This is a genomic window from Bradyrhizobium septentrionale, assembly GCF_011516645.4.
Classification (GTDB): domain Bacteria; phylum Pseudomonadota; class Alphaproteobacteria; order Rhizobiales; family Xanthobacteraceae; genus Bradyrhizobium; species Bradyrhizobium septentrionale.
Genome location: NZ_CP088285.1, coordinates 6,661,332 through 6,774,862, shown reverse-complemented (window position 1 = coordinate 6,774,862; position 113,531 = coordinate 6,661,332). Strand labels below are relative to the sequence as shown.

Here is a 113,531-nt window from a genome sequence, read left to right as displayed (position 1 = left end):
TCCACCGTGCTCGGGCCGTTCTACCGGGAAAATCCGCCGGTGCTGCCCAAGGGCGCCTCGATCATCAAGAAGTCGTTCGACAACGCGCAGACCGTCAAGGTCTCCGGGCGCATCAGCGACACCGCGGGACGGCCGATCGAAGGCGTCACCATCGACGTCTGGGAGGACGCGCCGAACGGCCTGTACGATCTGCAGGACCCGGAGCAGCCGGCGTATAATCTGCGCGGACGCTTCACCACCGATGCCAACGGCGAATATGCCTTCGTCGCGCTCCGCCCCGAGCCCTACCCGATCCCCTATGACGGCGCCGGCGGCGAGCTCCTGAAATACATGGGCCACCATCCCTGGCGTCCGGGCCACATCCACTTCATGCTCTCGAAGGACGGCTATCAATCGCTGATCTCGCAGATCTACGATTCCGAGACCAAGTACCTCGACAACGACTCGGTGTTTGCCGTGAAGCAGAGCCTGATCGGCAAGTTCAGCAAGGCCCCGGCCGGCGCCGGCACCGATCTCGTTCTCGATTTCGACTTCAAGCTCAAGAAGGCGGCGGTCGAGCGGCTGGTCGCGGCCGAGTGATGCACGCTATGCCCAGCCAGGCCCTTCGACGGCCTGGCTGGGCTCATTTGAACTGACATGTGAGGACATATGAGTCGTGCCTTGATCGACATCGCCGAGCCCGTGCAACACGTGCAGCCCCTCGCGAAAGACACTACGATCCGCAGTATCCGCGCGACCATCGTGGAGGCGCCGACCCGCCGCCGCCACAAGCTTTCCAACACCGAAGTCACGCATCAGGGCTATGTGCTGGTCCGCGTCCTGCTCGACAATGGCGTGTCGGGTATCGGCGAAGCCTCGACGCTCGGCGGGCCGCGCTGGGCCGAGGAGAGCGTGGAATCGATCAAGGCCGCGGTCACGAATTATCTGGCGCCGGTGCTGCTGGGACAGCCTGCCCTCGCCTTCGAAGCCAATGCGCTCCGCATGAGCAAGGCTGCCACCCGCAATTTCGCGGCCAAGGGCGCCATCGAATCCGCGCTGCTTGACGCCGCCGGCAAGACGCTTGGCCTGTCCGCCAGCGCCCTGCTCGGTGGCGCGGTGCGCGCGCGCATGGAGGTGATCTGGGCGCTGGCCTCCGGCGACAGCGGCCAGGAGCTGGAGGAAGCCAAGGAGAAGCTGCGCCGCCGCGAGCACCGCCAGTTCAAGATCAAGTTCGGCTTCAACCGGCCACAGGCCGATCTGAAGCGGCTGCAGACGCTGCGCGCCGGCCTCGGTGATGAGGTACGGCTGATCGTCGATATCAACCAGGGCTGGACCGAGGCCGAATGCATCCGCTTCATGCCGGCGCTGCAGGAGCTGGATGTCGCTCTGGTCGAGCAACCGGTGTCGGCGCAGCAGCTGGAAGCCATGGCGCGTGTCGCGGCACGCACCTCGATCCCGCTGCTGATCGACGAAGCCGCCTTCACCAAGGAAGAAATCGCACGGACTGCCACGATGGGCTGCGGCAGCGTCTACTCGTTGAAGCTCGTCAAAAGCGGCGGCCTGTTCGAGATGAAGCGCGCTGCGGCGGTCGCGGCCGCGCACGGCCTCGAGCTCTATGGCGGTTGTCTGCTGGAGAGCAGCATCGGCGCGGCTGCGCATCTCGCCGCATTCGCCACCCTGCCCAGGCTCGAATGGGGAAGCGAGCATTTCGGTCCGCGGATTCTCGTCGAGGATCTCGTCGTCAACCCGATCAGGTTCGACGAGTTCGAGATCTGCTTACCCGATGGCCCCGGTCTCGGCGTCGAGGTCGACGAGGACAAGATCCGCGCCTTCGCCCGGAAGGATTAGGCAGATGGCGTCATGCCTGCGGACAATTGACAATCCAGGGATGCCCGCTCAGTCTTCCCGCTGGAACCATTGTTTCAATCATGCGCTGATGACCGCACGGCATCGAACCCGGCAGGCCCTTCCCGCAGCTTCCGCGGAAGCGCGCGAACCAACGTTCGCCTGGCCGTGACCGACCGCGACGATGTCATGGATCTGAGGCGACTGGTCTACTTCGTCGCCGTCGCCGAAGAATTGCATTTCGGCCGCGCCGCATCGCGGCTCGCGATCGCCCAGCCGCCGCTCAGCCGGCAGATCGCGCAGCTGGAGAGCGATCTCGGTGTCATGCTGATCGACCGGAGCCGGAGCCAGATCCGCTTGACCCAGGCCGGCAGCGTCCTGCTGGAACGCGCGCGCGACGTGCTGGAGCGGCTCGACCGGACGCACCGCGAGATCAAGCGGATCGGAGAAGGCTTTTCAGGTCACCTGCGCGTCGCCTTCGTCGGATCCGCGACCTATGGCGTGCTGCCCAATGTGATCAAGGCGTTTCGTTCGGCCTATCCCGACGTCGAGCTGGCGCTATCGGCGATGAACAATGCCGAACAGAAGCGCGCGGTGATCCAGCGCGAGATCGATATCGCCGTCGCCCGCCCCTCGCTCGACGACGAGGAATTGAAGTCGGAGCCGTTGCTGCAGGAAGCATTGATCCTCGCTTTGCCCGACACCTCGCCGCTGCTCGAACAGCAGGTCACGCTTCTGTCGGCGCTGAAGGCCGAGACATTCATCCTCTACCCGCGCAAGCCGCGCCCGAGCTTCGCCGACCACATCCTCAATATCTGCCTCGAAGAAGGCTTCATTCCGAAATCGCAGGTATTGGCGCAGGACTATCAGACCGCGATCAGCCTGGTGTCGGTCGGCGTCGGCATCGCGCTGGTGCCGAAATCGGTCTCGCAATCGGAACGCCCCGGCGTCAGCTACCGCGCCTATGAGGGGCACAATCCGGGCACCGCGCTGTCGCTGAACTACCGACGCGACAACCGGATGCCGCATCTCTTCAATTTCCTGAAGGTCGCGCAGGAGGTGACGCGGCGTCAGCGCAAGTCGTAATCCGCGCGCTCAGGCCGCGACCGCCGCAGGCGCGCGATCGTCAACACGCGCGATCGCATCGCGCAGCACGTCGATGTCAGCGCCCGGCCGAACGCCGTTCTCGGCCAGATGCCTGCGGAAGGCACGCGCGCCGGGCACGCCGTGGAAGGCACCGACGAAATGGCGCGCGATCGAATGCAGCCGCGTGCCTTCGGCCAGTTGCCGCTCGATATAGGGCAGCATCGCCGCGAACACGTCCTTCATCGTCGCGTGCGGCGAAGCTTCGCCGAACAGCTCGGAATCGACTGACAGCAACCGCCACGGCTCCTGATAGGCCGCCCGCCCCAGCATCACGCCATCGACATGCGCCAGATGCTGTTTGGCCTCGGCGAGGCTCGTGATGCCGCCGTTGATGATGACGGGCACATCCGGCAGCGCCGCCTTGAGGCGATAGACGCGATCATAGTCGAGCGGCGGGATGTCGCGGTTCTCCTTCGGCGACAAGCCGTTCAGCCAGGCCTTGCGTGCGTGCACGACGAGCGCGTCCGCGCCGGCGGCAATCACGCCGCGGGCGAGCGTATCGAGCGCGACTTCCGGATCCTGATCGTCGATACCGATCCGGCATTTCACCGTGACGGGGACCTTCACCGCGCGCTTCATCGCCGCAACGCCTTCGGCGACCAGCGCGGGCTCCGCCATCAAACAGGCACCAAAGCGGCCATCCTTCACCCGATCCGAGGGACAGCCGACATTGAGATTGATCTCGTCGTAGCCAAACTCCTCGCCGATCGTTGCTGCGGTCGCAAGATCGCGCGGAACGGAACCGCCGAGCTGCAGCGCCACCGGATGCTCGCTGGCATCGAAGCCGAGCAGCCGCGCCCGGTCGCCATGGATCACGGCGCCCGTCGTCAGCATCTCCGTATAAAGCCGCGCCCGCCGCGACATCAGGCGATGGAAGACGCGGCAATGCCTATCAGTCCAATCCATCATCGGGGCAATGGAGAATTTGTATTTCATCTCAATTGCTTAATCACAACACCGGCGCAATGCAATATGATGTTTTCGGAAACCCTGCCCGTCCGATCTGCGCCATAAAGCTGCGGAGCAATGTCCGGCCAAACCAAAATATCGAAAACAACCCCATGCAAAGTAGCATCGCAGCCGCAGGGACGTGGGCGACGCGAAGACGTTTGAAGTTGCTCGACAGCAAATACGAAATGATCGATGGCCCGCAGGACCATCGATCATCGTAAAATCTCGGCAATGTCTAGACCCGATCCCGCCGTCGTCCCAACGTCAGATGGTCGGGCTGACCTGAGCAGAGCCCATCGTTGCGTAGGGCCACCCGCCCCCTGCCACTTTGTCCAGGGAGCTGTCGCTGAGCGCATCAGACGTCGTCGAGGTTTGCGGTGCCGTGTTCGGAGCGCCGTCCTTGCTGCTGTCAAGAGATTCCGCTTGCGCCGTTGAATTCGTGTCCTGCCCACTGGTCATGTTCAATCTCCACCTTCATCAATGCTGATCGGGTCAACCCGACGTTGAGGATACTGTGCTGGTCTTGTTTCGTAAGGATTTCAAGGGCCGGGGAAAATGTTTCCCCGACGTCGCACTTTGTTTCGCGGCATCGCGCTCGGGCGATGGGCCATTCCCCACCGATGCGCGGCGGAGCGCTTTCGGCTAGCCCGTCGGGCCGTTGACGCTGTAGCTAGCACGCGCGGCACTACTGAATGGCCAAGAGCCGCCTGACACATCGTCCAGCGAGCTGTCGCTGAGCGCATCAGCCGCCGGCGAGACTTTGGACGCCGCGTTCTGGGCACCGTCCTCGCTGCTCTCGCGAGGTTCGGCCGCCACCTTTGAACTCGTATCCTGCTCGTTCGTCATGTTCATCTCTACCTTCATCAATGCTGATTGGTTAGCCGCCGTTACCTCGAGCCGTCGTTCGCTCAGATGCTTTCTCGGCTAGCCCGTCGGGCCTGAGCTGGCGTAGACGGCGCGCGCGGCACTACTGAACGGCCAAGAGCCGCCTGACACATCGTCCAGCGAGCTGTCGCTGAGCGCATCAGCCGCCGGCGAGACTTTGGACGCCGCGTTCGGAGCGCCGTCCTTGCTGCTCTCGAGAGATTCGGCTTGCGACGTTGAATTCGTGTCTTGCCCACTGCTCATATTCAGTCTCCACTTTCATCGATGCTGATCGGGCCAACCCGACGTTGAAAATGCTGCGCTGGTTTCGCTTCGTAAGGATTTCAAGGGCCGGGAAAGCTGCTTCCCCGGCGTCGCGCTTTGTTTCGTGGCATCGCGCGAAGCGCTTGGGCGATGGGCGGTTCCCCACCGGTGCGCGGCGGAGCGCTTTTCGGCTAGCCCGTCGGGCCGCTGGCACTGTAGCTGGCAGCCGCAGTGCTATTGTAAGGCCAAGCGCCGCCCGCCACTTTGTCCAGGGAGCTGTCGCTGAGCGCATCAGCCGCCGGCGAGACTTGGGACGCCGTGTTCGGAGCGCCGTCCTTGCTGCTCTCGAGAGATTCGGCTTGCGCCGTTGAATTCGTGTCCTGCCCACTGCTCATATTCAGTCTCCACTTTCATCAATGCTGGCCGGTCAGGCCCAAGGTCAGATGGTTTTGTTGTATGTGCTGCTGCTCATTACAGCCGGCCAAAGCCCGCCCGACACATCGTCCAGCGCGCCATCGCCGAGGGCATCCTTCCCCGGCGTCGACGAAATCTTGGTCTCCGCACCTTCCTTGAGGTTCTGAGGCGGTACAACGTCGCCTTTCGAATTCGTGTCCTGCTCATCGGTCATGTTCAATCTCCACCTTCATCAATGCTGATTGGTTGGCTGCCGTTAGCTCGAACCGTCGTTGGCTCTGGTGCTTTCCCGGTCAGCCCCCCCGCCCGATCTGATGTAGCTGGCAGATGCAGTGGTACCGTACGGCCAAGAGCCGCCTGACACATCGTCCAGCGAGCTGTCGCTGAGCGCATCAGCCGCCGGCGAGACTTGGGACGCCGTGTTCTGAGCGCCGTCCTTGCTGCCCTCAAGAGATTCCGCTTGCGCCGTTGAATTCGTGTCCTGCCCACTGGTCATATCTGATCTCCACCTTCATCGATGCTGATCGGGCCAATCCGACGTTGAGAATGCTGCGTTAGTCTTGTTCGTAAGGATTTCAAGGTCCGGGGAAAACGATTTCCCCGGCGTCGCCCCTTGTTTCGTGGCATCGTCCGGAGCCCTTGGACGGGCCATTCCCACCGATGCGCGGCGGCAGAGGTAACCACTTCGGGCCGTCGGCTCAGCTGCTTTCTCGGTCAACCTCCGCCGCCCGTGGCGCCGATGCTGGCACGCACAGCGTTATTATACGGCCAACTGCCGCCTGACACATCGTCCAACGAGCTGTCGCTGAGCGCGTCAGCCGCCGGCGAGACTTTGGACCCCGTGTTCTGCGCGCCGTCCTTCAGACTCTCGCCGGCTTCGGCTTGCGCCTTCGAATTCGCGTCCTGCCCACTGGTCATATTCAATCTCCACCTTCATCGATGCTGATCGGGCCAACCCGACGTTGAAACGCTACGCCAGGCTTATTTCCTGGGTATCTCGAGTGCGCGGGAAAACGGTTTCCCGAGCGGTTAGCCCCCCGGCGTCCCCCCGGATGAAGCCGTGTTGGTGTAGTACGGCCAAGCGCCGCCCGACACATCGTCCAGCGCGCCATCGCGGAGCGCATCCTTCTCCGGCGTCGAGGAAATCTTGTGCTGCGTGCCGTCCTTGAGGCTCTCGCGAGGTTCGGCCCCCGCCTTTGAATTCGCATCCTGCTTGTTGGTCATGTCCAATCTCTACCTTCATCGATGCTGATTGGTTAGCCACCGTTCGTGGGGCGGTAGACGCTGCTCGAGAAAGTATTGAGGGGCCAACCGCCGCCTGAAACATCGTCCAGCGAGCCGTCGCTGAGTGCATCAGCCACCGGCGAGACTTGGGAGGCTTGATTTTCCGCGCCGTCCTCGAGGCTCTCGCCAGGGCCGGCGTGCCCTTTGGAATTCGTGTCCTGCTGATCGGCCATGTTCAATCTCCAACTCTGATCAATGCCAAGCGCTATGGCCGGACGTCAGAACCCGTGGGTCGGAGGCACGCGACCGCCGGACACATCGTCCAGGGAGCTGTCGCTGAGTGCATCCTTTTCAGACGTCGAGATTTTCGGTGCCTTGTTCTGGGCGGCGTCCTTGAGGCTATCGAGAGCTTCGGCTTCCGGCTTGGAATTCGCGTCCTGCTTGTTGGCCATTCTCAATCTCCGATTTTGGTGTATGCCAATTAAATCAATAGTTGCGTCGTAACGATGAAGTAATTTCCCAAATATTTCAAAGCCGGAGACGGGAAACCGGTTTCCCCGGCGTCGCCCCTTGTTTCCTGCGCTTGAGGGTGAAAGCTACCGCTGGATCCATCTGCGAACGATACGGCAGATGCCGTATTTCGTCGTCGGTCACGGGGAAGTGTCAAAGGCCCCCGTCGAAAGGCCGCCCCTTCGAAAGGCCCTGCCTTCGATCTCAGGATCTGGCGCCCTTCATCGCGACCTCCTCCACCAGCTTGAGCAGGCGGTCGAATCGCTCGCCCGCGATCGACACCTGGTCGAGCACGGCAGGATCAAGCTCGTCCTTCAACCGCGTCGCCTCGTCCCCAAGTCCGGTTTCCTGCTCGCCATAAGCCATCCTGCGCTCGGTGGCGCGCAGGCGGTCCGACAGCAGGATGGCCAGCGCGCGATAAAAGCGGCTGGCAAAGGCGTGATCTCCCGCGAGCTTTCGCATCAGGAGCTGCTTGTCCAGGAACAGGGCAACCGAATCGGCCTTCGCAGCCACCGTGGCCGAGGGCGGCGCTGAATCGATCAGCGACATCTCACCGACGAAGTCGCCCGCCTCGAGCTGGGCGATCTCGCCGATGCCGGACACGCTCACGCCCATCCGTCCTTGCAACAGCAGGACGATCGACGAGATCGGCACGCCTTCATCGATCAGGACGTCCTGTCGCCCGATGCCGCGGCGGGCGCCGGCACGGGCCATCCACTCGATGTCGGAGTCATTCAGAACGCCGAATATGAAGAGGACCTTGCGCATATCGGTGACCCCTAGATCAGTTGACGTTTTGCGAAATCCGCAAACAGGCCCGGCTGCGCCATCAGCTCGGCAAAGCTGCCGGTCTGCACGATCTTGCCGCCATCCAGCACGACAATCCGGTCCGCCGACTGAACGGTGCTGAGCCGGTGCGCGATGACGATGCGCGTCAGGTTGAAGCGTGAGATCGAATCGCTGACGATGGCCTGCGACCGGTTATCGAGCGCGCTGGTGGCCTCATCCATCAGCAAGAGCCGCGGCCGATGCGCCAGCGCCCGCGCGATCAGCAATCGCTGGCGCTGGCCACCCGAAAGCGTGTTGACGCCCTCTGCAACGAGCGTCTGCATGCCCATCGGCATGGCCTCGAGGTCGCGGTCGAATCCTGCCAGCCGTGCGATCTCCCAGGCCTGGTCAATCGATAGCTGGGCTGCGCCGCAGATATTTTCATAGACGCTGCCGGAGGCGAGGCTGGAGTTCTGCAGCACGACACCGACGTCGCGGCGCAACAAGCCGACGTCGATGGTCTCGAGCGACTTGCCGTCGACAAAGATCACCCCGGACTCCGGCTTCTCGAAACCGAGAAGCAATCGGAACAGTGTCGACTTCCCGCTCCCCGACGGGCCGACAATGGCGAGGTATTCTCCTGTCCCGACGCTGAGGCTGACATCGTCGAGGATCAGCGGCCCGCTGTCGCCGTAGCGGAACGACACGTTGGCAAACTCGATCGAGCCGCCGATCTCGCCAACCGACTTCCGCTCGTCGCTGATTTCGGTCGCCGTCGAGATGATCGGCTTGATCCGCTCGATCCTCGGGATTGCGACCAGCAGCTCTCCGAGCGCCAGCGCCCACTCGCCGACCGCGGCGAGCGACAGCCCGAACGCCGCATAGAATGCCAGGAACGTACCAAGCTCGTGCACCGGCCGCGCGCCTGAAGTCGTCTGGGCCAGCGCGAAGATGAGCAGCGTCGCCAACGCCGGAAACCCCGCCTCGAGGCTCTTCTGGAGGTTTCCCGCACGCTGCGACGCGATAAAATGGCGCTTCTGCCTGGAAAAGCGCTCGACCCAGATCGAGAGCGCCTGCATGGTCGCGTTCGCAATCCGCAATTTTCCGACGCCGGTGAGGAGTTGCAGGACCAGCCCCTCCAGCCATCCCTGCTGATAAAGGCTCTCGCGCTCCTCCGACAGCCGGACCAGACTGATCGCGACCACCAGTGCGACGCGCAGCACGGCGAGCGCCGCGGCCAGCATGCCGAGCCTGATGTCAAGGATGAGCATCACGGCAAAACTGAAGGCGCTGGACACCAACGCCAGACATCCGCGAATGGCGCGGCCGGTGACGATGGTGCGGACGGCTTCGACACCAAGGGTGCGGTCCGCGAGGTCACCAACAGAGAAGTTACGGAAAAAACCGGCCGGCATCCGCAGCAGGCGGTCGACAACCGCCGCCTGCAATACCCAGTCCAGCCGGCTCTCAAGCCGAAGCATGGCGATGCCCTGCATCACCTGAAATCCGCCGGTCACCAGCGTCACGACAATGAGCGCGATGGCGCAGATCAGAAGCTGGTCGACCTCCGCGCGCGGGAGCACAGAATCGATCAGCAGCTTGATCACCAGCGGCGTGGCCAGCGCGAGAAGACCGAGGCACAGGGCCGCCAGAATGATCCGCAGAAAATCCGCCCGGACCGTCGCGGCGCCGAACTTCAGGAGATCGCGGACCGTCAGAGCTCCCGAAGGCAGCGGGCGATAGAACATCACCGCCTCGGGCGCCAGGTCGGCGGCGGTTGCGCGCGTCAATTCACGGCGCGTGCCGGCGCCGGGGTCAACGATGATGTGGCGGCCGCCTGCCGCCGGAAGGATCGCGACCGCCCGCCGGTCTTGGCCGAGAAACGCGACGAATGGACCGGCACTGTTGGCCCACCAATCCGCGCGCAGCAACAACCGCCGCGTCCGCACCCGCGACGCCTCCGCGATCCTCACGGCGCTCGCAAGATCATCATTGTCGAACGCCATGTTGGCCGGAGCCTCGAGCGATATGCCCAGCGCGGCTCCGACCTCCCGACAGGCGGCGAGCAGACGGCTAGCACCAACCGCGCCGGGTTGCGTTGATCCGGGCTCGGCAGCGATGATACCGGCAAGCCGACCGACAATGCTTCTGGTCCGTAGCCGGTTGAGGTTCGAGCGCAGGCGCAGGCGGTCGGCCTCCGCCAGGGTTTCCTCGTCGATCCTGCGACACAGGCTTTCCATGACACGCGTATGGAATCGATCAAGCGCGGCCCATATCTCGGCAAGCGGGAATGCCGTGCTCTCCCGCACCACCAGCGTCGCCTCCTCGCGGGCGACGATCCACGTTCCCGGCGGCATCGGCGCGGGACACTCCCTGGAGCCATGGATCGCCAGCATCTCCATCACGCCGATGGTCCCATGCTCAATCCCGATCCAGCCGACCCGCCGGCCGGACAGCCGGAGAATGTCGCCGGCTGCCAATGCGTATCGCGAGCCGATCGCGGCCTGCTGCACGACCGCTCCTTGAGGAGACGCTGCGATGACTCCCGACACAAGCGCGGTCCATGCGTCGATCGCGTCCCGATCGGCAAAACGGCCGCGATGATCGATTACGATTTCGGTCTCGAGACCGCCGACCGCAATCACGGCCACCGAATTTCCGTTTCCATCGCTGATGCCGGGCAGGCCAAAAACCACCGCGCCTTGCTCGACCCGAAACAGATGATGCCGCCGGCTCGGCTCGCCACTGGCGCTCTCCTTGACGGCAAACAGGTCGACATAGCCGCGCACGACGTGCAGAACGAGATCGAGGTCATTGATCGGCAGCGGTCGGTGGCTCTCGAGCCCGACTGGGCGAGACGCCGCGCCTTCGCGCCAGGGCGGAGTTTCGAGGGCGGGAGGCTGGTAGACGCGGTTCATTCGCTCGATACCAGCTGGACATATTCGCCGCCCTCGGCGAGCAGCTCCTGATGCGTTCCCCGCTGCACGACCCGCCCGTTGCTCATCACGAGGATCTCGTCACAGTCGCGGATCGTGCTGAGCCGGTGCGCGACGATGATGCAGGTGCATCCCCTGCGCCGGAGATTGTCGTCGATCGCCTTCTCGACGATCGGATCCAGGGCGGAAGTGGCCTCGTCGAGCACGACCACGGAAGGATTGCCTGCCAGCGCCCGTGCGATCTCGAGCCGTTGCCGCTGGCCGCCGCTGAAATTCCTGCCGTCCTCGGCCACGTGGCAATCGTAATTGCCGGCCCGGACGACAACCTCCTCGTGGATCAGCGCATCCTTGAGCGCCCGGGACACGCTGGCTTCAGCCACGGTATGGTCCCAGAGCGTGAGGTTGTCGCGGGCGGTCCCTTCGAACAGCAGGATTTCCTGATCGACATAGGCGACCGAGTTGGTGAATATCTCCTGGGGAATCTCGGCCATCGACCAGCCGTCGATGCGGATGTCGCCGGACCACGGCCGGTAGAGTCCGCTGACCAGCCGTCCAACGGTGGATTTGCCGCTGCCCGACGCACCGACCAGCGCGACGCGGCGACCGGGCTCGACGACCAGCGAAAAATCCTCGATCAGCGGCGGCTCAAGCGCCGAATATCCGAACGAGATGTCCTTCAACTCGACCCGGCCCGACAGTTTTGCGGGCATCGTTGCGGGCGCGCGCTCGATCGGCACCAGGGGGCGGGCGGGATAGTTGAAGACGTCCTCGATCCGGAACAGGTTGCCCTTGATGGCGAGGAAGACAGCGGCCTGCTGCACAAGTGCGTTGACCGGCTCGACCAGGCTGGTGAGCAGGGCCTGCAGGGCGACGAGGCCACCGATGGTCAATGCGCCGTCGACGATCCGAAGGCCCCCCACCCCCAGCACGATCGCGGTGGTCAATCCGGTCAGGAAGATCGGACAGCTGTCGAGGAAGGTGGAGTAGACGCCGAGATCACGCTCGGCATTCAGGACCTTGGCCTGAAACCCCGCCCAGCGCGCGAAAGCGTCATCTTCCAGGCCGCCGGCCTTGATCGTTTCGATCGTGCGGATGATTTCGATGGTGCTTCCATTCAGCTTGGCACGTTCGATCGACAGCTTGCGGTTGAGGTCCTCGCGCTGGCGCGCGACCAGCCTGAGGACGAGGACATTGAGGAGAGCCATGGCGATGCTGATCGCGGCCAGCAAACCGTCGTAGAACGCCATCGTCACGGCGACGAAGACGACCGCGATCAGGTTCAGCGCATTGGCAGCCACCCCGTTCGAAAGCAGCTGGGCGATCTGTTCGCTGGCGGCTATGCGGTTGGCGAGGTCGCCTGAGTGCCGCTGGGTGAAGAATTCCATCGGAAGGGTCAGGACGTGCCAGAGCAACTGGCTGACCATCGTCACCGTGAGCTTGGTCTGGATACGCAGGAGCAGCGACTGTTGAAATGCCGTCATCAGCGCCCGCGCCACGGCTGTCATCGCCATGCCGATCAGCAAAGGTGTGAACCAGCCCTCGACATGCTTGATCAGAACGTCATCGACAAAGATTTTCGCGAATGCCGGAACCAGGATGGTGGGCACCACCAGCGCCATGCTGAGTGCAACCAACAGCAGCACCGCCCCCAACGAATTCGACAGTCGCCGCAGCAGCACCGGAATAAGGTCGGGCTCGCGACCACCGGGCTTGAAGTCGGGGCCCGGCTCCATCGCCAGGACAACGCCCGTGAAGGCCGCGTCGAATTCATCGTGACCGACCTTGCGGCGCCCGGTCGAGGGATCGTTGAGATAGGCGTAATCCGAATCCAGCCTTTCGAGCACCACGAAATGGTTGAAGTTCCAGTGGATGATCGATGGCATCGGCAGCTCATGCAGCGTCGCCGGCTCCTTCCTGAACCCCTTTGCCGTCAGTCCGAATTGCCGCGCGGCCTTCAGCACGTTGCTGGCCTTGCTGCCGTCCCGGGACACGCCGCAGGCTTCGCGGAGCTTTTCCAGCGGCACCCAGAGACCGTGATACGCCAGGATCATCGCGAGCGAAGCCGCGCCGCATTCCAGCGCTTCCATCTGGAATACCGTGGGACTGACCCAGCGCCGTCGCACCGGCAGCGGGATGCGCCTGATCCAGTTGCCGAGGCGATCGAGGAGCGCCGGCCGGGCATCGGTTTGGCGCGATGACGCGGTCATGCGCTGCCGATCCTAGCCGCCAATGCCGCTGAGCCGCTTCATCAGCGGAATCACCAGATCGATCGGCTGCTGCTCGCGCGTCGTAACTTCGGCCCGGGTCAGCGTACCGGTCGAGAGCTGGATCGGCGGCCCCTTGCCGGAGGTCCAGCGATACCCGCTGACGGTGGAGGGATCGCGCTCCAGGGTCACCTTGGCCGTATAGGGCGCGCCGTCCTGCGAAAAGCGCTTGACCAATGCATCGTTGTGCAGGTCCGCCAGCATGCCCTGGGGCGTCACAGGGAATTCCGAAACCGCCACCACATTGCCGACAATCGCGCCGTATTCTTCCCGTTTGATGGTGCTCGGCTCGACACGAACCTCCATGCCGGGCCTGATGTTCTTGCCACGGTCCGGCGGCATGTAGACCGTCGCTTCGAGGACCTGTCCCGCGGTCTCGATTTCGATAACCGGCGTACCCAGGGCAAGCACGGCGCCGCTGGACACTTTGAGTTCGACGACACGCCCGTCAGCGGGACTGAGGATCCGTGATCCCCGTTCCAGCTCGGCCGCAAGCTGCTCAACCGTCCGCTTCGCATCATTGACCTTGAATTCCGAAAGCAGCCGATCGCGCTCACGCTGGCTCTGCAGATCCAGCTGCTGCGCATTGAGCTTGAGAATGTCGTTCCTTGCGTCGGTGATGCGTTCCCGCGCATTGTTGAGTTCGACGCGGCGGTCCTCGAGATACCTGCGCGTGACAGTTCCATTCGCTGCCGCCGGCTCGAGCTTGGCCACCTCGTCGGTGAGATAGGCGGTGCGCTTCTCGGCAGCCGCGATCACGTTGCCCAGACCTGCCTCCTGCGCCGCATAATTGGCAAGCTTGGCATCGATCTCCCGCGAGATCGCCCCGGCGAGCTCGGCATGCTCGCGTTCGCGCTCGCGCAGGACATCCCTCGCCTGCTGAAGCCGCTGCTCGGTCTCGGTCTGGACGATCCGGGCGATCACCTGATCGCGGCGGACGGCATCGCCGATGCCGACCTCGAGCGAGGCCAGCTTGCCGCTGACCGCGGAGACGGCGTCGACCAGACGACCGCCGCTGCTCAACAAAATGCCATCACCGGATACACGGGTTGGAATGCGGCCGAGCACGCTCCAGGCAACCAGCACGGCAAGACCAAGTGCCAGCGCCGCTGCAGCCATCCAGTCGAACGGGCGCGTGACGCCGACAACATGGTCGAGCTGTTCGGGATTCGAAAGCCGCTCGATGGCCGCTGCCCGAAAGATTCGCTCCGTTTCCCGTCTCACGCAGCCCCCGCAAACACCGAAGCCACTTTGGCTAGGTGACCTCTTCAAGCCGTCGTCGGCTCAGGTGCTTTCTCGGTCAACCTCCCCCGCCTGTGCTGGCGTAGCTGGCAGCCGCCAGATTATTGAACGGCCAGGCGCCGCCCGACACTTTGTCCAGGGAGCTGTCGCTGAGCGCATCAGACGTCGCCGAGATCTGGGAGGCATTGCTCTGAGCGTCGTCCTTGAGGCTCTCGCCAGCATCGGCTTGCGCTTTCGAATTGGTGTCCTGCTCATTGGTCATCTTCAATCTCCATCCTTGATCAATGCTGATCGGGGCCAGCCCGACGTTGCAACCCTGCGCTCAACTCATGTCCGCTTCTCCAGAAATGGAGCAAAGCGGACATGCCGATATCAACGAGATCGACCATTTCCGGTTCGATGCGCGGCGGCGGAGGTGACCTCTTCAAGCCGTCGTCGGCTCAGGTGCTTTCTAGCCCACCGGGCCTGCGCTGGCGTAGATGGCAGCCGCCAGAGTACTGAACGGCCAACAACCGCCTGACACTTTGTCCAGGGAGCTGTCGCTGAGCGCATCAGAGGTCGCTGAGATTTCGGAAGCTTTGTCCTGAGCGGCGCCCTCGAGGCCCTCAGCTTCCCCTTGCTTATTCGCATCTTGCGCAATGGTCATATTCCATCTCCCGTTTCGTCAAGGGCAAGCGTCTCACGCGAATGCGCGAGACGAACTTCGTCCCAATGACCCGGCTTCATATCCTTATCCCGGTCGCTGGGCGATACGGCAGATGTCGTATTTCGTCGTCGGTCAGGAGGTTAATGTCGAAAGGCCCTGCGCCGCCGCAGGTGGCGGCGCGGTGTGAGATGTTCGGCCCGAAACCGCCCGCACCTTTCCACCGAGACCCCCTCTAGATCACGAGGCAGAGTCCCGAAAACAACAACAGACCCAGGATAATCCGTTTGAAGGCCGCTTCGTTGACGCGTCCGAACAGGACGATACCCACGGCCGTTCCAGCGGCCAAGGCGGGCAGCGAAATGCCAAAGTCGATCAAGACCTTGAGCGAGAGGCTGTGGTGCGAAAGCATGAGCGCGAGGGCGAAAAGCTGCATCACCCCGATGTAGGGCTGGACCAGGCCGCGCTGCTGAGTTTTCGGGAGACCATGGATGTCGCACCAGATCGCAGGAAGTGCGCCGGGCATCGCAGTCAGCCCCCCGACCAGCCCACCACCAAACCCCACCAGCGCGTTCCTGCTCCGGCTGTCCATCTGACGCAAATAGGCAGCCGTTGGCCGCAACAAGGCATATGCCGCATAAAGCGATACGAGAATTCCAAAGCCCAGTCTGAACATCCCGGTATCCACATTCTGCAGGAAATAGATCGCGATCGGAATGCCCAACAGTCCACCAGCGATGAAGACGAGGCTGGTTTTCCATTGCATGCTCTTGCGGAGCGCAAACAGATTGGCGGCTTGCACGGTGATGCTGCAAGCCATCATCAAAGGCACAGCTTCGATAGGCGGAAAAACGTGGAGCAGGATCGCGCCGGCGACCGCCGAGAACGCAAATCCGGAAAGGCCGGAAACGAACGCGCCCGCAAAAACCGCCCCACTCAGCACCAAATAAACCGCTACGTCTGACATGGTATCGCTTCCTGGAAAACGGTGATTGCCGTCGATGGCCGGACAGCGTGGGGGCGTCCGAACTCACGCGCGTGGCGTCAGCCAATCCATCTAGTCGCCCTGGATCGCCGTTGGTGCCGTTTCGATGGGTCGGAACCTCGGCGCGTGATGCAGCATGTATCCCCCGACGACGTGCAAAATGCCGAAGCCGGCCAGGACGGCGATTGTCCACGCCTTGAGAGCCGGCGATGGCCGCCGGGCGTGGGAGCTATCGGTCATTGCCATATCCAACTTGCCTTCCCGCACGCGCTCGGAGCGAAGCTGCCCGTCATGACAGCCCCCGTTGATGGCACACTCCTGCTCCCAACAGCCGGGTTCGAGATCGGCTGCCGTTCAAGCGCGTCCAGGTGAAGGATATCGTTGGGTTGATTCGCGAGCGATACGGCAGACGTCGTATTTCGTCGTCTAATGTTTCAGCAATCACTCATGATTGCTTGCTTGCCGTCGACGCAGGCTGCGACGATCGCATCGTGCAATTCCTCGCCGCTGATCGGCTTGTGCAGAACACGATAACCGCTGGCGGTCGCTTCCTTGATGCGCGACGGCGAGGTATCGCCGGTTACGATAAAGGCAGGCACCGCGCGGCCGATATGGGCGCAAAGAGCCTCGATGGCCTCCAGCCCCGTAGCACCATCTCCGAGGCGGTAGTCGGCGATGATCAGATCGACCGGTGCATCGCCTGTTATCATCGCCTCCGCATGAATCTGTTGCACCTCAGCGGCAGACCGGCCGGCATAGACCCGATGCCCCTGCAGCGTGAGCAACTGCACCATGATATCGAGAACGTCCTCCTCGTCTTCCACGACCATGATGCTGACGGCGGTGGCTGCGGGTGATGCCGCGCTCTCGGGCAAGGGAGCCGCCACCGCATTGGCTTGCGGAACCGTAACGGAAAACATCGAGCCGCGCCCGGTGACGGAGACCAGTTTCAGCGGATGTTGCAGCAGCGCGGCGGTGCGGCGAACGATGGCGAGGCCAAGGCCAAGCCCTTGCGTGCGATCCCTCGCCGGGTTCTGCAATTGCACGAATTCCTCGAAGACCATTGTCTGCTGATCTGCCGGGATGCCGGGGCCAGTATCCCATATCTGGATTTCCACCGACGCGCCGCGCCTGCGGCAGCCGAGCAGAACGCCGCCGGATCCCGTGTAGCGAAAGGCATTCGACAGCAGATTTCCCAACACCCGTTTCAGCATCATGGGATCGCTGTCCACCTGGAGACGGCTTTCAACGACACGCCAATCAAGGCCGCGATCCTTCGCAACGGAAGCGAACTCGTTGTTGAGCTGGTAGAACAGCTGGGAGAGATTCACCGTCTCCTTCGCAACAGTGACGACGCCGGCATCAAGCCGGGAGATATCGAGCAGTCCGTTCAGGAGGGCGCTGAGGTTGCCTACAATGGATTTTGCCTTGCCGGCCAGATCGCGTGCATCGCCGGATTGGACAGCGCCGCGGTGACCCAGCGCCGCGAGCGTGGCGATCAGCAGGCTCAAGGCATGGATCGGCTGGCGCAGGTCATGACTGGCGGCCGCAAGGAAACGCGTTTTCGCACGATCGGCGGCTTGCGCGCGGTCGCGTTCTTCCTGCAAGTGGCTGACGAGCTCGACATTTTCCAGACGCAACCTGATGGTCTCACGCAGCATGCGGTGCGTCGTGCGGCAGTAGTAGAAATTGATGGCCACAAGCCCCGTAAGCAGGGCGAGATATGCGCCGGAGGCATCACCTCCATTGATAAAGGAGCGCGCCATGACCGGCAGCACCGTTGCGATGATCGAGCCGATCAGAGCCGGCGGAAAGGCCGAGAGCGACGGAACCGTGCCGCAGACCAGACCGGTCAAGGCAACAGCGGTGAATAAAAAAGGAACGGGCTGTTCAGGAACGAACCCGACCCAGCCGAGCATTCCCCACAGCAGGCCCGACACGCAAGAAAAAGAAGCCGCGAGCCACGCCCATCGCAACACAGACGCTGGTTCTCGATTCCGGCTGAAGAACCGGCGCGCCGCCAGGACGCGTATGGCGGTGAGCAGATACAGCGCACCGAGCCATCCGACCAACCAGCTCGCCGGTACGGTGTTCCTCAGGACGTACGCCGCCGCCAGGGAGATCAGGACGTTGGAGGCCACCACGCCATAGGAATTACGATACAAGAGCTCGACGAGCGCCTCGCGTATCTTGTCTTCTTGCATTGAAACCTCTCCACGCGCCGACAGGTGCGGCGGCTTCGTTCGCCAGTTGCCGCTGCGCTAGCTAGCCCGCTGGAAGGCCGAGACGGATCGCGTAGGCCGTCAATTCGGCACCACTATGCAGATCGAGCTTCCGCATCAGGTTTTCGCGATGCTTCCGGGCGGTCAGCAGACTGATGCCGAGACGGTTGGCGATGTCGCGGCTGGTGGCGCCATGAGGGATCATCCCCAGGATTTGCCGCTCACGCCTTGTCAGCGTGACCGGAGATATGATCGCAGCCGTGAACTCCGGGGTTTCATTCAGGCCGTCATGCTGGTCCACCGCAAAGCGAACCTCCTCCGCCACATAGGCGTTGCCCTTTCTGATGGCATCGATTGCAGCGATGAGCTCCGACGGATCGCCGCTCTTGGTCAAATAGCCGTTCGCGCCCGCGGAAAAGGCTGCCCGAACGGAACGTGGCTCAACATTGGCGGTGAGGACAAGAACGCGCAGCTCAGGCCATTCGGCTTTCAGCTTCGCTATGAACTGAAACCCGCCCACACCCGGCATGCCGAGATCGAGTATCAGAAGATCGGCGGAGCTCTCGTTCAGCAGCCGGTGAACGGCTTCGCCGTCGGCGGCTTCTCCGCCGATTGTAAGCTGGTCCACGGTCGACAGAAGCTGTTTCAGCCCTTCCCGAACCACGGCGTGATCGTCAGCAATGATCGCTTTAACCAGCCCGCACATGCATCACCCCTGCCGATGACGGTATTAGGGTATCAACCAACTCCAATCAAGGATTTCGATTCACAAATCCATTTGCCAGTTTGGTCAGCTTGGTCATTTTGCAGTGATCGTCTGAATGCCCCGTTGCCGTGTTGCGCGGCTGGCGCCGGGCGCACGCGGACCCTGGTCGATCCACCGGCGAATTTGATTCTTTATGGTGGCCGCCGCCCGCGTCCTGATTTTCCATCAACGGGCTCGTCATCGCCTCGACATCTGTTATCCGTGCCGTGCGAGGCGTGGTTGCCGGATTACGCGACGAAATGGCGGAGCCGCATTTTGCAGCACGGGTGCCCGATAACCCGCCACGACGGCAATGGCTGTGATGCCGGGCACCGCGATGCGCCAGAAGCAAGCGTCGAGGCAACGGCGCGGGAAAGCAGCGCTGTCCGTGACGATCGATTTTGTGTAATCTCTCGCTGCACTCGACCTCTTTGGGAGGATAGCCATTTTGGGAGGATAGCCATGAGAGCCTTCCTGCTCGCCTGCGCGGCCGCCGTCGTTGTGGCGGGAGTCAGCGCCGCGGTTCTTGACCGCGTGCAAGAGCCGGTCGCAGAGGCCTTTGCAACGACGGCCGTGCGGCTTTAGCGATCTCGCCCCCGAGAGGCGGCGTTGCCCTACTCCGCCGCCGTGGCGGCCGGCTTCGAGCGCGCATCATTGGCCGCGGCGCGCGTCTCCTCCTCCAGCCACAGGCTGTGGTGCTCCTTCGCCCAATTGACATCCACGACGCCACTGCCCATCGCCTCGAAGGCGCCCTGCATGCCGATGGTGCCGATGTAGATGTGGGCCAGCATCACCGCGACGAACAGGACCGAGACAATCGCGTGGATCACCGCGGCCAATTGCATTCCTTCGATGCCGGACAGGTAGAACGGGAACATCAGCTCATATCCGGTGATCGCAACGGCAGCGCCGCCGATCACGACGATCCAGTAGACCGCCTTCTGTCCGGCGTTGAAACGATAGGCCGGCGGATGGTCGTGCCCCACGATACCGCCGCCGCGCTTGATCCACTCGACATCGACCCTGTTCGGGACATTGCCGCCGAGCCACATCAGGAAGATCAACACCACTCCGATGGTGAACGGAAAGCTCAAATAGTTATGCGCGTATTTGGCCCATTGCGACCATTCGGAGAATGCTTCGTGGCCGATCAGCGGCAACAGCAGCGGACGGCCGAAGGTGATGTTCAGTCCGGAGATTGCCAGAATGATGAAGCAGGTCGCCGTCATCCAGTGCACGAAGCGCTCAAAGGCGCCGAAGCGCACGATCGTGCGCCCCGACCTCCCGCTCTGGAGGCGGACCATGCCGCGGATGAGATAGAAGGCGACGAGCGCCACGAGCATGCCGAGGATGGCAACTCCGCCGACCCAGCGCAGGGTGACGTTGCGGAATTCCCGCCACTCGCGCCCCGCCGGCTGCTCCAGCACGCCTGACCGCTGATCGGGAATGCTGACGCGTCCCTCGATCCGGTTGAGCTCCTGAAGAAGCTGTTGCTCCTTCACCGCGCTTGCGGTCGGATTGACCTGCTGGGCGATGGACGGCACCGACGCCGTGATCATCAACGCAAGCGCCCATGCGCCCAGGGCGAGACGGATGTATTTTGCCAGAGACGCCATGAGCTCCTCCCGGTATTTGCGCGAACCCGCCTTCAGGATTCGATCGTCTCGCGATAGGCGGTTTTCCAGCCCCAGGCGCCCGAGCCGTAGCCGCGCTTCATCACACGTTCCTTGTAGATCTGGGCGATGATCTCGCCATCGCCGGCGAGCAGCGATTTGGTGGAGCACATCTCGGCGCAGAGCGGCAATTTCCCCTCGGCGAGGCGATTGGCCCCATACTTCTCGTACTCCTCCTTGCTGCCGTCGGCCTCGGGGCCGCCGGCGCAGAACGTGCACTTGTCCATTTTGCCGCGGGAGCCGAAATTGCCGATCTTCGGGTATTGCGGCGCGCCGAACGGACACGCGTAGAAGCAATAGCCGCAGCCGATGCACAGATCCTTGGAATGAAGCACGACGCCATCGGCGGTGGTGTAGAAGCAGTTCACCGGGCAGACCGCCGCGCAGGGCGCATCGGTGCAGTGCATGCAAGCCATGGAGATCGATCGCTCTCCGGGCTTGCCGTCGTTGATCGTGACGACGCGGCGCCGGTTGATGCCCCAGGGCACCTCGTGCTCGTTCTTGCAGGCGGTGACGCAGGCATTGCACTCGATGCAGCGGTCGGCGTCGCAGAGGAATTTCATCCGAGCCATGTGCGTTGCTCCTTCTAGGCTGCGACGATCTGGCAGAGGGTGACCTTGGTCTCCTGCATATTGGTCGCAGGATCATAGCCATAGGTCGTGATCGTATTGGCGCTTTCGCCAAGCACGATCGGATCGGTCCCCTTCGGGTAATTGCCGCGAAGGTCCTTGCCCGCGAGCCAGCCACCGAAGTGGAAGGGCATCCAGGCAACGCCCTTCCCCACCCGTTCGGTGACCAGCGCCTTCATTCTGGCACGCGCGTTGTTTTCAGCACCGCTCACCCAGACCCAGCCGCCATCCTTGATGCCGCGATCGGCGGCATCAACGGGGCTGATCTCGATGAACATGTCCTGCTGGAGTTCGGCGAGCCACGGATTGGTTCGCGTCTCTTCGCCACCGCCCTCGTATTCGACCAGGCGGCCCGAGGAGAGGATGAGCGGGAATTGCTTGGCAATCCCCTTCTCCACCGCGGCCTTCTGCACGGAGAACCCGATGTTGGGCATGCGGAACTGCTTCGCGTCTGGCAGCGTCGGATACTTGGCGACCAGATCGACGCGCGGCGTGTAGATCGGCTCGCGGTGAACCGGAATGGGATCCGGCAGCCCGAACGCATTCATGCGCGCCTTGCCGTTGCCGTAAGGCACGCAGCCATGCATCAACGCGACGCGCTGAATGCCGCCCGAAAGGTCGAGCGACCACGACACCGCGTCAGGGGTGGCCGGATTGATCCTGTTGATCGTGGCCATCTCCGCTTCCGTCAGATCCTTGTCCCAGCCGAGCTTCTTCAGGCTCGCCAGCGTGAATTCCGGATAGCCGTCCTTGATTTCCGAATCCTTCGAATAGGACCCGTCGGCGAGCAGGCTGACCTTCCGCGTCGAGCCGTCGGCCAGCTTCTCCTCACGTTCGATGCCGAAGCGCGGCCGGAACGTGCCGCCGCCATCCATCACGCCGAGGTTTGTGTTGTAGAGCAGCGGAGTGCCCGGATGCCTGACCTCCGGCGAGCCCCAGCACGGCCAGGGCAGGCCGTAATAGTCGCCGCCGACTTCCGGATCGTCCTTCGGCGCCCGCATCGTCAGCATGTCGAACTTCGCCTGGTTCTTCATATGGGCCTTGAGACGCTCGGGCGATTGCCCGCAATAGCCGGTCGACCAGCTGCCGCGATTCATTTCGCGCAGGATGTCCTGGGCCTCGGGCAGATTGTTCTCGACCTTGATGTTCTTGAACATCTTGTCGGCGAAGCCGAACTTGTTCGCCAGGCGATAGATGACCTCGAGGTCGTCCCTGGATTCGAAGATCGGCTTCACGATCTGCTCGCCCCATTGCAGCGAGCGGTTCGAGGCGACCCGGGACCCCTTGCACTCGAATTGGGTGGCGACCGGGAGAATGTAGAGACCGTCCTTGCGCCCGGCCTCCACGGCGAGCGAGGTCCAGGTGGTCGGATGCGGGTCGGCGATGACCAGCAGGTCGAGCGCCTTCAGACCATTCAGGGATTCCGGAATGCGGGTGATGCTGTTGGAGGCGTGTCCCTGCACGAACACCGCCCGCACATTGTCTTTCTGCGCGACCTGGTCTTTCGGCAACGTCACCGCTTCGAACCAGCGCGTGAGCGGGATGCCGGGCGCTTCCATGATCTGCTTGGAGTCGAAGCGCGACTTCAGGAAGTCATAGTCGACCTCCCAAACCCGCGACCAGTGCTTCCACGCGCCTTCCGCGAGCCCGTAGTAGAACGGCAGCGTGACGATATCGAGCCCGACATCGGTCGCGCCCTGCACGTTGTCATGGCCGCGGAAGATGTTGGCGCCCATGCCCGGTCCGCCGACATTTCCAGTCATCAGGAGCAGGATGCAACTCGCCCGCACATTGGCGGTGCCGACCGTCTTCTGAGTCTGACCCATGGCCCAGATCAGCGTCGACGGCTTTTCCGTTGCGAACATCTTCGCGACACGCTTGAGCTGTTCACCGGGAATGCCGGCAACGCGCTCGACCTCCTCCGGATTCCATTTTTCGACCTCCTTGCGAAGATCGTCGAAACCATAGACGCGCTGCCGGATGAATTCCTTGTCCTCCCAGCCGTTCTGCAGGATGTGCCACATCATGCCGTAGAGCACCGGAATGTCGGTGCCTGGCCGCATGCGGACATACTCAGTCGCGTGCGCCGCGGTTCGCGTCAGGCGCGGGTCGATGACGATGAAGTTGGCCTTTTGCAGTTCCTTGCCCTCGAGCAGGTGCTGCAACGACACCGGATGCGCCTCGGCCGGATTGCCGCCCATGATCATCTGGGTCTTGGCGTTGCGGATGTCGTTGAAGCTGTTGGTCATCGCGCCGTAACCCCAGGTGTTGGCCACACCGGTGACGGTCGTCGAATGGCAGATACGCGCCTGATGGTCGGTGTTGTTGGTGCCCCAGAACGCGCCGAGCTTGCGGAACAGATAGGATCCCTCGTTGGTCATCTTGGCCGATCCGAGCCAATAGACGGAATCCGGTCCCGACTTCTCGCGGACCTCCAGCAGCTTGTCGCCGATCTCGTTGATCGCGGTCTCCCAGGAGACCCGGGTCCACTGCCCGCCCACCAGCTTCATCGGATAGCGCAACCGGCGCTCGCTGTGCACGAGCTCGCGCACCGAGGCGCCCTTGGCACAATGCGATCCGCGATTGATCGGGGAATCCCAGGTCGGCTCCTGGCCGATCCATACGCCGTTCAGCACTTCCGCAGTCACGGTGCATCCAACCGAGCAATGCGTGCAGATGCTCTTGCGCGCCGTCGCTCCCGCGGTCAGCGGCCCGGCGGCGGCAGCCTCCGCCTCGCGAACGCCACCGAGGGGCAGCGTGCTGAGCGCAGCGAGCGCGCCGCCGGCAAGACCGGACCGACGCAGGAATGTGCGGCGGTCGAGGCCGCCAGTCTGCCCGGACAGGAGGGCCGCGACGGATCCACGTCGGTCGGAATCGGAACGCTGTGTTCTCCTGATCAGCATGGCCGCCTCCCTCACCCTGGATAGCGATTGACGCGATAATACGCTTTCACGTCTTCGGTTTCCCTGTAGCGCGCCTTGCGCTTCTCAGCTTCGCTCTCGCTGTCGGCCTGCGCCGGCGCGATCAAGGGGGTTGCCAGCGCGGCGCCTGCACCAACCGTGCCGATTCCGACCTTGCGAAGGAAGTCGCGGCGGCCTGCCGTCATTTTCTTCTCATCGCTCATTGCACCTCTCCTTGGACCGGGGCAGCCGGTCAATTGGCGAACTTGAAGGCCTCTGTTTCAATCTCCAGAAACACGCATCCCAGCGCCCCGACCGCTCGATAGAACCTGGCGCTTTCGGCCTTCGCCATGTCAGCGAACAAACGTCCGATCCAGCGCGACACATGCTTCTCGAAGAAGGCGTGCTGTGCCGCGAGCGACGCCGGGAAACGACCAGCCACAAGGCCCGCCATGATCTCGCACAGCGTCGCCGCATGGTCCTCGGGCTCCGGATTACTCTCCACCCGCTCGATGCCAAGCGCGGCCAGATCGTCACGAAGTCGCGACAGCGGGCGCTCGTTGAGGAAGCCGGTCAGATAGTAGGACGCGTAGGGCAGCAGCTCGCCGCGCCCAACGCCGACGAACAGGTCGAAATATTCGCGCTCGACCTCGGTTGCGACCGCGATCGAAGCGGCCTCCGCTAGAGCGGAGTGGGCGCACCCAAGCGGCGTCACATCGCCGTTCAGTTGCGCGATCTTTTCGAGGAGACCTTGCGACGGCGCCGACGAGAGCAGGGTCGCAAGCAATGCGTATTCCTGCGCGCGTCCGGCCTCGATCGGATCAAGCATGTCCGATATCGCAAGCTCGCTATAGAGATCGGGACGAAGAATTTTTCGCGAGACGCCCGTCGCGATTTCGACTGCAACCACGCGTTGTGCCGGCACCCGGTTCCAGTTCGACACCGAGGGCTGGGCAATACCGATTTTCCGGGCTAGCTGGGCTACGCCGCCCGCGGCTTCGATGGCACATTCAAGGCCCGCATCGCGCACACCGCCCTCCCATCCTAGGGGCCAAGCGCTTGATTGCGTTTGCGTAACAAAGACTATTCGGGTGCCGGAGGGCGGTCAATCGATGGACATAGCCTGCGGCTATAGCATTTGGTCGCACCCTATCGAGGCAGCGCGCCACCATGTGTGCGGCGCCGAGCGGCAGTCTCCTCGCTCGCGCCTTGCAGTTGCGGTGCAGCAGAGTTTGGGGGCAATTCCGCGGTTGCGGACTCGTCGGACAGTGAGAGATCCGGGCGCGCCTTCACCGGATTTGATGCTTGCGCCAAATCGTCGACCGCAGCAACGGTCGGTCGCATGGCGTCTTCGACAGTCCCTTCGATCGGGTTGGTCGCATTCTCGGCGGCCTGCACGAAGTCCCCGACAACGCGGCGGACGAGTGCGTCAACCTGTTCGGCCGAATAGTCCAGCGGACCGAAGCCGGGCATGGCGGTCGGGTCGTTGAAGTCCCAGGCATTTTCCGCGAGCCCAATGAAGTCGCGAATGGCAGGATCGGCGCTCCAGGCCCGACGAAGCGCAGCACGGCTCAATTCCTGAGGAATGCCCTTGCGAAGGAAGGCCGAGACGTCGGTCGCGGCATCAATTGATTCGATGGGCGGCAGGCTCGACAAGTCCAACTCGGCGGGACAGGGCTCCGCCACGTCAGGGCCGGCCACCGCCGGCGCATTCGCTTCGGCGGGCGGTTCAGGTCTCGGTTCAGCCTGGCCGTCCCTCGCCGCCTGCTTGCGTCGCGACCAGCGCGCCAAAAAGTCGTCTTCGCTCATTCGTGCCCACCGTCATGGCGCCGTTGCGCCAGCGCCTCCGGATCGGCGCGGTTCCGCTCGCGCTTGAAGAACTCCTTCTCGACGTGGTGCTCGGCGATGAAATCTTCAATCGCCCGGCGCAGCACCTCGGGCATCGGCACCGCTTCGACCAGATTGGCACCGGCCCCCGTGAACGCCTCCCCTTCGGCGGGGTCGGCCGTGACCGCGGAAAGGAGGTAGGGCGAGGCTCCCTCGGCAGGGCTCAACACGATCCAGATGCTGGGCGTCCCGGAGGTAAGATTGTCGCGGTAGCGATCGGTTTCCGAGCGGTAGAGATCGACTGTCGCACTGCCGGCGTAAAACAGCGTCACTCCATCCTGCTCGCGGATCACCGTCCACGGCGTCATCTCCGGCTCGTCCGGCAGCACCCCGACGCTGCGCCAGACGACGTCGATCCACGGAGAATCCGCTCTGCGGCGTTCGACCACGACGCCGACCGGGATACGGACCAGCGGCTCAGCGACGGCGCTCATGTCACAGCCTCCAGATGCTTGATTGGCAGTCCCGCCAGCAAGTTCTGGGGCTTCATCCGGACGACCTGATCGGACGTCATTGCAAGGATCAGATAGGCCGGCGCACGCCCCGCGGTATCGACGACCAGGCCGGGATCCGCAAAGCTCAGCCGAAACAGCGCCAGCACGCGCCCCGCGGTGCGGTCGTCGAGGGATTCGCCCTGCCAAAGCCGGTCGCCGATGCGGGTCGCTTCGGAATCCAGGCCCACATACCAATTGAGTTCTGCGTTGCGCAGTTCGGTCAGCGGCTCGATCGCCACATCGATCCCGAGCAGATGCGAGATCCAGCGCCGCATCGCGTCGGCCAGCGCGGCCTGCCCCCGCCCTCCGCCGGTCAGATCAAGCGCCATATCGAACTGGTCACTGCGTTGCCAATAGCCGTCGGCGTTCTGCTCGCTGAGAACGTCGAGTTGGGTATCGCTTGTCGCGCCCAGCATGGACATCAGCGACAGCACCGGCGTCGGGCTGCGCCCGCCAAGGATTTCCTCGTCGCCCAGGAGCAGCAAATGCTCGTGCGGCAGGATCCGTTGCGGCCGAAAGAACAGCTCGGCTGCACGGAGCTGAAATGAATCCTCGCAGCGATCGAGCACATTGCGCAGGATCACATGCACCAACTGGTTCATGAACAGCGGCGGCAGATTGACCGAACCTGAACGAACCGTCGCGAGATAGGCCGCCTCCAGCGTCGGATGACGCAGCAGGAGGTCACGAAATGCCAGCACGAATTGCCAGTTTTCCCGCGCGTCAGTATCACCGATCGCGGCCACCTCCGTGTCTCCGACCGGGAGGCGCGGATCGGCCAGCAATTGCCGGTGCAAGCGACGCTCGACCGCGCACGCGTCATCCGGCGGCATCAGCTCGGGGCGCGCGAAATAGGCCTTCAGGTATTCATCCGTGACAACGAGCCCGCCGCTCGCGTTGCGATCGAGCAGATGGTGGCCGCAGGCGATCCAGAAATCCTTCATCGCCAAATCTTTCATCGCCGCGGCTCCTTGCTCATGTCGGCAAGATCGAGATCGCCACCGGGTTCGGCATCATCCTCCATTTCCATGAACGAGAACGCCTTGCCGTGCCCCTGCCCCTCGCGCAGCCGCAAGCTCCGGAAGGACTCGCGGACCTCGCCATCGCGCACCGAGCGATGGACGGCAATCAGCGTGCTGATCGGATGGGCACAGAGCGATTGCGCAAAGGCAACCTCCTCTTCCGCCGCCACGCGCGCGGTTGCAAGATCCGGCGCACCGAACCGTTCGACCAGCCGCTTTGCGAGGAGCTCCACCAGCGCGCGGCGATCGTCCGCGGTCGCAGGAACGATCTGCGCCAGCGTCGACCAGCCCCAGGATTGCACTCCGAGAAAGCCGCCGCGGAACGCGGACCGGTCCTTACCGTCCAGTTGCGCAAAATCCCGATCAAGGAAGCGGAACGCGCCCGGCACCGCCCATTCGCCGGGCTCCGCGGGCACGTCGAATACGAACGTGTCGGACGGATCGAGCGCAATGGTGCGCAAGAGCTTCACAGGCGCAGCCCTCCGAGCTTCGGATCGAACCACGAGGACGATAACAGCGACTTCCTCAAATCGCGCCGCTCGGTCCCATCTGCTCCAACCCGGCGCACCAGAAGATCGCCGTTGTCAGCGATCGTGCGCGAGGTCTGCCCTTCGTCCGTCAGCCGGCTCAGGAATTCGCGCGCGACGGCGTCAAAACCGTCGACTTGCCAGGTTTCGGTCGCGCGCATCAGGTGCCGCGCAAAGCTTTCCGTGATTTGAACCGCGCCGGCTTCGCCAAAGCCCTCCTGATCGAGCGCCGAAGCGAGTGGATGCACGCCCGCTTCCGCCTCGGTCATCGCAACCGTCCGGATCATGGCACCGAACACCAGCCAACGCGGCGGTTCATTCTCTTTCGCAGACGATGGCCAGCCAAGCCGGCCGCCACCGACGAGCCCGCCGTCGACACGGACCGCATCCGGCCAGTCGATGGCGACCTCCTTGTTCGGAGGTGCATAGGCACGCAAGGCGTCGGTCAATGCCACCATGGCGGCATAGAAGGCGCGGCGCGCGGTGCATAAGGGCTCGGCGGGTTCGAGCACGACGGCGAACTCGGCAAGATCGAAGCGCCCCACATAGGTCAGCGTACCTGCCCCGCTTTCCTCCGCGATATCGATGGCATGGGCGAAGGCATCGCGCGTCTCGCGCAGCCTCACCAGCGTGAACGGCGGAGGCAGGTCAACGGGCTCCAGGATCGATGAGCGCGTGCGGACGGTCGGCGACAGACGGACCTCCAGCTTCCATTTCTTCCCATGTGATAATAGCTTATCCGAGCAAAGGGGACGGCGCGAGTCCGCCCCCTCGTTCCCCGACCGCGTTGGGAGGTGAATAGCTGCGTATGCCGGATTCGCCGAAGACGATCCTGATCTGCTCGTGCGAAGACACGATGCGTCTCGACACTGCTGCGATCAAGCGAGGATGTCGCAACAGCGAGATCGCCGAATTCCGACACATGTGCCGAGCCGAGCTGGATCGGTTTCGCGATGCAGCGAAGGTTGCGGGGCCGATGATCGTCGGCTGCACCCAGGAGGCGCCGCTGTTTGCCGATGCGATGCAGGGCCGCTCGGAAAGGACAGAGTTCGTCAACATCCGGGAGACCGCAGGGTGGTCCCTGGAAGGGCGACAGGCGGGGCCGAAAATGGCGGCGCTGCTCGCTGCAGCGTCCGAGCCCGTGCCGGCCTACCCGTTTGTCACCTTGTCGAGCGAGGGCGTGATCCTGATCTATGGCCGCGACGACGTTGCGGTTGAAGCGGGCCAACTGCTGGCAGATCACCTCGACGTGACGGTCATGATCACGAGGCCAGCGCAGATTGCACCACCGGCGACGACATCGTTCCCGATCGTCAGGGGAACGATTCGCAACGCCAAGGGACATCTGGGCGCCTTCGAGCTTGTGATCGACGACTATGCCGCGCCTCGCCCCTCTTCGCGCGAGGCGCTGCTGTTCGAGGCTCCGCGCAACGGCCTGACGTCGCGCTGCGACCTCATCCTGGATCTTTCCGGCGGGATGCCGCTTTTTCCCGCGCATGATTTGCGCGACGGTTATCTCCGCGTCGACCCGGGAGACCCGCCCGCAATGCTGCGCGCGGTCCTCAAGGCACGCGATCTCGTCGGCAGTTTCGACAAGCCGAAATACGTCAACTTCACCGCAGAGCTCTGCGTGCATTCGCGGTCGAACCTAACGGGGTGCCATCGCTGCCTCGATCTTTGCCCGACCGGGGCGATCACACCGGATGGCGATCACGTCAAGATCAATGCGGAGGTCTGCGCCGGATGCGGCCAATGCGCCGCGGCCTGTCCGACCGGCGCGGCAACCTATGCCCTGCCGCCAGCCGACGCGCTGTTGCACAAATTGCGCGCGATGCTTTTGTCCTATCACGCAGCCGGCGGCACCAACGCCGTCGTCCTGTTCCATGATAGCCAGCACGGCACCGCACTGATCGATGCGCTCGCCCGCCATGGCGACGGGCTGCCGGCCGGCGTGCTGCCGCTCGCGGTGAACGAGGTGACGCAGGTTGGGCTCGAGGCCGTCGTCGCTTCCTTCGCCTATGGTGCGGCGGCGATACGCTTTCTGCTTCGCGCAAAGCCGCGGCATGACGTCGCGGGCCTCTTCAAGACGATCGCGATGGCTGATGCGATTACCTCCGGACTTGGGTTCGCAGGACGCAGGGTCGAAGCAATCGAAACCGACGATCCGGACGCGCTCGGCAAGACGCTCTGGTCAATCGAGCCTGCGCCGGCCGTCGAGCATCCCGCAACCTTCCGGACCGTCGGCAAACGGCGCGAACTGCTTCGCCTCGCGCTCCACGAATTGCACCGCCTGGCGCCGTCGCCTGTCGACGTCATCGCGCTGCCTGAAGGCGCACCACTTGGCGCGATCAGCGTCAATGTGGAGGGATGCACCTTATGTCTGTCGTGCGTGTCGGCCTGCCCGACCGGTGCGCTGCGCGACGATCCCGAACGTCCCGTGCTCAAATTCGTCGAAGATGCCTGCGTGCAGTGCGGTCTGTGCCAGAGCACGTGCCCGGAAAAGGTGATCACGCTCAAACCGCAGATCGACTTCCGCGCCGCCAGGGCCCCGGCGACGATCATCAAGGAGGAAGAGCCGGCGCTTTGCATCCGCTGCAACAAGCCGTTTGGCGTGAAGAGCACGATTGAGAAGATCGCGGCGAAACTCGAGGGCCGGCACTGGATGTATCCCGCCGGCGACAAGCGGCTCGATACGGTGAGAATGTGCGCGGATTGCCGCGTGATCACCATGAGCGAGCAGCAGTTCGACCCGTTTACCGGCGTGCCACAACGCGCGGCGCCTCGAACGACCGACGATTATCTGCGCGAACGGGAAACCAAGACTTAGGACACAATTCAATTGTGGGGAGCGGCACATTTAGGAGGGGCACCATGTCTCATCTCACCAAAGCTCATTTTGCATTCGTTGCCGTCGTAGTTGCCCTTGGCGCAGGGATGATGCCGGCGCCCGTCGAAGCCGCGCGCCTGTCGAAAGCCGACAAGATCGCCTTGAAACAGGCGATCGTTGCCTGCAAGGCGGAGGCGACGGGCAGGAAGGTCAAATGGCTCGCGCGCCGGAAATACGTGAACAATTGCGTTTCCGAGGCCCTGAAGGAACATCCAAACGTCGACGTCATCAGATTGATCAAGGAGTATCCGAACATAACGAGCCTCCCGGTAGAGAAATGGCCCGGCTTCTAGAGCTTCGGTTCTGATTGAATCAGAACCGAAGCTCTAGATTCTTGTTTTGACGCGTTTTCTTCACGCGAACCGGTGTCCACTTCGCTCGAAAACGCTCTAGCTGTTGAAGCTGCGTAACGGGCCGCTACCGTCGTCCCGACGTCGCACGCCCCAGGAAATCCGTGAGCGCCTTGCGGTCCTCGACCGAGCCGATCCGCTGCTCGGGCATTTTTGTACCCGGCGTATAGGTATTCGGACCGAGTTCGAAGAGTCTTGCCACCGTTTCGGGAGCCCAGACGATATCCATTTTCGTCAGCGCGTCGGAGAAGCGATATCCCGGCAACGACGCAATCCTGCGACCATACAGGCCATCGAGCGTGGGGCCGGCGCGCTGCGGCTCCTCCGCGGACAGCGTGTGACACGCAACACACGCCCTGAACACCAGGGCGCCGCGATCTCCCGCATAAGGCGCCAGGGGATCGCTTTGCGCAGCCCGCAGCGACGAGCCGATTGGATCGCCCGTCCACGCGTTCCAGCGCCGGATCACGCCGTCCGCGCCCCCCGTCAGCAACGTTGAATTGTCGGGCAGGAATGCCACCGACCAAACCGGCGCCCCCTGAGTGGCCAGCGCCTGCACGATGCTCCGCGCCTTCCGGTCGATGACGGAAACGGTTCCGCCAATTCCGGTTGCCGCGATCAACGTCCCGTCCGTGGAGAGCGCCAGCGCGACGATCGGGGTCGACCCGGCCGGAACCTCGCCGGTCTCATTCCCGTTCGATGTTAGAAATCGTATCTTCCCGTCGCCTCCGCCCGCTATGATTTCGCCGTCGGGTGCGACTGCCACGGCGTTGAGAGGTGACGGAAGCAGGACGACATCCGGCGTTCCTGCCGCCATCGGCCAGATCCTCAACTCGCAGTCGTAACCGACGCTGACCAGCGATTGTCCGCCGGCAGAGAAGGCAACCCCGTTCACGTTCTGTGTATGCCCTTTCAGCACCTGCGACGCGCCGTCGGCGAGTGACCAGACGCCAACCGTATGGTCCCACGATGCCGTGGCGAGCCTTGTTCCGTCCGGCGAGACGACGAGCGAAACGATTGGCGCCTGATGGCCCTCGAAAACCTGATCCGGCTGCTCCCGGCCGAAGGTCCAGATCGCGATCCGCGCGTCGGCTCCGGCGGTCGCCATTCGTCCATCCCTGAGGAAGACGACCGCATTCACCGCATCGGAGTGAAAACGCAGGACTTGCTCGGCGGATTCGGTCTTGAGTGACCATCGAATTGCCGATGTGTCGAAGCTGCCTGACAGAGCACTGTTGCCATCACGCGAGATCGCAATCGCCCGAACGGGTCCGCCAAGACCCGCGAGTTGACCTTGCGCCGGCGTTGCATCGAATGCCCACAGGGCGGCAACGACGCACACATTTGAGAGCCAGTTCATCGGCGGCTCGCGGGTCGGCTCCGGCACGTTGCCGTTGCCCTGCAGGGATATTTTGCAATGCGCTTGACCGGGGTCAACGACGAGAGCCGTCGTTCGGTTTCCATGCTACGCCGCGGGATTGGATCAGCCCCGCTACTCAATGCCGCAATGGCGTCTTGTCGGCTTGAACCGAGGGGCACCGGCTCCTAAGCTGAACCTGAAGCGTCAAGGATGACGGCATGCAAATACGACCCAAGACGTATCTGCATTTCATTTCGCTGTGGCGGTCACTTCGCAATTCGATTTCGCCACACGGTGGCGACGTGCCCCGTGAAACGTCACCATCGCTCATTTTCGTCGCGGTCGTGCTGACGTGTCTCTTGGCTATCCTGGAGGTCGACCTTCATCGAGGTGAATTGGAATCGCTTGGCCTACTCCGAAGCCACGACTCACCTCCAGCCGCCTTCTTGGGCCCGTAGCGTTCCTCGCCCGACCAGGTTTCAATCTGAAGCGCGCCCTCAGCGTTGATTCTGGCTGCGGGTCGCTTCGCCTGACGGGTGGTTGTCTAGCGCGTCGTCTCTCTCGGGAAGACCAGGGACCGGTCGTCAAAGTCCTCGGCCGGCAACTTGGCAGCGCCGCCTTGTAGTTCATGCAATGTCGAACTGCTTGCCATATCGGCCCGCCCGACCGACGAGACCGAGTGTGATCGCGGGATGCCAAGCACCACGGTAACAAGCGCGAAAACGGTGAAGGCCGCTACCATCAGACCTTTCATGCGAAATCTCCGTTCGGTTGGAGCTGCCCCCGAAGAAGTTTTGCAATGATCTGATTAGTGCTGACCGCAGCATCGCGATGTGAACCGCCTCACATGCCCTGGAAATTTTCCACTTGAGCGCCTTTCGGGTTCCGCCCGAAGTCGACGGCAATGGCGCCCTGCGCAGCGCAAATCTTAGCGGCGCGGTTTGTATCCTGCGGCCTCGCGGTCCCAAATGTCGGCTGTCATTCCGGCATCTCGCAGCACAACCTTTCTGATCTTGCCGTTCTCAGTCAGCGGCATCTCGGTGACAATCCGGACAAACCGCGGAATCGCGAAGTGGGCTATCTGTCCCTCGCAATGCTTGACCACGTCGATGGCCTCGAGCGCATGGCCGGGCCGGAGCTGGACGGCTGCCGCAACTTCATCCTCGCCAAGTTCGGATGGCAGCGGATAGATGGCGCAAGCCGCAATCGCCGGATGTCTCAACAGCACCTGCTCGACCTCCCACGACGAAACATTCTCGCCGCGCCGGCGGATCGATGCGCCTGATAGAATGCGTTCAGCGCATTGGTGTGAAACAGCGGGAGCGTGGTGAAGAGGACATCGCCCTCGACGATGCCGAGCGCGCGCGCCGAATAGACCCCCCACCAGAACATCTGCGCCTGCGGGCAGCAAACGCCCTTGGATGGTCCTGTCGTACCTGACGTATAGAGGATCGCGACCGTGTCGCCGGGGCGGACCTGCGCAGGCGACACTCCCTCCCCGAGCGGAGGTAGTGGCGCGATCGGTCCCGGCATGGACGAGGGCTTGCCGCCCTCTCCGATCGTCCAGATCACACCGGGCGGCGCGACATCGCTCTCCAGTGTTGCGACCGCCGGCATGAAGGGCGCCTCGGCGACCAGCAACTTCGGTGCGGAGTTGCGCAGGATATGGCTGAGCTGGATCCCGCGCAGCGCCGTGTTGATCGGCACACAGACAGCCCCCATCCATGCGCAGCCGAGATAAACCTCAAGAAATTCGGGCCGGTTCGAGCAGATCAGGGCGACGCGATCACCGGCGCGAATTCCGGCTCGCATCAACCGCGCGGCCGACGCAGCCGCAATCCTGGCGGTCTCGGCATAGCTCCATCGCGTCTCGCCAAAGACAAGGAGCGTGCCATCTCCATACCGTACGGCCTGCCGCGTCAGAACAGTCGAGAGGATTCGGTCCGCCGGCGGGAACACGCTCCGCGGCCTGCGACCAGATTGGCCGGCCTGATCGCTGTCCGGAGACGTTGCTGTCAGCTGCCTGCACACGCATCTCCACCGTCTGCCGCGCCGATGGGCCGATATCGCCACTGGCCAGCGATATAGTTTAGGCTTAAAGTATTCACGAAAGCTGCCGCCACAGCAAGGGCTGCGTGCGGGTTCCGGTCGTGATCTGGTGCAGGGCCGGAGGCATCAACAGGAGCACTCCCCGCGATGGGCCCTGGGTTTCCCTATCGATCGCCCTCCGATGCCTTCATGGCCTCGGCCGCAAGACGTCCGGACGCGCCGTTCCTGCTTGCACCTGCAAGCGCGCAATTGCCCTACGCGCCCGACGGATTTGACATCGCGTACGGGGCGTTCAAGGCGGAGGTCGATCGCCTGCGCGCGGAATATGCGGCGGCGGGCTATGGACGAGGCGCGCGGGTTGCCCTGCTGCTGGAAAATCGCCCCGTGTTCTTCCTGCACTGGCTCGCGCTCAATGCGCTCGGGGTCTCGATCGTCCCGATCAACCCGGACATCCGCCCGGATGAGCTGTCCTTCCAGCTCGAATTGTCGGAAGCGGACCTGCTGGTGGCAACGCCGGATCGTATCCAGGTGACCAAGGATGCGGTGCTCGGGCGCGCCCGCCTGATCGACACCGACGACCACATTCCGTCATGTCAGACCGAGGTCGCGGCCCAACAGCCCGACTTCAACGGCGAATGCGCGCTGCTGTTCACCTCCGGCAGCACCGGCAAGCCGAAGGGCTGCATGCTGTCGAACCGCTATTTCCTGCAGGTTGCCGATTGGTATCTCGCGCAAGGCGGCGTCGCCACGCTGCAGCCGGATCGCGAGATCAACCTGACGCCTTTGCCGATGTTCCACATGAACGCGCTGGGCTGCAGCGCGGTCGGGATGATGGTGCTCGGCGGCGCCGTGGTGCCGCTCGACCGCTTTCACGCCAACCGCTGGTGGCAGTGCGTGGCTGACAGCGGCGCGACGGTCGTGCACTGCCTCGGCGTCATCCCGGCCATCCTGCTGCAGCTGCCGGCGACCGAGATCGAACGGCAGCATCGCGTGCGCTTTGCCTTCGCCCCCGGCGTCGATGTCCGCCACCGCGCCACATTCGAGGAGCGTTACCGCATCCCGATCGTCGAGGCCTGGGCGATGACTGAGACCGGAGGCGCCGCAGCCACAACCACCGCGCGCGAGCCGGCGGGTTTTGGTGCACGCTGCGTCGGCCGGCCGTCTGATAGCATGGAGTATCGCCTCGTCGACGACCAGGGCGCCGACGTCGCACTCGGCAAACCCGGCGAGTTGCTGGTCCGCGCCAAGGGCGATGCGCCACGCGCCGGGTTCTTCAGCGGCTACCTGAAGGATGAGGAGGCCACCGAAGCGGCCTGGCAAGACGGCTGGTTCCACACCGGAGACCTGGTGTTCGCCGACCACGACGGGCTGATGTATTTCTTCGATCGCAAGAAAACCATCGTGCGGCGCAGCGGCGAGAACATCGGCGTGCTCGAGGTCGAAAGCGCGCTTTACATGGACACGCGCATCGGCGGCTGTGCAGTTACGCCCGTTCCCGACGACATCCGCGGCGAGGAGGTCTTTGCCTTTATCGTGCCCAATGTGACGGTCGACGACGCCGACGTGCTGGCAACCTCGATCGTCAAGGCCTGTGCCGAACGCCTCGCCTATCACAAGGTGCCGGGCTATGTGGCGATCGTCGACGAGCTGCCGTTGTCATCGACGCGCAAGCTCGCCCGCGGCGAGATCAAGACACTCGCGGCTGCCGCCGTTGCCGCCAACCGCGCGATCGACATGCGTCAGCTCAAGGCGAAGCTACGCCACGCCTGAACCCAGGCTGCTGCCGTCACGGCAGCAGCTTGTATTTCCCGCCTTCGATCTGGACCATGATCCGCGCGCGGTCGTCGACGCCATGGCGATCGGCTGGCGTGTAGGTATAGATGCCGTGCGCGCCGACCACATCCCTGGTCGTGAACAGCGCCTCGCGCAGCGCATTGTGGAAGGCCGGCGTGCCCGGCGCCACACCGGTTGCCTTGGCGCGCCTGGCGGCATCCATGAACACCAGCCAGCCATCAAAGGCATAAGGCGAGAATGCATCGGCCGGCGGCTCGCCATTGGCCTTTTCATAGGCCACGCGAAACGCAAGCGCGACCTTGCGGATCGGATTGCTGTCGGGAAGCTGCTCGGCTGCCGTCACCGGTCCGGTCGGGCAGATGATGCCCTCCGCCGACTTGCCGGCGAGCCGCAGGAAGTCGGCGCTCATCATGCCGTGATTGCCGTAGAGCGGCCCCTTGTAACCGCGCTCGGATAGCGCGATCACAGGAAGTGCACCAGGAGTGCCGGTGCCGCCCAGCATGATCGCATCGGGGCGGACGGACAGCGCCCGCAACACCTGCGCCGTGACCGAGTTGTCGGAGCGCGCATAGCGCTCGTTCGCAGTCACCTTGATCCCGGCCTTCTCGGCGCTTTGCACCAGCGAATTGTACATCAGGTCGCCGAACGCGTCGGAGAAGCCGATGAACGCCACGGTCTTCACCCCGCGGCCCTTCATGTGATCGACGATGCCCTGGACCAGAAGCGGCGTCGGCTGCGGCGTCTGCACCACCCATGGTCCGCCCTCGCCTGCCGGCACCGGCGCGATCGGCGAGATCGCCACCATCGGCACCTTCAACTCGACGGCGACCGTGGCCATGGCCAGCGTCTGCGGCGCGCCCGACGTTCCGATCAGGAAGTCGACGTGCTCCTGCTCCACCAGCTTGCGCGCGTTGCGCGTCGACGCCGCCGGGTCGGAGCCGTCGTCGAGCTGGATGACGCGGACTTTCTCGCCATCGACCTCGCCGATATACGCCTGGCCCGCAGCCAGCCCCTTGGCGTTCGGCACGCCGATCGAGGACACCGGGCCGCTCAGCCCGGTCACGAATCCAACCAGGATTTCGGCATGAGCCGGCATCGCGGCGCCGAGCAGCAGCGCGGCGCCGACCAACAAAGTTGTCTTGTTCATGATCTCACTCGATAAGGACGAAAAGGCTCCAGCGCTACGCGGCAGGCACCAGCGCAAGCACGCGCAGCGGACTCCCCGAACCGTTCTGGATCTTCAACGGCGCCGCGATGATGACCGCGCCGGTCGCTGGAAGCTGATCGAGATTGCACAGGCACTGCAGGCCGTAGCGCCCGCCGCCGTGCAGGAAATGGTGCGCCGGATAGGGTGGATCGAGATGACCGGCCTGCCCGGCATCGGTCCCGATCGTCTCGGTGCCAAGGCCGATGATGCCGCGCTCCTCGACCAGCCATCGCATCACGGCGGCATCAGGCCCCGGCGTATGTGCGCCGTCGTCCTTCAGATTGGCGTAGTCGCGCCAACCCTTCTTCGACCAGTCGGTGCGCAGCAGAACCCAGTGGCGCTCTGGAATCCGTCCATGACGGTTTTCCCAGGCCTCGACCACCGGAATCGTCAGCAGGAAGTCCGGATTCTGCGCCGCCTCTGCCGAGCAGTCGATGACGCATGCTGGTGCGATCATGTCGCGCACCGGCAGCGTGTCGACCGAATTGTTCGGCAGGTCCTTGCCGGTGAACCAGTGGATCGGCGCGTCGAAATGCGTACCGGTGTGCTCGCCGAAGGTCAGGTTGTTCCAGTACCAGGCGGGGCCCGCGGCATCGTATAGCGAAATCCGCTGGATCCGCACCGGCGCGGCCTGTCCGAACTCGGGCGGCAGCACGATGACAGGAAAATCAGGGCTGAGCGTGAAAGTCAGGTCGACGACACGCACCGCGCCGGACGCGATCGCGCCGGCAAACTGCGTCAGATTGTTGCTATCCATTGCGCTTCTCCCGTTCTTTTTGATCGGCTCACTCATGCCCCGAGCTCACGCTCGACCGCCTTGGAATTGGCCGCAAGGCGTTGGCGGATGTCCTCGGCGATATCGCCCACGAACACATCTTCCAACCCGCGCTTGAGCGCCGACACGATGGCGCTGGCGACCACGCGGGGCGCGACCTTCGGCGGCGGCACGGTCTGGAACCACTCGATATCGAGCGGGCCGGTGAAGACGTTCACGACCTTGACGCCGCCGGGCCGGAACTCGGCGCGCAGGCAATGCGACAGCGAAAGCGCGGCGGCCTGCGAGGCCGAGTAGGCACCGAACACCGGCCAGTTCGCCAGTGCATAGACCGACAGGATATTGACCCAGGCGGCGGCGCTGTTGACGCCGTCGGCGCCACGCATCCGCATCGCCGGTCCGAACGCCTGCGCCAGATGCACAAAGCCGAGATACGTCTGGTCGATCTCATCCCGCACGATGCTGGTACCCTGGCGATCGAGCAGCCCGCCGGCGCGCACATGCTCGGCAGTATTGACGAGGATGTCGACCTTGCCGCCAATATCGGCCGCCAGGTCCGCGACCGACTTCTCATCACCGATGTCGAGCGGCACGATTTCGACCCCCTCAAGCGCGCGCAACGCCTCTTCGCCGCGGAACGGCTTCCACGGTTCGGCGACACCGACGAACACGATCGACGCGCCGGCCGCCTTCAGTGCGGCCACCACCTCCTGACCGACGATACTCCGTCCATTGGTGACCAGAACGCGCCGGAATTTCGGATCGGCGGTCATCTCACGCCACTGCCTGTCGTCCGTCATGTTGGGGGTCTCACGTTCGGGGTGCGCGAAAGCCACGGCCTGCCCGCTCTTGTCCAGCTGAAACGACATCACGACCGGCTGGCCCTCCGCACAATCGGCATGCAAATGGGTCACCAGCCGCGGCCCGCAATCCATCGCGACCAGGCCGACCCGCCATGGCGCGCGCTCGCGGAAATGCACGTCGGCCGGGATGTGCAGCGTGGTCTCGGAGAGGAGCGTGCCGCGCCGCGGCGCGTCCGTGAAAGCGAGGTCGGCGGAAAGGCAAGCGGGGCACGCATCGCGCGCCGGATAGCAGAAGGTCGCGCAGGCGCCGCAGCGCTGCAGCATGAAACGTCCTTCGGCGGCGGCGCGCGTCAACCCGTGCGAGGTGCGGCTGCGCGGCTGCGGTGGTGACGTCGGCAGCCGTGTCCGAGCTAACGGATTCTTTCGGCGCGGCTTTGCGATCGGCTCGATCATGCGCCTGGTCCTGCGAGAATCGCCGCGCCCGAGGCGAGGCCGCGATCATAATTGATCATTCCGAAGCCCGACGCCAAGCCGATGCGCGCATCCTTGACCTGGGTCGGACCAGCGAGCCCCAGCACCTGGCGCAGTGCCTCGACCACCCCGAGATAGGCTCCGCCGGCACCCGCCTGCCCGACCGACAATTGGCCGCCCGAGGTGTTGTGCGGGAAGGAGCCGTCGATCGTCAGGTCATGCTGGCGCACGAAATCTGGCCCCTCGCCCTTGCGGCAGAAGCCGAGGTCCTCGAACTGCATCATCGAGATCACAGGGTAATCGTCGTAGGTCTCGACGAAGTCGAGATCATCCGGCTTGACGCCGGCCATCGCGTAGAGCTCATCGATGTCCATCGCCCAGCCGCCCCGTACCTGGACAGGATCATCGCCGAACGCGTTGTGGCGCTCGATGGTGGCGAGGATTTTGGCGCACCGCAGATTGAGCGACGCCGCGACGTCCTCGGTCATCACAAGGAAAGCCTCTGCGCCGGCGCATGGCATCACGCAATCGAACAGATGGATCGGATCGGCGATCGGCCGCGCCGCCATGTATTGCTCGACGGTCAGCGGCGTCTTCATAAGTGCGTTGGGATTACGCAGCGCATTTGTGCGCTGGGCCACCGCGATCTTGCCGAAATCCTCACGCCGCGCACCGAACGTGCGCATATAGTTGTGCGCAATCAGCGCAAAGCTCGCATTGGCGCCGCCGGCGCCATAGGGATAGACCGCGTCCTGGTTGAAGCGCGAGAAATTCTCCAGCGTATAGCGGAACGAATCGACGTGGTTGGTGTCGCCGGCCACGCAGGCCACGATGCGGGCGTCCCCCGCCTGCACCGCCCGCGCGGCGCGTCGCAGGGCGGCAATCGCGCTTGCGCCGCCCAGCGGTATGGTGTCGAGCCAGCGCACGCACAGGCCGAAATGCTGGGTGAGACCGATTCCACTGTCGAGCCCGGCCGTGAAGCTCGAAACGCAGAAGCCGTCGATATCGCGCGGCGTGATTCCGGCACCATCGACCAGCGATTTCAGCGCCCGCCCGATCCACCATTGCGCGCTCTCGATCGAATAGCGCACGTAAGGGATCGTTACGGGAACCGCCATCACGACCCGGTCGTAAGGTGTGCGGATCGAGCTTTGCATCTGATTGCCGGGTTCCTGTGGTGAGGCCGCTCAGAGCACGGTCGGTTTGACGTCGATATTGTCGCGCGTCGCATTCGAATGAGGACAGCCGCGCCCGCCGGTTGCGGTGACTTCGGCTTCATGCAAGATCTTGTCGGGCTGCGGCATGCGTGTCCTCAACGTAGCTTGGGTTCGGTGCTCTGCGTGCGCGCAACGAGCGCGCGAAAATCCTGGCGGGCGCGCTCATTGGCCAGCGCGAAGCTCGGCCCGCGGCTCGGCTCGGTGCCGTTGAGGCGCTGCAGCTGCACCCACATTTCGGCACTCTTCAGCGCGACCGCGGCGCAGTTGACCACCGGCGCATGGCCGATCTTGAAGCCGTGCTCGCTTGCAATGAGAAGCCCGGGCAACACGCCGGCCGGGATCACCACATCGGCGCCGCGATCGACTAGAGGCTGCGCGCACGCCGCAAAATCGCGCAGCATACGCGCTTTCGCCTCGGCATCGCCGGTGAACGCGGCGCTGAAATCCTCGGGCCGGCAGCCCATGTTCGTGACATGCACCACGCGACCGCCGAGCCCGTAGCGATCGGCCTGCTCGTAGTGCCAAACCTCAAAGGCAGAATCGAGCGTGACGAGGCCGAGCCGCCGTCCAAGCTGCGAGGCCGCAAGCAGCGTCGCCTCGCCGACACCGACCACCGGAATCGTCAGTGCCGAGCGCAATTCGTACAATCCCGGATCCTGGAAGTGACCCATGACATAGGCATCGAAGCCGCGCTCCTGCGCCGCAAGCCCGTTGTCGACCGCCTGGATCGCACAGCGGAATTCGCTCAGGCGCCCGAAGTCGCGGTCGGCGGGCGTGATGCCCTCGACGTGGACGCTGGTACCTGGCGCAGCGATCTCGTTCAGGTAGCCTGCGAGCCGCGCCATGTATGGCGCGCTTGTGGTCTGGTCGACGAAGCTCTGCCAGAAGACGCGCACAGCGAATATCCTGTTCACGGGCGGACCGCACCGGGCCTTGCACCTCCGCAGTCCGGAAGGACTGACGACCCGCACAAGCCTGTCGTTATGAGAGCGCGTCGCAGCGAGACGCCGTTCCATCGACCGAAATATTTCAAGCACATAATAATTTTGGCGTCAATTCAACGGCGCGTCGGCACGCACGGCGCGCAACTGCAGCTGTTTGCCGAAACGACAGGCAGTGGGCGCCCGTCCTATTTGCCTAAGCTAATTCCGCTTTCTTGCCCGTACACACCACTGCAAACTTTTCTACGAACCCGGAAGTTGACGTATTGACGTTCCGTCAGAAAATACTTTAGGCTTTAAATAATTGACGGACAGCTTCCGCCGATCGTTGCGTTGCTAAGGGTTCCTCAATCGTGGCTGAGATCATCAGGCTCGGAACAGCAGGTGCGACGGGCGGGTTCGCATTCGCCGCGAACCGGCACGGCGTTTCAGAGCTTGGCGACCTCGGCAGCCACGAAATCGCGTACCACGCCGGCGAAAGCCTCCGGCATCTGATCGGGAAGCGGCACCATGCCTCCTGAGAGCTCGCGCAGGACGCTGCCGCCGATAGCTCCAGCGACCCTTGGAGCCGCCGGATGAGCGTGCGGATCGTCGGTCGGCGCGATGACCAGCGTGGGGCACCGGATGTGTCCCAGACGATCCTCCATCCGATAGCGATTCACCACCCGGTGGCCTTCGGCCGCCATCTCGCCGGCCCGCAGCGCATCGATCATGAAGCGCCGCAACAGATCGGTATCATCGGCCGGATAGAACGGCTGCCGGCGTGCCCACAGCTCGGTGAGATGGGCGCCGTCACTCCGCGTCTCGACATCGTCGATGACCCGCATACCCTGGTGCTTGGCACGCCGCGCCGCATCGACAAAGGGACAGGCCGAGAGCACCAGCGCGCTCACGCGCGCAGGCGACGAAGCGGCGATCTCGACCGCAATCGCCGCACCGGTGTGATGACCGACGATCGCGCTGCGCGGCTGTTCCAGCGCGTCAAGCAGCGCAAGCGCGCCCTCGGCCCACAACTCGATCGAAGGTTCGCCCAATGGCCGCTCGGAATCGCCGAAGCCAAGCGTGTCCATGGCAATCGCGCGGAAATCGCGACCGAGCAGCGACAGCACGTCACGATACTCATCCCACGAGCGCGGCGTCTGGTGCAGCAACAGAACGGGGAACCCGGCTCCCGCCGTCGCAATATGGATGCGGCCAAGGCGCGTCGCGATGAAGCGGCGCTCGATGCCCGGGCCGGTCGCGCTTGCGGTCATGTCACGGCTCCTGTCGATCCTCTCTCGATCCATACTGACATCTCGCTCAGCTAGCGACTGTTTTCAGCCAAGGGGGAATGCAATGCGCAAGATTTTGAGTCTGACTGCAGTCCTGGCAGGCCTTGTCACGGCTTCGACCGCGCAGGCCGACATCACGGTCGGGTTCGTGACATCGCTCAGTGGACCCGGTTCCTCGATCGGCATCCCCTATGGGCGCGGCATCCAGGCCGCGCTGGAGTACAAGGGTGAGGTCAACGGCGAGAAGATCAGGCTGATCCAGCTCGATGACGGCTCCGATCCTTCCGCGGCGACGCGCGCCGCACGCAAGCTGATCGAGGAAGAAAAGGTCGATCTGCTGATCGGCACCGCCACCGCGCCCTCGACCATCGCGATGATGGCGGTCGCGACCGAATTGAAGGTGCTGATGATCGCCATCTCTCCGGTCTCCGGACAGCCCAATCCGGCCGATCAATGGGGTGTCTCCGTTCCGCAGCCCGCCTCGCTGCTGGTCAAGGTCGTCGCCGATCGCATGAAGCGCGATGCCGTCAAGAACATCGGCTATATCGGCTTCTCCGACGCCTGGGGTGATCTCGTCTACAACGGCGCGAAGGCGGCTGAAACCGAAGACGGCATCAAGATCCTGACCAACGAGCGCTATGCGCGCGTCGACACCTCGGTCACGGGTCAGATCCTCAAGGTTCTGGCGGCGCGCCCCGATGCCGTGCTGATCGGCGGATCCGGCACGCAAGGCTCGCTCCCGCTGCTCGCGCTTGGTGAACGCGGCTTCAAAGGCAAGACCTACGGCACGGTCGCGTTGATCAATCCCGACTTCGTACGCGTCGGCGGCAAATCTGCCGAAGGGATCCAGGTGTCCACCGGTCCGGTCATCGTCGCCGATCAGCTTCCGGACAGCCATTTCGCCAAGAAGCTGGCGCTTGAATTCCGCGCGGCCTACCAGAAGGCCAACAACGCCCCGACCACGGACGTGTTCTCGGCCTATTCCTTCGACGGCTGGATGATCTTCACATCGGCCGCGGCGCGCGCGCTGAAGACGGCGAAGCCCGGCACTGTCGAATTCCGCAAGGCGCTTCGCGACGAGATCCTCGACACCAAGGAACTCGCCGGCGTGCACGCGGTCTACAACTTCAAGCCTGGGGCCTATCACGGCGTCGACGAGCGCTCGCTGGTGATCGTCCGCCTGATCAATGGCGTCTGGACCTACGCGCCGTGAGTGCAGGATAGCAGGGAAGAACGGCCAAGCATGACGGCAGATATCGCAGCGATCCTCGCGATCGACGGCATAGCGACCGGGGCGGTCTACGCGCTGGTTGCGATCGGGACCGTGCTGATCTTCACCGTCACGCGGGTGATCTTCATTCCATTCGGCGACATCGCGGCCTTCACCGCGCTGACGCTGGCGGCGCTCGATGCCCGCCAGCTTCCCGGAACGGTCGGGCTGGTCGTCGTGCTGGCGTGCATGGCCTGTCATGGAAGTGGCGTCGCTTTCGCGTGCCGGCGAGTTGCGCTCGGTGCCGAAAGCCGTCCTTGGCTATCTCGTGCTTCCCCTGATCGTGGTCGGGATCGTCTGGTTGACGATGCGGTTCAATCCGCCGGCGCCGGTCAGGATCGTGCTGGCGCTGCTCCTGATCATGCCGGTCGCGCCGCTGCTCGACCGGATCGTGTTCCGCCCGATCGCGGACGCTTCGGTGCTGCTGCTGCTCACGGTCTCGGTCGCGCTTCACTTCGCGCTGGTTGGCCTCGGCTTGTTGTTCTTCGGACCCGAAGGCGTCAGGACCGAGCCGCTAACCTCGCTCGGGATGGAGATCGCCGGCGTTCAGGTATCCGGGCAGACGGTGCTGATCCTGGTGGCGGCGCTGCTGTTTAGCGGCTTGTTGCTGCTGTTCTTCGATTTCACCCTGCTCGGCAAGGCGCTGCGCGCGACGGCCTTCAACCGGACCGGCGCACGGCTGATGGGAATCAGACCGGCCCGTGCCGGGACCATCGCCTATCTGCTGGGATCGCTGATGGCAGGCGTATCCGGCATCCTGATCGCGCCGGTCAACACGATCTTCTACGATTCCGGTTTCCTGCTCGGCCTGAAGGCCTTCGTCGGCGCCATCATCGGCGGCATGACCAGTTACCCGGGCGCAGCGCTCGGCGCCTTCGGTGTCGGCATTCTCGAGAGCTTCGCCTCGTTCGAGAGCAGCACCCTGAAGGACGTCATCGTGTTCTCGCTGCTGATCCCGGTCCTGCTCTGGCGTTCGCTCGCTTCGCAGCATTCCGAAGAGGAAGTCGAGGAATGACCGCGACGCAGATCCGCCTCATCATTGCCGCGGTGATTGCCTGCCTCGTCGCGGCGCCGTTCGTGCTCAATCCGTTCAGCATCACATTGCTGAACTATATCGGCGTCTACGCGCTTGCGGCGATCGGGCTTGCGTTGCTGACAGGAGTCGGTGGCATCGTGTCGTTCGGTCAGGCCGCCTTCGTCGGCATCGCGGCCTATTCGACCGCATGGGTCACCGCGGTGAACGGCTACTCGCCCTGGCTCGGACTGGTGCTGGCCGTGGTCCTGACCTGCAGCATCGCGGCGATTCTCGGTCTCGTGACGCTGCGGCTGCAAGGACATTTCCTGTCGCTGAGCACGGTCGCCTGGGGACTGGCGATCGCGTTTCTGTTCGGCAACATCGAAGGACTCGGCGAGCATAACGGCATTTCGGGCCTTCCGCCGATCTCGATCGGCCCGTTCGCTCTGGTCGAGAGCCGGCAGATCTATTTCCTGATCTGGGCCATCGTCGGGGCGGTGCTGCTCGTCTGCTACAACCTGCTGGACTCGCGTATCGGCCGCGCCATGCGGGCGTTGCGCGGCGGCAATACGCTGGTCGAAAGCCTCGGCATCAGCGCATTCCGGATCAAGCTTGTGACCTTCGTCATCGCCGCGTTGTTCGGCGCGCTGTCCGGATGGCTCTACGCCCATCTTGGCCGTTTCGTCAGCCCCGGGCCGTTCGATGCCAGCATGGGCATCGAATATCTGATGATGGCGATGGTCGGCGGCGCCGGCAGCGTGCTGGGCGGCGTGGTCGGTGCTGCGATCGTGACGCTGCTGAAGAATTCCGTGCAGGACTACCTTCCGCTGATCGCCAAGGGCGCCTCGGGCCAGCTCGAAATCGTCGCGTTCTCGGCGCTGTTCATCGTGTTTCTGCAGCGGGCGCGACAAGGCATCGTGCCGCTCCTCGCCGGCTTTTTGCCGGATCTGAAATTGTCCCGTCCGGAGCCCGCCGCGCCGCTGCCGCGTCGTGAGCAGCCGGCGCCGGGCACGCTCCTGCTCAAGGTCAGCGGCGTCCAACGGCGCTTTGGCGGCCTGGTCGCCGTCAACAATGTCAGCTTCGAAGTGCGGTCCGGCGAGATCCTCGGCCTGATCGGGCCGAACGGTGCCGGCAAGACCACGATGTTCAACCTGCTCACCGGCGCGCTTCGCACCAACAGCGGCGAGATAAAATTCGCCGACCGGTCGATCACCCATGACCGGCAATTCCGGATCGCCCGTTCCGGAATCTCCCGCACCTTCCAGCACGTCAAATTGCGTCCGCGCATGACGCTGCTCGATAACGTGCTGCTCGGCACCTATGCGCGCACCACGACCGGTCTGTTGGCCGGCGCCCTGCGCCTGAACCAGGCGGAGGAAGCCAGCGCGCGCTACGAGGCCCTGCGCCAGCTCGAGCGGGTCGGGCTCGGCGACAAGCCGTTCGAGCTCGCCGGCAACCTGCCGCTCGGCAATCAGCGCGTGCTCGAAATCGCCCGCGCGCTCGCCGCCGATCCGACGCTGCTCGTGCTCGACGAGCCCGCGGCGGGCCTGCGCCGCCAGGAGAAGCTGAAGCTCGCCGAGCTGTTGCGGTCACTGCGCGCGGACCATTTGACGATCCTGCTGGTCGAGCACGACATGGAGTTCGTGATGTCGCTGGTCGACCGCATCGTCGTGCTCGATTTCGGCTCGAAGCTCTGCGAGGGCGGGCCGGCGGCGATCCGCAGCGACGCCCGGGTCCAGGAGGCTTATCTCGGAGGCGTCGCGTGACACAGCTGCTCTCGATCGAGGATGTGTCGGTCGCCTACGGCAAGGTCGAGGCGGTGCGCAACGTCCCGCTGTCCGTCGAACAGGGACAGATCGTGACCGTGATCGGTCCGAACGGCGCCGGCAAGACGACGCTGCTGATGGCCGCGATCGGCCTGTTGCGATGCACGGGCCGGATGATCTTCCAGGGGACCGATCTCGCAAAAATCGACGTCGAGGGCCGGGTCGAACGCGGCCTTTGCCTCGTGCCCGAGAAGCGCGAGCTGTTCGCCGACATGTCGGTCGCCGACAATCTGTTGCTCGGCACCTACAGCCTGCGCGATCGCTCGGCGACACGGACGTGCCTCGACGACGTGTTCGACCGCTTTCCGCGGTTGAAGGAGCGGCGCAAGCAGGCCGCCGGCACCCTGTCCGGCGGCGAGCGGCAGATGCTGGCGCTGGGCCGCGCGCTGATGGCGAAGCCGAAGCTGCTGGTGCTCGACGAACCGAGCCTTGGGCTCGCGCCGCTGATCGTCCGCGAAATCTTCCGCACCATCGCCTCGCTGCGCAGCCTCGGCGTCTCGGTTCTGCTGGTCGAGCAGAATGCACGGGCCGCGCTCGAGACCGCGGATTACGGCTATGTGCTGGAAACCGGCGAGATCATCCAGTCGGGGCCGGCGGATACCCTGATCCACGACCCGAAGCTGATCGCGGCCTATCTCGGCGGGCACTAAAGCGCGATGAGATTAGGTTGAAATCGTCATCGCGCTTTAGCTCTTTGTTTGAGCATGATCTTTTCGGAAAACCGCTTCACACTTTTCCGGATCATGCTCGAGAGACCAGGAACGGGACTAAAAGCGCGAAAACAACCCCATGCAAAGTAGAAGTGGGGCCTCGCGTCATCGGAACACACCAGGGCGGGTACTCATCTGTGGACGCCCCGCCAGATGCAAGCGGTTTTTGAAGAAGATTGGCACGTAGTCGGATGCTGCCATCTGTCCGGCCTCTGATGCAGCGATGGAGCTGCGGGCCCGTATGGGAGTTCGCGGACCGGAACCAAATCATAAATGCGTGCTCCAGGCACGATGAGTACATCTGGTTCTTCCGGCCCCGTCTCGCCGACTGTTGCGCCATACCCTCCTTCGACCGACTACACCTCTGACGACCTCTGGCCCGCCAAGATCACGCCTTGGCGGCAACCGGAGCTCTGTAGTTTTCGCACTTGACGAGTAGCGCCCAGACGATCCGCGCCATCTTGTTAGCGAGCGCGACGGTTACCAGCATCCGCGGTTTACGAGCCAGCATCTGTTCGAGCCACGAACCCCTTGGCGCACCGCGTTTGCTCGCCTGTTGCACGACCGCGCTGCTGCCGATGATGAGGAGGCGCCTGAGCGTGCGTTCGCCCATCTTGGATGTCGCACCGAGCTTCTGCTTGCCGCCTGTCGATCTTTGAAGAGGCGTGAGACCCAACCAAGCGGCGAAGTCACGGCCTTTAGCAAAGGTCTCGGCCGGCGGTGCTAGAGCGGCGATCGCGGTGGCGGAGATTGGGCCAATGCCGGGAACGGTCATTAGCCGGCGCGATACTTCGTCCTCGCGAGCACGTCGCGCGATTTCCTGGTCGAGGTCCGCGACCTTGCCATTGAGGTCGGTCAGCAGGTCCAACATCAATCGGAACATGGCGTGGGCCGCTTTGGGAAGCGAGCTGGCCATCTCTTCTTCCTCGATCAGGTCGGTAAGCATCGCCACGTGCGACGGCCCCTTAGGTGCGACCCAACCATATTCAGTGAGGTGTCCCCGGATCGCGTTGATGAGCTGCGTTCGCTGCCGCACTAACAGGTCACGGGTCCGAAACACCAGACCCGCCGCCTGTTGCTGTTCGCTCTTCACGGCTACGAACCGCATGCTCGGCCGCTGCGCTGCTTCGCAGATCGCCTCGGCATCGATCGCGTCATTCTTTTGCCGCTTCAGTAGAGTCGAGGAGAGGCGCGGTGATGCGCTTGTTGCGCGTTCCGTTTCCTCTCCCCGCTCATCAAACCGGACGTGCAGTTTTCCCGCATCCGGCTTTCCGACAGGTTTTGTCACAAGGCGCACGTCGGCGACACTTTGCGCACGCGGTTCAGCACAAGTACGCCAGGGTTCCCATGGATCCGATCAGAGAACCGTCTGACGCCACGTCCTGGCGTCTTATGTCGTCTGCGCAGAAAGGCGAGCACGCGGTCGAAGACGTGTCGATCAACGGCCTGATGAGCCGTAGCAAGAGAGCCATAGCTGAAGTAAGCGGACCAGCCGCGCAGAAGGCGGTTCAGTCGTGCTTGTACTTCGGGCCAAGCGCCCTTGTTGCCCGGCGTCAGCAGTACGCTGACCTTCCTCTTGATCCGCAGCACGCTTTTCTTGGACGGAGCCGCGCCAAGATACCACCGTCCCCCATTGCGGAAGCGGCGGGGTCCGAGCGTGTACCCAAGGAAGTCAAAGCTTTCCAATCGGGCATTCTTCACCGAGGTTTTAGTCTCGTTGAGCGTCAACCCAAGCTTGGTCATCACCGCTTTCGTCCACGTCAATGCTTCCTCCGCGTGGCCGCGGCTGAGAATGACGAAGTCGTCGGCATAGGAGATAACCTGGGCATGGAATGCTTCACGCCGACCGCTGAGACGCCAATGCTTCAGGAACCGGTTCATGTAGATGACGGAGAGCAGCGGACTGATGACACCGCCCTGTGGCGTGCCACGCTTGTTGCTCTTACCGCCGCTCATGCACCGTTTCCCGTCGCTATCCCGCTCCTCGACCGGTACTCGCAGCCATAACTTAATCAGCCGCAGCACATTCCGGTCAACGATGCGTCGGGCCACCGATTTGAGGAGGTCCGAATGCGGGATCGTGTCGAAGTATTTCGACAGATCGGCGTCAACAACGTCCGTGTAGCCCCGGCACACAAGCCGGTGCACTTCCTTGACTGCATCGACCGCGTTACGACGCGGGCGATATCCATAAGCACCGTCCTCAAAATCCGCCTCGAAGATCGGTTCCAGCACGATCTTTGCGGCAGCTTGGACGACCCGGTCCCGGATTGTTGGGATACCGAGTGGACGTTCGCCGCCGCCGGGCTTCGGGATCATCACCCGCCGCACCGGATCGGGCCGGTAAGTCTTCGTGACGAGTTCATCGCGCAGGCCGGCCAACCATGCTTCGAGTCCCGACGCGTCGATTTGCTCGAAAGTTGTTCCGTCCACTCCTGGCGCACCCGCGTTGGCGCGGGCCAGCTTGTAGGCATGGCTCAGAATGTCCTCGCGGCAGATCTTGTCGTACAGCACATAGAAACGGAAGGCAGGCTCCGCCTTCGCCTTGCAATAAAGCTTTCTCTGAAGGCTCCTGATCTTATCGGGCGTTTGTAGGCTCATCGCCAATCGACCCATTCCCTCGCCATCTTCAAAAGCGCACCTGAAGTCAGGGTCCTTTCCTCCGCCGGAATTACCCGGTTTCATCAGTACTACGACCCTGTCCGACTCCCGTCCGGTCCATCGACTACTCGATGCTGAAGGCGCGACCTTCGACCAAGACGGGTCTCCCCCGATTACCCGCACTACCTTTCCGGCGTGCCGTGCCCATTACCCCGGTGAACCGGACAGGTGCATGCGTCGATTGCTTCCCTGTCAGCGCGGCCTTCCCCGCCATACGATCGGGTCGGCATTCACATCGTAACTTTCGAGGCGTGCTCAGGCTTCACTCACGTTACGGCCCGCTGGATTGCTCGGCCGCCAAAAGCGACCTTTGTCACGAGGCTTCGATCCGTCCGATTGCTCGTCCAAACCGCTCGTCAGCTACCAGATCAATCGACAATTCTCTGGGTGGATCCTTCCTCCACTGGTAATGCGCGCCGTCGGGGCGCACCAAACGGCTTTACGTAGGCGGGAGGGATCAGCCGAACTTCATGGCCAAGCTGGGCGAGTTGACGGGCCCAGTGATGGGCTCCGCCACATGCCTCCAGAGCTACCGTGCAACTCGGCTGGGCTGCGAAGAAATCCAGCAGCTTTCCTCGGCTGATCCGTTTGCTGAATATAGCTCGCCCTTTCCCGTCTGCTCCATGAGCGTGGAAAACATGCTTGGCGATATCCAGACCGATTATGATAACCTCTGACACGGACGCCTCCCTTAAGTGGTGCTCAACACCTCCACTTTGGCACATCGATGCCGTCGGGCGGGGCGTCCACCCCATCATAAACTTCGGCTTCCAGCAATAAAGCGGACGTTGCCCAGTTCGGTTTTCGCGGGTGACTTTTGACCCGATTCGGACATTGGCCTTCCGCGGAGACCGCTAACGACGCTGAGCGCCGGGTTGAAGACATCCTGCGACCTGCCGCCGGAGGCAGTGACATGCCCACCCCCCAATCATTGTTGGGGATGGTCTGGATCGCGGTCGTTGTAACGCAAGGTATTCATCGTGCGGCTCCGGCTTATCTGGGTCAGCGTCGTAAAGGCGGTGAATTTTATTAGACCGATCGTCTACCTCCGGGCAAAAAAGCTCATTCACTGAGGAGCTTGAAAAAACCTTTCGAGAATGAGTGAAGCGGCTCGGAACGGCGCTCGAGTTTGGCGCGCAGGACCGCGCCCTCCCAGCCGATCCAGAAGAATTCGGCAAGCCAATCGCAATCGTGGCTGGAAGAGATCGCACCCATGGTTTGAGCAGACCTCAAGCACTTGGCTGTGCGCTGCTGCCAGTCGATGAACACAGCGAATAGTTGCTGACGAAAAGATTGTGGAAGTGCGCCCATCTCCTGGCCAAGATTGCCGACCAAACAGCCGCGCGTATAACGGAAGCGCTTCATGGCAAACGCAGCATCGTCGGTAAAACCCCTAAGCCTCTCCAGTGGGGGGTGTTGCTCGTTCAGGAAGAAGCTGTCGAGCTTCCGCGAAAAATAGGCAGCGTAGCTGTCGATCAGTTCCGCTCCAAATGCTTCCTTGCTCGGAAAGTAGTGGTAGAACGAACCCTTTGGCACGTCGACGCTACGCAAGACTTCCTCGATTCCCGTCGCGGAATAGCCCTTCTCCGTCAGCATGACGACACCTGCACGGACCAGCGCGTCACGGGTCGCGCTATAGCCCGCAAATTCTTTAGGCGGTCGCCCGCGACGGCGGAGAGGCAGCGTCTTGCTCATGCAGATTATAATAGACCGACCGTCTAGGAGAAGCAACCAGCAAGTGACGGCGCCTGCTTGGATTGACCTGCTCCCCTGAAACGCCCCGGTTTTAAGTTACGGTTCTGTTCTCCAGTGAAGAGACGACCATGCGTAAGAGCAGGTTCTCGGAAGAGCAGAACATCAAGGTGCTGAAGGAGCATGCTGCCGGTCGTCGCCAGGTGATCTGTGCCGGAAGAGAGCTGGCTCCGCAAATTCGGACAGTAGCTTGAGTGGATTTTCTGCCTGACAGCGGCGAGGATTCTTGCCGCGAATCAGGAGCGAAGATGACGAAGAAGAGCCGCCGGATGCATTCTCCGGCATTCAAGGCGAAGGTTGCTTTGGCTGCGGTCAAAGGCGACAAGACGCTGGCGGAGCTGGCGCAACTGTTTGATGTTCATCCGAACCAGATCACGATCTGGAAAAACCAGCTCCTGGAAGGCGCCGCCGGCGTGTTTGGGCATGACAAGGCGTCGGCCGAGACGCCGGTCGATTTGAAGGCGTTACATGCCAAGATCGGCGAGCTGGCGTTGGAAAACGATTTTTTGTCCGGCGCGCTCACCAAGGCGGGCCTGCTGAGCGCAAAGCGATGATCGACCGCGGTCATGATCTTTCTATCGTGCGCCAGGCGAAGGTCCTGAAGCTGGCTCGCAGCACGGTCTACTATGAACCTCGGCCAGTTTCGGCCGAGGACCTTGCCTTGATGCGTCGGCTCGATGAGCTGCATCTCGATTATCCCTTCGCGGGAGCGCGTATGCAGCGATCGTTGCTGCGGCGGGAGGGCGTATACGCCGGTCGCCGCCACATCGCGACGCTGATGAAGCGCATGGGGATCGAGGCGGTCTATCGTCGCCCGAACACGAGTAAGCCGGCACCGGGTCACAAGATCTACCCGTACCTGTTGCGCGGATTGAAGATCGAGCGGCCCGACCAGGCGTGGGCAATGGACATCACCTACATTCCGATGCGGCGTGGCTTCGTCTATCTCGCGGCGGTCGTCGATGTGTTCAGCCGACGGGTCCTGGCCCATCGCGTCTCGATCACAATGGAGGCGGCCTTCTGCGTCGAAGCGGTCCAGGAGGCGTTGGCGAAGCACGGCAGGCCCGAGATTTTCAACACGGACCAGGGCAGCCAGTTCACCAGCCTCGAGTTCACCGATGTGCTGCTGGACGCGAAGATCGCCATCAGCATGGACGGCAAGGGCGCCTGGCGCGACAACGTGTTTGTCGAGCGGCTCTGGCGCACGGTCAAATACGAAGAAGTTTATCTCCGCGCCTACGACAGCGTGTCCGAGGCGCGAGCGTCAATTGCCAAGTATCTGGCCTTCTACAATCAGGGACGCCCTCACTCGAGCCTTGACGGGCGCACGCCCGACGAGGCTTACTTCGGCACGCAAGCTATGGTGATGGCCGCATGACCGTCGCCGACGATTTTGTCGTCGCTCTGGTCGGGCTACGCCCTCCCGACGCAACGACAAAATCGTAAGGCCCCGCGTTCAGCATAACCCGGCAGGAATCCACTTAAATCCCGCGGGGCGCTGTCCAAACAACCGGCGCCAGCTCTGAAGCACGGCATCAGTGATGCGACGTTCTACAAGTGGCGATCGCTATGGCGGGATGGAGATCTCCGACGTCCGTAAGCTGAAGGGCCTTGAAGAGGAAAACCGCAAGCGCTGGGCTGGGTCGGTTGTCCGCTAAAGGAGCATAATGAGCTACACTCAGGCTAGGCTTGGGGTTCGGCCCAGTCCGAGCTATTTTTCAGACATCGACCAGCGTGACAGGGAGATCCGTTTTATCCCCGGAAACGGACACCTTTCGCCGGCTCAGGTTCGAAAGTGCCACTAACAATCGTCATACTCGTCGAGATAGCGCACGTGACCCGGGCGTCCCTCAGCGTGGCGCGTCATTCGCTGGGGCGGGTGCGAACAGTTTGCTCGACGCGGCTTCCTGAACGATCACCGCGGCATCTTCCGGCAGCATGAGGCCGCGCGTCACGAGGTCCTGCGCGGCGATGCGGATCCGGTTCACGTAATCGTCGCGGGTGCGATAGCGCTCCTCGATCGACGGACGGGTGTCGGGCGTGCGTTCCCGTTCCGCTTTCGTCGCAGCGAAGGGCGAGAAGGATCCAACCAGCATGCAGGTGAACGTCTGCGGCTGGTTCTGTCCGCCATTGGTGCCGGTCGGCACCGCGATGTCAGGCAGCCGGACGCCGCCGAGCGCGTTGCCGTCCTGATCGCGCTTCGGCACCTGGATCACGGCAGCGGAAAGCGCGGTCGGCGCGCGCAGCGCGGGCGGATCGCCGCTCGCGGTATCGAGCGGCATCAGTTCGCTGGCGGGCGGCTCGGCGTTGCGGCTCACCCAGTCATCGAGATGCAGCAACAAGGCCCGCGACAAGGGAGCCCAATCGAGACGGCCGGGCGATTGCGTGCACGTGGGCGCCTTTAGAACCACCACATGCGAGCCGCCGGCGACATCGTACATCCGCACATTGGCGGGGAGCGGCTGGTCCGCGGTACCGGACGCGCCGGTGCGGCCGAGCGAAGCGCGCAGCGAGTAGTAATCCGTGGTCGAGTTGACCAGCATCATCTTCGGCGGCACCTCGCCGCGCGCCGCGACCTTGGCGGTGATCTCGCCGATCGTGAGCGGCCCGTCATTCACGCCGGGAAAGTCCGGATTGGCGAAGGTGGGAGCCTCCTCGCCGCTCGATTTCGGCCCAAGGCCGGTCTGCAGGATCGGAAGAAGACCAGCAGCCGAGACGAACACATGCATGCCGTCGAATACGCGCCGGTTGCCCACCATGTTGAAGCCGTTCAAGAGAAAGGTCTTCAGGAAGCGTCCGTCCTGGGATTTGCCGCTCGCGAGCACGCGGCTGATAGCGCCCTTGAGCGGGTTCGGCGTTCCTCCGGCGTCAGTGGCTGCGTGCGCGAGGAAATCCGCGGCATCGCGCACGATCGCAAAGCCTACCCCCTCGACGTAGCGCGTCTTGCCGTCGCTGTCGGCGAACGAAGGTAGCTCCGCGCCCTGTCCGAGCTCCCAATGCACCTCGGCGATCGCAAAACCGTGGTCCTGGAGAAAGCCGGTGCCCTGCTCCAGCGTGCCGGAGAGAAACGGCGCGTTGCGCGGCGAGTTGTAGAGCGCCTCGGCGTAGACGCGACCGCGGTTGGGCACATCCACCAGCAATGCGCCGTTGCCGGCGCGCAGAGCCGCCGGCATCATGAGAATGATCTTTGCCGCGTAGTCGACGCGCCCGCGTTCATTGCGCGCCGCCTTGTCGATGCCCGGAATGGCCTCTTGCGGCGCCAGGTCGCCATGGATCATGCCCTGCCAGATCACATAGTCGCCGGTGCGAAACGTACCGTACGGCTGCTTCGAGGTGAATTCGATTTTGGTGACCTCCGCGGACGCAGATCGCGTCACAGCGATGAGGCTGAGCAGGCAGAGCAGAAACGACACGATGGGCCTGTTCAGGTGCAACATTTGGAATCCTCCCGGCTTGATCGCCATGACGTTTTTGGTGTCGCCGTTGTCCAGATATCGTCACAGGGGGAGACATCGTGGAAACGGACATAATGGACCGGCAATTTCTCACCGGTCCATCGCCTGTCGCGAAGACCTTCTCACTCCATCCAATAGTCGATGTCGGTCTGATTGGCATTGATGGCGGCCTTGGGCTCGGACGGGCCATGGCTGCTAATGATGCCACGAATCCTGGCGAGGCTACCTGTGCCTCCAGTAATGACGCCCGATGTCATGTTTGTAAGCTTCCCGTCTCCACTGCTTTGGGCGACCAGAGATGTCCTGACAAAAAACTTGTCGCCATTCTCCAGTATCCAGACGTTGTAGATGAGGGCCGGACCATTGTTATCGATGTAGTCCGACATGCCGCGCGTCCACTGCTCTTTCAACTTCGACCCGTTGATCATGGGGGCATCGTCCCCATAGATCCGCCGGATTTCGAAGAGCCGAGCTTGATGTCCCGGAATATCGCCAACATCGATTACATGTTGTTGGGTGTATGTCGTCTGAGTTGCCGGGGTATTATAGCTGACATGTTGCTTTTGTTGGGCCATGGCAACCGGAGCGGCCAGAGCCATTGCGAGAGCCATCGTCATTCCAAGCGCGATCTTGCGAACCATGTGTGATCTCTAATGTTGGAGCCCCGCCAACGCGAAGGAGTCGGCGGACGTTGTTTATTGAAGATGTCTCGATCAATCCGTCAGCGCTCGGCAGCGACCGAACTCCGCCAAAGCCGATCACTGCATTTTACCGAGACCCATTAAATTAGACCGATCGTCTAATACTTGGCTGCGAGCGATTTCGCTAATCACTCTTTTTTTAACAACGCTTGATGTGGCCGTTGTCGGGACAAGTTTCCTGCTACGGCTTCGGGCGCGCCGCGGTTGTAGCCGAGCCGCCTGAGCGCAAACCGCATGAGCCCGGTCGCGCCCCCTATGTCGACCAGCCTCGCAGGTGGGTCCATCTTCCTAATTTCGAAGCATGGTCCGCTCTTTTATTTCTCAACGTGACGCCAGACACCGTCCCAGTCCGCGGCCGGAGGCGCGTGGTGCAAATGCGCAATTCGTTCCAGAAAGACGCGCGTCGGGCCGTCGTCGGGTATCTTGCACAGGCAGCTTTCGAACGCCGTCTGCGCAGCAGACCAGTCCCGGCTGCGATATGCGGCAAGTCCTTGCGCGAACAACCCCCGTAATTCGTCCCGCGCGGATTCAAGCTCGCCGGCGCGACCCATCAACTCATAAATTCGCACCGGCTCGGTTTTGCCGGCGACCGTGATGGTGTCGATTTCGCGCGCTTCAATCGCGCCTTGTGCGAGCCGGAAAGTCTCCTCGCTGATGATGATGAGGGTTCCATAGATCTTGTTCATGCCCTCAAGGCGCGAGGCAAGGTTTACGCTGTCGCCGATAACGGTGTAGGAACGAGCGGCATCCGAGCCAATGGTGCCAATCACGGCTTCGCCGGTGGCAATCCCCATCCGGATCACCAGCTCCGGTGCGTTGCGCCGCATTCCAGTGATCTCCGGTATTTGTTCTCGTAGAGCGGCAATCGCGTCCTGCTGCTCCAGCGCCGCCCGGCAAGCATCGCTTGCATGTTCGTCTCCGTTTGAACACGGCGGCACCCAGAACGCCATGACGGCGTCCCCGATGTATTTGTCGATGATCCCACGATGGCCGTGAATGACATTGGCCACCGCGCCAAAATAATTGTTCAGGAGGTGAACGACGGCGCTGGCGGTTAGCCGCTCGCTGATGCCCGTAAACTGCTTGATGTCGGAAAAGAAGATGGTGAGGCTGCGCCGTTCGGCCTGATCCGAGCCGCTGGCAATCAGCCGGCTGACGAGCCTGGGATCGACAAATTTTCCGAAAGTGTCCTTGACGCGGTCTCGCGCGCGCAACTCGTCGACCATCCGGTTGAACGAGAGTGCCAGCTCGCCGACCTCGTCGCGGGTGGCTATCAAGACCGGCTCGGCGTCCGTGCCCAGTTCAAGCGCCTTCGTGCTTACGACAAGCTGGCGCAGACCGGAGACCACACGTGTCGATCCGATGGCGCTGACGCCCAGACCGATGCCGCATGCCGCAACGAAAAGGGCAAGGCTCAAATAGGTGTTCAACCGCTGCCTCGCGAGAACCCTGCGGGTCGACCGGTCGGTCAGATCGGCAAGCTCACGTCGAATCTGCGTGAGATCAGGGCCGAACGCCTTGGCGAATTTGGCAAAGCCGAGTGAAATGGTCCGGGCCTCGTCGCGACGTCCCTCCGAGATAGCCGCAAGCGTGGCGTCCCCCACGGCGAGGAAGTCTTCCAGACTACGGCTCATGTACTTGAGGACGCCGGCCATGCGAGCCAAGTCAACGCGATCCTCAGTGTCGTAGCCGGGATCGCCGGTTGCTTTGTGGAACAAGGCGCCACCTGTCTTGACGGTATCACGCAGCTCATCGGCCGTTGCCCGCACTGCGGCCATCGCCGTCCGCTCCGTCCCAGCATCGGCTCGATCGGATATCAGGACACGCAAGACCTGGAGCTCGTATCTATCGGTAAGGACGTCGAATTCAGAAACCTTGCGCGATAGTGGCAGCTCATATTCGGTGATGTTCCCGAGCTGATCGCTGTCGAGCTTTTGCGCGAAGCCGAGAACGCCAACGACGGCGCCGAAAATTGCCAGCAGAATGCCTGCAAGCAGAAAGATTTTCTTACGAATCGTCATGGTTAGCCATCGCCGCCACCAGTGAGCAAAAAGCGAAGACCGGGCGGACATGCGGCCCGCAGCTCATCTAACCCTAAAGCAACGCCCTCTGACTACTCAAGGCCCTCTTGAGCTTGTAATATGCTAGTCTGGGCCGGCACGATCCCCCGTTTTTCAGCCCGGACGTTGCACCGTGACCGATGGTCGCCACCCGGCATGGACCGAGGAAAGGACCGAGGAAAGCCGCTTCCGCGGTGCCCTTGACGATGTGGTTATCATCCCACTTGTTGTTATCACGCTCGTCACAAACAAGATCCTGCGTTTCGTGCTTTCGATCTTGATGCGGATGCTCGACTACGCCTTCCCTTTTGCAATGCAGATTCTCTGGCTTCCGCTCTTCGTGGCCAAAGTGCTTGGCGATGTCATCGTTACCGTCATAAACGGCACGTTGCGCTTCCTTCCCGTATCCGAGGCGAAACGTCGACAATGGAGTAGATCGGTTCGCCGGAGCTGGTTGTGGTTGCGGCGGAAGATTAGCTATCGGGCGTTCGAACAAGCCGTACATGATGCCTTTGAAAGCGGCATGGCATGGGTGTTCAGAGAATGCCGGCATCTCACGCCAAACACCGCATTGCTCGTGATCTTGGGCGCGGTACTTTGGCTGCCGATTTCTTTCGGGGCTGCAACGGCGATGCACGCGGTATTGTTTGCCAAGGTCACCTCCTGGCCAGCTTGGATGCAACTCTTGCATCCGCTCGCAACGGTCATAGCGAAGAGCAAGCTTTTGGTGCTACCGGTCTACCCGGCAGCCTGGCCGCAGGCAAAAAAACATCCATTCGTTCAGCGCGTGTTCAAGGGCTACGAAACCATCAAGTGCGTGTATGTGATCAGAAAAGTCGGCTTTCGCTATCGGCAGGCGGAGATCGCCGGAATCGCTGCGGTTGAGAGGCTCGAGCGCATCGCCGGCCTCACATCGGCGATGAGGTGGCTGCGCGAGGCGCATGTCGCCGAACATCTCGGCGTCGAGAACCGCACTCGGGAATTGCGTTCGTTCTTCACGCGATGGTCAATCAAGTTCTCAGCTGAATACTACGAAGCGAAGGAACGGCAAGCCTTGGGTGTCCCACCATCAAACAGCACAAGCTGCGAACGCTGAGTTGATCATCAGTCTTAAGACCGCCAATGGCCTCACCGTGCCGCCGTCGCGGCCCGGCTGCTCGAACCTTACGCAGGTTTCGCTCCGCCATCCCTGCCCTGCCAGGTCGCCCAGGTCGGGCGGTCGATCTGGAACAGGTCGGTGGAGCGCGCATACCAGCCGCTGCCGTGCATGCGGGCGATCAGGCGCAGCGCCTGGGTGTCGATATGGCAGCGCTGCTTGTCCAGGATCACAGCATCGTCGACATGGGCGCGAACCACGCGGCCAATCACCGCGGTCTGCCGCGGCCCCGTCACCAGCGAGGTGAGGACCCGGCACTCGAACGACACCGGCGATTCCGCGATGCGCGGCGGCCGCACCGCCTGTGAGGCCACCGGCGTCAACCCGGCAAGCCTGAGTTCGTCGATCTCGGGCGGCGCATCGATACAGGTGATATTCATGGCCTCCGCATTGGACTCGCCGACAAGGTTGACAACGAATTCCCCGGTCTCGAGGATATTGGCGGCCGTATCCTTGAAACGTTGCGCGCCTGACAGGAGCCCGATCGCCACCGTCGGCGGCTCATGTCCCATCACATTGAAGAAGCTGAACGGTGCGGCATTGATCACGCCGCTTGCGGACAGTGTGGTGATCCAGGCGATCGGCCGCGGCGTCACCGTCGCCGTCAGGATCTTGTAGCGATCCTGCGCTTCGAGCGTCTCCATGTCGAAGATCATCGCGGCCCCTCAGCATGCCGGCCGGTCTCCTCAACGTCAACGACCAGATCGTCGATAACCGCGCCGAGACGCGCTGCAGCCTCGACCGTGCTGCGGTAAGTCACGAGACGCACGTTCGCTCTCCTAGGAAACGAGGGGCTGGTGACCGCCGTTGTCGCCGAAAGCTTCCTCGCGATAGAGCCCAAGCGCGTGCATGACCGGCAGGTCGTTGAAGGTGAACAGGCAGGCATCCTCGCTGGCGGACGCGTTGACGTGCTCATGCCAGGCCCAGGACGGCACGCAGAAGATGTCCCGCTCCTTCCAGTCAAAGCGCTTGCCGTCGATAATCGAGTGACCGCTTCCCTTGGCGACCTGATAAATGAAGCTGCCGGTGTGGCGATGCGCGCGCGTGCTCTCGCCGGGCCGCAGCATCTGCATCGAAGCGCCGATCGTCTGCATCACCGGACCGCCGGTGACCGGATTGACGTAGTTCATGAGAACGCCGTCATAGGGCGAGCCTTCGGTGGCCCCTGCATAGCGTTGCAGCGCCTCGTAGGTTGCGCCCCACTCATATTTCAGCAGCGGCGAATATCCTTTCGACCATTCGGCGCCCGCCGGACGCAAGCCGGGATTGCCCCAGGCGTGCGTCATGTCGTCGACGGGATGGCCGACGCTCTGCTGCAGGTCGGGGTGAACCACGTAGAAATTCGCCTCGAGTGCGTTGACCAGGGGAATGTCGAGACCGTCCTGCCAGATGCAGGGCGAACCGTCGCTCGCGACGCCGTGCTCGTGCCAGGTGCCATTCGGTGTCAGCACGAAATCATTGGCGCCGAGCATCATCTTGTGGCCGTCGACCATGGTATAGGCGCCCTCGCCCTCCATGATGAAGCGAAGCGCGGACGCGGAATGGGCGTGCGCGGAAGCGACCTCGCCCGGGTGCATGACCTGCAACCCCGAATACAGCCAGCCGACCGCGGCAGCATGCTCGCGGCGGCCAGGATTGTTCAGATAGATGACGCGGCGACCGGCCTTCTCGGGCGACACCAATTCGACCGAGCGCAACACATGGGCACGCAGATCCTCGTAGCGCCACAACACTGGAACCGACGACGATTTGGGCTGCCAGGGCTCGATCTTGTTGGCGACCGTCCACAGCGCGCCGGCTTCCAGCCTTTCGAGTTCGTCGTAATAGGCGAGCAATTCGGGCGTATCCTCGACATTGGCCCGTCCGGCCACGTCTTCCCGATGGTTCTCACGCGCTGTCGTCGCCATCTCGCCCTCCTGTACCGGCGCCTTGTCCGCCGCCGCGTTGTCAGTTGCCCGTCGGCGCGATCCCCGGTCAGCCCCCCTTCAGGACGTCGCGTCCGATGATCAGTTTCTGGACCTCGGTTGCGCCCTCATAGATTCGCAGCGCGCGGATTTCACGATAGAGCTGCTCGACGATCTCGCCGGAACACACGCCGCGGCCGCCGAACATCTGCACGGCACGGTCGATCACCGTTTGCGCGGTTTCGGTCGCGACCATCTTCGCCATCGCCGCCTCGCGCGTCGTCGACGCCTTCTGCACGTCACGCCGCCATGCCGCGCGATAGGTCAGGAGCGCGCTGGCATCAACGCCGGCCGCCATGTCGCCAAGCGCGGCCTGGGTCAATTGCTGGTCGCCCAGCACGCCGCCGAACATCCGTCGGCTCCTGGCGTGCGCCGTCGCCTCGTCGAGCGCGCGGCGGGCAAAGCCCAGCGCAGCGGCCGCGACCGACGCACGAAAAATATCCAGCGTGCGCATTGCGATCTTGAAACCTTCGCCCGGCGAGCCGAGCAGCCGCGCCGCCGGAATCCGGCATCCCTCGAAGCGCAGCGTCGCCAGCGGGTGCGGCGCCATCACATCGATGCGCTCGGCGATCGAAAAGCCGGGATCGTCGGGAAGCACCACGAAGGCGGAAATGCCCCGCGCGCCGGGCGCCTCTCCGGTTCGCGCGAACAGGGTGTAGACATCAGCGATGCCGCCGTTGGAGATCCAGGTTTTCTCGCCATCCAGGATGTAGTGGTCGCCCTCGCGCCGGGCGCTGCAGGTCATGGCGGCGACGTCGGAACCGGCTTCCTTCTCCGACAGGGCGAAAGCGGCGACCCATTCGCCGCGCCGCGCCTTCGGCAGCACCAGCGCGCGCAATTCGGGCGCACCCGCGATCGCCACAGCGCCGGTTCCAAGTCCCTGCATCGCAAAGGCAAAATCGGCGAGCCCGCTGTGCCAGGCGAGCGTCTCGCGGGCGATGCAGATCAGCCGGGAATCGATCACCACATCGATCCGGTCACCGGCGACCGATGCCTCAAGCAGTCTCGCAGCGCCGAGCCTGCGAACCAGCGAGCGGCAGGTTTCATCGACATCGCCGCCATGGGTATCGCCGAGGTCGGCGGCAAACGCGTCGAGCGCGGCGGCGTATTCACTGTGACCAGCATCGAAGAACGGCCACGCGAGGTGTTCGCGCGACGGCCCGCGCAACAACGAAACCGGGGTCATGTGAATCTCCCGAAAAGGCCGCGCGCCGCCAGACCGCAACGCGCCTCAATAATGTTTCACTACTAAAATATCCTGTCAAGCAAGCCGACCGAGCTGTGGAGTTGCGAGCCTGGGCACAGATGCCACCGAAACAGGCTTGTAGATGCTTGCAAACTAGACGCGACGCGAGTTCGCGCAACGAAATCCCCCAGTCCGATTGACATGATTTTTGTTTGATGCCTAAACTATATTCGGTCGTGCGGGATACCGCGGAAGGCCCGAGGAGACGAGCATGGCAGAACGCTCTTTCGCGCGCGAGGTCGAGGACCTCAAACTCGGTGCCGGCCAGGAGTTCCGCGGCGAAGGCATCCTCGCCATCACCAAGGCCCTGCTCGAATGCGGCGTCAGCTATGTCGCGGGCTACCAGGGTGCGCCGATCTCGCATCTGATGGACGTGCTGTCGGACGCACAGGATATCCTGTCCGACCTCGGCGTGCATTTCGAATCCAGCGCCAGCGAAGCCACCGCGGCAGCGACACTCGCCGCCTCGGTGATGTATCCCTTGCGCGGTGCGGTCACCTTCAAGGCGCCGGTCGGGATCAATGTCGCGTCCGACGCTCTCGCCAATCTCTCTTCGGGCGGCGTGACCGGCGGCGCGCTCATCATCATCGGCGAGGATTACGGCGAAGGCTCCTCCATCATGCAGGAGCGTTCACACGCCTTTGCGATGAAATCGCAGCTCTGGCTGGTCGATCCGCGGCCCGACGTGGCCTCGATCGTCAAGGCGGTGCGGGATTCCTTCGATCTGTCCGAGGCGTCGAACACGCCCGTGATGCTGGAGGTGCGGATTCGCGCCTGCCACGTCCATGGCCGCTTCGCCACCCGCGACAATGTCCGCCCGACCTTTCCGCTGTCCCGCGCGCTCGAGCAGCCGTCGCGCGACACCAACCGCATCGTGCTGCCGCCGGCCTCGTACCTGCACGAGAAGGAGAAGATCGAGAAGCGCTGGCCCGCGGCGGTCGAATTCATCCAGGCCCGCGGCATGAACGAGACGTTCGATGGCGATATCGATGACATCGGCATCATCATGCAAGGCGGCATGTATAACGGCGTGATCACGGCGCTGCGCGAGGCTGGGCTGGCGGATGTCTGGGGCGAAACGCGGGTGCCGCTCTATGTGATGAACGTGACCTACCCGATCGTCGACCGCGAGGTGATCGACTTCTGCCGCGGCAAGAAGGCCGTGCTGATGGTCGAGGAAGGCCAGCCCGAATTCATCGAGCAGGCGCTGCACAAGATCCTCCGCAATGGGGATATTCCAGCCAAACTGCACGGCAAGACCTGCTGCCGATGGCCGGCGAATACACCGCGCAAGTGATGGGCCAGGCGATCGGCGCCTTCATCCGCCGCTGGCGCCCGGACGTGCTGCCGGATGCTGCCCGCGCACCGAACATCGACCGGGTCGAGGTCGACGACAAGATCCGCGCGCTGGCCGATGTGGTCCCGCCGCGGCCGCCGGGCTTCTGCACCGGCTGCCCGGAGCGGCCGATCTTCTCCGCGATGAAGCTGGTGGAAAAGGAACTCGGCCCACACCATGTCGCGGCCGATATCGGCTGCCATCTGTTTTCGATTCTGCCGCCGTTCAACATCGGCGCCACCACCATGGGCTACGGGCTCGGGCCGGCGTCAGCCTCGGCCTTCAACGTGCCCGCAGGCAAGCGCTCGATCTCGATGATGGGCGACGGCGGCTTCTGGCACAACGGGCTGAGCAGCGGGATCGGCAACGCCGTCTTCAACCAGCATGACGGCGTGATCGTCGTGGTCGACAACTATTACTCCGCCGCAACCGGCGGCCAGGACATCCCCTCCTCGCGCGCCGACAACCGGTCGCGCTCGACCAAGCATCCGATCGTCGAGGCGGTGAAGGGTGTCGGCGCCAAATGGGTCCGCCAGATCGACCGCACCTACGACGTGACGCGGATGCGCGATACGCTGCGCGAGGCGCTGACCACGCAGGAGAAAGGGCCGAAGATCATCGTCGCCTCGTCCGAATGCATGCTGAACAAGCAGCGGCGCGTGAAGCCGCTGGTGGCCGCAGCCGCCAAACGCGGCGAGCGCATCGTGCGCGAACGCTTCGGGGTCGATGAGGACGTCTGCTCCGGTGACCACGCCTGTATCCGCCTGTCCGGCTGCCCGTCGCTGTCGGTGAAGCCGACCGACGATCCGCTGAAGGATAATCCGGTCGCCGCCGTCGACAATTCTTGCGTCGGCTGCGGCCATTGCGGCGAGGTCGCGGACGCTGCCGTGTTGTGTCCCTCGTTCTATCGCGCCGACATCGTCTCCAATCCGACCGCGTCCGAAGTGCGGTTCGATCGGCTCTGGCAGCGGCTGATCGGCACCTTGCAGCGCTGGCGGGCGGGACGGCGCGTGACGTTCGAGCAGGAGGCGGCATGAACGTCTCGGTCGCGCCCCTCGCAGTCGGCCTCAGCCAGGCACGCCCGATCAGCGTCGCGGTGCTCGCGATGGGCGGCCAAGGCGGCGGCGTCCTGGTCGACTGGATCGTTGCGCTCGCCGAGCGCCGCGGCTGGTATGCGCAGTCCACCTCTGTGCCCGGCGTCGCCCAGCGCACCGGTGCCACGATCTACTATATCGAGATGATCGCGCCCGACGCGAGCAGGCCCGACCGCCATCCCGTGCTGTCGCTGATGCCGGCGCCCGGCAAGGTCGACATCGTGATCGGCGCCGAATTGATGGAAGCCGGCCGCGCGATCCTGCGCGGACTGGTCTCGCCCGACCGCACGCTTCTGATCGGCTCCTCGCACCGCTCGCTCGCGGTGATCGAGAAAACCGCGCCCGGCGACGGCACGGCCGACGCGTCGCAGGTCTACGACGCAGCCAATGTCGCCGCCAACCGCTTCATTGCGTTCGACATGGCCGAGATTGCCGATGCCACCGGCAGCGCGGTCTCCGCGGTGCTGTTTGGCGCACTGGCAGGCTCCGCCGCCCTGCCCTTCACGACCGAGGATTTTGAAGCCACGATCCGGGCCGCAGGCGTCGGCGTCGATTCCAGCCTGCGGGCGTTTGCTGCCGGCCGTGAGCGCGCAGCCGCCGAGCTCAAACAGGATCCAAAGACCAAGCCCGCGGCAAAGCCGCCGCTCGCCAAACGGTTTCCGAAGCTCGAGCCGATCGGTCACGCCGGCTACGACACGCTGGTCGCACGTGCCCGGCAATTGCCCGCGGAAGTGCACGGCATTGTCGCGGCCGGCCTGCAACGCGTGGTCGACTATCAGGATGTGGCCTATGGCGGCGAGTATCTCGATCGGCTGGAAGCCATGCCGCGCGGTTCCAGCGGCCTGTTGCAGGTTTTCGCAAAGTATCTCGCGGTTGCGATGGCCTATGACGACGTCATCCGCGTGGCCGATCTGAAGACTCGCGCGGGACGATTCAAGCGGTTGCGCCGCGAGGTGCGCGCCGGTGACGACCAGGTTCTCGCCATCACCGAGTTCTTCCATCCACGGATCGAGGAGATGGCAGGGCTGTTGCCGCCGCGGCTCGGCGCGAAGCTTGAGCGGAGCGAACGACTTGCTGGATTGATCGACCGTGGACGCAAGCTGCGCACAACCGCGCCGGCGTCCTTTCTGCTGCTGTACTGCCTTGCCGGCCTGCGTCGCTTCCGCCGCGGCAATCTGCGGCATTCCCGCGAGACGCGCCATCTCGACGGCTGGGCGCAGCGCGTCCAGAAATTCGCCGCACACGATGTCGCGCTCGCGACCGCCGTGTGCGATGCGCGCCGTCTCGTCGGCGGCTATTCGGACACACATTCGCGCGGCGAATCGAAATTCGACAAGGTCATGCGTGCCGCCGATCGCCTGGCCGGCCGGCCCGACGCTGCCGAATGGGTTCAGCGGCTGATCAAGGTCGCGCTGAAGGATGCCGGTGGCGCCGAGCTGGACGGCGCGTTGCGCACCGTCGAGACGCTGTTCGAGGACGCCTGAGGATGGATCAATTCGAAGTGGTGGTGTCGAAGACCGAAGCGCGCACGCCGCGCATCCGCGAGTTCGTGCTTGCGCGCGCCAACGGCGCGCCGATGCCGGGCTGGGCCGCCGGCGCCCATATCGACGTTCATCTGCCCGATGTCGGCCGGCGCTCCTATTCACTGATCGAGACCAATTCGCCGCGCGCGGCCGAGCATCCGACCAGTTACCGCATTGCCGTCCTGCAGGAAAGCAAGAGCCACGGCGGCTCGCTTCAGATGCATGGTCTCAAGGCCGGTGATCGACTGACGATCTCGCCTCCGGCAAACAATTTTGCTCTCGCCTCCGGCGCCGGCGAAGTGGTCCTTGTCGCAGGCGGCATCGGCGTCACGCCGCTGCTCACCATGGCCTGCGAGCTGAGCGCGACGCAACGGCCATTCTCGTTCTATTACGCCGGGCGCAGCCGCAGCGAACTTGCGTTCTCCGACGAAATTCAGCGCCTCGCCTCCGCCAACGCAATCATCCACGCCGACGACGAAGCCGGCCGGTTCTTCGATCTCGAAGGCCTGATGACCCGGCTTGCACCCGATGTACCGCTCTATCTCTGCGGACCTCTGCCGATGATCGAAGCGGCGATCGCGCTGGCGAAACAGCTGGATTGGCCGCCGGGCCGGCTGCATTTCGAAATATTTGCCGCACCCGAGGAGAAGTCCGGCGACAGCAGTTTTGAGGTCGAGCTGAAGAGCAACGGTCGCATTTACGAAATTCCCGCCGGCAAGACCATCCTGGATGTGCTGATCGAGGCCGGCGAAGACCCGTTGCATGACTGCAAGCGCGGCGATTGCGGAATCTGCCAGACCGCGGTGATCGAGGGCGTCCCGGACCATCGCGATTATATCCTGAGCGATGCCGAGAAGGCGTCGAACAAGGTAATGCAGATCTGTGTTTCGCGCGCCAAGACCAAGCGACTCGTGCTCGACCTGTGATGGAGGAACGCATGCCCCGATACGCCGGCAACTCCGCGGCGATCCGTGCCCTGGTCCGTGACCAGGAGGTTCACCGCGATGTCTATGTCAGCGAGGAGGTGTTCCAGCTCGAGATGGAGCACATGCTCCCGAACAGCTGGGTCTATGTCGGCCACGACAGCCAGGTGCCCAATCCGGGCGACTATTACGGCACCACGATCGGCACCCAGCCGGTCCTGCTGGTCCGTCACACCGACGGCACGGTGCGGGTGCTTCACAATCGTTGTCCCCACAAGGGCACGCGCATCACGTCCGAGACCTGCGGCAATACCGGAAAATTCTTCCGCTGCCCCTACCATGCCTGGAGTTTCAAGACCGACGGCTCGCTGCTCGCGATCCCCCTGAAGAAGGGTTACGAGAACACCGGCTTCGAACAGAGCGAGGCCGCGCGCGGCATGACGCCGGTGCGCCATGTCCGCAACTACCGTGGCTTCGTGTTCGCCAAGATCAATGACGGCGGGCTCGATTTCGAGGCGTTCTTCGGCGACAGCCTGTCGAGCTTCGACAACATGATCGACCGCTCGCCGGCCGGCCGGCTCAAGGTCGCCGGCGGTGTGCTGCGCTACATGCACAATTGCAATTGGAAGATGCTGGTCGAGAACCAGACCGACACCTGCCATCCGATGGTGGCGCACGAGTCCTCGGCCGGAACCGTGGTCGAGGTCTGGAAGAAAGCCCCGCCCGGCACCAAGAAGCCGATGGCGGTCGAGATCATCGCCCCCTTCATGAGCCCATATGAGTTCTTCGAGAACATGGGCATCCGGATCTGGGACAATGGCCACGGTCACACCGGCGTGCACCATTCGATCCATTCGGACTATTCGGCGGTGCCCGGCTACTTCGAGAAGATGACGGCAACCTATGGCGAGGACCGCGCCAAGGCGATCCTGAACGAGAACCGGCACAACACGGTGTATTTCCCCAACATCATGATCAAGGGACCGATCCAGCTGTTACGACAGTTCAAGCCGATCGCCGCCAACAAGACGCTGGTCGAGTCCTGGACGTTCCAGCTCGTTGACGCACCCGACATGCTGCTCGAGCGCACGCTGATGTACAACCGTCTCATCAATGCACCGACCTCCATCGTCGGCCACGACGACCTCGAAATGTATGAACGCGCGCAGGAAGGCCTGCATTCGAACGGCAATGAGTGGGTCAATCTGCAGCGTCTCTACAGTCCCGACGAAGCCGGTCAGACCAATGTGGCGATCAACGGGACCAGCGAATGGCCGATGCGCCACCAGTTCCGGGCGTGGACCAAGTTCATGACGATGGGGATGTGACATGAGCATGGTAGCCGAGGTCCCTCTCATGAGCGCCGCTCCCACCGATCAGGAGTTGATCGACTTCGTGGTTCGCGAGGCCCGGTTGATCGATCAGCAGCGCTTTGACGAGTGGCTCGATCTGTACGCCGATGACGCCTTCTACTGGATGCCGCTGGAATGGAATCAGACCGATCCGCGGCTGACCTGCTCGCTGATGTACGAGGACAAGCTGCTGCTGTCGATCCGGGTCGAGCGGCTCAAGGGCGCACGGACCTTCAGCCAGAAGCCCAAGAGCCGCTGCCATCACGTGCTGCAGACCCCGCAGGTCGATTCACGCGATGTCGACGCCAACAGCTACGTCACCTGGACCCCGATGCACTATGTCGAGACCCGCCATGACGAGCAGACGCTCTATGCGGCCTGGGCCACCCATCGTCTGAGCGTCGAGAACGGCCGGCTGAAGATCAAGCTCAAGCGGGTCGACCTGATCAATTGCGATGCTGCCTTCGGCAACATCCAGCTCTTCATGTAGGGAACGATGAGCGTGGCCAACTACACGGCAATCGTCAGCGGCGGCAATACCGGCATCGGCGCCGCGATCGCGCGAGGTCTTCTCGCCGACGGCTACGACGTGATCTCGCTGTCGCGGCGAAAGCCCGACTGGAGCCATCCGAGGCTCGCCTCATACGAGGTCGATCTGCTCGATGGAGTGGCGACACGCCAGGTGGCCGCTGACATCGCCGCGAAGGTTGCGATCACCCATGTCGTCCACAATGCGGGCGCGATCCGCGCCAAGCTGCTGGAAGAGGTCGAGGACGAGGACGTCGGCGCCTTGGCGCAGCTGCATTTCGGCGCCGGAATTGCGCTGGCGCAGGCAGCGCTGCCGAGCATGAAGCAGGCGCGCTTTGGCCGCATCGTGCTGTTGTCGTCCCGCGCCGCGCTGGGGGCTACCACCCGCACGGTGTATTCGGCCACCAAAGCCGGCATCATCGGCATGGCGCGGACATGGGCGCTGGAGCTCGCGCCGTTCGGCATCACGGTCAATGTCGTGGCTCCGGGCCCAATCGCGGACACTGAAATGTTCGAGAGCGTGATGTCGCCGGAATCCGAACGCGCGAAAGCGCTGGCGCGGTCGATTCCTCTCGGCCGCCTCGGCAAGTCCACCGATGTTGCGCGCGCGGTCAGTTTCTTTAGTTCGCCGGATGCAGACTTCATTACCGGGCAGACGCTTTATGTCTGCGGCGGAGCCAGCATCGGGTCCATTTCCATCTAGGTTCGGTGAGACGCAGCAATGGATGCCACGACCAAACGGAAGGTCAGATCCCCGAAGAGTGCACGCCCGCCACCGCTGCAGCCGGTCGGGCCGGCACACGAGTCCGACGGCGCGCATCTCGAGCTGCGCATCTGGCTGCGGCTGCTCTCCTGCACGACCCGGATCGAAAAAACCCTGAATGCCCGGCTGCGCAAGGAGTTCAACACGACGCTGGCCCGCTTCGACCTTTTGGCGCAGCTCGAGCGCAAACCTGGAGGTGCGACCATGTCTGAGGTTTCGCAGCTCTTGATGGTTTCGAACGGCGCCATTACCGCGCTGGTGCAAAAGCTGGAAGCTGACGGCTTGATCCATCGCGAGGTCGATTCCGAAGATCGCCGTACCTTCCGCTTGCGTCTGTCGCAGGAGGGCGCAAGGGAATTCGGCCGGATGGCGCGACGGCATGAGGAATGGGTGATCGCCTTGATCGGGGAGCTCTCGCCAGTCGCGCAATCAGACCTGCTGCAACACCTGACCTTGCTCAAGCGCCGCCTGGACAAGCACACCTGACGCGGACGCCACAAGCGATCGCCAATCTAACCGGGCCTGGCGGCAACTTCGTCACACGGTTGTCGGTTACACGCTGACGTGCCGACTGCCTGTTTCCACAGGACTTGCTGCGAGAGGCTGGCGGTCAAGGATGAAGTCAGCCCCCTTCTCCGCAATCATGATCGTTGGCGCGTTGGTGTTTCCAGAGACCAGCCTCGGCATGACGGACGCATCGATGACCCGCAGCCCTTCAACGCCGCGAACACGAAGACGATCGTCGACAACGGCCAGCGGATCCGAGCCCATTTTGCATGTGCCGACCGGGTGATAGATGGTTTCGGAGGTTTGCCGGACGTAGCGGTCGATGTCTGCGTCCGACGCCGCGCCAGAACCCGGCGCATATTCTTGTCCGCGATAGAGGTCGAACGCCTTCTGGGCGATGATCTCCCGGCCGATCCGGATGCCGTCGCGCATGTTGCGCACGTCCTCCGGTGCTTCCAGATAATTCGGCTGAATCGAGGGATGCTGCAACGGATCGGCCGATTTGATCATGATGCTGCCGCGGCTCTCTGGGCGCGCGATGTTGAAGTAGGCCATGAAGCCGTGCTCATTCGTGATCTTGCGGCCATGATCGCTGTACATCAAGAGAACGAAGAAAAACTGCAGGTCGGGCGCGATGAGATCGGGTTTCGATTTGAGGAACGCCATCGCTTCCAGGCCGTGCGACGTCGCGGGGCCCGTTTTGGTCAGCACGTACTGAATAAAGGCCTTGGTGGCTCCCAACGGCTTGGTGTGCTTGAGGAACGAGATCGGCTGGGTGCACCGCTGCTTGACGCCGCAGGCGAGATGATCCTGCAGGTTCTGCCCGACCCCCTTGAGCTCGCGGACGACCTTGATGCCGAGCGACCGCAGATGGTCGCCATCGCCGATTCCCGACAATTGAAGCAGTTGCGGCGAGTTGATCGCGCCCCCCGCCAGGATTACCTCACGTTCGGCCCTTAAGGTATGAACCTGACCATTCCTGATGTACTCGACGCCGACCGCGCGCCCGCCCTCCACGAGCACACGTGAGGCGAGCGCTTTTGTGATCAATTTGAGATTGGGGCGGTTGAGGATCGGGTGCAGGTAGCAGCGCGCCGCACTGGCGCGTTGATTGTCGGCGATCGTGCTGTCGACCGGGCCGAAGCCTTCGAGTTCGGCGCCGTTGAAATCATCCGTCGCGCGGAAACCCGCTTGCTTGCCCGCTTCAAACCAGGCCTTGGTCAGCGGATGGGTTATTTCCGGCAGCCGGCTCGTCCGCAACGGACCGTCGCCGCCGTGATAATCGTCGGCGCCGGCCTGCCGCCCTTCCGACCGAATGAAGTATGGCAGGCAATCGCTGTAGGACCAGCCGCGATTGCCGAGCTGAGCCCACAAGTCGTAGTCGGAGGCATGGCCACGGATATAGACCATTCCGTTGATGGAGCTCGATCCTCCCAGCACCTTCCCGCGCGGCCAAAACAGCACGCGGTTGTCCAGATGCGGCTGCGGGTCCGTATGGTAATGCCAGTCGACGCTCCCGGACTTCATCAGGGCGAGATAGCCCGCCGGCATGTGGATGAAGGGATTGGTGTCCTTGCCGCCGGCCTCGAGCAGCACGACATCGTTCTCCGGAGCTGCCGACAAACGGTTTGCCAACACGCATCCGGCCGATCCAGCGCCGACGATGACGTAGTCCACCATGTTTCCTCCGTCTTCTTGTCTGGACAGATTGGAGTCCGATCGGGCGAACTAGGCGCGCATCAGCGGGCGAGGCCTGACCTCGGCCGGGCCGTTGATGACCCTGCCCGTCGCGGGTTCGAAAAGGCGAACCCTGTCGAGGGCGGGTACCAAACTGATCTCGTCGCCCGGCGACAATTCAATGCGGTCCTGCGTGATCGAACAGACCTCCTGCGCACCGGCTTCGGCATAGATGTGAATTTCCGGGCCTGTCGGCTCGACGACGGAGACCTTGGCGGGAAAGCCTGTACCAGCAGCGCCCGGCCGCAGATGCTCGGGCCGGATGCCGTATTTGACGATCTGACCGGCACTGACATTTGCATCCGAGGGCAAGGGCAGCGTCACGCCGTTGGCGCGCAGCACCGGGCGCCCCGCCTCGGCGGCGACCTCGCCGGTCAGGACATTCATCGCCGGCGACCCGATGAACTCGGCGACGAACAGATTTGCGGGATGGTCATAGATCTCCAACGGCTTGCCGATCTGCTCGATATCGCCGTCGCGCAGCACCACGATCGTATCGGCCATCGTCATGGCCTCGATCTGGTCATGGGTCACATAGATGGTGGTGGTCGCAAGCTTGTGATGCAGTTCCTTGATCTCGGTTCGCATCTGCACGCGCAGCTTCGCGTCGAGATTCGACAGCGGCTCATCGAACAGGAATACGGCCGGATCGCGCACGATGGCGCGCCCCATCGCAACGCGCTGACGTTGGCCACCGGACAGCTGCTTCGGCTGGCGATCGAGATAGGGTGTCAGGTTGAGGATAGAAGCGGCCCACTCCACCTTGCGCCTGATTTCGGCCTTCGGAACCTTCTTGAGCTGCATCGAAAACGCCATGTTGTCGAACACGCTCAGATGCGCATAGAGCGCGTAGTTCTGGAACACCATCGCGATGTCGCGATCCTTGGGATGCAGATCGTTGACCAGGACGTTGCCGATGCTGACCTGGCCCGATGTAATCGGCTCGAGCCCGGCGACCATCCGCAGCAATGTCGACTTTCCGCAACCGGAAGGTCCCAGAAGCACGACGAATTCGCCGTTGGCGATCGAGAGATCGATGCCGTGCAGCACCTCGAACTTGCCGTAGGACTTGCGCACGTTGTTGATGGTGACCGATGCCATGGCTGGTTCTTCTCCTTACGCGCCCGTCCTCGCCGACAAGATTTGTTCCACGATTTCGACAAACCCCGCGCCGCCGCGCTTGCTGGCGATGAAGGCCGGCGTTGCGGGCATCTCTCCTTCGAAATCCCGTACGTTCGCAACGCCGCAGGCGTAGGGGAAGAAGCCGAACATCGGCGCATCGTTCGGACTGTCGCCGCAGAACACGATGCGGTCCCTCGCCGCGTCGAGATCGAGCCCCAGCCTTTCGCGCAGAAAGATCCGGGTCATGGCCAGCTTGTCGTAGCTGCCGAACCATCCGTTGACGTGGATCGAGGAGACCTTGGCGATCCCGCCCGCGCTTTCGAACAGCCCGACGATCCTGTCGACCGCGGCGCGCGGCAGCGGCGGCACGTCCTCGCAGACATCGATCGCAAGGTCCGCCTCACGATAGAGCTGGTCGGCCGAGATCGCAGCACCGGGCACTTCGGAAAGAATTCGCTCGCCGAGCGCCAGCAACCGGCGCCGATTGGCGGCGCGCTCGGGCTCGCTTGCGATAAATTTGCGAACCATCTTCCGCGCCACCGGATCGTGCCGGAAATAGAACGCGCCGTTCTCGCCGATCACGCCGTCGACCGGCCAGAACCGCGCAATCATGTCGCACCAGCCGGCCGGCCGGCCGGTGACGGGAACAACGGCGAGGCCGGCGCCCTGGAGCTTTCCAGCGCGGCATAGGAAGCCGCGGGGAGCTGGCCGTCGGTGGTCAGCGTATCGTCAATGTCGGTCAGGATGCAGACGATGCGGCGAGCGGTCTCCGCAGGAAAGCTTGCGATGGGCTTCACGACGGTTTGCCCTCCGCAAACGACGCAAGCCGGGCATTCCAGTCAAGCAGCCGCGGCCAGAGGTCGGCATGGATGGCGCGCAATTCGGCGTAGCGTGCCACATTCTTCGGTTCGGGCCGGAATGTTCGTGCCGGCGGCCTCGTCATCGCCGAGGCGGCCTCGGCGATGGTGCCGTACCAGCCGGCGCCCTTGGCCGCCGCGATCGCCGCGCCGAGCGATGAGGCTTCCCGCGCGGTCGAGCGCGCAACCGGGCGGCCCGCGGCATCGGCCAAAATCTGCAGCCAGAGATCGCTGTCCGAACCGCCGCCAATCGCCGAGAACTGTCCGATCTCGCCGCCGGTCGCCGCCGCGATCTTCTCGGCCTGAGCGGCAACCTCCAGCGCGATGCCTTCGAGCAAGGCACGATAGATCGCACCGCGCCGGGTCGAGCCCGACAATCCGGCGATCACGCCGCGCGCATAGGGATCCCAATAGGGGGTCATGCAACCGAGCCAGTAAGGCAGCACCACGACGCCGCCGGCCCCGATTGGACAGATCGCTGCTTCCGCTTCGAGCGCCTTGAAGACACTCAGTTGCGCCGTCGCATCGATCCCGAACATCTCGCGCGCCATCCAGTCGACCAGGAACGTGCCGGTGCGGATGCACTGCTCGTAGATGTAACCGTCGTCGCACACCGCCTTCTCGGTGCGGAAGGCGCGGTCATAGGCGTAATTGCGACCGTAGCTTCCCGAGACCACCGCCGTCCCGAGATTGATGTAGGCGCTGCCTGGAGAGGTGACGCCGGCGCCGGTGCTGGCGCACTGGCCATCGCCACCGCCGGCAACGACCGGCGTTCCCGCCGACAGGCCGGTGAATGCCGCCGCCGCGTGCGTCACCTCCCCCATCCGCGCACCCGGCGGCATCAGTGCCGGCAACTTCTCGATGGCAATGCCGGCGGCATCGAGGATCTCGGCTGACCAGACGTTGCGCGTCATATCGAGTAGCCCGGTCGGATCGGCCGAGGCTGTCGATGTCCGCCATCGACCGGTCAGGCAATGCGTCAGATAGCCGTGGACTTCGGCAAAGCGCGCGGCGCGCGCGAAGATCTCCGGCTCCTGCTCCGCCATCCAGATGATGCGGTAGAGGCAGGGCAGTACATCAAGGGGCTTGCCGGAAATGGCATGAACACGCTCGGCTCCGAACGATTTGCCGAAGCGCACAACCTGCGGCCGTGCCCGTTCGTCGAGCCAGGTCATGCCGGGCCTGATTGCAGTCCCCTCCTCGGTGAATGCACTGAAGGTTTCGCGTTGATTTGAAATCGCAACCGCAGCGATCCGCTCGGCACCGACCTGGTCGGTGATGCTGCGCAAGGCAGCCGCGGTCGAATCCCACCACTCGTCCGGGTTCTGTTCGAAGTATCCCGGCTGCGGATTGGCAAGGCCGATCGCCTTGCGCCCTTCGGCCAATGCACGTCCGCTGCGATCCCAGGCGATCGCCTTGGTCGCCGAGGTCGAACTGTCGATGCCGATCACCAGATCTCTGGACATGCCATCTCAATTCAATTGGCGCGGAGGCGACCAAGGCCGCCTCCGCAAAGTCTAGCTCCGCGGGACCCAGAGCATTCCGGTTCTGGTTGGATCAGAATCGAAGCTCGGGATCGTTGTTTTGACGCGTTTTCTTCACACCAACCGGGTGTCCGCTTCGCTCGAAAGCGCTCTAGAGCAGACCGGCATCCTTAACTTGGGCATCGATCTGCTTCGCGAGCGCGTCCATGCACGCCTTCGGATCGCCACCATAGGCCTGGCCCGTCAGCAGCTTGCCGAGTTCGGTTGGAATCTCGTTGGTCGACAGGCCCGCCCACAACGCCATGTGCGGCTCGGTCGCCATCGCGTTGTCGATCACCCACTTCACGGTCTCCAGATGCCGCGTGGTGCCCGCGCCGACCTTGGCCTTCGCCTTGACGCGCGGATCGGCGAACGAGGAGTTGCGCATCGGTGCGAAGCCGCCGAGCAGCGTGCAGCGTGTCATGATCTCCTTGCAGCAACCCCACTGCATGAAGATCCACGCGGCCTCCTTGTTCTTGGAGTATTTCGACAGCGAGATGCACGAGCCGCCCTGATGGCCAAGGTTCGGCTGCTCGTTGAAGCCGGCTTCGGAGGCCGGGCGCAACTTCTTGGCGGTCAACGGCTTGGCAGGCTCCCACAGGCCCTTGACCTTGGAATCGTCGGCATCAAGGCCCGGGAAGAACTCGTCCCAGCTCTGCGCCAGCGCGATCTGGCCCGAATGCATCATCTCGAACTGGCCGTCCCAGGTCGATGCCGTCGAATTCGGCGGCGAGACCTTCAACAGGTCCTGGTACCATTTCAGGCCGGCAATGCCCTGCTCGTCGTTGCCAGAGAATTTCTTGTTCTTGTTGAAGATCGAGCCGCCATGGCCCCACACCGCCTGGCTCCAGTCGCACTCAAGCGAATAGTGCCCGGATTTGGCCTGCAGGCCGGTTCCGAAGATGCCGTTGCCCTTCTCGGCCTCGGTGATTTGCCTGGCGGCGGCGAGGTAGTCCTCGTAGGTGGTCGGCACCGCGATCTTGTGCTTCTCCAGGATGTCCTTGCGGTACATCAACGTGAAGATCGGAATGTCGAAGGGAATGCCCATCCATTGTCCGTCGACCTGGGCGACATTCTTGACGAGCGGCTTGGAGAAATCGTCCCAATCGAAATCGGGCATCGCCAGTTCCGGCTTGTCCTTGTAGTAGGCGACCGGATCGATGCAATCAGGCTGGAACATCGAGATCCAGGATTGATCGAGGTAGTAGAGGTCATAGGAACCGAGTTGGCCCTGCACGTCCTGCGTCGCCTTGGCGAGCACCTGCTCCAGCGGCACGATCTCGACCTCGACCTCGATGCCGGTCGGATCGGTGAATTCCTTCTTGATCTGGTTGAGGATCACCGAGGGCGGCGTCGATTCCGTCGAATAACGAATCTTGGCGCCTTTGAACTTGCTGCCGACCTCCTTCAGCCATTTGGCCTGGTTGTCCGGCAGGCCGTCGGCATACGCCGGGGTGCCGAGCAGACTGCCCCTGCGCAGGCCGCGCGGGTTACCGAGCATGCCGAGGCTGAAGGCCGAGAATCCGACACCGGCCAGTCCCAGCTTGCGCAGAAATTCGCGTTTCGAGATTTGCCCGTTGGTATAGGCGTTCGCGGTGTCGACAATGAACGTCTGCTGGTCGAATTTCTTGAAACTCATTGCACTCCTCCCGATGTTTGTTGACTTTCTGGTCTCGGTCCGCGCGCCTACTCCTTGAGAGACCCGAGGGTCAGGCCGCGGACAAGCTGCTTCTGGACGAGCAAGATGAAGATGAAGCTCGGGATCACGGCTGTCGTGCCGAGAGCCGCGATGAATCCCCATTCCGAGCCTGTCGAGGTGACGAAGGTCGTGATCCTGACCGGCAACGTTCGTATCGAATTGGTCAGGAACAGCGACATCAGGAATTCCGTCCAAGAGAAGATGAAACAGAGGACGGCGGTGGCTGCGACGCCGCCCTTGACCATCGGCAGGACGACGCGCCAGAAGATCTGCAATCGCGTGGCGCCATCGATCATGGCGGCTTCATCGACGTCGACGGGAACGTCATCGTAGAACGACTTCATCAGCAGCACGGCGATCGGCAGGTTGATCAGCGTATCCACGATGATCAGGCCAAGCCGGGTGTCGAGCAGCGACAGATAATGGAACATGAAGACGACCGGTACGATGATCGCGATCGGCGGCATGAAGCGCTGCGACAGGATCCAGTTCAGATAGGCCTGCCGCCAGCGAAACCGCATCCGCGACAACGCGTAGGCCGCAACGACCGCCAGCAGCAGCGTCAGCGCGGTCGCTCCCACCGCGATGATCAGCGAGTCGATGATGGTTTGGCGGCTGTCATACGAACTCGCACCCCCGACCCCGAACGTGTTGCCGGAATCGATGGCCAGTTCGGCCCGTGATTTGCCGAGCATCGTGACGGCATAATTGACCAGCGTCGGCTTGAAATTGAACCAGACGATCTCGTCCTTGTTGAAGATCGCCGACGTGGGCTTGAACGACGTCAGCGCCCACCAGAACAGCGGAAACATGAACATGCCGACCACGAGCACGGCGGCCACATCGCGCAAACGCTTCTGGAGGAATGTTTCATGCATCAGAACCGCACCTTGAACAGCTTGATGAAGATGCTCGAGGTGACGATCACCAGCAGCAGCGTGAACAGCGAGATCGTCGAGGCGTAGGGAAAGTCGGCGTTCTTGAAATAGATCGTGCCGGCGTAAGACGTCAGCGTCTCGGTCGAGGTGCCGGGCCCGCTGTCCGTCATCACCTTCACGTAGTCGTAGATCCGGAACAGGTCGACGCCGCGGATCAGGACGGCCAACGCGATGATCCTGGAGAGCATCGGCAGGGTCAGGCGGAAGAAGGCTTGGCTCGCCGTCGCGCCGTCGATGGCGGCAGCCTCGAAGGGTTCCTTGGGCAAGGCGCGCAGCCCGGCGAGCATGATCAACACCATGAACGGCGTCCACTGCCAGATATCGGCCAGCAGCACGCCGGCCAGTGCGGAACCGCTGGAGGCGAGGATCGGATGTTGCGGCGACCACAGCCCCAGCGATACGAGGCCCGTGCTCAATACGCCGAACGATCCGTCCAGCATCAGGAGGAACATCATGCCGGTGACGGCAGGCGGCACCACCAGCGGCAACGTCATCAGCGCGCGCAGCAGCCCGTAGCCCCTGCGGTCGCTGTCGAGCAGCAATGCGATGGCAAGGCCAAGGCCCAGTTCGATCAGCAGGGCGCTGATCGTGTACAGATAGGTGTGACCGATCGCGCCCCATACCCGTTCATCGGCGAACAGCTTTCCCCAGTTCCAGGTCGGGTTGAAGACGTTCAGGCGGGTGACCGGGTTGCGCTTGAAGAACGTCAGCCACAGCGCATAGAGCAGCGGATAGACCCCGAACGCCAGGATCAACGCGGTGATCGGCGCCAGCCAGGGAAACGGGTGTTCCGAGGTCAAAAATCGCGGCCAAACCCGGCGACGCTCCGTGCCGGACACCGGCACGTCGACGGCCAGACTTGGCACCTGCTGCGAAACCATTGACGTTTCCTCGCGCATCGCTTTTTCTCGGCGCCGGGCTCTGCGGCCCAGTTCGCTGTTCAGGATCAGGGCCGGCGTGATACTCCGGCTCGGTGAGATCGGGCCGCACGCGGCACCAGCGTTCTCGCCGTTGCCACGTCGGTCACCAATATCGTCGCGTAGTTGTTGTTGAGCGCCGCGTAGACCGCGTCGATCTTGTCGGTTCCGCCGGCAATGCAGATTCGTTCCGGCACCTTGGCAATCTCGTCCAGCGTGAGGCCGATCATCTGATTGTCGAGCGCGCCCAGGAGCGGCTTGCCGTCCCGGTCGATGAAACGTCCACTCACGACGCCGACCGCGCCGCGCGCGAGATACGGCTCGATCTTCTCCGGCGTCATGTATCCGCTGCGCATCGCGGTACCCGCGTCATCCACACTGCCGACGCCGAACAGCACCTTGTTGCTCGAGTGGATGATCTTGAAGGTCTCGACCAGCGCCGGCTCCTGCATGAACAGGCGCTTGATCTGCGCCGTGGAGACGATGCCGGGGGCGTGCAGATTGACGCATCGCGCGCCAAGCTTGTTGGCGATGTTGGAGGTGCACAGTTCCGGCGAGAATTCCGTCGTTCCGATCGAGCAGCCGGTGATCTGGGTAACCGTCACACCAGGCAGCTTCATCTCGGGCAACGCGGCCGACAAGGCCTGCACCGTCCGCCCCCAGGAAACGCCGAGCACGTCGTCGGGCTGCAAACGCTCGATCAGCAACCGCGCGGCGGCCATGCCGATCCGCTCGTGCACCGGCAGCCGACCTCCATCGTCAGGCACGACGAGGCAGTTGGACAAGCCGTAAGCGTCGGCCACTTCGCGTGCGAGACCGATGGTCTGCAAGTGCCGTGACGAGACCGCGATGGTGACGATGTTGCGGTCGCGGGCCTCCTGCAGGAAGTTCACCACCGACGCGCGCGAGACGCCGAGCTGATCGGCGACCTCCTCCTGCGTCATGCCCTCCTCGTAGTAGAGCCAGGCCGCCCACACGACCGGATCACTGTCGAACTCTGCAGGAATCGACAACGCCCGGCGCTTGATGCGCGGCGGTGTCACTTTGCGTTGCAGCGTCCTGGTCATCGGCGATCGCGGCCTCAGTGTCGGATACACAAAATGCACATCGAGTTGACAATTGTCAATTGGCTCGATTAATTGCCAATTAGTTTTGTCGAATGTCACGACCGGTGCTGCGGTGCCGAAGCGTTGTGCGGGATTTTCTCGATGTCGAAGCAGAACTGGACCGCGCTGATCGACGATTTGGTGGCTGGCCGCTGGACCAATCCGCTGACCGGCGCCCGCGTGAAGGTGCCCTACGATTCCATCGTGATTGAAGACAGCCTCGAGGGCCGCGAGGCCGAGTTGGTTGCGTCCCTGAAGCTGGGGCACAGCCTTGCTCTGGTCGCCGATCAGGCGACCTACGACGCGCTGGGCGTGCGGATTGCAAGGGCACTGCGCGAGATCGGCTCCGTCGAGGCCATCGTTCTCGATCGTCCGCACGCCGACATGGCCGAGGTTCGCAATCTGACCGAGAGACTGCGCGGCTTCGATTCCGTCGTTGCCGTCGGCTCGGGTACCGTCAATGACCTCTGCAAGTATGTCACCGGCCTCGACGGGCGGCGTTATTGCGTGTTCGCGACCGCCGCTTCGATGAACGGATATACCTCCTCCACCGCTTCGCTCACCCTCGACAGCGGTCTGAAGGTGTCGCTGCCCTCGCACACACCTGCCGGCTTCTTCGTCGATCTCAAGGTGTCCGCCGCGGCGCCGCCCTATCTCGCCGCCTCCGGATTCGCCGACTGCCTCGCCCGCTCAGTCGCCCAAACCGACTGGTGGATGTCACACCGGCTGTTGGGAACGGCGTACTTTCATGAGCCTTACACGATCCAGGCCGCCGACGAAGTTGAGCTCAACAAGCGCGCCGCGAACCTGCCCAAAGGCGATATCGAGGCGATGGGGTATCTCTATCGCGTGCTAACCCTGTGCGGACTGGGCATTTCGTTCACCGGCATTTCGCACCATGGTTCGATGGGTGAACACCAGATCTCGCATTACATCGACTGCTTCGCGGGAGCGCGGCATCCGGGCAGCCTGCACGGCCAGCAAGTCGGCATCGCGTCGCTGAGCATGGCGCGCCTGCAGCAGCACATGCTTGCCAGCGATCAGCCGCCTTCGGTTCACGCCACCCCTATCGACGCCCCCGGCATGGCCAGCCGCTTTGGCGATGAAGTCGCATCGCAATGCCTGGCGGAGTTGAAAAAAAAGGCTTTCGACCGCGACGGCGCCATCGCATTCAATCGCAAGCTCGACGACACGTGGCCTGACTTGCGGCGCGAGCTCGCCGGGTTCGCGATCCCGGTCGGCGAGATGAAGCGACTATTGTCGGCTGCGGGCGGCGCCACGACGGCGACCGAACTGGCTGTGCCCGTCGATCTCTATCGCGAGGCCATCGTGCATTGTCGCGAGATGCGCAACCGCTTTTCGTTCCTCGACATTGCCGCAGACGCCGGGACGCTGGAGGCGTTTGCGCAAGGCGAACTTTGAGAGGGAGGCCTGTGACATGACCGCAAAGCCGCTTGTCGCCGTGACCGGGGCGAGCTCCGGCATCGGAGAAGCGACCGCCCGCGCCTTCTCCGCGACCGGCCACCCCGTGCTGCTGATGGCGCGCCGGATCGAACGGCTGGAGGCGCTGCGTCTGCCCAATTCGGTCTGTCGCAAGGTGGACGTGCGTGATCGCGCGATGCTCGCCGCGGCGGTACGTGACGCCGAAGCAAGGTTCGGCCCGGTGGACATGATGTTCGCCAATGCCGGCATCGCAAGGCTCGGTGACGTCGGCAAGCAGGACCCCGCCGACTGGGACGAAATGATCGCCATCAACGTCAACGGTGTCATGAACAGCGTACATGCCGTCATGTCGGGCATGATGGACCGTCGCCACGGTACGCTTGTCATGATGAGTTCGATCGCTGGGCGCAAGGTCTATCCCGATCACACGGTCTATTGCGGGACCAAATATTTCGTCCACGGCGTCTCCGAGAGCCTTCGCGAATATCTGTCCGCCTACGATGTTCGCGTGATCGTCATTTCGCCCGGCATCATCGAGACCGAGGTCCTGGATGGCGTGAAGGACCCGGTGACACGTGCGAGCTATGACGCAAACAAGGCGGCGATCGGCGGCGGCATCGGGGCCGAGCACGTCGCCGACCTGATCCTCGACGCCTACAACCTTCCGCAAAAGGCGCTGGTGCAGGAGATCTGCATCACGCCGACTCGACAAAAATACTGAGCGCTCAGCGCCGACCTTCAGGAGCCGACCATGACCGACAGTGAACTTCAGTTGCGCGAGGCGATCATCGCGAAATGCCGCTGGATGAATGCCACGGGGCTGAACCAGGGCACGTCCGGAAATATCTCCGCCCGCCACGGTAACACCATGCTGATTTCACCGTCGGCAACGCCTTACGACCTGCTCACGCCCGATATGATCGCGGCAATGCCGATCGAAGGCGAATACGGATCATGGCGCGGTCCGCTCAAGCCCTCCACCGAATGGCGCTTCCATCTCGACATCATGAAAGCGCGACCCGACGTCGGAGGTATCGTCCATACCCATGCGACCTATTCCACCGTGCTGGCGATCGCGCGCAAGGAGATCCCGGCATGCCACTACATGATGGCGGCCTTTGGCGGCATGAACGTGCGTGTTGCCGACTATGCCAGGTTCGGCACCAAGGAACTATCCGAGCATGCACTGAAAGCGCTGGAGAATCGCACCGCCTGCCTGCTGGCCAATCACGGAATGATCGCCACGGGGACATCACTGGACAAGGCGATGTGGCTGGCGGTCGAACTCGAGACCATTGCCCGGCAATATTATCTCTCCCTGGCGATCGGTGGACCGGTATTGCTGAGCGAGGCCGACATCAGCGAAACCGCCGCTGCATTTGGCAGCTACGGCGTACAGGATCCGCCGGTCAAGGCGAACGCAACACCATAATCGGCACGGTGGAAAACCACCTGACCGGCTTCGACGATTCGCAGATGCAGGATCTGATCACGCTCGCGGCGAGCCGGACGCAACCGGATTGTCCGCCGGTTTTCGCAATGGCTCGATATCGGCGACGAATCCAATCCGGATGATGCGCTACCCACGAATGATCGAGCGCCGCGCCAGGGCGACGGCGGTTACCATCTCAACGCAGCCGTGCGCACGGGCGCGTCCCAGAGCGCGGCCGTTTCGGCATCGAGCAGGCTCACGGTGAGCGAGCAACCCGCCATGTCCAGCGAGGTGGCGTAACTGCCAACCAGCGAACGGGCGATGCGCAGGCCACGACTTTCGAGCATCCGGCGCGCCGCGTTGTACATCAAATAGAGCTCGATCGTCGGCGTGCCGCCGAAACCGTTGACGAGCAGCAGCGCCTCGGCCCCGGCACGCGCGCCGAGATCCTCCGCAATGGCCGTCGTCATCTCGGCGGCGATCGCATCAGCCGCTGCCAGCTTGACGCGGCGGCGTCCCGGCTCGCCGTGAATGCCGACCCCCATCTCCATCTCGTCTTCGCCCAGCGCAAAGGTCGGCGTGCCCGCGGCCGGGACGGTGCAGCTGGTCAGCGCGACGCCCATCGAGCGCGTCTGCGCGTTGACGCGCTCGCCGAGCGCCACGCAGGAGGCGAGATCGGCGCCCTTCTCGGCGGCCGCGCCGACGATCTTCTCGACGATCAACGTGCCGGCGACGCCGCGGCGCCCGATACTGTAAGTCGACTTCTCGACCGCCACGTCGTCGTCGGTCACGATGGTCGCGGTGCGGCCCTCGGCGATCTCGGCCGCCATCTCGAAGTTCATGCGGTCGCCGGCATAGTTCTTGACGATGAACAGGACGCCGGCGTCGCCCGCGACCGCCTGGGCCGCCTCGACGATCTGGTCCGGCGTCGGCGAGGTGAACACCTGCCCGGGACAGGCGGCGTCGAGCATGCCGTAGCCGACGAAGCCGGCATGCAGCGGCTCATGTCCACTGCCGCCCCCCGACACCAGCGCAACTTTCTTCGGGTTCAGCTCGCGGCGACGGACGAATTTCCGCTCGGCCCCGAGCATGACGAGGTCGGCGTGCGCGCTCGCAAAGCCGTCGAGGCTCTCGGCGAGAACGTTGTCGACCGCATTGATGAACTTCTTCATTGTTTCCTCCCCGCTTCGTCCGTTCGGCGTTTCTCGCCTATTTTTCCCGCATGATGGCAATCAGCCGCCGCGTGAACTCCTGCAGCAGCGCGTCGAGCTCGGCGTTGCGCTTGGCGCTGCCGAGATCCGGCAGATGCAGCGTCAGGGTCCGCTCGTGCGAACCTTCGCTCAACCGGCCGACGCGGCGCGGATGTGCGCGCGCATAGGCGCGAAGGAAGGCCGTCTTCGCCTGCGGCGGAAAATGGCAGACATCGAAGATCGTGTTGAGATGCTGCACCGGTATCGGTACCGGATAGGCCGGATTGCTGATCTGGCTGACGAAGCTGCGGTTCTTCCCCATGGCATGGGCCAGCCGGAGCCGCATGCCCGACGGACGGCTCTCCAGCACCTCCTTGAAGATGCGCTTGTAGACCGCAACTGCACCGGCCTCGGGCGCGTCATCGGCCGCCATATCAGCCAAGGCCGCCTCCACCGCTCAGCCGGTCGATGGTCTGCTTGATCTGCGCCAGCGCCGATGCGTTGACCGAGAGTTCGCGCAGCCCGCAATTCAGCAGGGCCGGCAGGCAGCGCGGATCACCCGCCATGTCGCCACACAGGCTGACGCCGATCGCAGCGCGCCGCCCATGCTCCGCGGTCCGCGCGATCAGTTCGAGCACTGCCGGATGCAGCGGATCCATCAGGAGGGCGAGAGCTCCGTTGGAACGATCGCAGGCCAGGACATATTGCGCGAGATCGTTCGAGCCGATCGAGAAGAAGGACGCCTTGAAGCTCGCAATCGCCAGGGCCGCCGCCGGAACCTCGACCATGATTCCGAGCTCGGGCAGCATCGCGGCAATGCCGTCCGCCTGCAAGCGCTGCACGACATCGGCGAACAGCTTCCGCCCCGCCTCGAGCTCGTCCGCCGACGTGACCATCGGGAACATGACCTTGAGATTGCCGCGCACCGCGGCCCGCGCCAGCGCGCGGAGCTGAACCGCAAAGATCTCGGGCCGGGCAAGGCACAGCCGCAGGCCGCGCACCCCGAGGAACGGATTGGCTTCGCCGTCCAGCGTGAAGCCCGGCACCGGCTTGTCGCCGCCCGCATCGAAGGTGCGGATGGTGACCGGCCGCTGGCCGGCCCAATGCAACACCTCGTCATAGGCCTGGAATTGGGCCTCCTCGTCCGGCAGATCGCTCCGCCCGGCGAGCAGGAACTCGGTGCGCATCAGGCCGATGCCGTCGGCATATTGCGCGTCGGCATGTTCGAGATCCTCGACGCGCTGGATGTTGATGAGGAGCTTGATGTGCTCGCCGCGCCACGAGGCCGTCGGCCGCCGCAGGATCGCGCGCGCGGATGCCCTGCTCTTGCGATGGCTGTCGCGTCGCTTCTCGAACGTGCGGACCTGCTCGACGCTGGGATCGAGCTCCAGCGTCGCGCCTTCGCCGTCGAGCAGTGCCGTGGTGCCGGTGTCCGGAATGGCACCGAGCTGCACCACCATCGGGATGCCGCGCGCCCGCGCCAGCATCGCGACATGACTGGTCGGGCTGCCGCGCAACAGCGCCAAGCCGCCGCCGCCGGACCAGTCAATCTCGAGGAATCGCGATGGCGGCAGATCGTCAGCACAGACCACGCCCCCGCTCGGGATCTTCAGCGGCTGGTCCTGGTCGCCGCCCAGAATGTGGATCACCCGATCGCGCAAATCCGCGAGATCGGAGGAACGCGCCTTCAGATAGTCGTCCGGTGCGGAATTGTAGTCGGCGATGTGGGCGTCGAGCGTCGAGCGCCATGCGATATCGGCGGGACGTCCCTCGCCGATCGCCCCGAAGATCGCCTCGATCAAATCCTCATCCTCCAGCAGCGCGACCTGGAATTCGAGAATCTGCGCGGCTTCGCCGCCGGCGCTGGCGGCAAGATCGGCGATCTGCCCGCTCGCGACGTCGATCGCATTGCGCAGGGCCAGCGCCTCCTCGACCAGCGTGCCGGCCACTCGCTCGCCGGCCGCGCCCGCGTCGACACGGACCAACGGGCCGTGGGCAAAGCCGATCGAGGCGGTCCTGCCGCGGTAGGCCAGCCCTGCAGCGCCGCCCTGCATGCTACGGTGCTCCATCCGGGAAATCGCTTGCGATCAGATCGACCAGCGCCGCGACCGCAGCCTCGGCATCGCTGCCGGAGGCCTTGATCTCGATCGTGCTGCCGTGTGCGGCGCGCATCGCCATGATCTTGGCCACGCTCTTGGCGTTGATCCATTCCGGCGCGTCCGCGACCCGCACGGAGATCTGCGCCTGGAACTTCTTGGCGAGCTTGGTCAGCTTGACCGCGGGGCGCGCGTGCATGCCGACCGCATGCACCAGCCGCACATTGCCGGTAACGATTTGTCCGTCCGCTTTATCAAGCATGCTCATCATCCATCATCGCTTCGCCGACGCCTCAGTCGGCAGAGAGTTCCTCGGCCACGGCCTTGACCTGGGCCAGCGAGCTGCCGCCCGCAGCTTCCGTCGCCGCCATAACGGCGCCCTCGACGATCGGCGCGTTGCAGACGACAACGAGATCACGCCGCGCCGGCTCCAGCATCTCGACCGCCATTTCGCTGTTGGTCTCGGCGCCGCCGAGGTCAACCAGCACGGCAACGCCCTTCGACGACCAGGCGTCGTTGATGGCGTCGATGATCAGCGGCACGCTGGTGCCGAGACCACCGTCGGGATTGCCGCCGCAGAAGGCGACCTTGACCTCGCTGCCGACCATCTGCCGCACCATGTCGGCGGTTCCCTTGGCGATATCCAGGGAATGGGAGACGATCACGATCCCCACGGTGTCGGTCATTGCCGCGCCTCCAGGCTGGAGCACACAGCGTGCAGCAGCAAACAGCTCGACCGCGCCCCGGGATCGACATGGCCGACGCTGCGCGCGCCGAGGAACGACGCCCGCCCCTTGGTGGCTTGCATCGGCGCCGTCCGCTCGACCGCTTCAGCCGCGGTGCTGCGCACCCGCGCGATCAGATCGGGCTGGCCGGCGCCTGTTTTCAGCGTCTCCAGCACCGGAACGAGCACATCGAGCATCGTCTTCTCGCCGGCCTGCGAGCGGCCGCGCGCGCTCACCGCGTTCACGCCGCTGCCGAACACGTCGGCGAGATCGTCAGGCAGGTGCTTGTCGTGCGACAACGCCTCTCCCGCGGCAAGAAAGAAGCTGCCGTAGAGCGGGCCGGAGGCGCCGCCGACCGTCATGACCAGGGTCTTGCCGATCGTCTTGAACGCCTCGTCGAGCGGCTGCGCCGAGATGGCATCGAGCTTGCCGAGCACGGCTTCGAAGCCGCGCTTCATGTTGGTCCCGTGGTCGCCGTCACCGATCGCCTGGTCCAGGCTCGTGAGCTCCGGCGCGCTGGCGATGACTTGCTCGGCGGCGGCCTTGAGCAGCGACTTGAACGTCTCTGACTGCACCGACATTGATCTGAACCTCTTACGCCTCTATTGAACCATCGCGCCGACGCGCTGCCCGGCACGGTCGAAACACAGCGGACGCACCAGTTGCAATTCGACCTCCTGACCGGCCCGCAGCGGCTGATGCGGATCCGCCAGCGTCACCAGCGTTTCGCCCTTATAGTCCAGGTGAACGTGATTCTGCTCGCCGAGGTGCTCGACCCGATGCACCCGCCCGATCATCTGCCCGCCATTGCGCGTGGCGATCTGCAGGTGCTCGGTGCGGATGCCGACCGTCTCGGTTTCCGGCGGCATCGCCACATCGGACAGCAGCCGCGCGGGCAAGAAATTGATCTGCGGCGTCCCGAGCCGAGAAGCGACGTAGCTCGAGGAGGGATTTTCGTAGATCTCCCTCGGCGTGCCAAGCTGAAGCAATCGGCCATCCTTGATCACGCCGATCCTTGATGCCATCGTCATGGCTTCGACCTGGTCGTGGGTCACGTACAGGATGGTGGCGCCGAGTTCGAGCTGGATCCGCTTCAGCTCGAGCCGAAGCTCGGCGCGAAGCTTTGCATCCAGCGACGACAGCGGCTCGTCCATCAGATAGATCGAGGGATCGCGCACCAGCGCGCGGCCGATCGCGACCCGCTGCATCTCGCCGCCGGACAGGCGGGTGGCGCGATTGTTCAGCTTGCTGGCGATATGCAAGAGCTCCGCGGTCTGCTCGACGCGCTTGCGGATCAACGGCTCCGGCACGCGCCGCGCAGGAGAGCGCAGCGGGAACGCCAAATTGTCATAGACCGACAAATGCGGATACAGCGAATATTGCTGGAACACGAACGCGATGTCCCGCGCACCCGGCGGATCATGCGTCACGTCGCGCCCGTCGATCATGACCGAGCCGGCGTCGGGACTCTCGAGCCCCGTGATCAGCCGCAGCGTCGTGGTCTTGCCGGCGCCGCTCGGCCCGAGCAGGACGAGGAATTCGCCGTCGCCCACCGTCAGCGAGAGGTCGCGCACCGCCTCCACCGCGCCGAAGCGCTTGCTGATGTTGCGCAAGCTGACGTCAGCCATGGCGCACGCCCTCCTCGCTGGCGGTCCTGATCGCAAGGCCGCTGCCGATATCGAACAGCGCGAGCCGCTCGGAGTTGAATTCGAGGCCGATGGTCTCGCCGATCCGCACCGAGGCGCTGGACGGCAGCCGCGCCGCGACCCGCCCATACGCCGTGTCGACAGTGACGATCTGCGTGGTGCCGAGATATTCCGCGCCGAACACCTCGCCGCGAACGGGTCCGGCGTCGGCGAAGCGGATATGCTCCGGACGAACCCCGAGCGCCAGCGGCGCGCTCGCGCGGTCCTCGCGGATCTCGGGCACCGCGAGCCTGGTGTCGTGGAAATCGATCGCCCGGTCACCGGATCGCAGGCCGCCGTCGAAGCGCAGGAAGTTCATCGGCGGCGAGCCGATGAAGTCCGCGACGAACATGCTGGCGGGCCGGTCATAGACCTCCTGCGGCGTGCCGATCTGCTCGACACGCCCCTTGTTCATGATCGCAATCTGGTCGGCCATCGACATCGCTTCGAGCTGGTCATGGGTGACATAGACCGTGGTCGCCTTGATGCGATCGTGCAGGTCGCGTAGCTCGCCGCACATCAGATGGCGGAACTCGGCGTCGAGCGCACCCAGCGGCTCGTCCATCAGGAAGGCCTTCGGGCGACGCACCATGGCGCGCCCGAGCGCGACGCGCTGGCGGTCGCCACCCGAGAGCTTTGATGTCTTGCTCGACAGCAGATGCTCGATCCGCAGCATCCGCGCGGTCTCCTGCACCCGTTCGCGAATCTCGTGCCTCGCCATGCCCTGGCACTTCAGTGGAAAGCCGATGTTCTGCCCGACATTCATGTGCGGATAGAGCGCAAACAGCTGGAACACGAAGGCGATGTCGCGGGCGGCGGCGCGGTGGAAGGTGACGTCCTCGCCGTCGAGCAGGATCTTGCCCTCGGTCGGCAGCTCGAGGCCGGCGATCATGCGCAACGTGGTGGTCTTGCCGCAGCCGGAGGGGCCGAGCAGTGCGAAGAAGGTGCCGTCGTCGATGGTGAAGGTCGAGCCTTCCACCGCCGTGAACTGATCGAACGATTTGCGCAGGTTCTCGATGCGGATCTGTGCCATGGCCCTATTCCGGAAAATGGCTGACGATGACGTAGCCGACCGTGCCGGCGAGAATCGTCACGAAAGAATAACTGTACAGATCGATCGACCAGGGCTGCACCAGCATGAAGATGCCGCCCCCGATCAGGGTCATCGCAACGGTCTCCCAGCGGCTCCGCTGGAAAAAGCGATGGAGTGCCCCTTTGCCTCCCTGGGTAACCGCAGAACCGCTCATTTGCGCACCGCTCCGAAGGTGATGCCGCGCAGCAGATGCTTGCGCAACAACACGGTGAACATGACGATCGGGACGACGAACAGCGTGGTCGCGGCGGCAACCGCCGGCCAGTCCTGCCCGCCCTCACCGATGATGAAGGGGATGAAGGGCGGCATGGTCTGCGCCTCGCCGCTGGTCAGCAGAACCGCGAAGGCGTACTCGTTCCAGGAGAAGATCAGGCAGAAGATCGCGGTCGCCGCAATTCCGGTGACGGCCTGCGGCAGCACCACCTTGCGCAGCGCCTGCAGCCGCGTATAGCCGTCGACGAGCGCAGCCTCCTCGTACTCCCGCGGGATCTCGTCGATGAAGCCCTTGAGCAGCCAGACCGCGAGCGAGACATTCACGGCGGTGTAGAGCAGGATCATGCCGAGCCTGGTGTCGGTCAGATTGAGCTGCCGGTACATCAAATAGATCGGGATCGCGACCGCGACCGGCGGCATCATCCGCGTCGACAGGATGAAGAACAAGAGATCGTCGGCCAGCGGAATCCGGAAGCGCGAGAACGCGTAGGCCGCGAGCGTGCCGAGGAAGACGGCGAGGAAGGTCGACCCGAAGCCGATGATCAGCGAATTGACGAAGCGCGGCACGACCTTGGACGGCCCGGCAATCACCATGTCATGCTTGCGCACGAGCTTGTCATACCAGGTCTCCGGCGCCGGCAACTTGGCGATGAAATCGGGTGTCTGGCGGGTGCGCACCGTGAACAGGTTGACATAGCCTTCGAGGGTCGGCTCGAAGATCACCTTGGGCGGATAGGCGATGGCATCGCTTTGCGACTTGAAGGCGGTGGCGACGATCCAGAGCAGCGGCAGGATCGTGATCAACGCATAGAGGATGACGAGGGTGCCGGCGAACGCCTTGGTGCGCGGCGAGGCCTCGACGATCGAATGTGCGGTGGATTTGGCAACAGCAGCGGTCATCGTTGCTTCACCTTATTGAGCGCTTTGACGTAGATGTTGGCGGCACCGAACACGGTCACGAACAGGATGATGGCGAGCGCGGAGGAATAGCCGGTGCGCCACTTCTCGAACGCCGCGCGCTTCAGCGTGATCGACACCAGTTCGGTGGTCGATCCAGGCCCTCCCGAGGTCAGGAGATTGACCATGTCGAACATCTTGAAGTTCTCGATCGCACGGAACAGCACCGCAAGCATCAGGAACGGCACCGTCATCGGCAGCGTGATCGACCAGAACTGCCGCCAGGGCGAGGCACGATCGACTTCGGCGGCCTCATAGATGTAATCGGGAATCGAGCGCAGCCCGGCGAGGCAGATCAACATCACGTAAGGCGCCCACATCCAGGTGTCGACCAGCACGATGGTCCACGGTGCGAGCGAGACCTGCCCGGTCATGCTGAACGAGCTCGGCGGCACCCCGGTGAACAGGCTGATCAGATAGTTGAATGGCCCGATCTGCGGCTGCAGCAGCAGCGTCCAGAAGTTGCCGACCACCGCCGGCGACAGCATCATCGGCAGCAGGATGATCGTGGTCCAGAAGCTGTGGCCGCGGAATTGGCGGTTGATCAGCAGTGCAAGGCCAAATCCGACCACCACCTGCAGCGCCACCGACGAGATCACGAACTGCGCCGTGGTCTGCAGCCGGAACCAGACATCCTCGTCGGTGAGGATATCCCTGAAATTGTCTAGGCCGACGAACCGCAGCGGCAGATAGGACATGCTGAGGTTGAGGCTCGTGAAGGACAGCCGGATCATCCAGATCAGCGGAAAGATGTTGATCGCGAGCAGCAGCGTGATCGTCGGCGCAACGAACAGCCACGCAATGGTGCGGTCCGACAGGCCGCGGACACGCCGCGCGGCGCGGGATTTGGCGGGCTCGTTCACGCCCGGGATCATAGCATGATCGGGTTGCAGGATCGTGGTCATCTGTCCCATCGGTTGGCTGGTTCGGCCTCCCCGAGGCGGCGCCCCGGGGAAGCCAGTTCGGTAAAGTCGCGTGGTCGCGAGCCTATTGCGAGGCGACTTCCTTGCCCTGCTCCTTGAACACCTTGGTCCAGTCCTTGACCAGGAGATCGAGCGCCTGCTGCGACGTGCCCTTGTCGGCGACGACGTAGTCATGCACCCGCTTCTGCATGTCGAGCAGCAGCTGCGCGTAGGACGGCTCGGCCCAGAAGTCCTTGACGATGCCCATCGACTCCAGGAATTGCGGCGCGAACGCCGCGCTCTTCGGGAAGTCGGGCGCATCGACCACCGCCTTCAGCGCCGAGTAGCCGCCGATCTGCCACCATTTCTGCTGCACGGCCGGCTGCGCGAACCACTTGATATAGGCGAGCGCGTCGTCCTTGCGGTCCGAGGTCGCAACCACCGAGATGCCCTGCCCGCCTAGCTGGGTGAAATGCCCCTTCGGGCCGGCCGGATTGACGAAGAAGCCGATCTTGTCGCCGCCGACATTCGGATCCTTGTAGAGGCCGGGGAAGAAGGCGAACCAGTTCATCTGCATCGCCACCTGGCCGGACTTGAATGCATCAAGCCCTTCCTGCATGTAGGCGTTGGTCATGCCCGGCGCTGTGCAGCACTTGTAGAGCTCCTTGTAGAATTCGAGCCCCTTGGCGGCATCGGCTGAATTGACGATGCCCTGCATCTGGTACGGCTTCTTCGGATTGTCGTAGCCGAAGCCGTAATTGTAGAGCACGTTGGTCACGCCCATCGTGATGCCTTCCGAGCCGCGCTCGGTGAAGATGTAGGCGCCATAGACCTTCTTGCCGTCGATCTCGCGGCCCTGGAAGAACTCCGCAATTTGCTTCAGCTCGTCATAGGTCTTCGGCGGCGCCAGATCGCGGCCGTACTTGGCCTTGAACGCCGATTGAATCTCGGGACGCGAGAACCAGTCCTTGCGATAGGTCCAACCCACCGCGTCGGCCATTGCCGGCAGCGCCCAGTAGTTCGGCGTATTCTTCGGCCATTGCGAGTAGCCGACGACGGTCGCCGGGACGAAATCGTCCATCGAGATCTTCTCTTTGGCGAAGAAATCGTTGAGCTTGACGTACCACTTGTTCTCGGCGGCGCCGCCGATCCACTGGCTGTCGCCGATGATCAGGTCGCAGAGCTTGCCATGGGAGTTCAGCTCGTTGAGGAAGCGATCCGCATAGCTCGTCCAGGGGACGAACTCGTATTTCATCTCGATGCCGGATTGCTTGGTGAAGTCCTTGCCGAGTTCGACCAGCGCATTGGCGGGATCCCACGCCGCCCAGCACAGCGTAAGCTGCTTGCCTTGCGCTGCAGCCTCGCCCCCACCGAATGCCCCGAGCAGCGCAGCCCCGAGGACCGCCGTCGCCGCAGAGCTACCTAGCCATTTGAAGCTTCGCATGTCCGTTTCCTCTCTCGTTGATGCATCTAACCCACGCTGCGCGCCCCCTGCCGGAGCGACGCAAAGAACCTGAAGCCGAGTTGAGGAGCGATGGGTGAAGAACGAGACAGATCCATCCGAAACCTTGTTCGGACGGGCGGGCTCCTCCCACACATCAGCTCGATGCGCGATGTTTAGTTTTTCTTAGTAACTAAACGTATTACTAAATTTCGACGGCCGTCAAGCGGGTTTCGCGCGAGCCCAAAGGGAATTGCGCGCCTGCCGATGCAGTACCGCGATGCAGCAAAAACGGCTTGTATGCTAGCCGTCCGTGATCATCGGTCTGGTACGCTTGGACGTTTTCGCACCGGCTAGATCGAGGGAGCGCCGGAAGCCAGACTGTTCCCGATGTTTAGCAAATCTCTTTACTGAACGTTCAATGGAACGATGGCTCCGGCAAAGACCGATGCACGACGCCGGCACGTGTTGGAACTCGCTCGCCTGGCCGGTTCGTCAGGACACTGGAAATCTTTCGGCTCTAATGTGGTCCGCGTGTCAGATCCGCCTCGCGGCAGAGGAGCCGCAGCGAGGCGAATTCGAGACAGGCTTCATCGCACGCAACCGTCGCGGCTTCTGCCGCATCAGATTCCTCACAGGCTGACGATCTCCGTGTCCACGTTGCCCGCCACCAGACCCGCCGCTCGCAAGAGGCGCGTTGGGCAACGCTGGACCAAGGCCATTCGGCTCGCTCGCGGCTGGCACGGCGCGCGCAGGATATGGGCGAAAATGATCGCGATGCCGATCGCGATGCGGATTGCGGTCGTCGGCGCAGCGATCGTCGTGCTCCTTCCGCTCGCTAACGTCGTTTTTCAGGTTGTCCGCAAGCCGACCGAGCTGTTCTTCTTCGTGGGCACGGCGCTCGACAAGGAGCCGACGGAGACCTGGCGGCAGTATGGAGCACATTTCCGCGCCTACTCCACCGACACTGTCACGCCTGAGCTGCTCGCGGCGCTGGCGCAGACCGAGAGCTCCGGGAATCCGGTGGCGCGCACCTATTGGCGCTGGCGGCTGAGCTGGAATCCTCTCGCGATCTACAAGCCCGCCTCGAGCGCCGTCGGCCTTTATCAGATGATTGACGCGACGTTCGCGGAAGCGAATAACTATTGCATCCGCCAGCACGCGGTCGTTGCGACGGACTGCTGGTTCAACAGCCTGTATGTTCGCACGCTACCGAGCCATGCCACGGAACTCACTGCGGTATCCCTGGATCGCGGCGTCGCCAGAGTTCTCGCGGCAGCGCCGAAGAGCACGGCGAATCCGCAACAGAAGCAGGACCTCGCCGCTCTCATCCATCTGTGCGGCACCGGTCCCGGACCGGCCTTCGTGCGCCGCGGCTTCCAACCGGCCGCCGGCGAACACTGCGGCGATCACCTCGTCGCGGCGTACCTTGCCAAGGTCAACCGGATGAGGCGTCAATTCGCGAAGCTTGCTGCGAACGACAGGGGCTGAGCTCGGAGTGGGATAACCGGCCGGCACGAGCTGGACCAGCTAGCGAACGGCCTCGAATCCGGCGAGAACCGACGTCAGGTTTTTCCCAAGAATGTCGGACAGATATCCGCCCTCCTGCACCAACACGGTCGGAAGTCCAAGCCGTGCAATGGCGCTGCCGATGCGTCCAAATCCGCCGGTGGTGACGGCAAGACCCGCGAGAGGGTCGTGCTCGGACGCATCAAGGCCGAGCGCGACAACCAGCGCACCCGGCTCGAAGGCGCGGATCATCTTTTCCGCAGTGACAAGCGCCTGGATGTAACCGTCATCCCCGGTGCCGATCGCCAGGGGAACGTTGAGATTGGCGCCAAGCCCAGATCCCGCGCCGCGCTCATGCGCGTAGCCCCAGACGAACGGGTTGAAGAAGGTCGGATCGGCGTGGATCGAAACCGTCAGCACGTCGGACCGTTCGTAGAAGATGCCCTGCGTGCCATTGCCGTGATGCACGTCGACATCAAGGATCGCGACGCGCTCGTGCTTGAGGCGGAGATGCGCGGCTGCGATCGCGCTGTTGTTGAGAAAGCAGAAGCCGCTGGCGAGATCGCGATAGGCATGATGGCCGGGCGGACGGCATAGCGCGTACACCGCATCCTCGCCGTCCATCACCATCTGCGCGGCGGTCGTCGCAACGTCGGTTGCCGAGCATGCGGCGGCCCAGGTGCCCGGCCCGATCGGGCATGAGGTATCGATGGTGTGCCAGCCGAGCTTGCCGACGATGTGCGTCGGATAGGTACCGGCGTTACGAACCGGATGCATGTTCGCGATCATCTCCGGCCCGGAATCACCGAGCGCCGACCAGGCGTCCCAGGCTTCGGCAAGGAAGCTCAAATATTCCGGGCTGTGCACACGGGCGCGCGGCCCCTGTCCGAATGCGGTCGGCGCGACCAGCGTGTGCTCGCCTGCCCTCAATCCTGCCAGCAAACGATCGGCGCGCTCGGGCTGCTCCGTGGTGCGCGTGACCACACCGCGCACGAGGAAGAATTGCGGATCGTGGCTGCGATGCAGTTCGGTATAGACGGCCTTCACAAGCTACTCCTGTTCGCTGAATCCGATTGCCCGAGGTGCGCGGTCACTTCGCCGCAGCCGGCCACGGCGGAATCTCGCGCACCAGCCGGCCGACTTCGCGCCAGGCGTGGCCGAGGTGGTGATCGATATGAGCGACGATGCGTTCGGGATGACCGGCCTCGATCGCGGCAAGCACCGGCTCGTGGGTGCGCGCGATCTCGTGCGGATCGTCGTAGAGCCGACCGATCAGGCCGATCACCATGCGCAGTTCGGAGGCGAGATCGTCGAACAACCGCAACATGCGCTTGTTGCCGGCAATCTCGCAGATCAGGCGGTGAAAGCGATAGTCTTCCTCGACCTGCCGCGCCGGATCGTCGAGATCAGCCATCTCATGCAGCACATCGATCTGCCGGCGGAGCATGTCGCGGGTCTCCGGCGTCAGGTTACGGGCAGCCAGCACCGCGGCGTGTCGTTCGACGCAGAGACGCAGGTCGTAGATCTCGTCGATATCGTCGGCGGCAAACTGACGAACGAAGAAGCCACGGCGCGGATGGGCGACGAGCAGCCCCTGCTGCTCCAGCAATCGCGCGGCCTCGCGCACCGGAGCCCGGCTCACACCCAGCTCGCGGGCCACTCCCGCTTCGACGACCTTTGACCCCGGCGGCAGCCGCCCCTGGACAATGGCTTCGGTCAGCCGACGTGCGACCTGGCCGACCAAGTCGGTCTCATTGAGGGCCGGCAAGCCGACCGGAGGGGACATCGTGCGCATCAAAAGGGTCCGTTTTGACCCTTGTACATTATTTAATCGCCGATTGTCGACAGTTTAGACTTGATCAATTCTTAGATTGTCGACAGTTTAGTGGCGCGGGTATTGCAACGCAACAGAAACGGCCCGCGGACAGGGACTAGCCACAACGATGACGACGCATGTGCGGCCCGAGGCCGTGAAGGACCAGAACCAGCAATTCCGCATCGACCTCGCCGCGGCCTACCGGCTGATCCATCGGCTCGGGCTCGATGACAGCATCTACACGCACATCTCGGTGCGGCTGCCCGGCCGGCATGACCGCTTCTTGATCAATCCGTACGGCCTGCGCTTCGAGGAGGTCACGGCCTCCAATCTCGTCACGGTCGATCTCGACGGCGTCGTCATCGACGATCCGCTCGGGCTCGGCATCAATCCGGCCGGCTTCACCATCCACAGCGCGGTGCATGCGGCGCGGCCGGATGTCGCCTGCGTGCTACACACCCACACCGTGGCCGGCGTCGCGGTGTCCTGCCAAAAGCAGGGCCTGTTGCCGCTCAATCAATGGTCGATGCAGTTCACCGGCTGCCTCGCCTATCACGACTATGAGGGCATCGCGCTCGATCTCGACGAGCGTCAGCGCCTGATCGCCGACCTCGGCGACAAGTTCGTGATGGTGTTGCGCAATCACGGCATGCTGACCTGCGGCCGCTCGGTCGCCGAGGCGTTCAAGCTGATGCACAATCTCGAGCGCTCCTGCCGCGCGCAGCTCGCGATCCAGTCCGCGGGCGCCGAGATCGCGCCGCTGCCGGATGCGGTCGCGCACAAGACCGCCGGTCAGTACGCAACATTCTACGACAGCATCGAGACGAAAGGCGTGCCCGACACCGAGTGGGCGGCCTTCAAGCGCATGCTGGAGCGCACCGATCCCGATTTCGCGAATTAATCGTCGGCCCATTACCCGGAGCCGCGGCCGGGCGAAACGCACAACAAGAGAGATTGCACATGTTGAAACGAGTATTGCTGAGCCTTCTGGTCGCGAGTGCCCTGAGCACCGCGGCGTTTGCCCAGGAGCCGAAATCCGGCGGCGTGGTCAACGCGGTGATCCAGCCGGAGCCACCGGGCCTGATGGTTGGGCTGGTGCAGAACGGCCCGACGCAAATGGTCGCCGGCAACATCTATGAAGGCCTGCTGCGCTACTCGCCGAAGCTCGAGCCGCTGCCCGGTCTCGCCGAAAGCTGGAGCGTCAGCGAGGACGGCAAGATCTATACGTTCAAGCTGCGCAAGGGCGTCACCTGGCATGACGGCAAGCCGTTCACCTCGGCCGACGTTGCGTTCTCGATCGATTTCCTCAAGCAGACCCATCCGCGCGCCCGCGGCAACCTTGCCCAGCTCGACAAGGTCGAGACGCCCGACGACTCCACCGTTGTATTCACGCTGAAACAGCCGTTCGGTCCGTTCCTCGGCATCTTCGAGGTCGGCTCGCTGCCGATGATCCCCAAGCACATCTACGAAGGCACCGACTACAAGACCAATCCGGCCAACAACACGCCAATCGGGACCGGCCCCTTCATGTTCAAGGAATGGCAGAAGGGCTCGTTCATTCGCCTGGTCAAGAACCCGAGCTACTACATCAAGGGCAAGCCCTATCTCGACGAGATCTACTGGCACGTGATCCCCGACGCCGCCGCGCGCGCGGTGGCGTTCGAGACCGGCAAGATCGACATCCTTCCGGGCGGCTCGGTCGAGAATTTCGACGTGCCGCGCCTGTCCAAGCTGAAGAATGTCTGCGTCACCGGCGCCGGTTGGGAATTCTTCAGCCCGCATTCCTGGCTGTGGCTCAACAACCGGCAGGGCCCGACCGCGAACAAGAAATTCCGCCAGGCGCTGATGTATGCGATCGACCGCAACTTCGCCAAGGACGTGATCTGGAACGGTCTCGCCAAGGTCGCGACCGGCCCGTCGGCGTCAACCATCAAATACTACACCGACAAGGTGACCACCTATGACTACGATCCGGCCAAGGCGAAAGCACTGCTGAAGGAGGCCGGCTACAATGGCGAGAAGGTCCGCCTGCTGCCGCTGCCCTATGGCGAAACCTGGCAGCGCTGGGCCGAGGCCGTGAAGCAGAACCTGCAGGATGTCGGCATCAATGCCGAGATGATCGCAACCGACGTCCCCGGCTGGAACCAGAAGGTCTCGGACTGGGATTACGACATCGCCTTCACCTATCTCTATCAGTATGGCGATCCCGCGCTCGGCGTCGGCCGCAACTATGTCTCGAGCCAGATTGCCAAGGGCTCGCCGTTCAACAATGTCGAGGGTTACTCGAACCCCGAGATCGACCAGCTGTTCGCCGACGGCGCCACCGCCTTCCCGGACTCCAAGCGCGAGGAGATCTATCTCAAGGCGCAGAAGATCCTGACCGACGACGTGCCGGTGGCCTGGCAGCTCGAGCTTCAGTTCCCGACCATCACCCGCTGCAACGTCAAGAACCTGGTCACGACCGCGATCGGCGTCAACGACGGTTTCCGCGACGCCTGGCTCGACAAATAGGGCTCATCACCGGGCCGCGGCGTGCACAAGGCGCCGTGGCCCCATTCTGTTCCTTTCCCGAACGCAACCGAAGTCACCGATGCTCGCATTCATAGCCCAGAGACTTGCCAAGGCCGTTGTCGTCCTGCTCGCGATCGTCGTCCTCAACTTCATGCTGATCCGGATGGCGCCGGGCGATCCGGCGATGGTGATGGCAGGCGAGGCCGGCGCCAGCGACAAGATCTTCGTCACGCAATTGCGCGAGAAATTCGGGCTCGACCAGCCACTGCCGGTCCAGCTCTATCGCTACGTCAAGGGCATCGTGACGCTCGACCTCGGCTTCTCGTTCCGCCAGCAGATGCCGGTCGCCAGGCTGATCGCCGAACGGCTGCCGGCGACGCTGCTGCTGACCGTCACGGCCTTCGTGATTTCGTTGCTGCTCGGCGTTCTGTTCGGCACGCTGGCCGCGCGCTTTGCCGGCACCTGGGCCGATACCGCGATCACGATACTGGCGCTGATCTTCTATGCCACGCCACTGTTCTGGGTCGCGCTGATGGCGATCCTCTTGTTCTCGGTCGCGATGGATTGGCTGCCGAGCTTCGGTTACGAGACCGTGGGCGCCAATTATACCGGCCTCGCCCATGTGCTCGACGTCGGCGCGCATCTCATCCTGCCGGCGACGACGATGGGCCTGTTCTTCATGGCGACCTATGCCCGGATGACCCGCGCCTCGATGCTGGAGGTGAAGCGGCATGATTTCGTCAAAACCGCGCGCGCCAAGGGCCTGCGTGACGCCGTGATCCAGCGACGCCACGTGCTGCGCAACGCGCTGCTGCCCGTGGTGACGCTGGCCGGCCTGCAGGCGGGCACGCTGGTCGGCGGCGCCGTGCTGACCGAGACCGTGTTCGCCTGGCCCGGCATCGGCCGCCTGATGTACGAGGCGCTGCTGCAGCGCGACTACAACCTCCTTCTCGGCGTGTTCGTAGTCTGCTCGGCGATGGTGCTCGCGTTCAACCTGATCACCGACCTGATCTACCGCGCGGTCGACCCGCGCATCGAGTTCGCCTCATGAGCAAGTCCTGGCGAATGATGCTGCGCAACCCCGGCGGCGTGATCGGCCTCGTGATCCTGCTGCTTGCGATCGCGATCGCGGTGTTCGGCCCGCTGCTGTTCCCGACATCGCCCTGGCGCATGGTGCAGCGGCCTTTCGTGCCGCCGTTCACGGTATCCGGCCTGCCGCTCGGCACCGACGCGCTCGGCCGCGACGTGCTCGCCGGCATCATCTATGGCGCCCGCGTCTCGCTGCTGGTCGGCCTGGTCTCGACCATGGCGGCGCTCGCGGTCGGCATACCGGTCGGCGCGCTCGCCGGCTATTTCGGCGGCAGGATCGGCGACGCCCTGATGCGCTTCACCGAGTTCTTCCAGACCGTGCCGAGCTTTGCGCTCGCGATCGTGCTGGTCGCGATCCTGCAGCCCTCGATCGTCTCGATCGTGCTGGCGATCGCGATCGTGAGCTGGCCGCCGGTGGCGCGGCTCGTCCGCGGCGAGGTGCTGTCGCTGCGCACCCGCGAATATGTCCAGGCCGCTGTCGTCACCGGGCAGTCGCACAGCTGGATCATCTGGCGCGAAATCCTGCCGAACGCGCTGTCGCCCGTGATCGTGCTGGCCTCACTGATGGTCGCGACCGCGATCCTGCTGGAATCCTCGCTCTCCTTCCTCGGCCTCGGCGATCCCAATCTGATGTCCTGGGGCTACATGGTCGGCGCCGGCCGCACCGTGATCCGCCAGGCCTGGTGGATCACGCTGTTTCCCGGCATCGCGATCCTGCTCTCGGTCCTGGCGCTGAACCTGATCGGCGAAGGCCTCAACGACGCGCTCAATCCGCGCCTCAGCAAGGAAGGGCGCTAACCCATGCCTGCCGCACCCGTCGTCTCGATCAAGAACCTCAAGCTTGCGCTGCCGCCCGGCTCCGACCGCCCCTACGCCGTCGATGGCGTCTCGTTCGACCTGACGCCCGGCAAGATCCTCTGCGTGGTGGGCGAGTCCGGCTCCGGCAAATCGATGTGCGCGCACGCGCTGCTGGGCCTGCTGCCCGACACCATCGCCCGCGAGGCCGGCGAGATCGCCTATGACGGCCGGAACCTGCTCACGCTCGACGACACCGGCTGGCTCGCGCTGCGCGGACGCCACATCGCCATGGTGTTTCAGGAGCCGATGACGGCGCTCAATCCGTTGATGCGGATCGGCGAGCAGATCGCCGAGATGTTCGAGGCCCACAATTTGCTGACGCCGAAGCAGCGGAAGCAGAAGGCGCTGCAGCTGCTGCGCGAGGTCGGCCTGCCCGATCCCGAGCGCTCGATGCGCGCCTATCCGCATCAACTCTCCGGCGGCCAGCGCCAGCGGGCCATGATCGCGATGGCGCTCGCGCTGGAGCCGGCCGTGCTGGTCGCCGACGAGCCGACCACGGCGCTCGACGTCACCACGCAGGCACAGATCCTCGAGCTGATCCGCGACCTGCAGCGCCGCCGCAACATGGCCGTCATGTTCATCACCCACGATTTCGGCGTCGTCGCCGACATCGCCGACCGCGTGGTCGTGCTTCAGCACGGCAAGGTGGTCGAACAGGGCGCGGCCGACGACGTGCTGCAGCGTCCGCAGCATTCCTACACCCGTGCGCTGCTGGCGGCTGTTCCCTCGATGCAGCCGCCACAGCGCGCGCCGCTCACCGGCCGCGCCAGGGCGGTCGAAATCGTCGGCCTCGACAAGACCTATGTCAGCGGCGGCGGCTGGTTCCAGCCGGAACGCCGCGTCGCGGCTGCGAGGCAGGTCAATTTCGATATCCTGCAGGGCGAGACCGTCGGCCTGGTCGGCGAATCCGGCTCCGGCAAATCCTCCGTCGCCCGGCTCGTGATGCGCCTGATCGAACCTGATCGCGGCACTGTCCGCCTCGGCGAAACCGATTTCACCCGCATCGCCGGCCGTGCCCTGCGCCGGGAGCGCAGCCGGATCCAGATGATCTTCCAGGATCCGTTCGCGTCGCTCAATCCGCGCCGCAAGGTCGGCCACATCATTGCCGATGGGCCGATCGCCCATGGCACCGATCCCGCGGTCGCGCGCCAGCGCGCCGCCGAACTGCTCGGCCTCGTCGGCCTCAACGCCAATGCGATGGACCGCTACCCGCACGAATTCTCCGGCGGCCAGCGCCAGCGCATCGGCATTGCCCGCGCGCTTGCGCTCGAGCCGGAAATCATCGTCGCCGACGAAGCGGTCTCGGCGCTCGACGTCTCGGTGCAGGCGCAGGTGCTGAACCTGCTGGAAGACCTCAAGGCGCGGCTGGGCTTGTCGATGCTGTTCATCACGCACGATCTGCGGGTGGCGGCGCAAATCTGCGACCGGATCGCGGTGATGCAGCGCGGCGCCATTGTCGAGCTGAAGCCGACGGCAACGCTGTTCTCGGCGCCGGAGCACGCCTACACCCGTGAACTGCTCGCCGCAGTACCCGGCCAGATTCCGTCATCGCGGGCGGCCTGATCGATGCGTTGCGTTCTCGTCAGCAAGACCCTCGACCTGCGCAGCTACATTGGCGCGGCGTTGGCGCGCACGGCGCCTCGCATCGAAGTCGTGGACCATACGGCGGACGCGCCGGCCCAGGATGTCCGGCTGGCGCTGGCCTGGCATCCGCCCCACGATGCGTTCGAACATTACCCGAACCTGGAAGCGGTGTGCTCGATCGCGGCCGGCGTCGACAATATCATCGCCTGCCCCAGCCTGCGCTCCGGCGTCGAGGTGGTGCGCGTGGTCGATCCCGGGCAGGCGCAGTTGATGTCGGGCTTCATCGCCTGGCACGTGATCGGACATCAGCGCGGCTTTGCTGCCTTTCGCGCCCAGCAGCGCGATCGGATCTGGCAACGCCGCGACCAACGCCGCGCGCAGGACGTCTCGGTGGGGATACTCGGCAATGGCGAGATCGGCCAGCGCGTCGCCGCCGACCTCGTGCATCTCGGCTTCCCTGTGATGTCGTGGAGCCGCACGGCCAAGGCGATCTCGTCATCGAGCCGCAGCTTTCACGGGCCGGCGGGCCTCGCCGCCATGCTCGCCGAGACCGAGGTGCTGGTGAACCTGCTGCCGCTGACGGCGGAGACGCGCGGCATCCTCAACGGCGAGCTTTTTGCGCAAATGCGCCGCGGCGGCTATTTGATCCAGGTCGGCCGCGGCGAGCATCTGGTGGAAGACGACCTGCTCGCGGCGATCGAGCGCGGCCATTTGTCCGGTGCAGCGCTCGATGTGTTCACCGCCGAACCGCTGGCCCAGGCACACCCGTTCTGGCACCATCCACAGATCGCCATCACGCCGCATGATGCCAGCGACGTCAGCGTCCATGCCGTCGCGACCACGCTGGCGGCAACGGCCGATGCTGTCAGCGCCGGACGGCGCCCGCCGCACGCCATCGACCGTGCGCGCGGTTATTGATTGCGGGACAGGAAACGTCAGGTGCCAAATTCCCCATCGACCGTCGCCGCCGCGCACCCGCTCGACGGGCTGCGCGCCGCCTCGCCGATCCCGGAGACGCGCGCGCAGGCGCTGGCCGAGGAATATTACGGCCTGCCCGCGGCAGTGCGTCGGCTCGACAGCGAACGCGACCAGAATTTCAGGCTGCACACCCCCGACGGGCGCGACTATGTGCTGAAGATCGCCAATCCCGCGGAAGACCGCGCCGTCACCAATCTGCAGACTGAGGCGCTGCGTCATGCTGCCGCTGGAGATTCGGCGCTGCCGATCCCACGGGTTTTCCCTGCGCTGAATGGCGCGGTTGAGCTCGAAGTCACGTTCGACGACGGTTCGACCCGCGTGGTGCGCCTGTTGTCCTTCCTTGCCGGCACGCCGATGCACCAGGTGACGCCGTCGACCGCCTTGCGCCGCGAGGCCGGCCATTGGGCGGCGCGCCTCGCCCGGGCCTTGCGCGACTTCCGCCACCCCGGCGCCGGCCACAAGCTGTTGTGGGACATCCAGCACGCGGCCGAATTGCGCCCGCTGCTCGACAGCGTTCCGATTGCACAGCGCGACGTCGTGGAGCGCTTCCTCGACGGCTTCGAGACCCACGCCCAGCCAGTCTTGTCCCGGCTCCCGGCGCAGCCGGTGCACAACGACCTCAACCCGCACAACATCGTCGTCGTCCCGACCGATCACGAACGCATCGCCGGCATCATCGATTTCGGCGACCTCACCTCCACGGCCCGGATCAACGACCTTGCAATCGCATGCGCCTACCAGGTCGCCGACAGCGACGATGCGCTGGCCCCGGCCTGCGAGCTGATCGCGGGCTATCACGCCGTGATGCCCCTCGCACCGGATGAGCGCGTGGTGCTATTCGACCTGATCGCGACGCGCATGGTGATGACGGTCGTGATCAGCAACCTCAGGGCGGCTCGCTATCCGGAGAACCGGGAGTATATTCTGCGCAACAACAAGGCGGCTTCGGCACGGCTTGGGCGGATCGCTCGTCTTTCGCGCGACCAGGCCAGACAACAGATCGAACGCGCCTGCCAGGGAGAGTAAAGCGATGCCGGTGGAGAATGCCTCGACGCAAGACCTGATCGCGCGGCGCAATCGCCTGCTCGGCCCGGCCTACCGGCTGTTCTACGAACAGCCCGTGCAAATCGTCCGCGGCGACGGCGTCTGGCTGTACGATCAGGCCGGCGACCGCTATCTCGACGCCTACAACAACGTCGCCTGCGTCGGGCACTGCCATCCGCGCGTGGTCGAGGCGATCGCGCGGCAGGCGGCAGAGCTCAACACGCACACCCGCTATCTGCACGAGTCCATCCTCAACTACGCGGAACGGCTGCTCGCCACCTTCCCGGCCGAGATCGGCCATGTGATGTTCACTTGCACTGGCAGCGAGGCCAACGACCTCGCGCTGCGCGTGGCGCGGACTTGCACCGGCGGCACCGGCGTCATCGTGACCAGGACCTCCTATCACGGCGTCACCGGCGCGCTGGCCGAATTGTCGCCCTCGCTCGGCCTGCCGGAGCCGACCGCTGCTCATGTCCGCCTCGTGCCGGCGCCGCAGTCTGCCGGAGATGCGACCGGCGAGATTTTTGCCGGCCATGTACGCGCCGCGTTCGACGACATGAAACGCAGCGGGATTCGCCCGGCCGCGCTCCTGGTCGACACCATCTTCTCGAGCGACGGCGTGTTCGCCGATCCGCCCGGCTTTCTGGCGCCGGCCGTGGAAGCGGCGCGCGCCGCAGGAGCGTTGTTCATTGCCGACGAGGTGCAGCCCGGTTTCGGCCGCTGCGGTGAGAGCCTGTGGGGCTTTGCCCGTCATGGCGTCATTCCCGACATGGTCACGATGGGCAAGCCGATGGGCAACGGCCACCCCGTTGCCGCGATGGCCGCGCGCCCGGCGCTGCTCAGGGAATTCGGCGCACGTTCGCGCTACTTCAACACCTTTGGCGGCAATCCCGTCTCCGCAGCCGCAGCGACCGCCGTGCTCGACATTATCGAACAGGAAGGCCTGGTCGAGAACGCGAAGCGCACCGGCGCTTATCTGCGCGAGAAGCTTGATGCGTTGCGCTCCCGGCATGATTTGGTCGCGGAGGTTCGCGGCGCCGGGCTGTTCCTCGGTGTTGAGCTTCGCCGCAATGGTGCGCCCGCGGGCAAGGAGGCAGCGGCGCTCGTCAACGCGCTGCGCGCGCGGCACGTGCTGATCAGCGCCGCCGGTCCCGGCGCCAATGTGTTGAAGATCCGCCCGCCGCTGGTGTTCGGAACCGAACATGCCGACCTGCTGGTCGAAACGCTGAATCAAGCGCTCCTGCAGATCTCGCCGGCTTGACACGACTGTGCCGTGCCGACCTACGATTTCGCTTTCGCCTTCTTCGCCACGATCTGCTGAAGGGCCCAGCGCGCGTTCTTTCTGACATCGGGATCGGGATCGTCGGCAACGATCGCCAGGAACGCCTCGCCATCGGGATGAGCGATCTCGCCCAACGCCGCGGCAGCTTCCTTGCGCAGGTTGGCCTGCTCGTGGTTGACGCAATAGCCTATGGGGCGCACCGCGCCCTCGATCTTCATCTTGCCGAGGCTGCGAACCGCCTTGAGCCGCACCTGCCAAAACCCGTCCGCAAGCGACGCGATCAGCTGATCCGCCGCCAGCGCACCGTTGGCGTTGAGCCCGAGCGTTTCGGCCGCCATCTCGCGCACCATCCAGTCCTCGTCCTTGAGCGCACGCGTGATCGTCTCCGCCGCCGGCCTCATCTGCGAGAAAGCGAGCGCGCTCACCGCCGCGCGCCGCACATGGGCGTCAGGGTCGTGGATCAGCGCGGTCAGCGCCGGAATGGACTCCTCGAGCTTCAGGAAGCCGATGACGCCGATCGCCTGCACACGCACGGCGGCGTCCTGGTCTTGCAACGCCTCCAGCGCCGGCTTCAGCGTGTCCTTGCGGCGTAGCTCCTTCAGCGCGCGCAATGCGCCCATGCGGACGAACGCATGGGCATGTTTGACCAGCGGCAGGATGACGTCCGCGCAGGCGGGATCCTTGAACTCCGCCATGCTGTCGGCTGCCGCCGACGCCACGACGCTCTCGGGGTCGACGAGCAATTTCGCCAGGGCATCAGCCGCGTCCGGCCCATCGAACTCTCCAAGCGCCATCGCGACCTGCTGGCGCACACCGGCATCAGGATCGGACACCATCCTGGCAAGATGGCCGACCGCGGCGGAATCGCCGGAATGACCGAGCGCGATGATGGCGACGCGGCGTTCGGCGGGGTCTGCGGCCTGCAGCCGCTCGTCGGCGTCCTCGAGATCGTCGTAGGATTCGAACGGGCTCGACATGTTCACCTCAGCAGATAGGGGATATTGACGGTGACGGCGCCGGTCGGGCAATCCGCCTCGCACGGCATGCAGTACCAGCACTCGTCATAGGCCATGTAGGCCTTGCCTGTCATGTCGCTGATCCGCAAGACATCGAGCGGGCAGACGTCGACGCACACCGTGCAGCCCTTGTCCGCGATGCATTTGGCGTCGTCGACCACCACCGGGACCGACGTCTGATAGGAAGCGAGAGGCATCGTCCAATCTCCTGTTGTTGTGCCGCGAAAGCGTTCTCGAGCGAAGTGGATACCGGTTCGCGCGAAGAAAACGCGTCAAACAAGAATCACGCGCTGGCGCGGATGCGTTGCTTGTCGTAGAGGTCCTTCTCGTCGTCGGCGATCGGCACGATATAGGGTTCCACGGCGCGCTTCGTGCTCGTCATCCTGCCGTCCTGCTTGGACAGCAGCGTGTGGCAGAACCAGTTCTCGTTGTCCTTCTCCGGAAAATCCGTGCGCCAATGATAGAGGCCCCAGCGGCTTTCTTCGCGGAACAGCGAGGCGTGAGCCGCCATGTCGGCGCAATCCATGATCGACTGCACCTCGAGCGCACGGAGCAGTTCGTGCGCGTTCCGCGCGATCATGCGCGTTTCCATGTCCTCGCGGACCTCGGCGAGACGGCGCATACCGAGTTCGTACTTGCGGGTGACCTTCGGAGGCTGGAGATAGTCGTTCACCAGGCGGCGGGTCTTGTACTCGATCTGGTTCGGCGGAATGCCGTCCTCACGCTTGGTCGGCGCCAGGATGCGCTCCCGCTCAAGGGCGACAGAAGCGGGGTCAAATTCCGCGAGATCGTGGCTCTCGGCGAACTCCATCGCGTCGGTGCCGGCAACGGAGCCGTTGGTGAAGGCGCCCAGCATGTAATTGTGCGGCACGCTCGCCATGTCGCCCGCGGCGTAAAGGCCCGGCACGGTGGTGCGCGCGTTGTCGTCGACGAATACGCCGGACGCACTGTGGCCGGAGCAGAGGCCGATCTCGGAGATGTGCATCTCGATCGAGTCGGTGCGATAATCGACCCCCCGCCCCTGCTGGAACAGGCCGCGCGTCGGCCGCTCCACCTTGTGCAGTGTCGACTCGATCTCCTCGATCGTCTTCTCGTGGAGGTGCTTGAGCTGGAGGAAGACCGGGCCCTTGCCCGAGAGCAGTTCATTGTAGAATTCGAGCATCATCTGGCCCGACCAGTAGTCGCATTCGATGAAGCGTGAGCCTTCGTTGTTCGCGGTATAGGCGCCGAAAGGGCCAGCCACATAGGCGCAGGCCGGACCGTTGTAGTCCTTGATCAACGGATTGATCTGGTAGCACTCGAGGTTCGCGAGCGCAGCGCCGGCATGATAGGCCATGGCATAGCCGTCGCCGGAATTGGCGGCGTTTTCGTAGGTCCCGAACATGTAGCCCGAGGTCGGAAGTCCTAGCCGGCCGGCGGCGCCCATGCACAGGATCACGGCCTTCGCCTTGATCACCAGCAATTCGGCGGTACGCGTATTGACGCTGATCACACCGGCCACGCGGCCATCGGCGGACTTCAGCAACCGCGTCGCCATATAGCGGTTTGAGATCAGGATGCGGGCGCGGCGCAGCTGGCGATACAGCGCCTTCTTCACGGTCTCGCCATTCGGCATCGGGAGCACGTAGGTCCCGATATGGTGCACCTTCTTGACGGCGAAGTCGCCGTTCTCGTTCTTCAGAAAGCGGATGCCGAAACTGTCGAGCTCCTCGATGATCTTGTAGCAGTTCTGGGCGTATTTATAGACCGCCTTCTGATCGACGATACCGTCGTTGGCGATCGTGATCTCCTTGGTGTACTGCTCGGGCGTTGCATAGCCCGGAATGACGGCGTTGTTGAGCCCGTCCATGCCCATCGAGATCGCGCCGGAACGCTTGACGTTGGCCTTTTCAAGCAGCACGACATCGGCCTTCGGATTTTTGAGCTTGGCCTTGAGCGCCGCCATCGGTCCGGCCGTGCCGCCACCGATCACCAGCACATCACAGGAAACCTCCGAAAGTCCGTCGACGATCTGATCTAGTGCCATTGTCTGTCCCTGTTTCGCCGGCGCGACCGGCGCCTTTACATGAGCTTTGCCCGGGTGGTCCCACGGCGATAGCAATTAGTTGTCGCCGGAGAGCGATTTGCCCTTCACCGCTCCACGAAGGCCTTCTCGATCACGAAATGACCCGGCTGACTGTGGTTGCCCTCGACAAAGCCACGCGCCGTGAACAGCTCGCGGAGCTCTTCGAGCATCGCAGGGCTGCCGCAGAGCATGATGCGGTCGGACTCGCGGTCGAGAGCGGGCTGCCCGATGTCGTCGAAGAGCTGGTTGGAAGTGATCAGGTCGGTGATGCGGCCGCGGTTCCTGAAGGGCTCACGGGTGACGGTCGGGTAATAGATCAGCTTGTCCTTGATCAGTGGACCGAGGAATTCGTGGTTGCACAGGCTCTCGACGAGGTGCTCTCCATAAGCCAGCTCCGAAACCTGGCGGCAGCCATGGGCGAGCACGATGGTCTCGTAGCTCTCATAGACATCCGGGTCCTTGATCAAGCTCGCGAACGGTGCGAGCCCCGTGCCGGTCGACAGCAGCAGGAGCCGCTTGCCCGGGATGAGATTGCCGGCGATCAGCGTTCCCGTCGCCTTGCGGCCGACCAGGATGATGTCGCCCTCCCTGATCCTCTGCAGCCGCGAGGTCAGAGGACCATCCGGCACCTTGATGCTGAAGAACTCGAGCGCCTCCTCGTGATTGGCGCTCGCCAGACTGTAGGCGCGCATCAAGGGGCGGCCATCGACCTCGAGCCCGATCATGGCGAACTGGCCGTTCTGGAAGCGAAAGCCGGCATCGCGCGTCGCCGTGAAGCTGAACAGGGATTCGGTCCAGTGCCTGACCGAGAGGACCGTTTCCTTCTGAAAAGCGCTCACGCTCGTCTCTCCATGCTTGCTCGATGCGGGACCAAGGTTTCGGAGAGAGGCGGATCCGGCAACGGCGAACTGCCGTTCCCGGTCGATTAGTTTCACATTTTGCGTGCGATGACCGCCAGGCAGGCACCCGCGTCTGCGAGGACCGCGACGTCACGCCGGATCCGGCAATTAGTTGCTATTGCGTCCGTAGCTTCGGTGTCAGGAAAGACGGTGGAGGATCGTCATGACCATGACCGCATTGGTGGCGCCGACCGTGACCGGCTACGAGGCCAGCGCCGATCTCGCGACACTCCTCGTGCGCACTGCGCGCGATGATGAGGTGACGCTCAGCGCGGAGCAGCTTCGCCTCGCCTGCAAATGCGCCCACTGCACCCGCGCCCGCTTTGACGGCCGCTTCCCCGAACAATTTCCCGGCATCGCGATCACCGGGATCGGCGATTTGGGCTACGGGCTCAACATCTCGTTCTCCGACGGGCACAATCGCGGAATCTACCCAAAAATTTATCTGTTGAGCCTGGCAGGACACTAACCGATCTTCCCTTCTATCCGGGGCCCCGACGGGCGAACCCCTATTCCATATATCCCTCGTTTTCAGTGATGAACTTTCCGGGCCGGCACACTTGGTGCAGTCTCGACATGACGCTGGCCTCAACGGCCGGCCGTCCCCCACTTGCCAACCCGCTCTGGCACGGACATTGCTCCTCTTTAGAACGGTTTGAACGGTTCGGAGGCGGCTCGATGTTGCTACAGGCGGCCAGTGCGGCTCGCGGGACCATTCCCGTCACGGTTCGGCCTGCGGGCGGGTCCTCGCTGCTGTTGACCGAGAACCAGCAATGGATCGGCGGGCCGCCGCCGCTGATGGACAAGCTCACGTCGCGCGAACGGGAACTGGTCTTGAAGCAGGGGCGTCGCAAGGTGCTCAATCGCGGCCAGACGCTGTTCAGCCAAGGTGCCAGACACGACGGCATCTGGCTGGTCGAGAGCGGCCGTATCCGCGTCTTCTACATCTCGCCGCTGGGGCGCGAGATCACGCTCGCCTACTGGCACGTCGGCAATTTCGTCGGCGGGCCCGAGGTGTTCGAAGGCACCGTTCATCAATGGTCGGGCGTCGCCTCCAGCAATTGCAGCGTCGTACACCTGCCCGGAAAGGAGCTGCGCGCGCTGGCGGCGGAGATCCCGAACCTTGCGATCGGCCTGATCGAAGGCCTCACCTTCAAGGGCAAATGCTACTCCGCGCTCGCCCAGATGCTGGGAACGCGGTCGATCACCCAGCGCCTGGCGCATCTGTTGCTGCAGCTCGTCGAGCTCTACGGCGTGCAGGACGCCGACGGCACCGTGATTGCGGCGGCATTCACCCATGCGGACATCGCCCACATGGTCGGCGCCACAAGGCAATGGGTGACGATCAGCCTGAAGCGCATGCAGGAGAAGGGAATCGTCCTGACCAAACGTTCGCAGATCGTGGTCTGCCGGTCCGAGGTCCTGGAGGAGATGCGGGGCCAGGCGTCCGATTGACACCGATGCTGCACATGCAATTGGCTTTCACCGGCAAAACTGCACAAGGAGTAAGCAACCGGCATTTCCCGGCAACTAATCGACAGCGGCGATAAATCCGGATTTGCCGTGCCCGCCTCCCCATCCAATCATGGCAACCACAGCACATCCAACCGAAAGAGGATGAGAATGGTCCGCCATCTTCCCACGTTCTCGCTAGTGGTGTCGGTGACGTCGCTGGCGCTATTTCTGGCGCAGCCGGCTTCGGCGGAAACCGTCACGCTCGGCATCGGAACGCAGGACACGACGACCAACACCGTCACGGCCGGCGTCGTCATCCGGCAGCTGCATCTCCTCGAAAAGTATCTGCCGAAAGACGGCAAATACGCCAACATCAAGTTCGAGCTGGAGTGGCAGAATTTCACGTCCGGCCCGCCTGTCACCAATGCGATGATGGCGAACAAGCTTCAGATCGGCATGATGGGCGACTATCCGCTGATCGTGAACGGCTTCACCTTCGAGAGCAACCCCGAGAGCAAGAGCCGCCTGATCGGCGTTGCCGCCTACAGCCTCTCCGGCTCCGGCAATGGCATCGTCGTTCACAAGGACTCACCCTACTACGATCTCGCCGATCTCAAGGGCAAGCTCGTCAGCGTTCCCTTTGGCTCCGCCGCGCATGGCATGGTGCTGAAGGCAATGCAGGACCGCGGCTATGCACCGGATTTCTTCCAGCTCGTCAGCCAGAGCCCCGAGGTTGGTTCGACCAATCTCCAGGAGAAGAAGATCGACGCCCACGCCGACTTCGTCCCCTTCGCCGAGCTGCTTCCTTTCCGCGGCTTCGCGCGAAAGATTTTCGACGGCGTCGAGACCAACCTGCCGACCTTCCACGGTATCGTGGTTCGCACCGATTTCGCGGAAAAATATCCGGAAGTCGTCGTCGCCTACATGAAGGCCGTGATCGCCGCCAATCAGTGGCTGCGTGACGATCCCAAGCGCGCCGCCGAGAAGATCCAGGAATGGACCGGGATCAGCAAGGAGGTCGTCTATATCTTCCTGGGCCCGGGTGGCAACATGACCACCGATCCCACGATCAAACCGGCGCTGATCGATGCGGCCACGGCCGACGTCAAGGTGCTGCAAAATCTCGGCCGCATGAAGGAATTCGCCCCGAAGAAATGGGTCGACGACAGCTACATCCGCAAGGCCTATGCCGAGATGAAGCTCGACTACGACGCCCAGCTTTCGAGCACGAAGAACTACGAGATTTCC

General features: G+C 63.6%; 104 protein-coding genes and 5 pseudogenes (2 of these 109 cut by a window edge). 36 read left to right on the top strand and 73 right to left on the bottom strand.

Annotation, left to right across the window (positions count from 1 at the left end; translation table 11 throughout):
- The 3 genes from HAP48_RS33830 to HAP48_RS33820 form a co-directional block, all read left to right on the top strand.
- Nucleotides 1-579: the 3' portion of an intradiol ring-cleavage dioxygenase gene (locus HAP48_RS33830; RefSeq protein WP_166204162.1), read on the top strand. It extends 291 nt beyond the left edge of the window; the window shows 579 of its 870 coding nt (coding positions 292-870); the start codon falls outside the window, past its left edge; its stop codon occupies nucleotides 577-579.
- Nucleotides 580-648: 69 nt separating this feature from the next.
- Entirely contained in the window at nucleotides 649-1,827 is a 1,179-nt protein-coding gene (locus HAP48_RS33825; protein WP_166204161.1) for a muconate/chloromuconate family cycloisomerase, read from the top strand.
- Nucleotides 1,828-2,013: 186 nt separating this feature from the next.
- Nucleotides 2,014-2,910 carry a LysR family transcriptional regulator gene (locus HAP48_RS33820; RefSeq protein WP_166204160.1) on the top strand — a complete coding sequence of 299 codons (897 nt, stop codon included), beginning with the start codon at nucleotides 2,014-2,016 and terminating at the stop codon, nucleotides 2,908-2,910.
- A 9-nt stretch (nucleotides 2,911-2,919) separates the two neighbouring features.
- Here the strand turns inward: HAP48_RS33820 and dusA are convergent, their stop codons facing one another.
- From dusA to HAP48_RS33690, 26 genes are all read right to left on the bottom strand, one after another.
- Complete coding sequence (gene dusA / locus HAP48_RS33815; RefSeq protein ID WP_166204159.1) at nucleotides 2,920-3,906, bottom strand: tRNA dihydrouridine(20/20a) synthase DusA; 987 nt, start codon at nucleotides 3,904-3,906, stop codon at nucleotides 2,920-2,922.
- Between the two features lie 657 nt (nucleotides 3,907-4,563).
- A complete protein-coding gene (locus HAP48_RS33810; RefSeq protein WP_224496727.1) occupies nucleotides 4,564-4,773 on the bottom strand; it encodes a hypothetical protein in 210 nt (69 codons plus the stop codon).
- A 715-nt stretch (nucleotides 4,774-5,488) separates the two neighbouring features.
- Entirely contained in the window at nucleotides 5,489-5,677 is a 189-nt protein-coding gene (locus tag HAP48_RS33805) for a hypothetical protein (RefSeq protein ID WP_029078506.1), read from the bottom strand.
- A gap of 500 nt (nucleotides 5,678-6,177) precedes the next feature.
- Nucleotides 6,178-6,381 (bottom strand): hypothetical protein, encoded by a 204-nt coding sequence (locus HAP48_RS33800; protein ID WP_166204158.1) that lies wholly within the window; start codon nucleotides 6,379-6,381, stop codon nucleotides 6,178-6,180.
- Between the two features lie 111 nt (nucleotides 6,382-6,492).
- Nucleotides 6,493-6,687: a hypothetical protein gene (locus tag HAP48_RS33795; protein WP_166204157.1), complete on the bottom strand. Its 195-nt coding sequence runs from the start codon at nucleotides 6,685-6,687 to the stop codon at nucleotides 6,493-6,495.
- A gap of 32 nt (nucleotides 6,688-6,719) precedes the next feature.
- Complete coding sequence (locus HAP48_RS33790) at nucleotides 6,720-6,920, bottom strand: hypothetical protein (protein ID WP_029078503.1); 201 nt, start codon at nucleotides 6,918-6,920, stop codon at nucleotides 6,720-6,722.
- A 45-nt stretch (nucleotides 6,921-6,965) separates the two neighbouring features.
- Nucleotides 6,966-7,139, bottom strand: coding sequence for a hypothetical protein (locus HAP48_RS33785; RefSeq protein WP_165123179.1), 174 nt, complete (start codon nucleotides 7,137-7,139; stop codon nucleotides 6,966-6,968).
- A gap of 262 nt (nucleotides 7,140-7,401) precedes the next feature.
- On the bottom strand, nucleotides 7,402-7,965 hold the full coding sequence (locus HAP48_RS33780; protein WP_166204156.1) for a cyclic nucleotide-binding domain-containing protein: 564 nt from the start codon (nucleotides 7,963-7,965) through the stop codon (nucleotides 7,402-7,404).
- A gap of 11 nt (nucleotides 7,966-7,976) precedes the next feature.
- Nucleotides 7,977-10,883: an NHLP bacteriocin export ABC transporter permease/ATPase subunit gene (locus HAP48_RS33775; protein WP_166204155.1), complete on the bottom strand. Its 2,907-nt coding sequence runs from the start codon at nucleotides 10,881-10,883 to the stop codon at nucleotides 7,977-7,979.
- The gene (locus HAP48_RS33770) at nucleotides 10,880-13,108 is read right to left on the bottom strand and encodes an NHLP family bacteriocin export ABC transporter peptidase/permease/ATPase subunit (protein WP_175612249.1); all 2,229 of its coding nucleotides are present in this window, start codon (nucleotides 13,106-13,108) and stop codon (nucleotides 10,880-10,882) included. The genes HAP48_RS33775 and HAP48_RS33770 overlap by 4 nt, the downstream gene beginning before the upstream one ends.
- A 12-nt stretch (nucleotides 13,109-13,120) precedes the next feature.
- Entirely contained in the window at nucleotides 13,121-14,389 is a 1,269-nt protein-coding gene (locus tag HAP48_RS33765; RefSeq protein ID WP_166204154.1) for an NHLP bacteriocin system secretion protein, read from the bottom strand.
- 76 nt (nucleotides 14,390-14,465) lie between these two features.
- On the bottom strand, nucleotides 14,466-14,669 hold the full coding sequence (locus HAP48_RS33760; protein WP_224496726.1) for a hypothetical protein: 204 nt from the start codon (nucleotides 14,667-14,669) through the stop codon (nucleotides 14,466-14,468).
- A 616-nt stretch (nucleotides 14,670-15,285) separates the two neighbouring features.
- Nucleotides 15,286-16,017, bottom strand: a complete 732-nt coding sequence (locus HAP48_RS33755) for a sulfite exporter TauE/SafE family protein (RefSeq protein ID WP_166204152.1) — start codon at nucleotides 16,015-16,017, stop codon at nucleotides 15,286-15,288.
- A gap of 90 nt (nucleotides 16,018-16,107) precedes the next feature.
- The gene (locus HAP48_RS33750; protein ID WP_166204151.1) at nucleotides 16,108-16,275 is read right to left on the bottom strand and encodes a hypothetical protein; all 168 of its coding nucleotides are present in this window, start codon (nucleotides 16,273-16,275) and stop codon (nucleotides 16,108-16,110) included.
- A 194-nt stretch (nucleotides 16,276-16,469) separates the two neighbouring features.
- Nucleotides 16,470-18,239 (bottom strand): hybrid sensor histidine kinase/response regulator, encoded by a 1,770-nt coding sequence (locus tag HAP48_RS33745; RefSeq protein WP_166204150.1) that lies wholly within the window; start codon nucleotides 18,237-18,239, stop codon nucleotides 16,470-16,472.
- A 61-nt stretch (nucleotides 18,240-18,300) separates the two neighbouring features.
- Complete coding sequence (locus tag HAP48_RS33740) at nucleotides 18,301-18,963, bottom strand: response regulator (protein ID WP_166204149.1); 663 nt, start codon at nucleotides 18,961-18,963, stop codon at nucleotides 18,301-18,303.
- A gap of 653 nt (nucleotides 18,964-19,616) precedes the next feature.
- Nucleotides 19,617-20,618 (bottom strand): formate dehydrogenase subunit gamma, encoded by a 1,002-nt coding sequence (locus HAP48_RS33735; protein WP_166204148.1) that lies wholly within the window; start codon nucleotides 20,616-20,618, stop codon nucleotides 19,617-19,619.
- Nucleotides 20,619-20,650: 32 nt separating this feature from the next.
- Nucleotides 20,651-21,247, bottom strand: a complete 597-nt coding sequence (fdh3B, locus tag HAP48_RS33730; RefSeq protein ID WP_166204147.1) for a formate dehydrogenase FDH3 subunit beta — start codon at nucleotides 21,245-21,247, stop codon at nucleotides 20,651-20,653.
- Between the two features lie 14 nt (nucleotides 21,248-21,261).
- Nucleotides 21,262-24,207, bottom strand: a complete 2,946-nt coding sequence (locus HAP48_RS33725; protein WP_166204146.1) for a formate dehydrogenase subunit alpha — start codon at nucleotides 24,205-24,207, stop codon at nucleotides 21,262-21,264.
- 11 nt (nucleotides 24,208-24,218) lie between these two features.
- Entirely contained in the window at nucleotides 24,219-24,428 is a 210-nt protein-coding gene (locus HAP48_RS33720; RefSeq protein ID WP_166204145.1) for a twin-arginine translocation signal domain-containing protein, read from the bottom strand.
- Nucleotides 24,429-24,457: 29 nt separating this feature from the next.
- Nucleotides 24,458-25,234 carry a molecular chaperone TorD family protein gene (locus HAP48_RS33715; RefSeq protein WP_166204144.1) on the bottom strand — a complete coding sequence of 259 codons (777 nt, stop codon included), beginning with the start codon at nucleotides 25,232-25,234 and terminating at the stop codon, nucleotides 24,458-24,460.
- 119 nt (nucleotides 25,235-25,353) lie between these two features.
- Nucleotides 25,354-26,013 carry a DUF3306 domain-containing protein gene (locus tag HAP48_RS33710; protein ID WP_166204143.1) on the bottom strand — a complete coding sequence of 220 codons (660 nt, stop codon included), beginning with the start codon at nucleotides 26,011-26,013 and terminating at the stop codon, nucleotides 25,354-25,356.
- Nucleotides 26,010-26,525, bottom strand: a complete 516-nt coding sequence (locus HAP48_RS33705; protein WP_166204142.1) for a DUF3305 domain-containing protein — start codon at nucleotides 26,523-26,525, stop codon at nucleotides 26,010-26,012. The genes HAP48_RS33710 and HAP48_RS33705 overlap by 4 nt, the downstream gene beginning before the upstream one ends.
- Complete coding sequence (locus tag HAP48_RS33700; protein ID WP_166215416.1) at nucleotides 26,522-27,529, bottom strand: DUF6352 family protein; 1,008 nt, start codon at nucleotides 27,527-27,529, stop codon at nucleotides 26,522-26,524. The genes HAP48_RS33705 and HAP48_RS33700 overlap by 4 nt, the downstream gene beginning before the upstream one ends.
- A gap of 11 nt (nucleotides 27,530-27,540) precedes the next feature.
- Nucleotides 27,541-28,077, bottom strand: a complete 537-nt coding sequence (locus tag HAP48_RS33695) for a DUF6505 family protein (protein WP_166204141.1) — start codon at nucleotides 28,075-28,077, stop codon at nucleotides 27,541-27,543.
- The gene (locus HAP48_RS33690) at nucleotides 28,074-28,781 is read right to left on the bottom strand and encodes a biotin/lipoate--protein ligase family protein (RefSeq protein ID WP_175612381.1); all 708 of its coding nucleotides are present in this window, start codon (nucleotides 28,779-28,781) and stop codon (nucleotides 28,074-28,076) included. Before HAP48_RS33690 ends, HAP48_RS33695 begins: the two co-directional genes overlap by 4 nt.
- A gap of 209 nt (nucleotides 28,782-28,990) precedes the next feature.
- Here HAP48_RS33690 and HAP48_RS33685 point away from each other — a divergent pair, with 209 nt between their 5' ends.
- Nucleotides 28,991-30,961 carry a 4Fe-4S binding protein gene (locus HAP48_RS33685; protein WP_166215412.1) on the top strand — a complete coding sequence of 657 codons (1,971 nt, stop codon included), beginning with the start codon at nucleotides 28,991-28,993 and terminating at the stop codon, nucleotides 30,959-30,961.
- Between the two features lie 44 nt (nucleotides 30,962-31,005).
- Nucleotides 31,006-31,314 (top strand): hypothetical protein, encoded by a 309-nt coding sequence (locus tag HAP48_RS33680; RefSeq protein WP_224496725.1) that lies wholly within the window; start codon nucleotides 31,006-31,008, stop codon nucleotides 31,312-31,314.
- A gap of 124 nt (nucleotides 31,315-31,438) precedes the next feature.
- Here HAP48_RS33680 and HAP48_RS33675 read toward each other — a convergent pair whose 3' ends face one another.
- The 4 genes from HAP48_RS33675 to HAP48_RS33660 all read right to left on the bottom strand — a co-directional run bounded on the left by HAP48_RS33675 (nucleotide 31,439) and on the right by HAP48_RS33660 (nucleotide 34,690).
- Nucleotides 31,439-32,731 carry a c-type cytochrome gene (locus HAP48_RS33675; RefSeq protein ID WP_166204140.1) on the bottom strand — a complete coding sequence of 431 codons (1,293 nt, stop codon included), beginning with the start codon at nucleotides 32,729-32,731 and terminating at the stop codon, nucleotides 31,439-31,441.
- Nucleotides 32,732-33,275: 544 nt separating this feature from the next.
- Nucleotides 33,276-33,485, bottom strand: a complete 210-nt coding sequence (locus HAP48_RS33670; RefSeq protein WP_166204139.1) for a hypothetical protein — start codon at nucleotides 33,483-33,485, stop codon at nucleotides 33,276-33,278.
- Between the two features lie 174 nt (nucleotides 33,486-33,659).
- Nucleotides 33,660-33,959: an AMP-binding enzyme gene (locus tag HAP48_RS33665; protein ID WP_224496724.1), complete on the bottom strand. Its 300-nt coding sequence runs from the start codon at nucleotides 33,957-33,959 to the stop codon at nucleotides 33,660-33,662.
- The gene (locus tag HAP48_RS33660; protein WP_224496723.1) at nucleotides 33,950-34,690 is read right to left on the bottom strand and encodes an AMP-binding protein; all 741 of its coding nucleotides are present in this window, start codon (nucleotides 34,688-34,690) and stop codon (nucleotides 33,950-33,952) included. Before HAP48_RS33660 ends, HAP48_RS33665 begins: the two co-directional genes overlap by 10 nt.
- Nucleotides 34,691-34,927: 237 nt before the next feature.
- Between HAP48_RS33660 and HAP48_RS33655 the strand changes: the two genes are divergently transcribed.
- Complete coding sequence (locus tag HAP48_RS33655) at nucleotides 34,928-36,550, top strand: AMP-binding protein (protein ID WP_166204138.1); 1,623 nt, start codon at nucleotides 34,928-34,930, stop codon at nucleotides 36,548-36,550.
- Nucleotides 36,551-36,566: 16 nt separating this feature from the next.
- Here HAP48_RS33655 and HAP48_RS33650 read toward each other — a convergent pair whose 3' ends face one another.
- From HAP48_RS33650 to HAP48_RS33625, 6 genes are all read right to left on the bottom strand, one after another.
- Complete coding sequence (locus HAP48_RS33650; RefSeq protein ID WP_166204137.1) at nucleotides 36,567-37,721, bottom strand: ABC transporter substrate-binding protein; 1,155 nt, start codon at nucleotides 37,719-37,721, stop codon at nucleotides 36,567-36,569.
- Between the two features lie 34 nt (nucleotides 37,722-37,755).
- Nucleotides 37,756-38,538: a cyclase family protein gene (locus HAP48_RS33645; protein WP_166204136.1), complete on the bottom strand. Its 783-nt coding sequence runs from the start codon at nucleotides 38,536-38,538 to the stop codon at nucleotides 37,756-37,758.
- Between the two features lie 32 nt (nucleotides 38,539-38,570).
- A complete protein-coding gene (locus tag HAP48_RS33640) occupies nucleotides 38,571-39,812 on the bottom strand; it encodes an SDR family NAD(P)-dependent oxidoreductase (RefSeq protein WP_166204135.1) in 1,242 nt (413 codons plus the stop codon).
- Nucleotides 39,809-40,987: a thiolase family protein gene (locus HAP48_RS33635; RefSeq protein ID WP_166204134.1), complete on the bottom strand. Its 1,179-nt coding sequence runs from the start codon at nucleotides 40,985-40,987 to the stop codon at nucleotides 39,809-39,811. The genes HAP48_RS33640 and HAP48_RS33635 overlap by 4 nt, the downstream gene beginning before the upstream one ends.
- Nucleotides 40,988-41,142: 155 nt before the next feature.
- The gene (locus HAP48_RS33630; protein WP_166204133.1) at nucleotides 41,143-41,943 is read right to left on the bottom strand and encodes an aspartate/glutamate racemase family protein; all 801 of its coding nucleotides are present in this window, start codon (nucleotides 41,941-41,943) and stop codon (nucleotides 41,143-41,145) included.
- 473 nt (nucleotides 41,944-42,416) lie between these two features.
- Entirely contained in the window at nucleotides 42,417-43,241 is an 825-nt protein-coding gene (locus HAP48_RS33625; protein WP_166204132.1) for an alpha/beta fold hydrolase, read from the bottom strand.
- 82 nt (nucleotides 43,242-43,323) lie between these two features.
- On the opposite strand from HAP48_RS33625, the gene HAP48_RS33620 reads away from it, so the two are divergent.
- Nucleotides 43,324-44,472, top strand: a complete 1,149-nt coding sequence (locus HAP48_RS33620; protein WP_166204131.1) for an ABC transporter substrate-binding protein — start codon at nucleotides 43,324-43,326, stop codon at nucleotides 44,470-44,472.
- A gap of 86 nt (nucleotides 44,473-44,558) precedes the next feature.
- Here the strand turns inward: HAP48_RS33620 and HAP48_RS33615 are convergent, their stop codons facing one another.
- Complete coding sequence (locus HAP48_RS33615; protein WP_224496722.1) at nucleotides 44,559-44,720, bottom strand: hypothetical protein; 162 nt, start codon at nucleotides 44,718-44,720, stop codon at nucleotides 44,559-44,561.
- 8 nt (nucleotides 44,721-44,728) lie between these two features.
- Here HAP48_RS33615 and HAP48_RS33610 point away from each other — a divergent pair, with 8 nt between their 5' ends.
- From HAP48_RS33610 to HAP48_RS33600, 3 genes are read left to right on the top strand one after another with little or no spacing between them, the layout of a single operon-like run.
- Complete coding sequence (locus tag HAP48_RS33610) at nucleotides 44,729-45,544, top strand: branched-chain amino acid ABC transporter permease (RefSeq protein WP_224496721.1); 816 nt, start codon at nucleotides 44,729-44,731, stop codon at nucleotides 45,542-45,544.
- The gene (locus HAP48_RS33605) at nucleotides 45,541-47,310 is read left to right on the top strand and encodes a branched-chain amino acid ABC transporter ATP-binding protein/permease (RefSeq protein ID WP_166204130.1); all 1,770 of its coding nucleotides are present in this window, start codon (nucleotides 45,541-45,543) and stop codon (nucleotides 47,308-47,310) included. The genes HAP48_RS33610 and HAP48_RS33605 overlap by 4 nt, the downstream gene beginning before the upstream one ends.
- A complete protein-coding gene (locus HAP48_RS33600) occupies nucleotides 47,307-48,020 on the top strand; it encodes an ABC transporter ATP-binding protein (protein WP_166204129.1) in 714 nt (237 codons plus the stop codon). Before HAP48_RS33605 ends, HAP48_RS33600 begins: the two co-directional genes overlap by 4 nt.
- A 448-nt stretch (nucleotides 48,021-48,468) precedes the next feature.
- Here the strand turns inward: HAP48_RS33600 and HAP48_RS33595 are convergent.
- The 4 genes and pseudogenes from HAP48_RS33595 to acuR all read right to left on the bottom strand — a co-directional run.
- A pseudogene (locus tag HAP48_RS33595) lies at nucleotides 48,469-49,251 on the bottom strand (IS110 family RNA-guided transposase); the annotation flags it as partial.
- A gap of 113 nt (nucleotides 49,252-49,364) precedes the next feature.
- Nucleotides 49,365-50,696: a group II intron reverse transcriptase/maturase gene (ltrA, locus tag HAP48_RS33590; RefSeq protein WP_224496640.1), complete on the bottom strand. Its 1,332-nt coding sequence runs from the start codon at nucleotides 50,694-50,696 to the stop codon at nucleotides 49,365-49,367.
- A gap of 476 nt (nucleotides 50,697-51,172) precedes the next feature.
- A pseudogene (locus HAP48_RS33585) lies at nucleotides 51,173-51,421 on the bottom strand (IS110 family transposase); the annotation flags it as partial.
- Between the two features lie 382 nt (nucleotides 51,422-51,803).
- On the bottom strand, nucleotides 51,804-52,436 hold the full coding sequence (gene acuR, locus HAP48_RS33580; protein WP_166204127.1) for an acrylate utilization transcriptional regulator AcuR: 633 nt from the start codon (nucleotides 52,434-52,436) through the stop codon (nucleotides 51,804-51,806).
- Nucleotides 52,437-52,564: 128 nt separating this feature from the next.
- Between acuR and HAP48_RS50220 the strand changes: the two genes are divergently transcribed.
- From HAP48_RS50220 to HAP48_RS33570, 3 genes and pseudogenes are all read left to right on the top strand, one after another.
- Nucleotides 52,565-52,687: a hypothetical protein gene (locus HAP48_RS50220; RefSeq protein WP_275948994.1), complete on the top strand. Its 123-nt coding sequence runs from the start codon at nucleotides 52,565-52,567 to the stop codon at nucleotides 52,685-52,687.
- Between the two features lie 54 nt (nucleotides 52,688-52,741).
- A protein-coding gene (locus tag HAP48_RS33575; protein ID WP_166204126.1) for an IS3-like element ISRj2 family transposase occupies nucleotides 52,742-53,871 on the top strand; the annotation gives its coding sequence in 2 pieces (ribosomal slippage) (nucleotides 52,742-52,994 and nucleotides 52,994-53,871; 1,131 coding nt in all).
- A gap of 147 nt (nucleotides 53,872-54,018) precedes the next feature.
- A pseudogene (locus tag HAP48_RS33570) lies at nucleotides 54,019-54,124 on the top strand (transposase); the annotation flags it as partial.
- Nucleotides 54,125-54,343: 219 nt separating this feature from the next.
- Here HAP48_RS33570 and HAP48_RS33565 read toward each other — a convergent pair.
- The 3 genes from HAP48_RS33565 to HAP48_RS33555 form a co-directional block, all read right to left on the bottom strand.
- A complete protein-coding gene (locus HAP48_RS33565) occupies nucleotides 54,344-55,930 on the bottom strand; it encodes an alpha/beta hydrolase domain-containing protein (protein ID WP_166204125.1) in 1,587 nt (528 codons plus the stop codon).
- Between the two features lie 140 nt (nucleotides 55,931-56,070).
- Entirely contained in the window at nucleotides 56,071-56,589 is a 519-nt protein-coding gene (locus tag HAP48_RS33560; RefSeq protein WP_166204124.1) for a hypothetical protein, read from the bottom strand.
- Nucleotides 56,590-56,963: 374 nt separating this feature from the next.
- Nucleotides 56,964-58,670: an adenylate/guanylate cyclase domain-containing protein gene (locus HAP48_RS33555; protein WP_166204123.1), complete on the bottom strand. Its 1,707-nt coding sequence runs from the start codon at nucleotides 58,668-58,670 to the stop codon at nucleotides 56,964-56,966.
- Nucleotides 58,671-58,842: 172 nt separating this feature from the next.
- Between HAP48_RS33555 and HAP48_RS33550 the strand changes: the two genes are divergently transcribed.
- The gene (locus tag HAP48_RS33550) at nucleotides 58,843-59,805 is read left to right on the top strand and encodes a hypothetical protein (protein WP_166204122.1); all 963 of its coding nucleotides are present in this window, start codon (nucleotides 58,843-58,845) and stop codon (nucleotides 59,803-59,805) included.
- A 68-nt stretch (nucleotides 59,806-59,873) separates the two neighbouring features.
- On the opposite strand, the gene HAP48_RS33545 is transcribed toward HAP48_RS33550, so the two are convergent.
- From HAP48_RS33545 to HAP48_RS33535, 3 genes are all read right to left on the bottom strand, one after another.
- Nucleotides 59,874-60,521, bottom strand: coding sequence for a flavin reductase family protein (locus tag HAP48_RS33545; protein ID WP_166204121.1), 648 nt, complete (start codon nucleotides 60,519-60,521; stop codon nucleotides 59,874-59,876).
- A gap of 123 nt (nucleotides 60,522-60,644) precedes the next feature.
- Entirely contained in the window at nucleotides 60,645-61,772 is a 1,128-nt protein-coding gene (locus tag HAP48_RS33540; protein ID WP_166204120.1) for a cupin domain-containing protein, read from the bottom strand.
- A 67-nt stretch (nucleotides 61,773-61,839) separates the two neighbouring features.
- Nucleotides 61,840-63,015, bottom strand: a complete 1,176-nt coding sequence (locus HAP48_RS33535; protein ID WP_166204119.1) for an acyl-CoA dehydrogenase family protein — start codon at nucleotides 63,013-63,015, stop codon at nucleotides 61,840-61,842.
- 271 nt (nucleotides 63,016-63,286) lie between these two features.
- Here HAP48_RS33535 and HAP48_RS33530 point away from each other — a divergent pair.
- From HAP48_RS33530 to HAP48_RS33500, 7 genes and pseudogenes are all read left to right on the top strand, one after another.
- Nucleotides 63,287-65,448 (top strand): annotated as a pseudogene (locus tag HAP48_RS33530) (thiamine pyrophosphate-dependent enzyme).
- On the top strand, nucleotides 65,445-66,989 hold the full coding sequence (locus HAP48_RS33525) for an indolepyruvate oxidoreductase subunit beta family protein (protein ID WP_166204118.1): 1,545 nt from the start codon (nucleotides 65,445-65,447) through the stop codon (nucleotides 66,987-66,989). Before HAP48_RS33530 ends, HAP48_RS33525 begins: the two are co-directional and overlap by 4 nt.
- Before the next feature lie 2 nt (nucleotides 66,990-66,991).
- Complete coding sequence (locus HAP48_RS33520; protein ID WP_166204117.1) at nucleotides 66,992-67,954, top strand: PDR/VanB family oxidoreductase; 963 nt, start codon at nucleotides 66,992-66,994, stop codon at nucleotides 67,952-67,954.
- A gap of 11 nt (nucleotides 67,955-67,965) precedes the next feature.
- Entirely contained in the window at nucleotides 67,966-69,279 is a 1,314-nt protein-coding gene (locus HAP48_RS33515; protein WP_166204116.1) for an aromatic ring-hydroxylating dioxygenase subunit alpha, read from the top strand.
- A 28-nt stretch (nucleotides 69,280-69,307) separates the two neighbouring features.
- Nucleotides 69,308-69,793 (top strand): aromatic-ring-hydroxylating dioxygenase subunit beta, encoded by a 486-nt coding sequence (locus HAP48_RS33510; RefSeq protein WP_166204115.1) that lies wholly within the window; start codon nucleotides 69,308-69,310, stop codon nucleotides 69,791-69,793.
- A 12-nt stretch (nucleotides 69,794-69,805) separates the two neighbouring features.
- Nucleotides 69,806-70,534 (top strand): SDR family NAD(P)-dependent oxidoreductase, encoded by a 729-nt coding sequence (locus HAP48_RS33505; RefSeq protein WP_420869832.1) that lies wholly within the window; start codon nucleotides 69,806-69,808, stop codon nucleotides 70,532-70,534.
- An 18-nt stretch (nucleotides 70,535-70,552) separates the two neighbouring features.
- The gene (locus HAP48_RS33500; RefSeq protein WP_063618910.1) at nucleotides 70,553-71,080 is read left to right on the top strand and encodes a MarR family winged helix-turn-helix transcriptional regulator; all 528 of its coding nucleotides are present in this window, start codon (nucleotides 70,553-70,555) and stop codon (nucleotides 71,078-71,080) included.
- A gap of 66 nt (nucleotides 71,081-71,146) precedes the next feature.
- Here the strand turns inward: HAP48_RS33500 and HAP48_RS33495 are convergent, their stop codons facing one another.
- The 8 genes and pseudogenes from HAP48_RS33495 to HAP48_RS33460 all read right to left on the bottom strand — a co-directional run bounded on the left by HAP48_RS33495 (nucleotide 71,147) and on the right by HAP48_RS33460 (nucleotide 80,961).
- A complete protein-coding gene (locus tag HAP48_RS33495; protein ID WP_166204113.1) occupies nucleotides 71,147-72,781 on the bottom strand; it encodes a choline dehydrogenase in 1,635 nt (544 codons plus the stop codon).
- Between the two features lie 48 nt (nucleotides 72,782-72,829).
- Nucleotides 72,830-73,939, bottom strand: a complete 1,110-nt coding sequence (locus tag HAP48_RS33490) for an ABC transporter ATP-binding protein (RefSeq protein WP_166204112.1) — start codon at nucleotides 73,937-73,939, stop codon at nucleotides 72,830-72,832.
- Nucleotides 73,940-73,954: 15 nt separating this feature from the next.
- Nucleotides 73,955-74,757, bottom strand: a pseudogene (locus HAP48_RS33485) (HAD hydrolase family protein).
- Nucleotides 74,754-76,283, bottom strand: a complete 1,530-nt coding sequence (locus tag HAP48_RS33480; RefSeq protein WP_166204111.1) for a xylulokinase — start codon at nucleotides 76,281-76,283, stop codon at nucleotides 74,754-74,756. Before HAP48_RS33480 ends, HAP48_RS33485 begins: the two are co-directional and overlap by 4 nt.
- A 169-nt stretch (nucleotides 76,284-76,452) precedes the next feature.
- Nucleotides 76,453-77,979, bottom strand: coding sequence for an ABC transporter substrate-binding protein (locus HAP48_RS33475; protein WP_166204110.1), 1,527 nt, complete (start codon nucleotides 77,977-77,979; stop codon nucleotides 76,453-76,455).
- Nucleotides 77,980-78,026: 47 nt separating this feature from the next.
- Nucleotides 78,027-78,917 (bottom strand): carbohydrate ABC transporter permease, encoded by an 891-nt coding sequence (locus HAP48_RS33470; RefSeq protein WP_166204109.1) that lies wholly within the window; start codon nucleotides 78,915-78,917, stop codon nucleotides 78,027-78,029.
- A complete protein-coding gene (locus tag HAP48_RS33465) occupies nucleotides 78,917-79,858 on the bottom strand; it encodes a carbohydrate ABC transporter permease (protein ID WP_084518305.1) in 942 nt (313 codons plus the stop codon). The genes HAP48_RS33470 and HAP48_RS33465 overlap by 1 nt, the downstream gene beginning before the upstream one ends.
- 65 nt (nucleotides 79,859-79,923) lie before the next feature.
- Nucleotides 79,924-80,961 carry a sugar-binding transcriptional regulator gene (locus HAP48_RS33460; protein WP_165123155.1) on the bottom strand — a complete coding sequence of 346 codons (1,038 nt, stop codon included), beginning with the start codon at nucleotides 80,959-80,961 and terminating at the stop codon, nucleotides 79,924-79,926.
- A 141-nt stretch (nucleotides 80,962-81,102) separates the two neighbouring features.
- On the opposite strand from HAP48_RS33460, the gene HAP48_RS33455 reads away from it, so the two are divergent.
- The 3 genes from HAP48_RS33455 to HAP48_RS33445 are packed head-to-tail and all read left to right on the top strand — an operon-like array spanning nucleotide 81,103 to nucleotide 83,875.
- Nucleotides 81,103-82,422, top strand: a complete 1,320-nt coding sequence (locus HAP48_RS33455; protein ID WP_166204108.1) for an iron-containing alcohol dehydrogenase — start codon at nucleotides 81,103-81,105, stop codon at nucleotides 82,420-82,422.
- A 16-nt stretch (nucleotides 82,423-82,438) separates the two neighbouring features.
- Nucleotides 82,439-83,164, top strand: a complete 726-nt coding sequence (locus tag HAP48_RS33450) for an SDR family oxidoreductase (RefSeq protein WP_166204107.1) — start codon at nucleotides 82,439-82,441, stop codon at nucleotides 83,162-83,164.
- A gap of 30 nt (nucleotides 83,165-83,194) precedes the next feature.
- Nucleotides 83,195-83,875, top strand: a complete 681-nt coding sequence (locus HAP48_RS33445; RefSeq protein WP_166204106.1) for a class II aldolase/adducin family protein — start codon at nucleotides 83,195-83,197, stop codon at nucleotides 83,873-83,875.
- Nucleotides 83,876-84,063: 188 nt separating this feature from the next.
- Here the strand turns inward: HAP48_RS33445 and dhaK are convergent, their stop codons facing one another.
- From dhaK to HAP48_RS33385, 12 genes are all read right to left on the bottom strand, one after another.
- Nucleotides 84,064-85,047 carry a dihydroxyacetone kinase subunit DhaK gene (gene dhaK, locus HAP48_RS33440; RefSeq protein ID WP_166204105.1) on the bottom strand — a complete coding sequence of 328 codons (984 nt, stop codon included), beginning with the start codon at nucleotides 85,045-85,047 and terminating at the stop codon, nucleotides 84,064-84,066.
- A 37-nt stretch (nucleotides 85,048-85,084) separates the two neighbouring features.
- Nucleotides 85,085-85,498, bottom strand: coding sequence for a hypothetical protein (locus HAP48_RS33435; RefSeq protein WP_029078456.1), 414 nt, complete (start codon nucleotides 85,496-85,498; stop codon nucleotides 85,085-85,087).
- A 1-nt stretch (nucleotide 85,499) separates the two neighbouring features.
- Nucleotides 85,500-87,119, bottom strand: coding sequence for a phosphoenolpyruvate--protein phosphotransferase (gene ptsP, locus HAP48_RS33430; RefSeq protein ID WP_166215405.1), 1,620 nt, complete (start codon nucleotides 87,117-87,119; stop codon nucleotides 85,500-85,502).
- Between the two features lies 1 nt (nucleotide 87,120).
- Entirely contained in the window at nucleotides 87,121-87,423 is a 303-nt protein-coding gene (locus HAP48_RS33425; RefSeq protein ID WP_224496720.1) for an HPr family phosphocarrier protein, read from the bottom strand.
- Nucleotides 87,424-87,454: 31 nt separating this feature from the next.
- Nucleotides 87,455-87,847: a dihydroxyacetone kinase phosphoryl donor subunit DhaM gene (dhaM, locus tag HAP48_RS33420; RefSeq protein WP_029078453.1), complete on the bottom strand. Its 393-nt coding sequence runs from the start codon at nucleotides 87,845-87,847 to the stop codon at nucleotides 87,455-87,457.
- Nucleotides 87,844-88,467 carry a dihydroxyacetone kinase subunit DhaL gene (gene dhaL, locus HAP48_RS33415; RefSeq protein WP_166204103.1) on the bottom strand — a complete coding sequence of 208 codons (624 nt, stop codon included), beginning with the start codon at nucleotides 88,465-88,467 and terminating at the stop codon, nucleotides 87,844-87,846. Before dhaL ends, dhaM begins: the two co-directional genes overlap by 4 nt.
- A gap of 21 nt (nucleotides 88,468-88,488) precedes the next feature.
- On the bottom strand, nucleotides 88,489-89,514 hold the full coding sequence (locus HAP48_RS33410; RefSeq protein WP_166204102.1) for an ABC transporter ATP-binding protein: 1,026 nt from the start codon (nucleotides 89,512-89,514) through the stop codon (nucleotides 88,489-88,491).
- Nucleotides 89,507-90,604, bottom strand: coding sequence for an ABC transporter ATP-binding protein (locus HAP48_RS33405; RefSeq protein ID WP_166204101.1), 1,098 nt, complete (start codon nucleotides 90,602-90,604; stop codon nucleotides 89,507-89,509). The genes HAP48_RS33410 and HAP48_RS33405 overlap by 8 nt, the downstream gene beginning before the upstream one ends.
- Before the next feature lie 4 nt (nucleotides 90,605-90,608).
- Entirely contained in the window at nucleotides 90,609-90,818 is a 210-nt protein-coding gene (locus HAP48_RS33400; RefSeq protein ID WP_166204100.1) for a hypothetical protein, read from the bottom strand.
- A complete protein-coding gene (locus HAP48_RS33395) occupies nucleotides 90,815-91,777 on the bottom strand; it encodes a carbohydrate ABC transporter permease (RefSeq protein ID WP_166204099.1) in 963 nt (320 codons plus the stop codon). The genes HAP48_RS33400 and HAP48_RS33395 overlap by 4 nt, the downstream gene beginning before the upstream one ends.
- Nucleotides 91,774-92,748, bottom strand: coding sequence for a carbohydrate ABC transporter permease (locus HAP48_RS33390; protein WP_210292714.1), 975 nt, complete (start codon nucleotides 92,746-92,748; stop codon nucleotides 91,774-91,776). The genes HAP48_RS33395 and HAP48_RS33390 overlap by 4 nt, the downstream gene beginning before the upstream one ends.
- 73 nt (nucleotides 92,749-92,821) lie before the next feature.
- Complete coding sequence (locus tag HAP48_RS33385) at nucleotides 92,822-94,180, bottom strand: ABC transporter substrate-binding protein (protein ID WP_166204098.1); 1,359 nt, start codon at nucleotides 94,178-94,180, stop codon at nucleotides 92,822-92,824.
- Nucleotides 94,181-94,945: 765 nt separating this feature from the next.
- Between HAP48_RS33385 and HAP48_RS33380 the strand changes: the two genes are divergently transcribed.
- Entirely contained in the window at nucleotides 94,946-95,668 is a 723-nt protein-coding gene (locus tag HAP48_RS33380; protein WP_420869831.1) for a transglycosylase SLT domain-containing protein, read from the top strand.
- A gap of 39 nt (nucleotides 95,669-95,707) precedes the next feature.
- Here the strand turns inward: HAP48_RS33380 and HAP48_RS33375 are convergent, their stop codons facing one another.
- Nucleotides 95,708-96,733, bottom strand: coding sequence for a histone deacetylase family protein (locus tag HAP48_RS33375; protein ID WP_166204096.1), 1,026 nt, complete (start codon nucleotides 96,731-96,733; stop codon nucleotides 95,708-95,710).
- A gap of 43 nt (nucleotides 96,734-96,776) precedes the next feature.
- Complete coding sequence (locus tag HAP48_RS33370; protein WP_029078443.1) at nucleotides 96,777-97,481, bottom strand: GntR family transcriptional regulator; 705 nt, start codon at nucleotides 97,479-97,481, stop codon at nucleotides 96,777-96,779.
- A gap of 148 nt (nucleotides 97,482-97,629) precedes the next feature.
- Between HAP48_RS33370 and HAP48_RS33365 the strand changes: the two genes are divergently transcribed.
- From HAP48_RS33365 to HAP48_RS33330, 8 genes are all read left to right on the top strand, one after another.
- Nucleotides 97,630-98,403: a class II aldolase/adducin family protein gene (locus HAP48_RS33365; protein ID WP_166204095.1), complete on the top strand. Its 774-nt coding sequence runs from the start codon at nucleotides 97,630-97,632 to the stop codon at nucleotides 98,401-98,403.
- Between the two features lie 59 nt (nucleotides 98,404-98,462).
- Nucleotides 98,463-100,013, top strand: a complete 1,551-nt coding sequence (locus HAP48_RS33360; protein WP_166204094.1) for an ABC transporter substrate-binding protein — start codon at nucleotides 98,463-98,465, stop codon at nucleotides 100,011-100,013.
- 79 nt (nucleotides 100,014-100,092) lie between these two features.
- A complete protein-coding gene (locus HAP48_RS33355; protein WP_166204093.1) occupies nucleotides 100,093-101,064 on the top strand; it encodes an ABC transporter permease in 972 nt (323 codons plus the stop codon).
- Nucleotides 101,061-101,900, top strand: coding sequence for an ABC transporter permease (locus HAP48_RS33350; RefSeq protein ID WP_166204092.1), 840 nt, complete (start codon nucleotides 101,061-101,063; stop codon nucleotides 101,898-101,900). Before HAP48_RS33355 ends, HAP48_RS33350 begins: the two co-directional genes overlap by 4 nt.
- Nucleotides 101,901-101,903: 3 nt before the next feature.
- A complete protein-coding gene (locus tag HAP48_RS33345) occupies nucleotides 101,904-103,523 on the top strand; it encodes an ABC transporter ATP-binding protein (RefSeq protein WP_166204091.1) in 1,620 nt (539 codons plus the stop codon).
- 3 nt (nucleotides 103,524-103,526) lie between these two features.
- On the top strand, nucleotides 103,527-104,462 hold the full coding sequence (locus HAP48_RS33340; protein WP_166204090.1) for a 2-hydroxyacid dehydrogenase: 936 nt from the start codon (nucleotides 103,527-103,529) through the stop codon (nucleotides 104,460-104,462).
- A gap of 21 nt (nucleotides 104,463-104,483) precedes the next feature.
- Nucleotides 104,484-105,548 (top strand): phosphotransferase, encoded by a 1,065-nt coding sequence (locus tag HAP48_RS33335; RefSeq protein WP_210292713.1) that lies wholly within the window; start codon nucleotides 104,484-104,486, stop codon nucleotides 105,546-105,548.
- 4 nt (nucleotides 105,549-105,552) lie between these two features.
- Nucleotides 105,553-106,827 carry an aspartate aminotransferase family protein gene (locus HAP48_RS33330; RefSeq protein WP_166204089.1) on the top strand — a complete coding sequence of 425 codons (1,275 nt, stop codon included), beginning with the start codon at nucleotides 105,553-105,555 and terminating at the stop codon, nucleotides 106,825-106,827.
- Between the two features lie 20 nt (nucleotides 106,828-106,847).
- Here HAP48_RS33330 and HAP48_RS33325 read toward each other — a convergent pair whose 3' ends face one another.
- From HAP48_RS33325 to HAP48_RS33310, 4 genes are all read right to left on the bottom strand, one after another.
- On the bottom strand, nucleotides 106,848-107,825 hold the full coding sequence (locus tag HAP48_RS33325; protein WP_166204088.1) for a HEAT repeat domain-containing protein: 978 nt from the start codon (nucleotides 107,823-107,825) through the stop codon (nucleotides 106,848-106,850).
- Between the two features lie 2 nt (nucleotides 107,826-107,827).
- On the bottom strand, nucleotides 107,828-108,061 hold the full coding sequence (locus HAP48_RS33320; RefSeq protein ID WP_008141081.1) for a 4Fe-4S dicluster domain-containing protein: 234 nt from the start codon (nucleotides 108,059-108,061) through the stop codon (nucleotides 107,828-107,830).
- 86 nt (nucleotides 108,062-108,147) lie between these two features.
- Nucleotides 108,148-109,890, bottom strand: coding sequence for a fumarate reductase/succinate dehydrogenase flavoprotein subunit (locus HAP48_RS33315; protein ID WP_166204087.1), 1,743 nt, complete (start codon nucleotides 109,888-109,890; stop codon nucleotides 108,148-108,150).
- 104 nt (nucleotides 109,891-109,994) lie between these two features.
- On the bottom strand, nucleotides 109,995-110,768 hold the full coding sequence (locus tag HAP48_RS33310) for a ferredoxin--NADP reductase (protein ID WP_166204086.1): 774 nt from the start codon (nucleotides 110,766-110,768) through the stop codon (nucleotides 109,995-109,997).
- 223 nt (nucleotides 110,769-110,991) lie between these two features.
- Between HAP48_RS33310 and HAP48_RS33305 the strand changes: the two genes are divergently transcribed.
- From HAP48_RS33305 to HAP48_RS33295, 3 genes are all read left to right on the top strand, one after another.
- Nucleotides 110,992-111,297 carry a gamma-butyrobetaine hydroxylase-like domain-containing protein gene (locus HAP48_RS33305; protein ID WP_166204085.1) on the top strand — a complete coding sequence of 102 codons (306 nt, stop codon included), beginning with the start codon at nucleotides 110,992-110,994 and terminating at the stop codon, nucleotides 111,295-111,297.
- A 209-nt stretch (nucleotides 111,298-111,506) separates the two neighbouring features.
- Nucleotides 111,507-112,283, top strand: coding sequence for a Crp/Fnr family transcriptional regulator (locus tag HAP48_RS33300; RefSeq protein WP_166204084.1), 777 nt, complete (start codon nucleotides 111,507-111,509; stop codon nucleotides 112,281-112,283).
- 168 nt (nucleotides 112,284-112,451) lie between these two features.
- On the top strand, nucleotides 112,452-113,531 hold the 5' portion of the coding sequence (locus HAP48_RS33295) for an ABC transporter substrate-binding protein (protein ID WP_166204083.1). 342 nt of this gene lie beyond the right edge of the window; the window shows 1,080 of its 1,422 coding nt (coding positions 1-1,080); the start codon lies at nucleotides 112,452-112,454; the stop codon falls past the right edge of the window.

Excerpts from the sequence above, each read along its gene's own strand:
- HAP48_RS33540 (WP_166204120.1), bottom strand. The coding sequence starts at position 61,772 with ATGGCGACGACAGCGCGTGAGAACCATCGGGAAGACGTGGCCGGACGG.
- HAP48_RS33455 (WP_166204108.1), top strand. The coding sequence starts at position 81,103 with ATGTCGAAGCAGAACTGGACCGCGCTGATCGACGATTTGGTGGCTGGC.
- dhaL (WP_166204103.1), bottom strand. The coding sequence starts at position 88,467 with ATGTCGGTGCAGTCAGAGACGTTCAAGTCGCTGCTCAAGGCCGCCGCC.
- HAP48_RS33545 (WP_166204121.1), bottom strand. The coding sequence starts at position 60,521 with ATGATCTTCGACATGGAGACGCTCGAAGCGCAGGATCGCTACAAGATC.
- HAP48_RS33360 (WP_166204094.1), top strand. The coding sequence starts at position 98,463 with ATGTTGAAACGAGTATTGCTGAGCCTTCTGGTCGCGAGTGCCCTGAGC.
- dhaK (WP_166204105.1), bottom strand. The coding sequence starts at position 85,047 with ATGAAGAAGTTCATCAATGCGGTCGACAACGTTCTCGCCGAGAGCCTC.
- HAP48_RS33460 (WP_165123155.1), bottom strand. The coding sequence starts at position 80,961 with ATGACCAGGACGCTGCAACGCAAAGTGACACCGCCGCGCATCAAGCGC.
- ptsP (WP_166215405.1), bottom strand. The coding sequence starts at position 87,119 with ATGCAGGGCGGCGCTGCAGGGCTGGCCTACCGCGGCAGGACCGCCTCG.
- HAP48_RS33675 (WP_166204140.1), bottom strand. The coding sequence starts at position 32,731 with ATGAACTGGCTCTCAAATGTGTGCGTCGTTGCCGCCCTGTGGGCATTC.
- HAP48_RS33615 (WP_224496722.1), bottom strand. The coding sequence starts at position 44,720 with ATGCACGCCAGCACGACGACCAGCCCGACCGTTCCGGGAAGCTGGCGG.
- HAP48_RS33400 (WP_166204100.1), bottom strand. The coding sequence starts at position 90,818 with ATGAGCGGTTCTGCGGTTACCCAGGGAGGCAAAGGGGCACTCCATCGC.
- HAP48_RS33520 (WP_166204117.1), top strand. The coding sequence starts at position 66,992 with ATGGATCAATTCGAAGTGGTGGTGTCGAAGACCGAAGCGCGCACGCCG.
- HAP48_RS33790 (WP_029078503.1), bottom strand. The coding sequence starts at position 6,920 with ATGGCCGATCAGCAGGACACGAATTCCAAAGGGCACGCCGGCCCTGGC.
- HAP48_RS33500 (WP_063618910.1), top strand. The coding sequence starts at position 70,553 with ATGGATGCCACGACCAAACGGAAGGTCAGATCCCCGAAGAGTGCACGC.
- HAP48_RS33445 (WP_166204106.1), top strand. The coding sequence starts at position 83,195 with ATGACCGACAGTGAACTTCAGTTGCGCGAGGCGATCATCGCGAAATGC.
- HAP48_RS33700 (WP_166215416.1), bottom strand. The coding sequence starts at position 27,529 with ATGAAGGATTTCTGGATCGCCTGCGGCCACCATCTGCTCGATCGCAAC.
- HAP48_RS33350 (WP_166204092.1), top strand. The coding sequence starts at position 101,061 with ATGAGCAAGTCCTGGCGAATGATGCTGCGCAACCCCGGCGGCGTGATC.
- HAP48_RS33625 (WP_166204132.1), bottom strand. The coding sequence starts at position 43,241 with ATGACCGCAAGCGCGACCGGCCCGGGCATCGAGCGCCGCTTCATCGCG.
- HAP48_RS33370 (WP_029078443.1), bottom strand. The coding sequence starts at position 97,481 with ATGCGCACGATGTCCCCTCCGGTCGGCTTGCCGGCCCTCAATGAGACC.
- HAP48_RS33555 (WP_166204123.1), bottom strand. The coding sequence starts at position 58,670 with ATGACGATTCGTAAGAAAATCTTTCTGCTTGCAGGCATTCTGCTGGCA.
- HAP48_RS33635 (WP_166204134.1), bottom strand. The coding sequence starts at position 40,987 with ATGCAAAGCTCGATCCGCACACCTTACGACCGGGTCGTGATGGCGGTT.
- fdh3B (WP_166204147.1), bottom strand. The coding sequence starts at position 21,247 with ATGGCTCGGATGAAATTCCTCTGCGACGCCGACCGCTGCATCGAGTGC.
- HAP48_RS33610 (WP_224496721.1), top strand. The coding sequence starts at position 44,729 with ATGGAAGTGGCGTCGCTTTCGCGTGCCGGCGAGTTGCGCTCGGTGCCG.
- ltrA (WP_224496640.1), bottom strand. The coding sequence starts at position 50,696 with ATGGGTCGATTGGCGATGAGCCTACAAACGCCCGATAAGATCAGGAGC.
- HAP48_RS33605 (WP_166204130.1), top strand. The coding sequence starts at position 45,541 with ATGACCGCGACGCAGATCCGCCTCATCATTGCCGCGGTGATTGCCTGC.
- HAP48_RS33560 (WP_166204124.1), bottom strand. The coding sequence starts at position 56,589 with ATGGTTCGCAAGATCGCGCTTGGAATGACGATGGCTCTCGCAATGGCT.
- HAP48_RS33380 (WP_420869831.1), top strand. The coding sequence starts at position 94,946 with ATGATCGCGATGCCGATCGCGATGCGGATTGCGGTCGTCGGCGCAGCG.
- HAP48_RS33725 (WP_166204146.1), bottom strand. The coding sequence starts at position 24,207 with ATGCTGATCAGGAGAACACAGCGTTCCGATTCCGACCGACGTGGATCC.
- HAP48_RS33405 (WP_166204101.1), bottom strand. The coding sequence starts at position 90,604 with ATGGCACAGATCCGCATCGAGAACCTGCGCAAATCGTTCGATCAGTTC.
- HAP48_RS33365 (WP_166204095.1), top strand. The coding sequence starts at position 97,630 with ATGACGACGCATGTGCGGCCCGAGGCCGTGAAGGACCAGAACCAGCAA.
- HAP48_RS33645 (WP_166204136.1), bottom strand. The coding sequence starts at position 38,538 with ATGGATAGCAACAATCTGACGCAGTTTGCCGGCGCGATCGCGTCCGGC.
- HAP48_RS33525 (WP_166204118.1), top strand. The coding sequence starts at position 65,445 with ATGAACGTCTCGGTCGCGCCCCTCGCAGTCGGCCTCAGCCAGGCACGC.
- HAP48_RS33450 (WP_166204107.1), top strand. The coding sequence starts at position 82,439 with ATGACCGCAAAGCCGCTTGTCGCCGTGACCGGGGCGAGCTCCGGCATC.
- HAP48_RS33340 (WP_166204090.1), top strand. The coding sequence starts at position 103,527 with ATGCGTTGCGTTCTCGTCAGCAAGACCCTCGACCTGCGCAGCTACATT.
- dhaM (WP_029078453.1), bottom strand. The coding sequence starts at position 87,847 with ATGACCGACACCGTGGGGATCGTGATCGTCTCCCATTCCCTGGATATC.
- HAP48_RS33650 (WP_166204137.1), bottom strand. The coding sequence starts at position 37,721 with ATGAACAAGACAACTTTGTTGGTCGGCGCCGCGCTGCTGCTCGGCGCC.
- HAP48_RS33315 (WP_166204087.1), bottom strand. The coding sequence starts at position 109,890 with ATGGCACTAGATCAGATCGTCGACGGACTTTCGGAGGTTTCCTGTGAT.
- HAP48_RS33300 (WP_166204084.1), top strand. The coding sequence starts at position 111,507 with ATGTTGCTACAGGCGGCCAGTGCGGCTCGCGGGACCATTCCCGTCACG.
- HAP48_RS33435 (WP_029078456.1), bottom strand. The coding sequence starts at position 85,498 with ATGGCGGCCGATGACGCGCCCGAGGCCGGTGCAGTTGCGGTCTACAAG.
- HAP48_RS33670 (WP_166204139.1), bottom strand. The coding sequence starts at position 33,485 with ATGAAAGGTCTGATGGTAGCGGCCTTCACCGTTTTCGCGCTTGTTACC.
- HAP48_RS33565 (WP_166204125.1), bottom strand. The coding sequence starts at position 55,930 with ATGTTGCACCTGAACAGGCCCATCGTGTCGTTTCTGCTCTGCCTGCTC.
- HAP48_RS33820 (WP_166204160.1), top strand. The coding sequence starts at position 2,014 with ATGGATCTGAGGCGACTGGTCTACTTCGTCGCCGTCGCCGAAGAATTG.
- HAP48_RS33755 (WP_166204152.1), bottom strand. The coding sequence starts at position 16,017 with ATGTCAGACGTAGCGGTTTATTTGGTGCTGAGTGGGGCGGTTTTTGCG.
- HAP48_RS33735 (WP_166204148.1), bottom strand. The coding sequence starts at position 20,618 with ATGGCGTCTCTGGCAAAATACATCCGTCTCGCCCTGGGCGCATGGGCG.
- HAP48_RS33770 (WP_175612249.1), bottom strand. The coding sequence starts at position 13,108 with ATGACCGCGTCATCGCGCCAAACCGATGCCCGGCCGGCGCTCCTCGAT.
- HAP48_RS33330 (WP_166204089.1), top strand. The coding sequence starts at position 105,553 with ATGCCGGTGGAGAATGCCTCGACGCAAGACCTGATCGCGCGGCGCAAT.
- HAP48_RS33475 (WP_166204110.1), bottom strand. The coding sequence starts at position 77,979 with ATGAGTTTCAAGAAATTCGACCAGCAGACGTTCATTGTCGACACCGCG.
- HAP48_RS33480 (WP_166204111.1), bottom strand. The coding sequence starts at position 76,283 with ATGTCCAGAGATCTGGTGATCGGCATCGACAGTTCGACCTCGGCGACC.
- HAP48_RS33795 (WP_166204157.1), bottom strand. The coding sequence starts at position 6,687 with ATGACCAACAAGCAGGATGCGAATTCAAAGGCGGGGGCCGAACCTCGC.
- HAP48_RS33535 (WP_166204119.1), bottom strand. The coding sequence starts at position 63,015 with ATGACCCCGGTTTCGTTGTTGCGCGGGCCGTCGCGCGAACACCTCGCG.
- dusA (WP_166204159.1), bottom strand. The coding sequence starts at position 3,906 with ATGAAATACAAATTCTCCATTGCCCCGATGATGGATTGGACTGATAGG.
- HAP48_RS33495 (WP_166204113.1), bottom strand. The coding sequence starts at position 72,781 with ATGGTGGACTACGTCATCGTCGGCGCTGGATCGGCCGGATGCGTGTTG.
- HAP48_RS33410 (WP_166204102.1), bottom strand. The coding sequence starts at position 89,514 with ATGGCTGACGTCAGCTTGCGCAACATCAGCAAGCGCTTCGGCGCGGTG.
- HAP48_RS33425 (WP_224496720.1), bottom strand. The coding sequence starts at position 87,423 with ATGCTTGATAAAGCGGACGGACAAATCGTTACCGGCAATGTGCGGCTG.
- HAP48_RS33780 (WP_166204156.1), bottom strand. The coding sequence starts at position 7,965 with ATGCGCAAGGTCCTCTTCATATTCGGCGTTCTGAATGACTCCGACATC.
- HAP48_RS33745 (WP_166204150.1), bottom strand. The coding sequence starts at position 18,239 with ATGCAAGAAGACAAGATACGCGAGGCGCTCGTCGAGCTCTTGTATCGT.
- HAP48_RS33515 (WP_166204116.1), top strand. The coding sequence starts at position 67,966 with ATGCCCCGATACGCCGGCAACTCCGCGGCGATCCGTGCCCTGGTCCGT.
- HAP48_RS50220 (WP_275948994.1), top strand. The coding sequence starts at position 52,565 with ATGCGTAAGAGCAGGTTCTCGGAAGAGCAGAACATCAAGGTGCTGAAG.
- HAP48_RS33775 (WP_166204155.1), bottom strand. The coding sequence starts at position 10,883 with ATGAACCGCGTCTACCAGCCTCCCGCCCTCGAAACTCCGCCCTGGCGC.
- HAP48_RS33720 (WP_166204145.1), bottom strand. The coding sequence starts at position 24,428 with ATGAGCGATGAGAAGAAAATGACGGCAGGCCGCCGCGACTTCCTTCGC.
- acuR (WP_166204127.1), bottom strand. The coding sequence starts at position 52,436 with ATGAGCAAGACGCTGCCTCTCCGCCGTCGCGGGCGACCGCCTAAAGAA.
- HAP48_RS33345 (WP_166204091.1), top strand. The coding sequence starts at position 101,904 with ATGCCTGCCGCACCCGTCGTCTCGATCAAGAACCTCAAGCTTGCGCTG.
- HAP48_RS33465 (WP_084518305.1), bottom strand. The coding sequence starts at position 79,858 with ATGGTTTCGCAGCAGGTGCCAAGTCTGGCCGTCGACGTGCCGGTGTCC.
- HAP48_RS33810 (WP_224496727.1), bottom strand. The coding sequence starts at position 4,773 with ATGAACATGACGAACGAGCAGGATACGAGTTCAAAGGTGGCGGCCGAA.
- HAP48_RS33705 (WP_166204142.1), bottom strand. The coding sequence starts at position 26,525 with ATGAGCGCCGTCGCTGAGCCGCTGGTCCGTATCCCGGTCGGCGTCGTG.
- HAP48_RS33740 (WP_166204149.1), bottom strand. The coding sequence starts at position 18,963 with ATGTGCGGGCTGGTTAAAGCGATCATTGCTGACGATCACGCCGTGGTT.
- HAP48_RS33825 (WP_166204161.1), top strand. The coding sequence starts at position 649 with ATGAGTCGTGCCTTGATCGACATCGCCGAGCCCGTGCAACACGTGCAG.
- HAP48_RS33750 (WP_166204151.1), bottom strand. The coding sequence starts at position 16,275 with ATGACCGATAGCTCCCACGCCCGGCGGCCATCGCCGGCTCTCAAGGCG.
- HAP48_RS33390 (WP_210292714.1), bottom strand. The coding sequence starts at position 92,748 with ATGGGACAGATGACCACGATCCTGCAACCCGATCATGCTATGATCCCG.
- HAP48_RS33805 (WP_029078506.1), bottom strand. The coding sequence starts at position 5,677 with ATGACCGATGAGCAGGACACGAATTCGAAAGGCGACGTTGTACCGCCT.
- HAP48_RS33655 (WP_166204138.1), top strand. The coding sequence starts at position 34,928 with ATGGGCCCTGGGTTTCCCTATCGATCGCCCTCCGATGCCTTCATGGCC.
- HAP48_RS33470 (WP_166204109.1), bottom strand. The coding sequence starts at position 78,917 with ATGCATGAAACATTCCTCCAGAAGCGTTTGCGCGATGTGGCCGCCGTG.
- HAP48_RS33620 (WP_166204131.1), top strand. The coding sequence starts at position 43,324 with ATGCGCAAGATTTTGAGTCTGACTGCAGTCCTGGCAGGCCTTGTCACG.
- HAP48_RS33760 (WP_224496726.1), bottom strand. The coding sequence starts at position 14,669 with ATGACCAATGAGCAGGACACCAATTCGAAAGCGCAAGCCGATGCTGGC.
- HAP48_RS33710 (WP_166204143.1), bottom strand. The coding sequence starts at position 26,013 with ATGAGCGAAGACGACTTTTTGGCGCGCTGGTCGCGACGCAAGCAGGCG.
- HAP48_RS33355 (WP_166204093.1), top strand. The coding sequence starts at position 100,093 with ATGCTCGCATTCATAGCCCAGAGACTTGCCAAGGCCGTTGTCGTCCTG.
- HAP48_RS33320 (WP_008141081.1), bottom strand. The coding sequence starts at position 108,061 with ATGCCTCTCGCTTCCTATCAGACGTCGGTCCCGGTGGTGGTCGACGAC.
- HAP48_RS33680 (WP_224496725.1), top strand. The coding sequence starts at position 31,006 with ATGTCTCATCTCACCAAAGCTCATTTTGCATTCGTTGCCGTCGTAGTT.
- HAP48_RS33640 (WP_166204135.1), bottom strand. The coding sequence starts at position 39,812 with ATGATCGAGCCGATCGCAAAGCCGCGCCGAAAGAATCCGTTAGCTCGG.
- HAP48_RS33785 (WP_165123179.1), bottom strand. The coding sequence starts at position 7,139 with ATGGCCAACAAGCAGGACGCGAATTCCAAGCCGGAAGCCGAAGCTCTC.
- HAP48_RS33385 (WP_166204098.1), bottom strand. The coding sequence starts at position 94,180 with ATGCGAAGCTTCAAATGGCTAGGTAGCTCTGCGGCGACGGCGGTCCTC.
- HAP48_RS33800 (WP_166204158.1), bottom strand. The coding sequence starts at position 6,381 with ATGACCAGTGGGCAGGACGCGAATTCGAAGGCGCAAGCCGAAGCCGGC.
- HAP48_RS33305 (WP_166204085.1), top strand. The coding sequence starts at position 110,992 with ATGACCATGACCGCATTGGTGGCGCCGACCGTGACCGGCTACGAGGCC.
- HAP48_RS33490 (WP_166204112.1), bottom strand. The coding sequence starts at position 73,939 with ATGGCATCGGTCACCATCAACAACGTGCGCAAGTCCTACGGCAAGTTC.
- HAP48_RS33325 (WP_166204088.1), bottom strand. The coding sequence starts at position 107,825 with ATGTCGAGCCCGTTCGAATCCTACGACGATCTCGAGGACGCCGACGAG.
- HAP48_RS33395 (WP_166204099.1), bottom strand. The coding sequence starts at position 91,777 with ATGACCGCTGCTGTTGCCAAATCCACCGCACATTCGATCGTCGAGGCC.
- HAP48_RS33685 (WP_166215412.1), top strand. The coding sequence starts at position 28,991 with ATGCGTCTCGACACTGCTGCGATCAAGCGAGGATGTCGCAACAGCGAG.
- HAP48_RS33510 (WP_166204115.1), top strand. The coding sequence starts at position 69,308 with ATGAGCGCCGCTCCCACCGATCAGGAGTTGATCGACTTCGTGGTTCGC.